Consider the following 115,343-nt stretch of genomic DNA (forward strand, 5'->3'; position numbering starts at 1 on the left):
TGGCGAAACGGGAAATATGAAGAAAAACCAACCGACATTACTAACTGAAGGTTGTATCTAATCCTGGGGGCAGGTCAGCACTGTTATCTTCATAGCCTCTGTTATCAGTCAATATTTAGTCAGTCCTAAGTGGTCCCGCAGATGGGTTCCTTCATATTCGGTACGAAATATGCCTCGTCGTTGCAGTTCCGGCACTAGAAGTCCAGTTAATGCCTCTACCCCTGTTGGGAAATGAGTGGGTACTGCAAGGAATCCATCACAGGCATCGGCATCAAGCCAGGCTTGCATCTGATCGGCAACCGTGGCTGGGGAACCGATGGCTTTAAGGTAGCTGCCTTCCGCGAAGTAGCGGGCAGTTTCAAGGACGGAGAGATTTTTATCGCGGGAAATAGCCATAATTGCGTCCCGGTGCGATTTTCCCGCGTTTGATTCAGGCAGTTCTGGTACCAGTTCATTAAGGTCAAACTGGCGAAAATCTACCCCACCCGCTAGGGGTTTCAGATTACTTAGGGCAATATCATCTGGAATCAGGGCTAACATTTGATCGGCCAGTTCTCTGGCCTTCTGGTCTGTTTCGGCAATGATGGGAGTAAGCCCCACCAGGATTTTGATTGAATCAGGTGAGCGCCCGAATTCCTGAGCGCGCCGACGAATGTCATCACGAAATGCGCGCCCGCCTTCGATGGTGGATTGCAGTGTAAATACCACATCAGCTGTTCGTGCCGCCAGCGCCCGGCCGGGCTCTGAGGCACCAGCCTGAAAAATAACAGGTCGCCCTTGTGGGCTGCGCCCCATCGGAAGTGGACCACGAACCTTAAAATGCGTCCCCTGGTGCTGAAGAAAATGCATCTTATCAACATCGAAGTAAACACCGCTCTGCTTATCCCGCGTGATTGCATCCTCATCCCATGACTCCCAGAGGCCGTTAACAACATCAACGAACTCTTCCGCCCTTCCATAACGGTCTGCGTGGCCAACATGGGCATCCAGGCCATAGTTTTGCGCTTCATCTTCGTTAAAGGAAGTGACTAAATTCCATCCCGCGCGCCCCTTGCTTATAAAATCGAGCGTTGAGAACCGACGCGCAATGTTGAACGGTTCGTTAAATGTCGTCGTGGCTGTGGCAGCCAGGCCCAATCTTGAGGTATGGGCTGCGAGAAGCGGCAGCACCATCGTAGGATCAAAGTGAATTGAACGGGGGTTAGCCGCGCCGTATTTATCACCCGCCAGGATGTCATTACTGCGACGCACGGCGGCCTGGTCTTCGAAAAAAATGGCATCCAATTTGGCGGCTTCTGCAAGCTGTGCGGCGTGCACCAGATGGTCGATGTCCAGATCTATCTCTGGAATGGCGTCCGGCAATCTCCAGGCTCCGAGGTGATATCCCGGGAAGAGAAACAAGGCTAAATGAAGCTTCTTTTGTGTCATAAACTCACCTCTTATTAATACTGTGCCAAAGCGCGATCTCATCGCCTGGATGATTAGCCTGTGCATTGCCATGGCAGTATGTGTAATTTAAGGTGTACTAATCCATCAGCATAAATGCACGTACCCGTTGCATAAAACTATACAGGGTCGCCACGAGTCCGTTTTCCCGTTTTGCAGCCTACTTTATGGAAGTTGCGCGCCATGGAAGTCTTCGAAAAGCAGCGGAAAGCTGCACGTTTCCGCGTCAGCCATTAATCGGCAGATCCTCCAGGCGGAAGAAAATCTGGGTATACCTTTGTTTGAGCGACTGCCGGGGGGCATGCGTATGACAACGGCAGGTGAACTTCTCTACACCGACCTACTCCGCTGGCAACGTGACTTTAACGTGACAAAACAAAGATTTGATGACATTAAGGGGCTCAGGCGCGGTAAGGTCAGTATCGGGCTGGTTCAGGCTTTGACGGAGGGGCAACTCTGTGACGAGATTTCTGCCATTGCTCAAGAGCATAGCTGGCTGGATCTCCAACTAAATGTTGAAAGCAGCGCGGTAGTAACACAACAGGTACGGGATTCCGAAATTGATTTTGGACTGATACTCGACCCGGAAAGCGTTGTCGGACTTGAAGTGTTCGCCTTTGCAGAGATTGAGATGGGCATCGTTCTGCCGCCTCAGCACAGGTATAAAGATAATGTGGCGCTTTCCCTATCTGACCTGAATGAGGAAAAGCATATTCTTCCAGGTAAATCACTGGTCGTTCACGAACGTGTCCGATCAATTTATGCCCATGCACGTCAGGTGCCCGAGTCAGCAATCTCCTGCAATGATATTCGCCTGATTAAAGCGCTCATTGCGGGAGGAGCCGGAGTGAGTGTGCTGTGCTGGCTCGACGTCATGGAAGATGTCAAAGCGGGACGTTTACATTTTGTTCCTCTAAAGAACAGGCCGCTGCGTCCGCTGATTCTAGGACTATGCATTAACTCTACAAGACAGCTGTCCCGGGCTCCTCATCACGTGATGAAACGCCTGTCTGTTGTCATTGAGGCCTTATGACTTGTTCCCCGTGGACTTCGCCTCGTCGACGTTGCGTACATCGCGATTTTTAGCCCTGGCTGGACATCATTTGGCTAGCCTGATAACAAACGAACCATCTTCTTTTTTGATTTTGGCTCCTCGTTCTGCCCAGCGATCCGCAAGTTCAAAAAACTCATCGGCACTGATATTAAAATCCAGCACCACCTCCCTGAATTCACCACTTTTCAACAACGCGTTCGCTTTTTTAAAGGACTTTGCAGTTGCGCTTTTCATGGATTTTATTCTCCTAAGTTTGAGTGGGCGATTTTTGTTCAATGCAGGATATCTCTGGTTGGTTCTTTAGTCGCAAAAAAATGCGCCACCGGGCGCATTTTCATCCTTAGGATGACCCGCTACAGAGCCCCCTTCCCCTGAGAGTGAGCATTCCATTCTTTAATTTCGCAGACGACCTGATTATGTTAATAAACATATACCGCATCCAACGGGCTATGCATTAACACCCCAAAACGAGGTTAAGGATGATTTCACTGGGTTTTGTGTCAAAGAAAATGCTGACTAGTTGGGGTGACGTTCCGCCCTACCTGCCTGATTTCCAGTTCCACGAAAAACACAGTGCGGTAATCCAAACCACCAGCCCGGAAAAGATCATGCCGCTTATCAAGGCCTTCGATCTTGAGCAGGATGCGGTGATCCGGGCATTGATGTCGATACGACAGTTGCCGCGTAAACTGCAAAGAAAGGCCCCTGTATCCCAGGATGATCAATTCGGTCTGCAAACCTTCACGCTTCTTCACGCCTCTGCTTTAGAACTTTGCTATGGGTTAAGAGGCGAGTTTTGGCGTGCCGACTTTGGCTTGGAAAAGATTTCAGACGCTGAAGAGTATCAGCAGCCCGCGCGGCCGGGTGCTGCAAAGCTGTTGCTGCGCTATCAAGTTAATATCATTAATGGCAGCCAGTCCGAACTTATTACGGAAACGTTCATCCACTGCCCCGACAAAGCCTCTCATTTTAAGATGGCAGCTTATTGGCTGGCGATCAGAGCGGGAAGTGGGTTGATTCGACGCAGAACGTTGAGCGCCGTTAAGCGGGAGTTAGAAAAATATTCAGATAAGGAAACGAGATGATTTCGCAAGAGAATGCTGAGCATTATGTCTGGGGTGATAACTGCGACGGTTGGTATTTAGTCAATCGTCAGGACATGTTGATTATTCATGAGAAAATGCCTCCTGGCACCTGTGAAACACGTCACTTTCACTCCGTATCCAGACAATTCTTTTTCGTTCTGCAGGGCGTCCTGACGATGGAACTGGAAGGTGAGAAACACGACATCATGGCCAGCAGGGACTGGAAATCGCCCCAGGTGCAAAGCATCAGGCCAGGAACGATAGTGAATCTCCAGTGGAATTTCTTGTTATCTCCCATCCAACGCCACGAGGGGACCGTACTGATCTTTCAGCATGCTGAGTTTCAACGATAATGAACCCTCAACCCCAATGAAGGCAGGCCATGAATCACGAAAAAGAAGCTGACCATATTATTGACCTGTATCGGGAAGGTGCCGAAGTCTGGGATAACCATCGCATTAAGCACTTTATCGAGCAGCACTGGTTGGCGCGTTTTCTGGATCTGATTCCCGCTGGCGGTGAGATCCTGGATGTGGGCTGCGGCGCGGGTATTCCTATTGCGCAGCACTTTTTGCAGCAGCAATTCAAGGTCACTGGGGTGGATGCTTCCGAGCCGATGATTGCCCGCTGTCGGGAAAGGTTCCCACAGGCGCAATGGCATATTGCCGACATGCGCACGCTGGCACTCGCGAAGGCTTTCAACGGCATCATCGCATGGGACAGCTTCTTCCACCTGACGCGCGATCATCAACGCGCGATGTTTCCACGTTTTGCTCAGCATGCCCAGAACGGCGCGGCATTGATGTTCACCAGCGGGCACGGCGACGGCGAAGCAATGGGCACTTTCCTTGAACGCCCGCTCTATCATGCCAGTCTGGATCACGATGAATTCCGCCAACTGCTGTCGGATAACAGTTTCAGCGTGGTTAATCAGGTCACCGAAGATGCCACCTGCGGTGGCAGGACGGTGTGGCTGGCTCAGAAAAACAAAACTGCTTAAAGCGCAAAATCGACGTGCTGGCCGCCAGGCATATTTACGCCAATCGTTAATTGCCCGCCCAGCGCCTCAACATAACGCTTTAAAGTGGCAATTTTCAGATCTTCGCCGCGCGCTTCAATTGCAGCAACCGACGGTTGAGCGATTCTCATCACCGCCCCTCAATCATCCCCCACATCCCTGCAAACACCCCGCTCAGACTTTTGTTTCCCACTTCCGAAAGGTGGTTATCGTCGCGATACAGCGGCACATTCTCCCTGGCTCCGTAGCAGTAACGGCTGTCACACAATCCCTGCGTGGCATCCAGCAAGGTGATGTTAGGTGAGAGCGCCACGATCTTGTTGAGCATTGCCAGCGCGTCCTGATGACGTAATTGATACTCAGCGCGAGATTGCTGAATGGTCAGCACTTTGCCGCGCATCGCATCGCGTGACATGCGATAAATCACGTCATAACCGAATTCCGGCACCGGCGTCATGATAAAGACGCGATGATGGCTGGCGAGCTGTTTCACTGCGGCGCCAAAATGCTGTTGGTAGGCGGCAACAGAACTGCCGTCCTGCCTGAAGCTATAGGTCGGTGCGCTGCTGCCGCTGCCATATTCGCCGTGCAGATAAAACGACATGCGATTGATGATCAATACCGATGCGTTGGGGTATTTGCGTTCAATATCAGCCATTGCCGCTTTTACAAAGCCACCGCAATCAGGGCTGGCGCTGCGTTGAATATCCGGCACTGAAGGACAGCCAGACTGTGCGATGAACACCACGCCATCCTGCGTTCCCGCGCTGGCCACAATCGAGGACAACATGGCGGCGGCGTGGCTATCACCCAGCACCACCAGATTCACCCTTCTGGCATCGCCAAATACGCACTGTGGTGATGTGATGCCGCTAAGTACAAAGCAATTTTTAGCCAGCGCAAAGCGTTGCTGTGAATAGTGATCGATTGAGGCCACCACGGCGGGCGCGCGCGAAGGGATTCCCGCCCTCGCAACGATCGTCACACCGAACAACATCACCACAGCAGCCTGTCCCAGCGCGATAAAGGTTTTCCGGCTGAACCAGCTTTGCCTGTTCTCAACCCAGACGTAAGAAGCCCAACCGGCAGCCAGTGACAGTAGGATCAGTAATACCTGGCTGACGAACGTGACCGGCCAGTCCGCCAGATGCCAGAACACCCACAAGGGCCAATGCCATAAATAGATCGAATAAGACGTTTTACCGATGTGCTGCATCACGCGATGATTTAACCACCGACTGTTCTGTACCCCCGCATGAAGGATCAGCGCGGTGAACATCACCGGTATCAACGTCATGATGCCGGGCCACGCGATATTCTCATCAAATATCAGCGCACACAAAATCAGCGCCAGAATACTCAGTGGTGGAACCCAGCCCTGCCCGCTCAGTCGTGTTTTAGGTGCCAGATAAACTAATCCGCCAACCAGCATTTCCCACGCGCGGGTGGGCAACAAATAATAGGTGGCGGTGAGATGAAAATCAGCAGCAACCATCGCCAGCACCAGGCCAAACGACAACAGCGCCGCTATGCTCATCACCCAGGCAAATTGCTGGCGCAGGAAACGCGCGGTGAACATCAACGCCAAAGGTAATAACAAATAAAACTGCCACTCAACGCTTAACGACCAGGTATGCAGCAGCCATTTATATACCGATCCGGTATCAAAATAACCGCCCTGTTTGAAATAGACCACATTGGATATAAAGCTGAGGCTGGAGACCGCATGCTCCGCCATGCGTTGATACTCGTCTGGCGGCATCAGGAAATAACCCATCAACATTAATATTGCGCACAGCACCATTAATGGCGGGATAATTCGTCTGCAGCGCGCGGCATAGAAAGCCATCAGTGAAAATTTCTGATGATTAAGTCGCGAGAGAATAATTCCCGTCATTAAATAACCAGAAATAACAAAGAACACATCCACACCGAGGAATCCTCCGCTCACCAGGGGAAAACCAAAGTGGTAGAGGATGACTAACATAACCGCATAGGCACGCAGCCCGTTTATGTCAGAGCGGAAATTCATTGGGATGATCCCTGAAAGAGGTTTTCAGGATAATGTAAAGATTGTGGTAAGGCGCGGCAATCGATGAAAGGTCTGTCATTTCATCGCCATCATACGAGAAATGGAACTGTGCACCCGATGATTTATCTCAAGGTGATCGAATGACACCTCGAATTATCATCAGGTTGTCAGAGGTAAAAAGAGGAACACCTTAACGAACTGATTATTGACTTAAATGAAATGAGTTCTGGATATTCAGAATAGTGGCACACTCTCATCAGCCGATATTAACGTTCCAGCATAGTGAATTGTTAAGGTTTATCTGGTGCTAATACCGAAATCGCCCCCTCAATTAAACGATAGTGCGCAGGCGTGCGGCCAATAATTTCCCCATCAGCATTAATGTCATGCGTACGCCGGGTGTGCAGGCTAAATTGAGTGCCGCTCAGCGTACGCACGCTGCCCCAGCGACCATGCGTGCCACGGCGCAAGGAAGGAAAAAGCGCCAGAATTTGCCACCAGTGGCGCACTTCGAGGCTATAAGCATCCAGACGACCATCATCGGGTGCAGCATCCTTGTCTATCGTCATCCCACCGCCGTAAAAGCGGCCGTTGCCCACCGAAAATTGCACCGTTTTAATTGCTTCCTGCTGGCCATCATAATGCAGCATGGCGCTGAACGGGCGGCTTTGCCGCAGCAGACGTAATGCGGCCAGCGCATAACCTGCTGTGCCCCACTTTTTCTTGGCTGCTGCGGTGAGATTGCGTGCCAGACTGGCAGAGAAGCCTACGCTGGAAACGTTCAAAAACAGATGGCCGTTGACTTCACCCAGATCGATACGCCGCGTGTGCCCTGTGACGATGATGTTGATTGCTGCATCCACATTAAAAGGAATGCCTAATGTACGGGCAAAGTCATTGGCCGTGCCGAGCGGTAAAATGCCCAGCGGCAAGCGGGATTGCATCAGCCCTGGTGCCGCTGCATTCAGCGTGCCATCGCCGCCGCCGACAATCACCACATCCACCTGATGCTGATGCGCCAGAATCAATTCACTGTAACTGCGTTCATCATCTTCGTGCGGGGTAATCAGGGAATAGCCTGCTGCCGATAATTGCTGATGTGCCAGATCCGCCCACTGCGCACCGCGACGTGCCCGACGATTGACCAGCAGTAGCGCGCGCCGCTGCTCAGGTTGAGCACCAGAATGGGTCATTTCGATATTTCCCTGAAATTAAATGCATCAGGCCAAAGTAAACAGAGATAACGCAACTGGCAATCTTCCTTAGATATCTTTACACCCATAATAAGATTTATCTATATCTGAAAGTTATTAAGATCCCCTTAAGATTTTTGTGCTTCACTTATTCACTGGCGAACACCAGATTTGACGCATTGCGTTAGCACAATACTCTCAATGAGCAAGGGTGAATTATGCTGATAAAACTGAAGCGCACCAGAACACACGTTGAAGATCGTAATCTCGCCCTTTGCCTGGCCACATCAGCGGGATTATTGAACGCCATGGCGTTAGCCGCTTTTGGCTTTTTCCCCTCGCATATGTCCGGCAACATCGCACAAATATCCAGCGATTTGAATGAGATGGATATACGTAATCTTAAAGTCTTCATTGCCATGATTGGTGCCTTTGTCACCGGTGCGGTGGTGGCAAGGATTTCGGTGGTGCTTGGCGTAATTAATGGGCTACGCACCATATTTAGCTGCATTCTATTGGTTGAAGGCGTGTTATTAATATTGACGTCGCTGTTCGAGATCTATTATTTCTCATCGAATAATAACGCAGAAATATTATTACTACTGGCATTTTTAATGGGTGTGCACAATTCCACCTCGACGCAACTTTCGAACGGCCGCGTACGATCGACCCATATTACCGGCACACTAACCGATGCAGGTATCTCTATCGGTTCGGTATTTGTTGCATTATTACGCCGCGATCCCTCCAAAAACATCCGTGCCTTTAAACAGCAGCTGAATACCCATCTGGTGACCATTTTCTCCTTCCTGACCGGTGGAATTGTCGGTCTACTGATCTTTAATGCGTTAGGCTTCGGATCGCTGATTGGCCCCGGATTGATTCTGGTGGTAATTGCCACGCTTTCGATCATTTGCACGCTTTATAAAGTGAAGCGTCGCGGTTACGCCAAAGCGATTCCTTCTTAAGACGGAATCAGCAGTAGTCATTCTGCGATGCTGGCGATATAACAAAAGCAGGACAATCTCATCGCAGAGGACGACATGGCGCTTTCACACGAATTGATTTTAATCTACACCACCTATTTTGTTGCCACCGCCAGCCCTGGCCCGAGCAATATGGCGATCATGGGCACGGCGATGAAGAAAGGACGCGGTGCCGCACTGGCGCTGGCAAGTGGTGTGATCAGCGGTTCGATGATGTGGGCGCAGCTGGCAGCCTGCGGCGTGTTAACCGTACTGGCAACCTTTGCTCAGCTCTTGATTGTGCTGAAAATCGGCGGTGGCTTATATCTGCTGTGGCTGGCCTATAAGGCGGGTAAATCGGCTTTACGCCGTCCTGATGCGAATGAATTCAGCGCCAGCGGCGACAAAGTCGCCTTTATCAGGCTGTTTCGTCAGGGTATTTTGATGCACGTCGGTAATCCCAAGGCGATTTTGACCTGGGTGGCGATCATGTCGGTGGCACTGAAACCGGATGCAGCGACTTCAACCTTACCGATGATCATCGCCGGTTGTGCCACGATCTGCGTGCTGGTGTTTTGCGGCTATGCGCTGTTATTCTCCACTGCGGTGATGGCGGCCTTTTATCGCCGTATCCGCCGTGGGCTGGATGCGCTGCTGGCCTGCTGCTTCGCCGTTGCGGGATTAAAACTGGTGTTCAGCCGGAGTTAAACGTGAGCGGTGCTGACAACACAGCAGCACCGCATAACTCATCAGGAGTTGTTTGGCGCGGCGGCCTGGGTTTCGCTAAAGGTCGGCTTCTGGCGCGTCACCGAATAGACCACGTTTTTCGGGCCTTTGGTGTCGGTGGTCACATCCACCGACGCGATGGTCACCTTGCCAAAACCAAACAGCGTCTGCACGTAACCACCGATCTGGTGTTTACCTTCAGCAACGCGAATCTCTTTATTCTCGCCTTTCTGCAACAGCCCGGCATCCTGACCATCTACCGTCACGTAAACGGATGAGCCGTCATCAGTGCGGGTGACCAAATGCGATACGTTAATCACCGTAGGGCCACTATCAAACTGCGAAGGAATGTTGTCATTTTCGATGGGGGCAGCGGCTGGAGCGTCAGCTTGCGCCGTAGCGTTGCTATCTGCGGCGTGGCGTGCACAACCGGTAAGCATAAGTGCGGCCGTCAGAGCGGCCAGAGTGAAACGCGAAAACATCGTGACGAAAAACCTTTTGCTAAATGAGAAGCGATTATTTTAGCGTGCCTCGCGGAGTGATGACAGTCACACAAATCCAGTATTTTCCGAAAACCTGTCTCCAGGTGTTTCATCTGCAGGAACACAGCACGGAATGCAAATGGGTAAAACCAGGGCACCCGCAAGGACGCCCTGCCTTATCACGCTTACCAGCTGTAGCTGACAGATGCCACAATCGAGCGACCGCTGCCGTAGAAGCACGCACTGGTGTTGCTGCAGGAGGCAACATAGTGCTTGTCGGCCACGTTGTTCACGTTCAGCTGAAGCGTGGTGCCACGCAGTGAATTCGCCGCTTCGCCCAGCTCATATTTCGCCATCACGTCATACAACGTGTAGTGCGGAACCTTGTCCTGACCGATGGAATCCGCCCAAGCGGTGCCGGTGTAACGCACACCGCTGCCGAGCGTCAGACCGTTCAGCGCACCACTCAGGAAGCTGTAGCTGCCCCAGGCAGATGCGGCATGGCGCGGAATGCTGGAAGGCGTTTTGCCAACCTGCGCCGCGGTGTTGCTCTCTTTGGTTTCTGCATCGGTAAAGGTATAAGCCGCCATCACCTTAATTTCGGGGGTAATTTGCGCGTGCGCTTCCGTCTCGATACCTTTGGACTTCACCTTACCGATCTGCTCGTTGTAACCCAGTTCGCTGTTGTAAGAGGTGATGTTTTTCTGCGTGATATCAAACGCGGAAACGGTGAACACTGCATCCCAACCCACTGGCTGATATTTGATACCGATCTCCGTCTGTTCACCCGTAGTCGGTGCGAACGGATCGCTACCCGGCGCCCCGGTGCTCAGGTTCGGTTCGAACGAGGTGCTGTAGCTGATATACGGCGACAGGCCATTATCGAAGGCGTACAACAGACCGGCACGGCCGGTGAACTTGCTGTCATTTTGCTGGGTGGAGGTGTTCTCAATGCGATCCTGCGTGCGCACTTCTGACCAGTCCTGGCGACCGGACAGCAGCAGATTCCATTGATTCCATTCCAGCTGATCCTGCAAATACACGCCAACCTGATCGAGCTTTTTGCGCGTGCTGGTGTTCAACGCCAGATCGCTCTCATTGATCGTCACGCTGGTCGGATTCGCCCAGTCGAGAATGTACTGATCACCGCTGTCGCGCCACAGTTTGTTATCGACATCGCTCCATTTGTAATCCAGCCCGCCCAGCACGGTATGCGCAACGTTGCCAGTATCGAACGTTGCTTTCACCTGGTTATCAATGCCCAGTTCTTTGGACTTGATTTTGTCATGCTGCGGACGACGGTTGATCTGATGGTCACTGCCATCAACATCGAAGGTGTACACCAGGTATTTGTACGACTCATCCATGTTGCTGTAACGCATATTCTGCGTGAAGCTGATGTTGTCGTTAAAGTTATGCTCGAAGATGTAGCCAACAGAAGTCTGCTCGCGTTTCGCTTCGTTAAAGCTCGGGTCGCTGACGTTGAAATCGTAAGGAATGTAGCCCGCGCTGGTATTAAACAGTGTGCCGTTGGCAGGCAGGAAGTTACGATATCCGGCCTTTGGCTCGTTCTGATACATGGTCAGTAAGGTGAAACTGGTGTCCGCGTTGGGCAGCCAGGTCAGCGCCGGGGCAATCGCCATACGCTGCTGTTTGTTATCTTTCACGAACTCATGTTTGGTGCTGGCGATACCGTTGAGACGATAAAACAGCGTGTTGTCGTCATTCAGTTTGCCGCCGAAATCAAACGCCGCTTCGCCCAGATGCTGATTACCGGTGCTAAGCTGAACTTTATGAATGCTCTGCGCGGTTGGGCGCTTGCTGGTCATCGCGATGACACCGCCGGGGTTAACCTGGCCGTACAACACCGATGCCGGGCCATGAATCATCTCCACACGCTCCAGCAACCATGGGTCGATCTGTCCTGCCGCGCCAGCCTGGCCGGATAAGCCATAGCTCAAGCCATCGAGGAATTTCGGTGCATAGCGGAAACCACGCGCGATGATTTCATCGTTACGGTTCGAGTTGCCACGGTAGTTGGTCAGCACACCGCTGGTGTAGCTCAGTGCATCCGCCACCGACGGCGCTGCCTGATCGTCCATCTGCTCACGCGTAATCACCGAAATCGATTGCGGGGTTTTACGCAGTGGCGTTGAGGTTTTGGTACCTGCAGCGCTCTCTTTCGCCACATAGCCTTGCAGTGGAGACGTCACGCTTTCACGCGCATCTGCATTCACGGTGATGGTCTCTTCTGCCGCGACGCTGAAAGTGGCAGGCGCCACCAGCAGAATTGAGGCCAGTGACAGGTGAAGACGGGAGAATCTGAACGGAAGTGCCACAGCAGGTATTGCTAAATTTTTTGCTTTAACGGACATAGTTGCCATCTCTATTTCAAACTGCCTTGTCGATGAAATAATCCGTCCATTCCCCTTCACCCAATGGCGAAAGCTGTAACGGATTGAAATATAACTTCCTCTGGTCAAACGCGGCCCTGAATCCCCCTTAAAAGCCTATTTCAGAATAATCATCTGAAAAATAGGGGATTTATTCGGCACAAAAATAATATTGCAAATGTAAATCGTTATCAATAGCATTTGCATTACGTTTGTTAATGTAAAGTCTTTGAAGAAAATGTGGAGAGAGATTGCAGGATGTTTCTCAGTGACCCAGAACAAATGACGCAAATCTGGTTGCCCACTGGAACAGTTACCCAGTGGTTACAGCAGGACGATCTCGGCAGCCATCGCTGGTGGGAACAGCTTCATCAGGCGGGTACGCCGGTGATTGAGCATGAGGCAGATGGCGAAACGCGCATGCATTTCTTCTGGCGCGATCCAGAAGGCCGTTCCGAGTTATCGTCTACCAAAAAGGTTTATATCGATATAAACGGCGTCACCGATCATCACAGCCAGGCGCCTGAATCCCTTGTTCGCGTCGGCAACAGTGATGTCTGGCATTGGTCGACGCAGATCGAATCTGACTGGCGCGGCAGCTATAGCCTGATCCCGGTGACCGCTGAGCATTTGCCCCCGCTGTTCTGCGGCAGTGACGAAACCTGCCGGGTGCTGCAACGCAAATGGTGGATTTCGCTGATGCCACTGGCGATCCCCGACATGCTGAATCCTTCGCCCCCGTTTCTGAGCAGCCGCCGTTTTGCGCTGAGTAATGCGCATATGCCCGAGGCGCCTGATCAATCCGCCTGGCAACAGCTGGATGCCGGTTTAGCCGAAACCTGGCCGGATGGCCTGCAAACTTTGCAGTGGCACAGCGATCTGCTCAATGTCACGCGTCACGTCTGGCTTTACACCACCGGACAGACTGCGCAACCGGATCAGCGCCCGCTGGCGATTCTGCTGGATGGGCAGAATTGGGTATACGGACAGCCGATTTTCAGCGCCCTCGATCAGGTCACCGATGCCGGCGAACTGCCGCCTGCCTGTTGGTTGTTTATCGACGTAATCGATAGCCAGCATCGCGAGGTTGAGCTGCCCTGCAACGAAACCTTCTGGCAGGCGGTGCAACAGGAACTGTTGCCGCTGGCCCGTCAGCATGCCGCGTTCAGCAGCGATGGCTGCCGCACGCTGGTGGCGGGGCAAAGCTATGGTGGCCTCGCGGCGCTGTACGCCGGTCTGCATTGGCCAAAGCGTTTTGGCCGCATCCTCACGCAATCCGGCTCGTTCTGGTGGCCGCATCTGCAATACATCCGCGATTACGCTAACCGTGAACGGCACGCTCCGGGTCTGCTGTTGCAGCGCTTACAGGACAACGCCCTGCCCGCTGGCAAGCTGAAGATTTTCCAGGAAGTCGGCGATCGCGAGCAGGACATGTTGTTCGTGAATCAACAAATACGTCCCGCGCTGGAAGCCGCCGGCCACGAACTGTTTTTCCGCTGCTACGCCGGAGGGCACGACGCGCTGTGCTGGCGCGGCGGCTTGATCGACGGCTGCCGCTGGCTGCTGGCCGATCTTCCCTCTGACCCAACCTCAAAAGGTAACCACCATGTCTGAACAACAAAATCCGTTTGATAACGACGCGCTCAATTTTCTGGTGCTGATCAACGCGCGTCAGCAGTACAGCCTGTGGCCCGCATTTGCTCAGGTGCCTGCGGGCTGGCAAAACGTGGCGGGACCGCTGCCGCGTGCCGCAGCGATTGAGTACATCGAAACACACTGGCAGGACATGCGACCAGCGACGCAACAGACGTCGTCCAGCGCACATTAATTTTTCGCTTTTTAACTTTTCCTTTTTTCGATTTTTTTAGACGGGAACATTCCTTTGGCATCGTTAATCACGCATTCACCTGCGTATCCTTTGGTGGCGGCTCAGCCCGGCATCTGGATCGCTGACGCTATTGCGCAGCAGCGCAATCAATTTACCGTGGCGCACTACAGCGTGCTACACGGCGACATCAACCGCGCCGCCCTGGACAGCGCCATCCGCCAGACCATGGCTGAAGCCGATACCGTGCAGGCACGCTTTGGCCTCGATGAAAACGGGAATCCCGCGCAATGGTTTGGCGAGCAGGCACAGGTGCTGCCGGAGTGGCATGACTTCAGCCAGCGCGCGGACGCCACCGGTCAGGCGCATAAACTGATGCAGGCCGATCTGCGCGCCGAACTGGCGGCCGACGGTGATAAGCCGCTGTATCGCCACGTGTTAATGCGCGTGGGTGATGGCAGCTGGTGGTGGTATCAGCGATATCACCATCTGCTGGTTGATGGCTTCAGTTTCGAAGCGCTGACGCAGCGCGTGGCGGCCATCTATGCCGAACTGTGCCGTGGCGAAGAACCCTCACTTTCACCCTTCACGCCGTTTAGCGAGGTGATTGATGAGTATCAGCAGTGGGGAGTATCCCCGGCGTTTGCCCGTTCCGCCAGCCACTGGCAGACCTATGCGGCTGAACTACCCGAAACTTTAACGCTCTCCAGTGAAAGCGTAACGGATGCTGGCGATCGTCCGATCAGCTGCCACGTCGCGCTGCCGGAGTTGACAACGTTGCGCCAGCACGTGGCGTTCCAGGATTGCAGCGAAGGCGATATTGTCAGTGCCCTGCTGGTGGCTTATCTGGCGCGCATTAGCGGCAGCTCGCGCTTAGCGATTGGCTTTCCGTTTATGCGCCGCATGGGCTCAGCGGCACTGACGACGTTGGGGCCGGTGGTCAACGTGCTGCCGCTGATCTTCGACATCCCTCATCACACCGATTTAGCCGCGCTGCTGCAGCAGGTACAGGCGGAAATCCGCAAAGCACGCCGTCATCAGCGCTATGAAGCAGAGCAACTGCGTCGCGATCTGGGTTTGGTCGGCAGCAGCCAACAGCTTTACGGGCCGGTGATTAACGTCAAGGTCTACCATGATGATCTGCAATTCGATGGCATTCCGGCGGCGACCCACACCTTAGCCATGGGCCCGGTTGACGATATTGAGTTTGAAGTGGGCTTCCGTGATGGCGCATTGCAGTTAACGTTGGTGGCTAACCCTGCGCGCTACGACGCACAAATGTTACAGCGTCACGCAGACCGTATTCGTCATCTGCTCACGCAGTTCGCTGCACAACCCGAAGCCACTCTGGATACGCTTTCGATCATTGCTCCAGACGAACAGGCTGATTTACAGCGCTGGTCCACTGGCCCGAAAATCACCCCGCCTGCGGGGGCGACCACCATCGTGGATATGCTGCTGCAACGCACGGCACAAAGCGCTGACCTGACGGCAGTCGTCTGTGGCACACAGTCACTGACGTATCGCCAGCTGACCGACCGCGCCATGCAACTGGCACATGCCTTGATGGCGCGTGGCTTACAAGCAGACGACGTGGTGGCGATGGGTATTCCGCGCTCGGTGGATTCGCTGGTCGCCATCTTTGGTGTGCTGGCGAGCGGCGCGGCCTACATGCCGCTGGATCTTGACTACCCACGCGAACGTCTGGCACTAATGTGTGACGATGCGCAACCCGCATTATTGCTGACTCACTCCACGACACTGGCGCAGATGCCGGCCCTTCCCGCGCTGTGCATCGATCAGCTGGAGAGCGAACTGGCGGCACAGCCGACCAGCGTACCGAGCACTCTGCTGTGCGGCGACGATCTTGCCTATATGATTTACACCTCCGGATCCACCGGCCGGCCAAAAGGCGTGATGAGCACACATCAGGGATTGCTGAATCTGTTCCTGTCACATCGCGAACATCTGTTTGGACCGGCGATTGACCGCTTCCACGCCAGCAACCCGCGCCGCATGCGCGCCGGTCATACCGCGTCGTTCTCATTCGACTCTTCGTGGGAACCGCTGTTCTGCATGCTGATGGGCTGCGAGCTGAATATCTTCGACGAAGAACTACGTCGCGATGCCTGGGGTTTGATTCAGCAGATGAACGCGGTGCCGGTCGATCTGCTGGACATCACGCCGTCATTCTTCTCTCAGATGATCGACAGCGGATTACTGGAAGCGGAAAACCACCGCCCTGCGTTTGTCATGATTGGCGGTGAAGCGGCCACGCCGACGTTGTGGAAACTGATGCAGCAACAGCATCAGATGGAAATCCACAATTACTACGGCCCGTCTGAGTACACCATTGATACCCTCGGTGCCAGCGTGCTGGCTTCTCCGCAGCCGGTAATTGGCCGCCCGGTGGGTAACAGCCAGGTTTATCTGCTCGACAGCCAGCTGCGTCCAGTACCGATTGGCTGCACCGGCGAACTCTACATCTCCGGAACCGGCATTGCGCGCGGCTATCTGCGCCGCCCGGATCTGACAGCCGCGCGCTTTGTGGCTAACCCCTTCCGCGAAGGCGAGGTGATGTATCGCAGCGGCGATGTGATGCGCTGGCGTCAGGATGGTCAACTGGCGTTTATCGGACGCGTGGATCACCAGATCAAAGTGCGCGGTTTCCGCGTCGAACTCGGTGAAATCGAAAACGCGCTGGTGGCGCTGCCCGAAGTCAGTACCGCAGTGGTGATTGCCGAAGTGATGGGCGCCACGCACCGTCTGATTGGCTACTGCTCGGTGCAGGATGATGCCTTGCGCGCCGATCCGCAAATCAGCAACCGCTTGCTGGCGCAGTTGGGTAGCCAGTTGCCGGACTATATGCTGCCAGCCGTGCTGATGGTGCTGGATGATCTACCACTGAATGTGAATGGCAAAATCGACCGCCAGGCACTGCCGAAACCCCATCAGGCTCAGCAACAGCAAAGCCGCGCGGCGCGCACCCCGCAGGAAGCGTTAATTTGCCAGGCGATGGCCAGCCTGCTCGGGCTGGAGAGCGTCGGCGCAGAAGATGACTTCTTCTCACTCGGTGGTGACAGTATTTCGGCAATGGGCCTCAGCACCGCCGCTCGCCGCGCTGGTTATATGCTTCGCCCACGTGACATTTTTGCCGAACGCACCGCCGCACGTATGGCGCAAGATCTCGCCCCTCTAACGCAACACACTCAACATGCCCGCGTGTCGCAACAGGGCGCGATTGGTGGTCTGCCGATTCTGCACTGGTTCCATGCGCAGGCGGGCATTAACGCGCGCTTCGCCCACGGCGTGCTGCTGTCGGTGCCGCCAGAGCTGCAACTCGCGCAGCTGGAACAGCTGATTGAACAGCTTACCAACACGCATCCAGCCCTCAACGCCTTCACGCGTGATAAGCAGTTAGTGGTGGGCGAATCGCTCTCTGCGCGCCCTGCGCGTTGTCGTGTTATCGAAGTGTCAGCATATGACCAGGCCGCCGATCAGGCCTTCCGTGACGATGCAGCACGCCTCGATCCGGCGACAGGATCATTGCTACAGGCAACCCTGCTCCAGACACAAGGTGCAAGCTGCGGATTGGTGTTAACGCTGCACCATCTGGTGGTGGATGGCGTGTCATGGCGAGTATTGCTGGATGAACTGCAACAGGCCGGTGATGCACTGCTAAGCGGTGCACCGATCACCTTGCCCGCTGAAGAAACCTCGCTGCATGACTGGTCCGCTACGCTACTGGCCAACCTGGCGTCACGCGCCAGCGAAATGCCGTTCTGGCAACGCATGCTGGAACAACCGCTGCCGGCGCTGGGTGAGCGAGCCTTAACGGGTAACGAGCGTGTCTTGCATCAGCGCACCCTGCTTGATTTGGCCACCAGCTCTGCCTTGCTACATACCCTGCCGCAGCAATTCCGTGCCACCAGCGAAGAGTTACTGCTGACGCTGCTCTCACTGGCGCTGCGCAGCATGAACGGCAGTGCGTTACAACGCGTGACGCTGGAGTCACACGGCCGTGCCGAGTTGCACGATCATCAGGATCTGGCGCGCACGGTGGGCTGGCTGACAGCGGAGTTTCCTCTGCTGCTCGCCCTGCCTGCTTCGGCCGACCTCAATGACAGCGTGCGCGCGGTAAAATCCGCGCTGCGTGCCGTGCCGGATCGCGGCATCGGTTATGGCCAACTGCGCTGGCTGGATGCCCACCGTGGCATTACATTGGCGAAACTGGCCGCCGACCATGCGCCACAGGTGCTGTTCAATTATCTCGGCCGCTTCACTCAATCCGCCGGTCACTGGCAGCCTCAGCGGACCGCGCAGCAGTTCCGCGACACTTTTGCGGTGATTCAGGACGATGCCATGCCGTTACAGCACGCACTGGAACTCAACGTGTTTGTTGATGACCAGCAGCTGGCGCTGAACTGGAGCTGGGCGGAGGGCGTCTTGCATGCCGATCAGATTGAGCAACTGCATCAGGCCATCGCTCTGGGTGCGCAACAGCTTTACCACTTCGCAGAGCAACAGCCACAGCAGGCCGCCAACACGCTGGTCGCTGCGGAAATCAATCTTGAAGGCGTTGATGATGCGCTGCTGCAACGTTTGCGCGCACGTCACGGGGCCTTTAGCCACGTCTTGCCGCTGCTGCCGTTGCAGAAAGGATTACTGTTCCACGCGCAGACCAGTGGCGCGCAAGGCAGCTATAACTCACTGACGCGATTAACCCTCAGCGGTGATGTGTCGGTAGCATCGGTGCAGCAGGCGCTCAATCAGGTGTTGCAGCGCCATCCGCAGCTCGCCGCCAGGTTTGATAGCGAACTCAGTCTGCAACCCTTGCAGTTGCTGCCGGAAGGCGATCTGCATTGGCCGCTACAGGTGCTGGAAGTCGAGGATATTGACGCCACTGAACATCAGGCGCTGTCACAGGATCTGTTCCGGCAGCCGGTGATGTTGCAGGCGACGCTAATCCCGCATCGCCATGAAGCACGCTGGACGCTGCTGCTCAATGCGCATCATCTGGTGGTGGATGGCTGGTCAACGCCGGTGATTTTAAACGATTTACTTAGCGCATTGCGTCAACAGCCGCTGGCCGCCCAACGCACCCATTATGCCGACATCGTGCGCCAGCTTAGCCAGCGTGATGAGCATCAGGCTCGCCAGCAGTGGCAAGAGTGCCTGCGCGACGTGCGGCCCACATTGCTATATCCCAATGCCGCCGAGAGTGCTGTTCAGGAAAAACGCATTACGCTGGACGCCTCGCTGGAGCGCGAACTCTATGCGCTGTGCCGCACTCGCGGATTGACCCTCAACACCGTGATGCAGGGCCTGTGGGGCATGATGTTGTCGATTGCCAGTGGTCAGCAGGACGTGATATTTGGCGCGCCGGTTTCAGGTCGTTTCGGCCAGATTGAAGGGATCGATCAACATGTCGGTCTGTTCAGTAACACGCTGCCGGTGCGCGTGCGGTTTGATACTCAACGCCCGTTGCTGGAGCAGTTAGCCGCGCACCAAAATCGTCAGATCCAGCTGATTGAGCAGGATTGCCTTGGACTGGCTGAAATCCAACAGCTGGCGGGTGCGGGTACGCTATTTGATACCCTGCTGGTGGTGGAGAACTATCCTGATAATCAGACATTACTCGACGCCAACGCGAAGGTGCGCTGCGACGCGATCCACAACCGCGGCTATACCCATTATCCGTTGACGCTGCTGGTGCTGCCGGGTGAACAGTTGACGCTATTAATGGAATACCGCGCTTGCGTCACCGATGCCGACCGTCTGGCTGAACGCCTGTTGCTGCTGTTACAGCAGCTGGTGACCACACCAGATCTGCCGTTAACGCAGTGGCGTTTGCAAACCCTCGCCGAGCAATCGCTGCTCGAGTGGGTCAATAACACCGGCGTGCAGCTGGAAAATGAAACCCTACAACAAGCCATCGCCCAGCAAGCCGCACGCACACCGGACGCGCTGGCGCTGTGTGATGTTGAGCATCAGCTCTGCTACCGCGAGATGCAGCGTCAGGCCACATTGCTGGCCGATCGACTGATCGAAGCGGGCGTGATGCCAGGCGATATCGTTGCCGTTGCCTTGCCGCGTTCGGTTCGTCTGAGTATTGCCCTTACCGCCATCTTGCAGGCGGGCGCAGCCTGGTTGCCACTGGATATTGGTTATCCCGATGAACGTCTGGCGTACATGGTGGACGATGCACGACCGTGGGTGGTGATCACCGAGTCGGCGCTGGAAAATCGTTTTGCTGACTTTGGCACGCTGATGATGTTTGATCGCCTTGCCAGCGCACAGACGGTAGCACGTCATCCATTGCCTAAACCCGACGCGCAGCGCCCGGCTTATGTGCTTTACACCTCAGGTTCCACCGGCAAGCCGAAAGGCGTGGTAGTCAATCAACGCGCCATCGTTAACCGCTTGCGCTGGATGCAGGCCAGCTATCCACTGCGCAGCGACGATGTGGTGTTGCAGAAAACGCCGTGCAGCTTTGATGTTTCGGTGTGGGAGTTCTTCTGGCCATTGATGACCGGCGCGCAGTTGATGATGGCGCCACCGGATGCCCATCGCGATCCACAGGCGCTGTGGCAGTTGATTGACGATTATCAGGTCACCACCCTGCACTTCGTTCCGTCGATGCTGGCCGCCTTTGTCGGGCATGTCAGTACGCACACCGATCGCGCCTGCGCTTCACTGCGCCGCGTATTTTGCAGCGGAGAAGCGCTGGCCTGCGATCTGGCGCGCAGCTATCAGCAGGTGATCGCCGCTCCGCTGCATAATCTGTACGGCCCGACCGAAGCCGCCGTGGATGTCACATGGCAACCCGCCAGCGGTAGCGCGCTCGAAGGCCTGAATGGCCCCGGCGTGCCGATTGGTCGTCCGGTGTGGAACACCCAACTGCATATCCTCGATAACCTGCTGCGCCCGGTGCCGGTCGGCGTGCCGGGCGATCTTTATCTCAGCGGCATCCAGCTGGCAGATGGCTATTTGCATCGCGCCGATCTTACCGCGCAGCGCTTTATTGCCGCTCCGTTTGCTGATGGCGAACGTATGTACCGAACCGGTGATATCGCCTGCTGGCGTGAGGATGGCGCCGTAGAATATCTGGGGCGCAGCGACGATCAGTTAAAGATGCGCGGACAACGTATCGAACCGGGTGAAATTGAGCAGGCGCTGGTGGCATTGCCGGGCGTGGCGCAGGCGGTCGTGGCTGCGCGCAATTTGACACAACAGGCGGCGGCGGGCATCGATAACCGCCAGCTGCTCGGCTGGCTGGTGGCTCAGCCTGGCGTGGCACTGGACATCGAACAGGTAAAACAGCAGTTGAGCACTCGCCTGCCCGCCCACATGCAGCCGGTGAGCTATTTGCTGCTGGACGATTTGCCCCTCAGCGCTAACGGCAAACTGGATCGTAAAGCGTTGCCGTTGCCGCAACGCAGCACGCAGGCTGGCCGTCTGCCGGAAACGCCTCACGAGCAGATGCTGGCAGAACTGTTCCAGCAGCTACTGGGATGTGAGCAGGTGTATGCCGACGATGATTTCTTTGCGTTGGGCGGTCATTCCCTGCTGGCGATGCGACTGGCAGCAGAAATGCGCCGCCGTGTAGCGCAGCCGGTGAGTGTCGGACAGGTCATCGCCGCACGCAGCGTGGAGAAACTGGCAGCGCTGTTGTCAGGCGATGCCAGCGACAGCAGCGGCAACGGGGAACTGCTGCCACTGCGTGCAGGTCAGGGACCGACGCTGTTCTGCATCCATCCGGCATCAGGGTTCGCCTGGCAGTACAGCGCGCTGCTGCACTATCTCGACGGCGATTTCCCGATTGTGGGGCTGCAATCACCGCGCCCGGCGGGTGTTATCGCAGCCTGTGCAAGTGTAGAAGCCATGTGCGATCGCCATCTGGCTGTGATTCGCGAGCAGCAGCCGCATGGGCCTTATTTCCTGCTGGGCTACTCGTTGGGCGGCACGCTGGCACAAGGCATTGCGGCGCGTCTGCAGGCCAATGGCGAAAGCGTGGCCTTCCTTGGTCTGCTGGATACTTACCCGGCCGAAGGACAGGACTGGCGCACGCCCGATGCTGAAGAGGCGGAGCAGGAAGTGGCGCGGGAACAGGCCGAGTTTATGGCTGCTACTGAAGATGAGCGCGATCCCCTGTTACGTGCCGAGAAAGCCGCGATGTTTAGCACTATCGTCTCCAACTACAAGGACGCAGTCGCACGGCTGGCGGAAGCGCGTACGCCGCGTTATGCCGGTAAAGCCACGCTGTTTATGGCAGAGAAAACCCTGCCTGCCGACATGGATGTGCCAGCGACCTGGAAACCGTTTGTTTCAGACCTGGAAATCTGGCCGCTGGATTGCGAGCACGCTGACATTTTGTCTGCCACCTCGCTGAAAGTGCTGGGTCCGCTGATCAATCGTTTGTTATCTGAGAGTCGCTCATAACACCCGGCCTTTGGCCACTTAATGTGGGCGCACTGATGTGCGCCCCTGCTCGTTTTAACAATGGATATTTATGGCTAAGCCTTCAATTCTTCTAGATTTCAGCCTGCTGAAAAACAACGCCGCGTTTCGCGCTATCTTCTGCGCCCGCATGCTATCCGTATTTGCGCTGGGCATGCTGGCAGTGGGCGTGCCGATCCAGATTCAGGCCATGACCGGCTCGACCTTGCAGGTCGGCGTCGCCGTGATGCTGGATGGCATCGGCATGTTTATTGGCCTGCTGCTCGGGGGCGTGCTGGCGGATCGTTATGATCGCCGCAAGCTGATCCTCTTTGCGCGTGGCACCTGTGGTATCGGTTTTGTGTTGCTGAGCCTGAACGCGTTTAGTCCTGCCCCTTCATTGTGGGCGCTCTATTTGCTCGCCTTCTGGGACGGATTTTTTGGTGCGCTGGGCATGACAGCGCTGATGGCGGTAATTCCGTTAATCGTGGGACGCGAGCATCTGGCGGAAGCCGGTGCGCTGAGCATGTTAACCGTACGGCTGGGGGCGATACTGTCTCCGGCACTGGGTGGCATGATCATCGTGGCGGCGGGCGTCGGCTGGGCCTTTGCCGTGGCCGCCCTCGGCACCTTAGCGACGCTGATCCCGCTGGTGCGGTTGCCCGCGATGAAACCGGAGCAGCAGGAGCCTGAACACCCTTTGCGCGCGCTCGCCAGCGGCATTCAGTTTGTCTGCCGGCATAATGTGGTGGGTGCGGCCGTACTGGTCGGCTTGCTGCTCAGTATGGTGGGCGCGGTGCGCATCCTGTTCCCGGCACTGGCGCAAACGTGGCAGGTTGATGCTTCGGCGCTCGGGCTGATGTATTCCGCCGTGCCGCTGGGTGCGATGATCGGCGCATTCACCAGCGGCTGGGTGCGACAGTTGTCACGACCTGGCCTGGTGTTGCTGGTGAGTGCACTGGCTGCCTTTGGTTGCATCGCTTCTTTGGGGCTGTATAGCCAACTGATTCCGGCGTTGCTGGCATTGGTGGCTTATGGCTACAGCAATGCTATCGCTTCCCTGCTGCAATTTATTTTGATTCAGCACCACACGCCAGATGCCCTGTTGGGTCGGGTCAACAGCCTGGGCACCGCGCAGGATGTGAGTGGCGATTCGCTGGGTGCGCTGGGGCTGGGTGCATTAGCACGCATGCTGGCAGCACTCAACAGCGTGCTGTGGTTCGGCGGCGTGGCAGCAGGTTTACTGCTGCTGGTCGCGCTGGCCGCACGCGGTTTGCGCTCGGCACAGCTGCAGCAAGAACCACCGGCCACTGAGCAAGCCGCTGCTTAGTGCACAAACTGCCGTTCTAAACTGCTGAGTATATTGCTGCCGATTAGTGTACGAACTGCCGTTCAATGCTGCTGAGCATATTGCTGGCACTGTAGTAATCGAGGCGGAAGGTATCGTTGCCCATGGAAAAAATATCGTGATGCTGCACGGCGGGTAGATGTGCGAGGAAGGGATTCTTCGCCACCTGCGGCACCGTTTTTTCATCGGCGGCAAACAGCAACAGCGTATTGCCGGTGACGCCATCCGCCATGGTCTCGCCATTGAGTTGGATGATGTCGTTGCGTTTGCCCATGCTGGTACTGCCCTGCAAGTTGGCAGGCGGCATCGCCAGCGTGAAGCCCAACGCTTTCAGCAACTCTCCCTGTGCCGAAGCCGGCGTCCACACATTCATGCCGCGCCCATCTTCGTAATAGACAATCGCAGAGGTCGGCTGCGGCGGCAGGGTAATTCTGCTGCGCAGTGTCTCGACGCGTTGGTCAAACTGCGCGATTGCCTGTTTCGCCTCCGCTTCGTGACCGGTGATGTGACCCAACTGCAACGCCAGCGCCTGCCAGCTCTTATCGCCGTAATCAACCACCAGCACGGGCGCGATGGTTTTCAGCTGATCGTAGAGTTTCAGCGCAGAGTCCCCACCGGTCGCCGCGATAACGATCAGGTCTGGTGCCTCCGCGGCTATCGCTTCCGCGTTGGGCTGGGAAACATAGAGCGGCTTGACGTGACGTGCTTTGGCGACCTCCCCCCACTGGGTAAAGAAGCCCTGGGCATCGGACACGCTGCTGTTACGACTGGTGGCGCCAGAACCAATCAGCGGCGCGTTAATCGCCAGTAAGGTGCCGCTCAACGTCACGCTGGTAGAGACAATGCGCTGCGGTGGCTGCTGTAAGGTGAATGGGCCTTGCGGAGTGGGTATGGTGCGAGGCCAGCTGGCTGAATTTTCAGCGGCGGTAGCCTGGTTAAACACGGAAATGAGGCAGAAGAGTAAAGCCAGAACGGGCAGACGCATCAGGTTATCCATTACTTGATAATTGAGAATGGATATCATTATCAAAATAAAGATGGGGTGCAAGAGGATTTGGTGGCCAGGGCCGAGGAAGGTTGCCGAGGAGTGGTTGAGGGTTGGTGATTGGTGAAATTTGATGCTGAAGTGCGGATGAAGATTGAGTGGTCGTGCCGAATGGGCTAGTGGTTGCGTTCTGCGTTCTGCGTTCTGCGTTCTGCGTTCTGCAGGTTAGAGCATAAAGGATGAAAGTGTGTTGCGGGCCAGCTAATTAACCAGCCCGCAAGGCGATTACTGCTCCAGCGAGTAGCGCGTCATCGGCGCCACATCTTTGATCAGCCCGTTGGCTTTCATATATTCACCAAACGCCTGATACCTTGCTTTATCAAAGGTGGCGCTGTGCCCATCAAACAGCGGCAATGTCGCTTCCCAGGCCTGATGATTGAGTTTGGTGTTCAGCTCAGGATACTGCTTAATAAACGCCTTCCAGGCTTCTTCCGGATGCGCACGCAACCACACCACACCCGCGTCCAGACCGCGTAAGAATGCCGGAATACGCTTGTCCTGGGCCGCGCTCTTGTTGTTCGCCAGAATGATCAGCTCATCATAAGCGGGCACACCATAATCTTCGGGTTTAAACACCACCGGCTTCGCGCCCTTATCCTGCAAATCGATCAGCTCGTAATTGCGGAAAATGGTCATCGCGCCATCGATTTTGTGCGTCAGCAGCGCCGAAGTGGAATCCATATTCAGGCTGATTAATTTCACCGAATTGACATCCACGCCCTGCGATTTCAGCATATTGAGGATCGCCACATCTTCCGATCCTGGCACCGCGTAACCCAGCGTTTTACCCGCTAAATCTTTGAGCGAATGGATATCGCTGGACACGGTGGTCAGCGTATTCAGCGGCTGACCAATCAGCGTGCCCACGCGGATCACCGGAACATCCTTCTCTACCAGCGTGTAAAGCTGTGGCTGGTAGCTGATTGCCAGATCGGCCTTGCCTGCCGCCAGCAGCAGCGGCACCGACGCCGAATCAGCCGGGGCGATCATCTCGACATCAAGCCCTTCCTTCTTGAAAGCACCGCTGTACTGCGCGGCAAAAATGGCTGCATGGTTAGGGTTCACAAACCAGTCGAGCAGCAGGCGAACTTTTTGTTCGGCGTGCGCGCTGGTGGTCGCCAGCAGCAGCAAAGCGGTAATCGCGTTACGTAGGGTGTTCAAGGGACGTCCTTATGTTGAGTGCCAGAGGAATTTTTTACGCAGCAATGCGACGCCGCCGGAGAGCAGCAGCGCCAGCATCAATAACAGCAACAAAGCAGCAAAGCTGGTGGCCGTTTCCAGCCGAGCGTTGGATTGCATCATCATATAGCCCAGCCCTTTGCTGGCACCGACCCATTCGCCAATCACCACCCCAATCGGGGCCAGCACCACCGCCATCTGCAAACCGGAAAAGAACTGCGGGAGCGCTGCGGGCCAGCGCACGTGCCAGAAAATCCGCGCACGTGAAGGATTCAGCGTGCCCGCCAGTTCCAGCCAGCCGGAGGGCGTACGGCACAGGCCATCAAATAGCGACAGACACAGCGGGAAGAAAACGATTAACGCCGCGACTACCACCTTGGAGGCGATGCCAAATCCCAGCCACAACACCAGCAGTGGCGCCAGCGCAAACACCGGAATCGCCTGGCTGGCGGTCACGAGCGGAAACAGCACGCGACGCAGCGTCTGGCTGCCTGCCATCAGGACCGCCAGCGTAACGCCCGTCCCAACGCCCAGCAGCAGCGCCAGCACAATCTCTGCCAGGGTAAACAGCGCGTGATGCGCCAGCAGCTGGCGATGCAGCCATAATGCCTCCAACACCGCCAGTGGCGAAGGCAGCAAAAAGTCAGGCACGCCATGCTGCCGCGCCATCAGCCAGCCACACAGCAGCACCGCGATCAGATAGATCGCGCTAAACAGTTTTTTCATCTTGATTCAGTCGGGAAAAGAGTTCGCCCTGCGCCTGTAGCAGGCGAGGATCATCAAGGGATCGGGGAGCATCACCCGCAGGCACCGGCCAGCTTTCAACCGCTAACGGCTGGCCATGCAACAGCACGATGTCATCGGCCATACGGCAGGCTTCAAGCGGATCGTGCGTAACCAGCAGCACCGTTTTGCCCTTGAGCAGCATGGCAGTCAGGGTTTGCAGACTGAGTTTGGTCATCACATCCAGCGTGGCGAAGGGCTCATCCATCAGCACCACTTCGCGTTGGGCATACAGTGTACGTGCCAGTGCCACACGCTGCCGCATCCCGCCTGAAAGCTTATCCGGTGAGGCTTGCGCCACCTCACTCAGCTTCACCTGCTTAAGCAGCGCCAACGCACGCGCGCGGTCCGGTTTTTCACCGTTGAGCCGAGCGGAAAGCATCACGTTTTCCAGCACCGTCAGCCACGGATACAACAGATCCTGTTGCCCCATCCACGCCACTTTGCCCGGTAAGCCACTGATTTCGCCCTGTTGCGGCTGCAGCAAACCCGCCACCAGCCGCAATAAGGTGCTTTTCCCAATGCCGCTACGCCCTAATAGCACCGTGGTTTTACCGCCGCGCAGTTGCAGATTGAGTTGCTGGCACAGCGCCTGTTCGCCCCAACTAAAGGTGATGTCATTAAATCCGATCGGATTCATGGTCGCTTTGCCGCCAACATTGCCAGACGGGTAAACCCTCGCGCTTCCAACACCGAGGCCGCCTGCGCCGCGCGAATGCCGCTGGCACATACCAGCACGATGCGCCGATCCTGCGGCGGCTGCCAATCGGCTATCGCCTGCGGCAGAATGCGTTCGACGATGTTCGCTACGCTGACGGGGGCTTCTTCCACACTGCGCAACTCGACAATGCAATCATCTTTCGTCAGCAGTTGCTCGTCGATAAAGGGCACGCTGTTTTCTGGCTCTTCCGCGCCGTCAAAACGAAATGCGCGCATATGCCAGTTGATGAAGTCACAGTTGATCACACTGCCGAGGGGTGAAGGTTGCAGATCCAACAGCACGCTGAGTGCCATCTGAGCCTGCATTGCACCCAAAGTCGCCACTGCCGGTCCCATCACGCCTGCGGTGTTACAGTTGGCTGCGGAGGTGGGTAAGCGTGGAAACAGTGCCCGATAGCTCGGCGCGCTGCCGCAGAAGCCACCGACGTAGCCCTGACGACCTAATACTGATGCACTGATCAAAGGAATCTGCGTTGCCAGACAGGCGTCGGAGAGTTGATAGGTCACCGCGAAGTTATCAGCGGCATCAATCACCAGATCGATATCCGTGAGGAGGTGCGGCAGATCGCTGGCGCCGATAGCCCGTGGCACCACCTCTATCTGCACCTCGGGATTACGTTGCAACAGCGCCTGTTGCGCACGTGCTGCCTTGCTGTGACCGATGTCCTGCATCGTAAACAGCGTCTGGCGATGAAGATTGTGTAAGGCCACTTCATCGTCGTCACACAGGCGGATAAAACCGACGCCTGCGCCAACCAGCTGCGGCAGTAATGTAGCGCCCAACCCGCCTGCCCCCACCACCAGGACGCGCGCATCCGCCAGCTTTTGCTGACCTTCGACACCGATTTCCGGCAGCATCATCTGCCGTTGATAGCGATCCATGGTGGCTCCTTAACTCAAACTCGCCAGACCGAAGATCGGTGTTGAAGCTGCCGCCATATCGCGCTTCTCCATCAAACCAGCACTGCGTGCGGCCTGTCCCGCTTCAATCGCCAGACGGAACCCGTTCGCCATGCCAACCGGATCGCCGGCTTTCGCCACGGCAGTATTGAGCAGGATGCCATCGAAGCCCATCTCCATCGCCTGCGCGGCCTGTGATGGCGCACCGATGCCTGCATCAATTATCAACGGGATGTCGCTGAACCATGCCCGCATCGCGCGTAATCCTTCAATGTTGCGCAGGCCCTGCCCGGAACCGATCGGCGCACCCCACGGCATCAGCAGTTCACAACCGGCTTCCAGCAGCTTCTCACCGACGATCAAATCTTCGGTGGTGTACGGGAAGACCTGAAAACCATCCGCACACAGGATGCGTGCCGCTTCAACCAGCGCAAAAGGATCGGGTTGGAGCGTGTCGGCATGACCAATTACCTCCAGTTTGATCCACGAGGTATTAAACAGCTCGCGCGCCATCTGCGCGGTGGTTACCGCCTCTTTCACCGTGTGGCAGCCTGCGGTATTCGGTAGCACGCGAATGTCCAGCCCGGTCAGCATCTCGCGAAAAGCCGCACCCGCCGCGCCTTCACGACGCAAACTCACAGTGATGATTTCCGTGCCAGAGGCGGCAATGGCCTGTTGCAGAATCGCCGGTGATGGATAGCCCGCGGTGCCAAGCAGAAAACGTGACTGGGGAGTGAAATCGTAAAACATGTTTCAACCTCCCTGCATCGGGGACAAGACTTCCAACTGACAGCCCTCTTCCAGCTGCTGGCTGCTGTACTGACTTTTAGGTACAAAGTTGCCGTTGAAAGCGCTGGCAACGCAGGCGGCATCAATTTGCTGCTCGATCAGCAATTCGCTGAGCGTGCTGGCCTCAGTGCGGATCGCCCGGCCGTTAAGCTGAATATTCATAGGATTGTTCCCCGAAAAGGCGCTGCATCAGTTGTTCTGCCATCATTGGCGCCAGCAGAAAACCGTGGCGATACATGCCGTTAAGATAGTAAGTGTCGTTTTGATAATGGATTTCCGGCAGATTGGCCGGATAAGCAGGACGTAAACCGCTGCCGCTTTCCACCACGCGGGCTTCGGCAAGAGCAGGATGAATGGCGTATGCCGCGCTGAGCAGTTCCATCAAGGCGCGTGCGCTGATCGCGCTGTCATCGTCACTTTCCACCATCGTGGCACCCAGCATGAAATGGCCGTTACTGCGCGGCACCAGATAGCACGGAAAGCGCGGATGCAACAGACGAATCGGACGCGAGAACTGCACCTCTTCGCTGTGCAGAATCACCATCTCGCCACGCACCGCACGCAGACGCGGAAGGTCGGCTTTGGCATGCATGCCACGACAATCAATCACCCGACCCGAAGGGTGTTGTGCATCAAAACGCACGCCGCGCTGTAACAGCTTTTCGCGCATTTCGGTGAGCGCCAGGCGCGGGTCGAGATGCGCCTCCTTGGCAAAAAACAGCCCACGCGCAAAACGCCCGGCCAGCAGAGGTTCAAGCTCACCGGGATCGACCCATTGGTGCTGTTCGGTCATGCGTGCGAAGCGAGTCAGTTCCTGGCTATCGCGCGGTGGCGCTACCACCAGCGTTCCCTGATGTGCCACGCTGCTGACACGCTGTTGCCACCAGCCAGCAGCGTGTTGACCGAGAGAGATCACTTCCTGCGGTGCACTTTCGGATTCGCACCAGGGTGCAAGCATGCCGCCAGCAAACCAGGAAGCAGGCTGGCGGGAGTCGTCGCCAATGACGTCGACCTCTTCGCCGCGTTCAGCCAGCAGCGTCGCCACGCAGAGACCAGCCACGCCGCAGCCTAATACCGTCCAGCGGCTCACAGCAGGTTATCCGGGATATAAAGGGAATTCACATCGGCCTCTCAGTGTTGACTGAGACCCGCAGATACAGGAGGAGGGAAAGGGCGCGAGCGATCCTCTGCGCCAGACAACACCTGAGCGGTGCTGTCAGTCTTCCTACGCCAGTATCAACTGGGTCAGGTTCAAAGGGTCGCTAAGCCGCGCATTGCGCTTTTAGCCTCTCAGTCTCTCTGGCGAGACTCCCCCGACGCGTCTATTTGTATTGCAGGTGCAGGTCGCCGTCAAGCACGGATTGCCGCAGACAGCCATCACATCATCGCATGGCATTTATCGCTACGTGCACGTTCTGGATCGAAAACGTAACATATGGTATACAAAGGCATTATTGCTACTTTTCAAGCGCAAAGAAATTACAGGTGATGTTGGACTCATTATGAAAAATATTAGAATTGCCTTTATTAAAGCCGGTTGGCACAAAGAGATTGTGCATAATGCTTTGGTGGGTTTTGAGCAAGAATTAAAAGCACAGAACGTTGAAGCGGAATTAAAAGTGCTGGAAGTGCCGGGCGCATTTGAAATGCCGCTGCTGGCAAAACGCTTAGCGGAAACCGGTAAATACGACGCGATTGTAGCGGCTGCGCTGGTGGTGGATGGCGGTATCTATCGTCACGATTTCGTTGCTGCAGCCGTGGTTGATGGCCTGATGAACGTTCAGCTGACCACCAATGTGCCAGTATTCTCTGTCTCACTGACGCCGCACAATTTCCAGCCGGTCGATGTGCTGGAAAACTTCTATACCGAACATTTTATTAAGAAAGGCAAAGAGGCCGCGCGTGCTGCGCTGGCGATTCATAATTTGTCGATCGATTAATTCCCTCTCAGGAACACTTCATTATTCGTGGTGAAGTGTTCTTGCTCTCAATAATACCTCCCTGCCCTTAAGAACAATATGTTCTACGTTATTTCAAAAATCGCATAAGCCACTTTCTTTATTCTCCTCGGCTACTTCAACTTACGTAAATTTTTGTCGTAAACAGCAAAAGGTGTACAAAAACACTTCACATTCATAGCATTCACTATAATGTATAGCACAGGCTATAATTCTCAGGGGATGATTATGTTGATCAGGCACGTTGTATCGGTTGTGATGCTTACGCTCGCGATGAGCACTTCGGCGTTTGCTGCCGACAAACTCAAAGTGGTCACTACTTTCACGGTGATCGCAGACATGGCAAAGAACGTCGCAGGTGATGCCGCCGAAGTGACATCCATCACCAAGCCCGGTGCGGAGATCCATGAATACCAACCAACCCCCGGCGATATTCGTCGCGCGCAGGGTGCCGATTTAATCCTGGTAAACGGTTTTAATCTGGAACTGTGGTTTAGCCGCTTCTACCAGCGCCTGAAAAGCGTGCCGGAAGTTACGGTGACAGAAGGCATTGAACCCCTGGGCATCACCGAAGGCCCCTACAACGGCAAACCCAACCCGCATGCCTGGATGTCTCCAGACAATGCGCTGATTTACGTCGATAACATCCGTAACGCACTGCAAAGATACGATCCTGCCAATGCCGCCGTTTATCAGGCCAATGCGGATCGCTATAAAACGCAAATCCAGCAAACCCTGGCGCCGATGCGCGCGGAGATTGAAAAACTGCCGGAAAACCAGCGCTGGCTGGTGACCAGTGAGGGCGCTTTTTCCTATCTGGCACGTGATTTGGGTCTGAAAGAACTTTATCTCTGGCCGATCAATGCCGATCAGCAAGGCACACCGCAACAGGTGCGCAAAGTGATTGATGCGGTGAGAGCCAACCACATCCCGACTATCTTCAGCGAAAGCACCATCTCCGCCAAACCGGCCCAACAGGTCGCGCGTGAAGCGGGTATTCACTTCGGCGGCGTGCTGTATGTTGACTCTCTCAGCAACAGTGACGGGCCGGTTCCGACCTACCTTGATCTGCTGCGCGTGACCACCGATACCGTAGCCAAAGGCATCACCGCCGGGAGCCAAAAATGACCCTAAACGTGCAGGATGTTAGCGTCACCTACCGCAACGGTCACACTGCGCTGCGTCAGGCATCTTTCTCCGTGCCAGCGGGCAGCATCGCCGCGCTGGTGGGCGTCAACGGCTCCGGGAAATCCACACTGTTTAAGGCGATTATGGGCTTCGTGCCGCTTTCGACGGGTCAGGTCACGCTGGCAGAGATGTCCGCGAAGCGTGCGCTGAAAGACAATATCGTCTCCTATGTGCCACAGTCGGAAGAAGTGGACTGGAGCTTCCCGGTGCTGGTGGAAGATGTGGTGATGATGGGCCGCTACGGCTATATGAACATGCTGCGTATCCCGCGTGCGGAGGACAAACGCCGCGTGGATGAGGCGCTGGCACGCGTTGGGATAAGTGATTACCGCCATCGTCAGATTGGTGAACTCTCCGGCGGGCAGAAAAAACGTGTCTTCCTGGCACGTGCGCTGGCTCAGAGTGGGCAAATCATCCTGCTGGATGAGCCTTTCACCGGCGTCGATGTCAAAACTGAAGCGGCGATCATCGCCCTGTTGCAGGAGCTGCGCGATGAGGGCCGCACCATGCTGGTCTCCACGCACGACCTCAACACCATTCCTGATTACTGCGACCGCTGCGTGCTGGTGAAAAACACCGTACTAGCCAGCGGCGAGCTGCGCGACACCTTTACCGCCGCCAATCTGGCACGCACCTTTGACGGTGAGGTACAGCAGCGCAATGCCGCACTGTTGCAGAAGATAGCCGCGCAACCGGGGGCGGATCATGTCGTGGATTATTGAGCCGTTTGGCTATCAATACATGCTGAATGCGATGTGGATCGCCGCGCTGGTCGGGGCGATTTGCGCGTTTCTTTCCTGCTTTCTGATGCTGAAAGGCTGGTCGCTGATTGGTGATGCGCTGTCACATTCGATAGTGCCGGGCGTAGCTGGCGCGTACATGCTGGGGTTGCCCTTCTCACTCGGTGCCTTTCTCTCCGGCGGACTGGCGGCAGGCAGCATGCTATTCCTTAACCAGCGCACGCGCCTGAAAGAGGATGCGATCATCGGACTGATCTTCTCCTCCTTCTTCGGCATCGGGCTCTTTCTGATGTCGCTCAATCCGACGTCGGTCAATATTCAAACCATCGTACTGGGCAACATCCTCGCGGTGGCGCCCGCCGATATCTGGCAGCTCGGCACCATCGGCGTGGTGACGCTGACGTTATTGCTGCTTAAGTGGAAAGATTTGATGGTGACGTTCTTTGATGAAAGCCACGCGCGCTCACTTGGGCTGAATACCACCGGCTTAAAGATCCTGTTCTTTACCCTGCTCGCTGCCTCCACCGTCGCCGCATTGCAAACCGTTGGCGCCTTTATGGTGATTTGTCTGGTGGTGACACCCGGCGCCACCGCTTATCTGCTCACCGATCGCTTCCCGCGTTTGTTGATGATTGCCGTGGCTATCGGCAGCATCACTAGCTTCCTTGGCGCGTGGAGCAGCTATTTCCTTGATGGTGCCACTGGCGGCGTGATCGTGGTGGCACAGACTCTGGTGTTCCTGTTGGCGTTCGTCTTTGCGCCTAAACATGGCGTGCTGGCGGCCCGGCGACGCGCTCGTCTGGCGCAGGAGATCAACCTCAATGATTGAAATACTGCTGAGTCCTTTCGAATTCGAATTTATGAATATGGCGCTGATCATCACGCTGATTTTGTCGCTGCCGTGCGCCATGCTGTCCGCATTTTTAGTGTTAAAAGGCTGGTCACTGCTCGGCGATGCCATGAGTCACGCGGTATTTCCCGGCGTGGTGCTGGCGTGGTGGATCGGCCTTCCTTTCGCGATTGGCGCTTTTATCGCAGGCATGCTGTGTGCACTCGCCACCGGTTTTATCAGCCAGAATAGCCGCATCAAGCCTGATACCGTGATGGGCATTGTGTTTTCGGGGATGTTTGGTGCCGGACTGGTGCTCTACCTAAAACTGAAACCGGAAGTCCATCTCGACCACATTCTGTTCGGCGATATGCTGGGTATTGGCTGGGCGGATATCGCACAAACCGCCGCCATTGCGCTGCTGGTGGTGCTGGTGCTAAGTGTGAAATGGCGCGATTTGTTGCTGCATGCCTTTGACCCACAACAGGCGCGCGCCTGTGGCATCAACACTAATGTGATGCATTACGGGCTGCTGTGTTTGATTGCGCTGACCATCGTTGCCGCGCTGAAATCGGTGGGAGTGATTTTGTCTATCGCCATGCTGATCGCGCCAGGAGCGATCGCACTGCTATTGGCGCGGCGATTCTTACAGGTCATGCTGCTGGCGGCGCTGATTGCCATCCTGACTGGATTTTGCGGAGTGTACGCGTCCTTCTTCCTCGATAGCGCGCCGGGCCCCACCATCGTGGTGCTGTATAGCCTGTTATTTGTGGTGACGTTTGAGAGTGTGAGCTGGCGCGAGAGAGCGAATGGTCGCGGCTTAGCGGCTATCAAATAAAGTGATTCCGGGCCGCAAATTTCAAGATTGGGCCATAAATTTAATTTATTGGGCCGATAATGAGTGAAATGGGCTGTAAAATATTTACAATGGGCCGTAAATGTTCGGGGTGGGCCATAAATTATGATGCCGTGGGCCATTAACGTTCAATATGGGCCACAAATCTACCTGGTCTTAAGCTTTCAGCGAGTGCAAAGCACGGGCCAGGTAGATTTCTGATTTATGGATTTTAAGCTAATCCCAGAGGCATACGATTTTGATCCAGCCAACCTCCCCAGATGATCTTTCAAACCTTCAACACCAAATTCTCTCAACTATCGCAAGTGCCGAGTCTTCGCTTAGTTCCGGTGACCTCGCGGGCCGTCTTGGTGTGGGTCGTTCTACGATCAAACGGCATATCGAGGTTTTGCTTGGTCAAAGCAAAATTACCCGGCACGGCGTAGGACGGGGGACTCGGTATACCGCGCTGGCGCCCTTGAACAAGCTACCCCAATACGGTTCATCGGTGACGGAGAAAACCCCTGAATATCATTCCTCTTCCCTCACTACAGCTCAATCATTGCATCAATATCTAAATTTACCTCTGTCAGTCAGGGATATTTCCGGGTATGACCGAAGCTTCGTGGACAATTATATTCCGAACGAAACGTTCCTACTGCCTCAGACGCTAGCCCTGGCCTTGATGAATGAAGGAAAAATGGCAGGGCAACAACCCGCAGGTACCTACGCGCGAAAAGTTCTGGAGCAATTGCTCATTGATTTGTCCTGGTCATCTTCTCAACTTGAAGGAAACCGATATTCATTGCTGGCCACCGAAGAACTATTCAAAAGTGGCGCGGCATCAAATGATTTAGATGCCGTCATGCTGCTTAATCATAAACAGGCAATAGAGTTTTTGGTCGATGCAGTCCCTGAATCTGGATTAACTGGGCCGGTAATCAGCAACTTACATGCTTTATTGATGCATGATTTATTGTCAAATCCTGACGAGTTGGGAGCGATCAGACGCAAAATCGTGAATATTTCGGGAACGACCTACACTCCACTACAGGCACCGTTCCTGTTACAAGAAATGTTCGACATCATTATCAAAAAATCACGGCTGATTAATAATCCTGTGGAGTCAGCCTTTTTCCTGTGGGTCAATATCGCTTATCTGCAACCCTTTGAAGACGGGAATAAAAGAACCAGCAGGCTGGCCGCAAATATTCCACTCATGATCTACAATAGTGCTCCACTCTCCTTTCTTGATGCTGATGTCACAAGCTATGCCTACGCGATGATGGGAATCTATGAAAAACGTGACGTGACTTTAGCCGTTGAGTTGTTCGAACATTTATATCGTCGTTCAATCAAACGCTATGCCGTCACACTGGAAGCTATGGGCGTTCCGGACCCGTTTAGACTTCGTCACCGGGAAGATTTAAACACCACTATTCGCTTAATCGTTGCAGAGGGTCAGAATATTGAGTCTGCGATGCAGGTGATTGAACTTGATCCTGATGACAAAGAGCGATTCATGCAGCTTTTACAGAACGAGCTACGCATATTGAGTACGTTAAATTGTGCCCGGTATCGTCTATCAATATCGCTAACGGAGCAGTGGATCCGTCAGGGGCGGCCATGTTAGTAGTGAGGCCGACATACATCGTACATACCCGTTTTTGGCTAACCCGCATCGCGGCTTAACGTTATAGTGCCCTCTCTGATGACGATATGAAACCGGCATGAAACTCACCCTCGACAATGATCTCACCATCCGCAAGCTGCTGATTTTCAGCTGTTACATGGAAACGGAAAACCTCGCCAGAGCGGCAGAAACGCTGGGGATCAGCACCGTGAGCGTGCATCGTGCGCTGCACACGTTGGAAGAGAGTTTGCGTTGTCCGCTGTTTGAACATAAAGGCCGCAACCTGGTGGCACTGCCCGCCGCTACGACGCTTCTGGAATACAGCCGGGAAGCGCTGGCCACGCTGAGTCAGGGCATTGATGAAACACGACGCACTGCAGGTATCGGTCTGGGGCATCTGCGTGTGGGCACCTTATATTCTCTGTCGCTGGAAACCGTGCCGCGTCTGATCATGAAAATGAAACTGCGCCGCCCCGAGTTAGAACTCAACCTCACCATGGGTTCTAATGATTTGCTGCTGCGCGCGCTGAAAGACAATCAGCTGGATGCGATTATCATTTCTGTCAGCGAAGCCGAGATTGATGAAAAGATTTTTGAGCAGGTCGCGCTGTTCCAGGATGACATCTTCCTCGCCGTGCCAGCGGGTGGCGATGATAAAAGCGAGGAAGATATCGATCTGCGCAGCTACAGTGACAAACCCTTTGTCTCGCTAGCCGAAGGTTTTGCCACCTTTGCCGGTTTTCAGGAAGCCTGCCACGTGGCCGGTTTTGAACCCAACATCGTCACGCGCGTGAATGACATCTTCTCGATGCTCAGTCTGGTGCAGGCCGGCATGGGCTATTCGCTGGTACCGGGCAGGATGCGTAAGCAGTATGAAAACGATCTGCGTTTTCTCCGCTTAGCCGAGCCGTATCAAATGCGACAGCAGATCGCTATCGTGTTTCCGCGCAACCGCGAACATGATCCAAATCTGCTGGCACTGGTGGCTGAAGGGCGTATGTTCGCCCTGAGTTTGCAGGAAAAGGTTCAGCGCGCCAGCCGCTGAAACAGACGCAGCGCCAGTTCAGCGCCGCTGCGCTCAAGGGCAATACATTCGCCCTGACACTGCACGCTGCGCGTTAAGCCCGTCAGCACTTCACCGGGCGGCATCTCAATCACCAGACGCACTTCGCGTTCTTTCGCCGCCACCATCGCGTCATGCCAGCGCACGCTGCGCGCCATGTTCATCGCCAGATCGTCAGCAATCCGTTCCGGCTGCCAGAGAACGCGGGCGCTGCTGCCGCTGAGATAAGCGAATTGTGGACGTTGCAACCTGACCTTATCGATAGCGGCTTTGAGTTGCTGCGCGGGGCTATCTAGTAGTGCACAGTGTGAAGGCACGCTGATCGCCAGCCGCTGCGCTCGCTGTGCCCCCTGCGCCAGCGCCTGCTGCGCCACTGCCGCCATGGCACTGTCACTACCCGCTATCACAATCTGCGTTTCGGCATTGATGTTGGCGATAAAGCTGGTTTGCCCATCCACTAGCGCTTCGACTTGTGCCAGCGTCAAGCCACTGATCGCCGTCAAACCATAGCCCTGCGGATACGCCTGCTCCATCAGTTCACCGCGCAGGGCCACCAGCTGCAGAGCATCGGCAAACTCCAATGCACCGGCGATAACTGCCGCAGGATAGGCACCAATCGACAAACCGCACACCATGTCGGGCTGCACGCCGCTGGCGATTAGCTGGCGCGCCGCCGACACGCCCGCAATCAGCAGCGCCAGCTGCACTGCGCGCGTATGTTGCAGTGCGGTAGCCGAATCGAGCTGCATCAGTTCATCACCCAGCACCTGATGCGCCACCTGCCAGGTCTTATCGCGTGGCAGCGACTGCAACATGCCAGGCCGTTGCGTGCCCTGCCCCGGAAAAGTGAACAGCGTTTTCATTTTATGTCCTCCGTCCAGGGAAGCGTTGTCAGGCGTGGACCGCGTGCGGTTTTCAGCAATACGCGCCCCTCGCGCAGCCACTCATTAAGCGCGAAGGCACCCACCGGCGTTTCCACCTGGGTATCTGCACGACAGGGTAAACGTGCAAGTTGCTGCTGCCAGGTCTTAAATTCCTCCGCCTGCAACGGCAACGGTGTACGAATTAACAGATCGAGATCGCTTGTTGCATGCAGCACCGGCAACCCGGTCGCCAGAGCGAATCCCGTGCTGCCGGTCACGCCCCACGACCATGACCAGCGCTGCTGATGCAGTTGTATCACTGCCTCAACCGTGGGTAATGCGCGAAACACAGAATCGCTTGCATGCGCCAGTAGCCCCTCCGGTGTATCAATCCGCAGCACATCCTGCTCCCGCACCCATCCCGCCGCCCGTTGATGGCGTGCACTGCCACGCACGCCAATCGGAATGCGATCCTGCCGCATCACATCACGCCGCACCACGACCGGCTGCTGAGCGTTCCACTGTTGCGCCACCCAGCTTTCCTTAATGTCGAGCAGCGTGGTATCAGCGTGCAGCCAGAGCAGATCGTGTGGGCGGATATTCATGATTACATTCCTGAAGTTAGGCTAATAAACAGCGGCAGTGACACAATCGACAGCAGTGAACTCAGTAACAGTACCGCTTCGGCATCCGGTGACTGCACACCAAAGCGATTACCAAATACCACACCAAAGAAACCGGCTGACAGCGCAATCATCAGAATCGCGGTGATCGCCACGGTGCCGTGCAAACCAAACAACATCACAATGCCCCACGCCAGTAACGGTTGGATCAGCAGTTTGGTCACTGTCGAGCTGATCACCATGCTGTTGATTTTCAACTGACGTGCCGAGAGGATCACCCCGGTCAGGAACAGTGCGGCGGCGGTGGCAGCCAGACCGAGCGGTTTAATCGCGGCCAGCACCAAATCCGGCATTTTGATGCCTATGGCTGACAGCACCACGCCCAATAGCGGTCCCAGCACAATCGGTTTTTTCACCGAACGCCACATCAACACCGGCAGCATCGCCAGCGTTGAACGCTGTGTTTCCCCGGCGGTACGCGCTTTTTCACGTTCGAGAATCAGCAGGCAGAAGGGGGTCATCAGCACTGAACCGCAGGCAATGGAGACGGCAACAGAGAGCGATGTCGCCGAACCTTCTCCTACCACGCTGCCAAGGATGGGTAAACCTAGCGCTGCGTAATTAGGCAACGCCACAGTCAGCGTCAATACAGCCGCATCCTGTGGCGACTTTTTGAAGATTTTAGTGGCAACAAAATAGAGCACCGCGTAGGCCACCCACATCGCCAGCGTCAGCACCACAATCAGCGGCATCTGCGCCACAATCCCGCTCCACGGCGTTTGTACCGTGGCGCTAAACAACGCGGCGGGCAGCGCAAAATCCATCACAAAAATATTGAGCAAAGAGACGTTCTTGTTATCAACCATTTTGGCTTTGCCGGCCCAGAATCCGAGCAACATGATAATGAAGATCGGAGCCAGAGCATGCAGAATCACGTAAGTCATAAATCACCTGTTTGTTATTAAAAGAGTGAGTACTGACGCGATGGTGTTGAATTTATCAGTTGCCGCAGAGGCCGGACGCCGCGTGCGTCCGGCATACTGACAGCCGGCAGGTTGATTTAATGCTTTTTATTATTAGGGTATTACCAACTGGCGCGCAGACGTTCGCGCACCAGTGCCGAGCTTTGACGATTCGGTGCCGCCAGGCGCGAACCTCGACCCGGCACACGGCGCGTATCGTCAATCGCTTCCGCCAGCGTGGCTTTAACACGCGTGATCTCTTCGGCCGTCGGCGCATCCGGATGGGTGATGTCCAGCAGAGATGACAACAGGCCGAGCGTGGCGTAATTACCGATGTCATAGGCCATCGGCGGTACGCTGGCAGCAAGTTTCTCCAGCGCTTCCACGGTGCGCAGGGTGATACGCGCCGCTGAGGCTTTACCCATGGCGTGCACCTGCACGGCCGGGTCGTTAAACGCGATCAGTCGATTGGCCTGATAACCGTGCGCCAGAAACGCGCCGGACATGGCCTTACCCACGATCAGCCCAATCACCGGATGCCCGGCCAGACGCGCTTGTGCATAAGCGCCCGCAGCGCCCGCCAGTGCCTGATGAATACCAAAGCCCTCTTCACGGCGGCCATAAGCCTGACTTGGCACATCAATCACCGCAATGATGGGTCGCTTCACTGCGTTTGCGGCGTCTTCCGCAATGGTCTCTTGCACCACTTTTGCCAGCGTCCAGCCTTCCAGCAAACCGACTTCGCCTTGCACAGCGCGTGGATAGCGATTGTGCGCATCCGGAACGACAGCAATGAAACGAGCGGTTTCGCCATTAAGTTCGGCATCCGCGACCTGCACGGACGGGCAAAGCCCTGTGTGGCTGGCAGCGCCGCCGGTTAACTGGCTGAGCCACAGCTCACCCCGACTGTTGTGTGCGCTCATGATTTCACCTCCGGATGGAAGACCTGATGAATGGTGGCTGTGCTGGCCTGTTGAGCGGTATCGAAATGGCTTAAACGCTCAAGATAAAATGCATAGTTTTCACTGCGATGCTGTGCCGGAACCCCTTGCGCCAACGCTGCATCCACTGCCGTTTTCATCGCCTGGACACCGTCTGACACCAGCGCATCGACCAGCCCGCTTTGATAGCGAATCTCGCCACCGGTCATGCTCCAGATAAATGGGCGGTCACGCGAGTCATACTCATCAATGCCCGCTTCCTGCTCAATCACCTGCGGGCCATTCAATCCCAGACGTGCTTCACGCGTCACAATCAAATGGCTGCACAGCGCGGCGGCAATCGACATTCCGCCAAAGCAGCCAACGGTCCCGGCAACAATGCCAATCACCGGTGTGTATTGACGCAGATCGACGATGGCGGCGTGAATATCCGCAATCGCCGCCAGCCCCAAATTGGCCTCCTGCAACCGCACACCACCGGTTTCCAGACACAATATGGCTTGCGTCGGAATGCCGTTGCGGTTGTCTTCAGCCGCCAGCTCCAGTGCACCCGCCATTTTTGCGCCGGAGACTTCCCCCATGCTGCCGCCCTGGAAGGTGCCTTCAATGGCAATTACCACGGTGGGATTGCCGTTAAGCGTGCCTTTCATCACCACCATGCCGTCATCGGCTTGTGGCACAATGCCCTGTTTCTCCAGCCAGGGAGACATCACGCCTTCGAACGGATCGAGCAGTTCGCGCGCACTGCCGCTGTCCAGCAATGCCAGCGCACGCTGACGGGCGCGTAATTCGATAAAGCTGCTGTCATCACGCATGGTTCACCTCCTCAAACACCTGTTCGATGCGAATACGCGCAACGCCCGGCGTGGCACCAAAATCGTGGATCACCAGTTGGCCCGCCGGTAGCTCAGTCAGTTCCGCCAGGCGGCTGAACAACGCATCCCAACGCGCTTTGCTGTTATCCACCGAGGTGGTGATCGCCACGCTGAGCAAGGCGCTGTTATCCGCGCGGTACAGCACTTCCATATCACCCGATCCCACTACGCCCGCCAGCGCATTTCCGCTAAACGTGCGACGTGCCGGGTAAGACAACGTTATCTTTTCCATAGCAACCTCTTAATCAATGAGTGGCGATGCTGACGCGATCGATAAACAGCGTGGCGGCGAGTAAATCAGCCGCGCCGCCGGGAGACGCATTCAGCGCCAGCATCGCGCTATCCAGTTGTTGTAAAGCCTGACGACCCGCTATGTGCGCAGTACCACCCGCCTGTAACACCGCGTGCGCACCACGTTGTAAGGTCAGCAAACCGTTCATGCCTGAGCGGTTGAGCACGCAGGTGTCACTGAGCGAGGTAAGAATCGCCATCAACGCATCAAGCCGCGCCTCGGTTTCATCGGCCCCGGCTTCTCGACTGCGCTGCAACTGCGGCAATGCCAGCTGCGTGATATGCGGAAAGCCCTGTTGCGCTTCTTCACGTGCGCCCGGCACCTGAAAGCGATGCACGGCACGTAACCCTTTACTGAAGGTTTTGGGTGCGTGGCGATCCGGTAAACAAGCCAGTTCAGCGGCACAAGTGCAGAGTTGATCGCTGCTTGCCTCACCGCCGCGCATCGCCGCCGCGCTGACCAGCAAACCCAATGCCCAGATCGCGCCACGATGGGTATTCACCCCGTCGGTGGCAGCCATCATCTGACGCTCCCCTTCGCGACCAAGGCGGCCCACGGTTTCGCGCAGTGCGATATCCGCTGGACGCTGCCAGCACTGTTGCGCCAGCGCATAAAAGGTCGGGGTCAGGCTGCGGGCAGAACGCTCCATCAGCGCCAGCGAGAGATCCTGATGTGCGCCGCTGCCGCGACGATCCACCAGCCCCGGCTTGGGCGTCAGGTTCACTTCTTCGATCAGGCAATCGGTGGCGTGCTGTGCCAGTTGATGCAGGTGGCTTTCAACCGATTGCGGCGCAAGTCGTTTCATTACCAGCTCCGGAATTTTGCCGGTGGGTTGTAAAGGCCATCAGACCATTCGACCAGGTCGGCCACGCTACCGGCCGCCAGCAGCGAACGCGTGGCATCAGATCGGCGAATCCCAAGATCTTCCGGGAACACCACTTTGCCGCTACGACGCAGTTCAGCGACGCGTTTGGCATCCACGCCCAGACCGATATCGGTAATTCCGGCCACCGCCGCCACCATCGCCCGACGCTCTTCGAGATCCTGCGCGCGATACAGATAGGCAATACCTTCTTCGGTCAGCACATGCGTGACGTCATCGCCATAGATCATTACCGGCGCCAGCGGCATTCCAGAGTTTTTCGCCACTTCAATGGCATCGAGTTTTTCTACGAAGGTCGGCTTCACGCCTGCCTGGAAGGTTTCCACCATCTGCACCACCAGCTTGCGACCACGTTCCATGGCATCTTCGCCATTTTTCATTGCCAGCCAGGCGGCAGTGGCATGACGACGACCGTGCGGATCGTGGCCCATATTTGGCGCACCACCGAAGCCAGAAAGGCGACCGCGCGTAACCGTTGAGGAATTCGCCAGGCCATCGATTTGCAGCGTTGAGCCGATAAACATATCGACGGCATACTGACCTGCCAGCTGGCACATGGCGCGGTTAGAGCGCATCGAACCATCGGCCCCGGTGAAAAAGATATCCGGGCGCGCGCGGATGTACTCTTCCATCCCCAGTTCACCACCGAAGCAGTGCACACTCTCGACCCAGCCGCTTTCGATGGCGGGAATTAAGGTGGGGTGCGGGTTCAGCGTCCAGTGTTTACAAATTTTGCCTTTTAGGCCGAGCTGTTCACCGTAGGTCGGCAGCAGCAGTTCGATAGCGGCGGTATTGAAACCAATGCCATGATTGAGCGATTGCACCTGATGTTCGGCGTAGATGCCTTTGATCGCCATCATCGCCATCAGGATGTGTTCCTGTTTGATCAGACGCGGGTCGCGGGTAAACAGCGGTTCGATAAAGAAGGGGTTGTCAGCTACTACTACGTAGTCGATCCACGAACCAGGAATATCCACGCGCGGCAGATCACACTCGTCGTCCACCAGTTCGTTAACCTGCGCGATCACAATCCCGTCGTGGAAAGCAGCCGCTTCGACTAGTGCTGGCGTGTCTTCGGTACTTGGCCCGGTGTAGAGATTGCCTTTACGGTCAGCTTTGTATCCGGCGATCAGCGCGACATTCGGTGCGAGGTCTACGTAGAGGCGAGAGTAGAGTTCGATGTAGGTATGAATCGCGCCGATTTCCAGCTGATCGTCTTCCAGTAGCTGCGAAATACGCAGACTTTGCGTGCCGGAAAAGGAGAAATCGAGCTTGCGGGCGATGCCTTTTTCAAAGATGTCGAGGTGTTCACTGCGACCCACGCTCGGCATGATCATATGCAGATTGTGCACCTTTTTCGGGTTAACCTCGGCCAACATACGTGAGAGGAAATCGGCCTGTTTTTGGTTATTGCCTTCCAGTACGACGCGGTCGCCAGGCGAGATTAATTTTTCCAGCATCTCAACCATTTGATCGGTGGGTAATACTTTGCCCTGCACCGGCAACGACGCCTGTCGCCGTTGTTTCTCGGTACGGCGCGTATTCCACACCCGCGCCGTTTGTTGTCCTGATGACATGACTAACCTCCTGAATGAGCGAATCGCTTGATTACGTCAACGCAGGAAAGTGTGGTCTTAAGCGGTGATGCCATCAATCAACCTGAAGGTGGGATCGTTAGCCTGAGAGTAATGATTGAGATGACAGAAATTTGCGGTTGGTCAACGATTGGTGGGGAGAATTGTGTACCGCTGCTTTGGGAGGAGTAAGGGGTGGAGATGTGAATAATGTCAGGTAGCTGTGGGCGGCCCTAAGGCCACCCACACTCAATGACTGCCGTAATCCACTTAGTTACAACGGCTTATGTGCCGTCTCTTTTGCCTTCCACACGGCAAACAGCGTGATCAGCAGCGCCAGCGTAACGTACAGCGACACCCACAGCGTGCTGCCCATTTCTTTATACAGCGTAGTAATAATCAACGGCGCAAACCCTCCACCGACAATACCGGCCAGCGTGTAAGCCAGTGATGACCCGGCATAGCGAACGTGGCTGGGAAACTGTTCAGTGACGAACGCGGCTTGTGGGCCATACATGATTGCGTGGATCAGCAGACCCCCTATCACCGCCAGCACAATCAGCACCGGCTGCGTGCTGTCCAGGAGCACGAAGAACACGAATGACCAGATGATCGCCAACACTGCGCCAGTGATGTACACCGGGCGGCGTCCCCATTTATCAGATAGCGCGCCAAACATCGGGACGGTGATCGCATTCCCTATTGCACCTAACATCGTAGCCATCAAAGCCAAAGGGCGTGGCAGTTGCAGCACGGTGGTGACATAGGTCAGGGTAAACACCACCACCAGCGCGTACAGCACATCAGAACCGATACGTGATCCCCCCGCAATCAGCAGCTGTTTCGAATAGTTGACAAACACCTCTTTCAGTGGCGTATGCGTCGTTTTTTCCGCAACCTGCATCGCGACAAAGGTCGGTGTCTCTTCCACGCCACGACGCAGCCACAATCCAAATAGCACCAGCAGCAGACTCAGCAGGAACGGAATGCGCCAGCCCCATGCCTGGAACTGATCGCCGCTCACCATCACCGTCACCAGGGTGATAAACCCGGTGCCAATCAAGGTTCCGCAGGAAGGCCCCACCTGTGCAAAAGATGCATTACGCCCACGTTTATCAGCATCACCGTGCTCCATCGACAGTAAAACGGCACCCGCCCATTCACCGCCCAGTGCAATACCCTGCACAAAACGCAGCGCGACCAACAGCACCGGACTCCAGATGCCCCACACCGCATAGCCTGGCAGCAAGCCCATTAAGGCGGTGGTGACGCCCATGATCACCAGCGTGATGATCAACACGGCTTTGCGCCCTGCGACATCCCCCAGATGACCAAACACAAAACCGCCCAGCGGACGTGAAATGTAACCTACCGCATAGGTCGAAAACGCCAGAATGGTGCCAACCAGCGGATCAAAACTGGGGAAGAACACATGGTTAAACACCAGTGCCGCCATAATGTTGTAGACGGTGAAGTCGTACCATTCCAGCGCGGTGCCGATGAAACTGGCAGCGGCCAGGCGCCCGGTTTTCGAAGCCGTGCGCTTATCACGCACCGTCTGCTGCAATGAAGAGTCTGTATTAGCCATGTGCCAACTCCTGTTTAGTTAACTGCCAGCTAAAGGCATAGCGTTGAACATCGCCGGTCATCAATTCCGCCGCGTGTGCGGCCAACTGGTCACAGCTTGATGCGTCACTGCAGTGAATCAGTAGCATCGGTAGCATCTGCCGCTGTCCTTTACTCTCCATCGGCAACGGAGAACTGAGCGCCACATCCGGGGTCAGTAAACTGGAGGCAACATAGCCCGGGGTATGGCTAATTTGCTGCTGCCACGCAGTCAACACGCTGGCATCCAGCGCTTTCAGCGTCACCACCGCCAGATGGCTGCCGGTCCCTTTGCCATGCTTATGGGTGATCGCGCTGACCCGACGCATTGGATTAACCATCTTTTGCAGATTTTTCACTGACCATTCGGTCTGGCGAGTGAAGGCTGCGTGATAATCCGCACTGGTAAAGGCTTCCAGCGCCTCGGTTTCATACAGGCCAAGATATTTGCGCTCGGCATGGATAGCCTGATAGCGCGTTCCGCTTAAGAAGCCACGAATCGCGACGCGCTCTTCTACATGTTCATGGTCATACCATTGGTTGAAGTCCGCTTCGTCTTCAGCGCCAATGTTAGTGGCGACAAACAGCATGCCGTGGGATTGAGTCATCATCAGGATCTCCAGTTGAGGGCAGTTTCCACGGCGAGCGACCAGCTGATTAAGCGGGCGTCATCACCATGAACAGAAGCAAGGCTTAGGCCAACCGGCGCACTACCGGTTTGATGGCAGGGTAAAGAGAGTGCACAGCCGTCCAGCATGTTGATTACGCTGGTGTTACGCAGCATCAGCGCGTTGACCTCCATGTACTGCTGCGCATCCTCCAGAGAAGCGAGGGTCGGTGCGATACGCGGAACGGTGGGCATGAGTAAGGCGTCAAAGTCTGCCAGCGCGCTATTAATGCGGTGCTGCCACGCTTTGCGCTGTTGATGAAGTTCACGGGCATCTTGCTCCGTCAGCAAACTGCCGCGCTGCACACGCGCTAACACTTGAGGATCGTAAGCTTCGGGTTGCGCCAGTGCGGATTGTTGATGCCATTGCCATGCCTCGTAAGCGGTAATGCCGCCACGCGCATTCATACTGTTCAACTCATCAAGCTCTTCAAGCGGCAGTGCAACCAGGGTGGCACCGGCCTGTTCCAGTGCTTCGATGGCATTTTTCCAGGCTTGCGCAACGTCTTCGTCGAGTCCCTCCAGCACGCGGGTCTGCGGGATAGCGAAACGAGCACTGCGTAACTCCACCTGCTGGAGTTCAAGCGGCTGTTCCGCGATGACGCTGTCCAGCAGCCAGCAGCTGCGCACGTCATGGGCAATCACGCCGATGCTGTCGAGCGAGGCAGAGAGCGGTAACGTACCCGCCTGATTGATGCGATTCGCGGTGGGTTTAAAGCCGGTCAAGCCGCACAGCGCAGCAGGAATACGCACCGATCCACCGGTGTCAGTACCGATAGCGCCCAGGCACATGCCGTCTGCCACGGCGACAGCCGCACCAGAAGAAGAACCGCCCGGAATGCGTTTGTCTTCGCGACGCCACGGATTAGCCGGTGTGCCGTAATGCGGATTGATACCCAGCCCGGAAAAGGCAAATTCGGTCATGTTGGTTTTACCGATAATCGCCGCCCCAGCCTGATGTAAGCGATCAACCACGTGGGCATTAGCTGCTGCCGGTTCTGCATTCAGGAGCAAATGTGAACCCGCCGTGGTTGGCTCGCCTTGCACATCAAAGAGATCTTTGATGCTGACAGGCAGCCCATCAATAGCACTGAAGGCTTGCTGTGTTTGCCAGCGCGCACTCGCTGCTGTTGACTGTTGAGCGGCCTGGGTGGCATAGCGGGTGGTGAAAACAAGATCCCCCTCTTTTGACGGATCCTGCGCTGCGCGCAATGCCGATTCAGTAAAAGCTTCAGGAGACGCATTACCTGCCTGAAGCTGCTGACATGCTTGCCAGAGTGTGGTCATTAGCATGCTCCTTAAGCGACCACTGGCAGCGCGCCAGTGCAGTAAGCGTGTTCAAGCGTGCGATTCAGGCGCGGGTCGTGCAACGCCATGCGAAATTCGCTGGAAGGTCGAATACCGCCAATCGCACCCAGCGTGCCGCAGGACATTGCCAATCCTTCTTGTGCGGTGTTGCCGTTCAGATAGCGGGCCAGTAGATCTTGCGGCGTGAGTAATGAGGCCAGCGTGCCCTGCTGATAAACCACCCATTCGCCCTGCTCTTTTATCCACGAGGTCAGCTCCAGCGTATCCCAGTGCTCAACCACCTCGCTCATGCGCCAGGCTTTGCTGGCAACCGGTTTAATACAGGCCTGTTTGGAAAGGGCAACGCTGAAGGTTTCCAGATAACGATCGGTGTGATCTGAAGTGAGGGAGACCCACCATTCGCCCCGATGGAAAAACACAAAGGGCTCAGCTTCCCCGGAGGTTTCATCGCCGACCACTTCCAGCAGTGGCTGTTGGCTCAGTTGATTGGTCGCAACGCGGTAAAACAACGGTACTGCACCGGGAGCGGGCACACCCAGTGCCTCAAGCTCCCTGATATGGTGCAACACCGCATCACTATCGCGTCCGGCCCAACCCGCAATAATGAAATGGGAAACCTCGACATCGAGCGTGCTAGCGGCTTTATCGCCGGTTGTGAACTGAAGGTGCATGTGATGATCTCCATTTGAAAAATCACTGTGAAATTTCACTGTGTTTTCAAACTAGCGATTTTCATGCCAGATTTTTGTGTAATATGTCTCATTGGCAAAAAAAGGAACGTCGTGATGAGTGAGTCAGTTACTGAAAATGTGAACCCAGCCAGCCGGGAAAAGAGCCTCTCTTTGAATGAACAGGCTTATCTGGCGTTCAGGCACAAGCTCATCACGCTTCGCTACAAACCAGGGGAGTATTTAAATACCGCTCAGGTGATGGATGATTTGGCAATGGGTCGGACGCCGATCAATCAAGCGATTCATCGGCTGGCCACCGAGGGGCTGTTGCAGATCATCCCGCGCAAAGGCGTGATGGTGGCACCTTTGTCGATAGATGATGCACTGGAGTTAATTGAGGTGAGATTGGTCAATGAAACCCTGTGTGTTGAGCTAGCCAGTCAGAAAGTTATTGATTCACACATTCAACAGCTGCGCGAACTGAACCAGCAAATCGCCAGAGCGAGCGAATCACGTAGTCGCGAGGAAATGATGTTGCTGGATCGCGAATTTCATCAGGTGCTGGCCGATATCGCCGGAAACAGTCGGCTGTCAGATATTCTGAGTGTGATTCATGCGCAGGCACAGCGCTTTTGGGCGACAACGTTGTCCAATGTTGTCCATATGGATGAAGTCATTGCGGAGCATAATGAGATTATTGAGGCGCTGAAGTCTGGCGATAAGCAACGCGCGGCCGATGCGGCCCGTGCTCATATTTTCTCGTTTAAGCGCGCCCTGCTTTCGACTTGATGTCTACCGCCGTTCTCCACCCTGCCGCTTATATCTTGTAGGAAACCAAGCAACCGGATTGCGGCGGCTGGGCGCTGACATGTTGGGATCCTAACGACGACTTGAATTTTTTTTGCTGTAAAAACGCTTTTTCTTTTTACCATGAAAAATGGCGTAAATTGAAAATGCCAACACGATACATAATATAAAGACCAAAACCAGTTGTGACATAACCAGCCTTCTTAATGTTTAGAGACAATGCCTTTCGCAATAGAGATCAGCGCTCGCTCAGAGAATGAACTCCTGATATGCAAACGTCTTTTGCAATATGACAAATTATTTTTGATGGTTGAGTAACTTTTGTTCATCAGCGCCGCAATATCGGCAATCTCAACGCCCAGTGATTTCATGTAGATGATTTGCATACTTTGCAGCGACAACATTACGCCTCTATTCTCATGCAATAGCACCGCACTCATGATATAGCACAGCAGCGCATTGGCTGAGGATCTCAGCGAAACAAAATGAATCCGGGAATAGACCTCGTAATTGTCCTTATCCTGCGTCAGCACGAAAATAAATACGCGCTCGCCGTATCTTTTTCGTAAGACAAAAACATCATTCATTCTTGCCTCTAAAGACACCGAGCAAGCATTGACGATAATGATAGCACTGTCGGTTTGTTGCTGTGGAAATCTCTCACGCATCATGGCTGAAATACCCGCTACGGTGTATTGGCAATCTGAATACAGCACGAGCGAAGTCGTTCCCAGATTAAGTACCCTGGCGTTAGTCAGTGGCATGCGAATACCCACGCAATGTTGCAATTAATTAGGCTTTTTCTGATTTACATTGGACTTAAGTCTCAAAAAAAATCATACACCTTTCATATCATGCCGCGCAGGGTTATTTCATTTCGCTTGCGAGTTATTTGCGAAATACTTACGTACCAGCATTGAGACAAACCGAGTAAGGGAGATTTATTCAAATAATTGGGGTCTGGAAAGGAAAAAATCTTCGATAAATTTGAATATGAAGAATTTGGCACGCTGTTACTAATGAACTTTAAGTGCCACTCTAAAATGGTGTCTGCGTGGCAAGCGTTGCGCTGCTAACGGCAGCGCACCCATTTACTTAACGCTCATCAACCGCTCATCCGCCCCGATTTTACGTGGAGCTGATGGATTGATATCGCAATTATGCGGCAGCAGTGCCGTAATAATGCCGGCCACTACCAGCGATCCCGCCAGCCAGCACACCGCCACACTCTGCCCATATAGCATCGTCATTATGCCGACCAGGTACGGCCCGCAGAATCCGCCCAGATTACCCAGCCCGTTGATTACGCCACGCGCACCTCCCGCCACCTCTGGCGAGGCAATACGTCCGGGAATTGACCAAAATGGGCTGGTCGCCGCTTTCAGGAAGAAACCGCACACCACCAGCGCGATATAAGACGCGACGATATTGCTGTGCAGCACCACCGATGCCAGCAGCGCAGCGGCGAAGCAGAACAGGGAAACCATCACCCACAAACGGCGTTTTCCTGTACGGTCGCTGAGCCACGAAATCGCATATATCCCCAGAATAGTGGCAACAAACGGGATCGCCGCTAACAACCCCACCCCCGCCATATTCGTGCCGGTGAGATTTTTCAGAATGCTCGGCAGCCACAGCGTGTAGCCGTAATCGCCGGTCTGATAGAAGAAGTTCAGTGCCACCAGTTTCATCAAGCCAGAATTACGGAAAACCGCTTTTAATGGCGCTTTGTTCACTGGCGCAGCACTGCGATGCGCGGCGCGCTCGCGGGCCAGTTCCCGTAACAGATACGCTTTCTCACGGGCAGGGAGCCAGCGCGCCTCTTCCGGGCGATCGGCGATCACCAGCCACCACACCAGCAACACCGCTGCAGACAGCAAACCTTCAATAATAAACAGCCAGCGCCAGTCGAGTACGTTGATGATGTAGCCAGAAATCGTGGCGGTAAACATGCCACCCAGTGGCGCGAACATCATCACGAAGGCATTGGCGCGCCCGAGTTCCTTTTCCGGGAACCAGTTGCTGACCATGGTGAGTACCACTGGCAGCATACCGCCTTCGGAGATACCCAGCACAAAGCGCAGCGCCAGCAGTTGGTAGTGGTTGGTGACGAAGCCAGTGGCGATAGAGACCACCATCCACGCCATCAGTGACCAGGCGATAAAGCGTTTACCGCTACCATTCACCGCGATCCATCCGCCTGGTACCTGTAAGAACAGGTAACCAATAAAGAAGATGCCGCTGACCATACCGGCCATCTGGCTGGTGATCGCCAGGTCCTGATCCATGCCGCCCGGCAGCGCGAAACTGATGTTCACACGGTCCATAAACGAGATGATGCAGGTAATTAAAATCGGGGCAATAACGCGATACCAACGTGTTCCGGGGATTTTCTTGTGCATAACGCCCTCTCTCTTTGCGCAACCATGCGTAAACTCTATGGCTTCTTATTAAAGAGAGTTTGGTAATAATTATTGCGATCCTAATCACTGAGATGAATGTTAAGAAACTGTGTTACTTACGGCGTGATCGCAGGGGCAAAATTCTCTGGTTTTAGAGCCATCAAGCGCAGCCATACGATTTTTGGCGGGATGATTGATTAGGATTGGTGGCTGAAATAGCAGGTGTAACCTGATGCCGTAACATGACACGCAACAAGGTCGCCATAATAGGCGACCTTGCGAAGGTTAATGCAGTTTGTAGTGTGCGCATTCTTGCGCACCTGGAATCAATCTACACGCCTGCGACGCATCAAGCGCCACGCGACAATCACCACCAGCAACACAATGATCGCGCCGATCATACCCGGCAACATCATCGGTTGCAGACGCGCCAGCAGCGGTGGATGACCGCCCTTTCTCACCCACGCCACATCACCCGCCGTCATGGTAACCTCGGCATTGCCGTAATGCGCTAACACGAAGTTACTGATATCGGCGACCTGCTGGTCATTCAGTTTGTCGACATAGGACGGCGAACTGAAGCCCGGCATCAGCACCTGATAATCGGCGGTGTCACGTTGCACACCAAACAAAATGGCAGAGATCAGGTTGTTCGGATTACGCAGCCCGGTTGCCGTGTTGTGGAACAATGATGGATAGGCCTGATTAGCACTGCCCGCGCCATCCGGCTGGTGACAGCTGGCGCAGTTGCCGCTGAACAGCGCCGCGCCGTTGTCCAGCGAGTGATTGGCGTTGTTCGGATTGCGCCCACGCACGCTGTTTTCCACATCATAAGGCGCGCCGTAGCTGAAGGCTGGAATAGTGTCGCCTTCATCACGAATCGGTGCGGTGCCTTTCAGGTAAGTGGCGATAGCATGTAAATCGCTGTCCGGCAGATACTGCAGGCTGTGCTCAACCGCTTCCGCCATACCGCCCGCCGCCTGGTTTTTGCCCGGTGCGCGTCCGGTTTTCAGATACTGCACCAACTCGTCATCGCTCCAGCCGCCAATTCCGCTCACCTCATCCGACGTGATGTTTGGCGCATACCAGCTACCCAGCGGTCCGCCAGCCAGTGGACGATCCTGCTGCTCCTGCATCATAAATCCGCGCGGAGTATGGCAGGTGTTGCAGTGTGCCAGCCCGTTCACCAGATAGTTACCGCGATTCCACTCCACGCTTTTGCTGCCATCGTTCTGCCACATCTTGTTGTTGGCGAACATCATGTTCCAGAAGCGCATGCTGAAGCGCAGATTAAACGGGAACGGCAGATCGGTCTGCGGGTTGTGCTACGCCTGCGCTTTGACGCCATGCATCATGTAGTAGTAAAGCGTGTGCAGATCTTCATCGGTCATCATGCTGTAAGAGGTATATGGCATCGCCGGATAGAGTTGCGCGCCGTCCGCGCGAACACCGTGCCGCACTGCCTCGGAGAACTGGGCCTCGCTATAATTGCCGATGCCGCTGCTATCCGGCGTAATGTTGGTGGCGTAAATGGTGCCCATCGGCGAAGCAATACCGTATCCACCGCGGTAAGCGGTTTTACTGCCCGGTGCAGTGTGGCATGCCTGGCAGTCAGACGCGGTGGCAACCTGTTCACCCTGACGCAGCAAATTCACGTCCATAGCTCTAAATGATAATTTAGCTCAAAAATTGTTGGGTTTGGGATAGTTGCGAGGAGGGATTGAATGTGGGTAAAAATTAATCACACAGACAGTTGAACGCTATTATTGAAAGCGCTCTCTGATGTGCTGAAGATATTCGCAGATCATAAAGATGGTTGGGGAATAGCGTTCTGGTTCTTGTCAGTGAACAGCTTTCTTGGTGGTCAACGCCCACAGGATATGTTGGCTAAACTCTCAGAGCGGGTGATTGAAGCCGCAAGGGACGAAATCGAAGGGGTTGGACATGGATAAACGGCCAGAGCAAATGAAGGCTCAGCCCCTCTGCATTAATAATTCATTGACGTTGGTAAATGACATTTAGTTCGATAATACAGTTATTGACCTGGATATAAGAAATACGAGGCTGATAGATACCGGTCAATAACAGCGCCGGATTTCGTTCAATTAAATAACCCTGCAATTAAAATAGCTACATATCGCTTATTAGTCTTATTAGTCTTATTAGTCTTATTAGTCTTATTAGTCTTATTATTTTATTCTGATTCTTAAATGTGTTCTGATGATGTTATTGCCACTCCCATGGATTGAGCAACATAACGCCTAGTCCTTCAAAGTCCCTGGTATTTCGCGTAACTACAGTCATATCATGACGAAAGGCAGCGGCCGCGATCATTGCATCATTCGCGGAACGTTGGTCGGGTACATGGAGGCTCGCACAATAAATGGCAGTTTCGGCATCAAAAGGCAGTACACGGCCTGAAAACTCACGTAATACCACTGATGCAAACCATTCGCGTAGCATTTCTCCCTGACGCACATCCTTTCGCAACACCTGAAGGATGCCTTTTTCGATCTCCATAATCGTAATCGCTGATATGAACATATCACCCGCATCTACCGTATCCGTCCAGTTGGATACTTGTGGATCAATTTTGGGCGTCCTTGCCTTACGCATTTCCGAAATGACATTGGTATCAAGCAAATATCTCATGAAAAATCCACATCCCTGAAGTCTATGTCCACTCGTTGAGGATCAAAATCGATATCAGCGACACCGGGCATAGCAAGTGCATCCTGGATATTGCGTCGTGTACCCGTTAGCTTTTTATATTCCTCAAACGTCATCAATACGTGGGCTGGTTCTCCGCGATCAGTGATGTATACAGGGCCTTCCTCCGCCAGTTTTTTCGCAGCTGATACCTGCTGATTGAACGAACGGCTCGAAATTGTTGAGATACCCATAACAGCCTCCTGAGAATGTAGAAACATAACTACATGATACGTCAGCTGCACAATATTTCAACACCATGCTGAAAATAAGCATGTTTCAAGGGTACTGGAAATCTAGCTGATTGAAGTTCAAGAAAAATAAGAATAGCGGTGATAAATTAGCAGCGGCGTTTTCACATCCTCCGGCAAGCGCTCACTCAGCGGCTTTTCAAATATCTCCAGGCACTGCTCGATCTCGCGCCGCATGTCATGCCCCAGCACCATATCCATGGTCCCTTTCTCCAGCAGCAAGCGACTCGATTCACTCAACTCATGCCCGGCGAAGATCACCTGATCCTGTACACCAAATGCCTCTAACGCTTTAGCTACGCCTTCGTTGCCGCCCGCCGTGTTGTAAATTCCGGCCAGCGGTTTGCCCTCTTCCAGCCACTTTTTCACGCTGTGCCAGGCGGTTGCGGCTTCGTCGTTAATGTTGACGCGGTCGCGAATCGTCAGCCACGGGAAAGCCTCTCGCAGCACGCGACGAAAGCCGATCTCGCGCTCCTCCTGGGTGCGATAGGTCGAACTGCAAATCAGCAGAATATTGCCTGGTTGCTGCGGCGGCAGCATGCGGCCCATAAACCAACCGGCAGTCGCGCCTGAAGCGGTCTGATCGATACCCACATAAGCAGTACGCCGCGAATTGGGCAGATCGCTGGTGAGGCAAATCACCTGCACACCATCATCAATGGCGGCTTTAACCGCACGGTTGATCTTCACGTCATCGCGACACACCAGAATAATGCCGCTGGCTTCAGTAGCGCGGCGTTCAATCAGCTTGCTAAAGCGGTCAGCGTGGAATTGCGCACTCGGCAACGTATCCAGTGTGATGTGAAGTTGCGGACGCTCGCGCATTACCGCGCGTGCATGAAACTCAAGCTGCGCGACAAAGCTGGTGCCGGATTCACACACAATCGCGATACGCTTTGCCGCTCCGCGAGGGTCTTCTGTGCCACTCAGTCCTAACCGCACCATGGCATTTTCAACTTTCTTGCGCGTCACCTCGCGCACGCCTTCCCGTCCATTGAGCACGCGGTCAACGGTGGCAGGACTCACGCTCGCTTCCTGCGCGATGGCTTTAATGGATGGCGATTTCCAGTTTTGCAGCGTCATGATATTTCCTGATGTCCTTCACCTCATGGATGAAACAGTAGCTTGATAAGACACTGATAATCAAATTGTTATAACTCCATGAATCCAGCGAACAATCATATATTTGAGGTCATTAACTTCAAATTTTCATGTGATCGGCCTCATCCTTTTAGCATCCGTTTCAGGCTTTGCTTTGACTTAAAACTTCACCAATACGCTTAATAGCGCCATCACCTGTCGCCCTTATAGGAATTAAAAAAATGCTCAATGTTGCTCTCTTAGGTGCTGGCCGTATTGGACAGATCCACGCTGGGAATATCGCCGCGCATCCGCAATGTCGTCTGACGTATGTGATGGATGTCTACGCCCCTGCTGCTAATGTGCTGGCAGAGAAATACGGTGCCAAAGTGGCAGATCTCGACACCATTCTGGCGGACAGTTCGGTTGATCTGGTGGCGATTTGCAGCGCCACTAACACCCATGCAGATTTGATTGAAGCCGCCGCGCGCGCCAAAAAAGCCATCTTCTGTGAGAAGCCGGTGGATTTAAGTTTGCAGCGCGTGCAGAGCTGTTTAGCCACGGTGCGTGAAGCAGGCGTGCCATTGATGGTTGGCTTTAACCGTCGCTTTGACCCGAGCATGGCGCATTTGCAGGCGTGTCTGCGTGATGGCGAGATTGGTGAAACCGAGCTGGTGACCATTAGCTCGCGTGATCCAGGCGCACCGCCTGCCGAGTACGTTAAAGTCTCTGGCGGCCTGTTCCGTGATATGACGATTCATGATTTCGACATGGCGCGCTGGTTGTTAAATGAAGAGCCGGTATCGGTATATGCCAGCGCGGCGGCGCTGGTTGATCCCGAGATTAAAGCGCTGGGCGATGTCGATACCGCCGTTGTCACCCTCACTTGCGCCAGCGGCAAGATGGCGGTGATCACCAACAGCCGTCGTGCCAGCTACGGCTACGATCAGCGTATTGAAGTACACGGCAGCGAAGGGATGTTGCAGGTAACGAATCAGCTGGAATCACAGCTGGTGAAATCCGTGGCAAACGGGGTGGTGGCGCAGAAGCCGCAGCACTTCTTCCTGCAGCGTTATGCCGATGCTTACCGCAATGAACTGGCGACCCTCATTGAGGCGCTGGCAAAAGGCGAAGGCCAGTACCCCGGCGGGAATGATGGGTTGCAGGCGCTATTACTGGCGGATGCAGCGCTGGAGTCATTGAAAACCGGCAAACCGGTCGCACCGCAGTCGCTGTTGTAAGGCGGTGCTGATAAGGGGCGAACCCTGGTACGTCCCTTCTTCAACTCGCCATAAAGATGGAAGCTTGATTGAAAGCTCACTGAAGCTTAAGCAAACCGGTCAGCGCGACATAGGCAGCATTGTGTTGCTCATTCATGCCGACGTTAAGCAAGCAAAACGCATAGGCTTCAGGGCGTCCGTTAAGACGCCCTGACCTGTTTTAACGCTGTGGATGATTCACTTCCAGCGGACGCAGGTCGAATAGCAGCACCTCTGCGTTATCGCCATGGGCGAAGTGCAATGCGCTCTCATTACGCACTCGCGCACCGTCACCTTCTTTGAATTTCACACCGTTCACTTCGATGCTGCCGCGCGCCACATGAATATAGGCGTAACGATCGGCATCCAGTGCGAAGGTCTGCTGCTCGGCACCATCAAAGAAACCGGCATAGATGCGGATATCCTGACGTACGCTCAGGCTGCCCTCTTGCCCTTCCGGCGAAATAATCAAACGCAGTTGCCCGCGTTTCTCGCTCTCTGGCACGGAGATCTGCTGATAGCCCGGCTGGGTGTTGCGCTCGCCCGGTACAATCCAGATTTGCAGGAAGTGCACGTTGTCGCTTTTCGAGTGGTTGAACTCGCTGTGCGTCACACCGCTACCCGCGCTCATCAACTGCACATCACCGGGGACGATCACCGAACCGGTGCCCATTGAATCTTTATGCTCCAGCGCGCCGTCCAGCACATAGGAGATGATCTCCATATTGTTGTGTGGATGCGCACCAAAGCCACGACCCGGTGCGACACGGTCGTCATTGATTACCAGCAGATCGGAGAAGCCGGTCTGTTTAGGATCCCAGTAATTCGCGAAGGAAAAAGTGTGATGTGAATTCAGCCAACCGTGGTCACCCACTCCGCGTTGTTCTGACAGACGTTGTTCAATCATGGTTTGCTCCTCAAATGTGCGGTGGAAAGACGCTTGCCCTTCCGAATGAGGATAAGTATACGTAAACTAATTTGCCCAACAATGCGCTAACCTGACAATGACTGTCACCGAAAAGTGGACAATATGCAGATAGAAGATCTTCGTATTTATGTCGCAGTAATTAAAGCCGGTAACTTCACCGCCGCCGCCGAACAGTTGATGCTGTCGAAGCAATACGTTAGCCGCCGTATTGCCGCGCTGGAGGAATCACTCGGTGCGCGTCTGCTGAATCGCAACACGCGTAAACTGTCGGTGACGGATAACGGCCAACTCTTTGCCCAACATGCGCAACGTATTCTCGATGATGTGCAGGAAGCCCAGCAGGCGGTATCTGGCCGGCAACAGGTGTTGCAAGGCAGCTTTCGTCTTAGTGTTCCGATGTCGTTTGGCATCAGCCATTTGTCACCGTATATCGCCGAGTTCCTCAGTCAGCACCCCGGATTGCAGTTCCAGGTGGAGTTGGCGGACCGCTACGTCGATATGGTCGGTGAAGGCTTTGATATGGCGATCCGTATTGGCACCCTGCCCGACTCAAGCTTGATCGCCAAACGTCTGGGCGTATTTCGCCGCGTGATCTGCGGCAGTCCGTCATACATTCAGAGCGCGGGCGCACCACGTGAACCGGAGGATCTGCTCAATCATGCTTGTTTGCGTTACGGGCGAGAAAGCCAGACCGGCTGGGAACTGTTTAACGGTGAACAACGCAAGGTGATGGCGGTGCAAGGCCCGATGGTGAGCAATAATGGCGAGATGCTGCGTGATGCGGCAGTGGCTGGATTGGGGCTGATTCTACTGCCGGAGTTTATCGTGGCACCGGCCTTAGCCAGCGGTGATTTGATGACCGTGCTGGATGAGTGGCAGCCTTCCTCACTCAACCTGAACGCGCTCTATCCACAGCATCGTCAGCGCAGCGAAGTGAATCGAGTATTTATGGCGTTTTTGCAGGAAAAGTTGGCAGGATAATGAAACGGGCGACCTGATGGCCGCCCGATAAGAATCAACTAGGCGCTTTCATGCGCAAACGTAATCGACTTTCTCCGTGCATCGCGCACCGCGATACCATGAATCAACAAGCCCAACACCGCCAGAATCGCACCGACCCAACCCGTAGACTGCCAGCCAAGGCCCGCAGAAATGGTCACGCCACCCAGCCATGCGCCGAGCGCATTCGCCAGGTTAAATGCCGAGTGATTCAACGCCGCCGCCATGGTTTGCGCATCGCCCGCCACATCCATTAAACGGATTTGCAGCACGCTCGCCAGCGCCACCATGGTACCGACCAGCATCACGTTGAGTGAACCGGCAAACGCATAGTGCGCGGTGAACACAAAGGCACTCAGCACCAGTACCGACCAGATCAGCACCATGCGAATGGTTTTCTCCAGTCCACGATCCGCCAGACGCCCCCCCACCACGTTGCCGAGAATCATGCCGAGTCCAAACAGCGCCAGCACCACCGGAATCCAACTCACTGGCATTTGTGCCAGTTCGGTCAGCGTAGGTTTCACGTAGCTGAACACCGAGAACAAGCCGCCGCTGCCGATCGCACCAATCGCCAGCGTCAGCAACACCTGCTTGCGCGTCAGCGCCGAGAGTTCACGCAACGGACTGGCGGTTTTGTCACCCGCCACGTTCGGCACCCACATGCCCACCAGCACTATGGTCAACAGCGCTAATACGCCAACAATGGCGAACGCTTCACGCCAGCCAAACACCTGTCCAATCGCGGTAACCGCAGGCACGCCAAGCAGGTTGGCGATCGTCAGGCCAAATAGCACCATCGAAACGGCCTGAGCACGTTTTCTGCGCTCTACCAATCCAGCAGCGACCAATGCGGCGACACCAAAGAACGTGCCGTGCGGAAAACCGGCGAGGAAACGCGCCAGCAGCATTGAGTAGTAACCCGGTGCTACCGAGCTAAAGAGGTTACCCGCGGCAAACAGGCCCATCAGCGTCATCAGGAAGTTACGGCGTGAAGCGCGAGCACCGAGCACAGCCAACAGCGGTGCGCCGATCACCACGCCCAGCGCGTAGATACTGATCAGGTGGCCCGCCGTAGGGATAGAAACATTGAGGCCGGTGGCGGCATCGGGCAGCAGGCCCATGATGACGAATTCGCCGGTACCAATGGCAAAGCCACCGGTGCCGAGCGCAAACAGCGCTTTGAGCACACTGGCGCGTGGCAGCGATGCCTGCTCCGGCAGCTGATTAAGTTGAGGTTGTGCAGATGACATGGTTTTCCAGTAACGCAGGTGAAGAATCCAATCACAATCGTGGCGGCATTGAAGGCCACCATCGTTGAGACTGAAAGGATTTAGCGGAACATGATAACTGATTTAAATGAAAATTCGATGGCAGAGAATTATGTGGCTGCTAATTAATCGTTGATTAGCCGCCTTGCGCCCATCACGGCGCAAAGCAAGGGTATGTTGACCGGCACCGCTGCAGTGTGTGCATTTTCGTTAAGCAACCTGCCGTGCTAGCAGCGCCGCGCCGATCATTCCGCCGTTATGGGCAAACACGCCGGGCACCACTAAAGGATGCTGAGTGCTGCGCAACACATAACGCTGCACTTCCTCATTCAATGCTTCCATCAACGCTGTCACCGAAGCCAATCCTCCGCCCACCGCCACCAGCGAAGCGCCAGTGATATTGATAGTGTAAGCCAGCGGCTGACTTACCAGTTGTAACCACACCTGAATCGTGCGATTAGCCTGCACTTCCTGCTGTTGCCAGCCGGCGATAATGTCGAGGCTGCTCGCATTAACGTCATGCAAAGTGCGATGGAGATTCTCAAGCCCGCGCGCGCCGCCGTAACTATCGAGACAACCTTTTTGACCGCAGGGACAAGGCTGGCGCGGCAAGCGTATTGTCTCGCCTTCAATGTCCACTTCGGTCAGCGTAATCGGACCATGGCCCCATTCACCCGTCAGGCCATTCTGTCCGGTGATGATTCGCCCATCTGCCACCAAACCGCCGCCGACGCCGGAACCGAGAATGGCGCCAAACACCACTTTGTGCCCTTTGCCCACACCTGCCTGCGCTTCCGCGAAAGTGAAGCAGTCGGCATCGTTATGCACGATCACTTTACGTTGCAGTAACTCTCCCAGCGCCTGGCTGAGGTTGCGTTGATGAAAGGCTGGGATGTTACTGGCAAACATCTCACCGCTATCCGGTGCCACGATGCCCGCAGTGGAGATCGCCAGCGGTGAATCCGTGCTGAAATGCTGATGTTGTTGGATCATGCGGCTCACCAGCGCGGTAAAATCCGGCCAGCTGTCTGCCGGGATTTTTTGCTGATCGAGGATCGTCAGCTGCTGCTGCGCATCCATCACACCCAACTTCACGAACGAACCGCCCAGATCGAGGCAGATCACTGCCGGTGTTGTACTCATAAACGTTTATCCATCACATCACGCAGGCCGTCGCCCAGCACATTAAAGCCGAGCACAGTAATCAAAATCGCCAGTCCGGGAAACAGCGACACGTAAATATTCAGCCCAAGGAAGTTGCGCCCATCACTCATCATGGTGCCCCACTCCGGCATCGGCGGTTGCACGCCTAACCCCAGAAACGACAAGCTGGCCGCCGACAGCACCACTGCGCCCGCCGTTAGAGTCGATTGCACAATCAGCGGTCCGATTGAGTTGCGCAGAATGTAATGGGTAATGATACGCGGATAGCGCACGCCCAGCATATGCGCGGCTTCAATGTACTCCATGTTCTTAAGGCCGAGCGTCAGGTTACGACTAAGGCGCGCATACACCGGAATGGAGAACAGCGAAATCGCGATCAGCATATTGGCCAGCCCTTCACCCAGCACGCTAACAATCAAAATCGCCAGTACGATACCGGGAAAGGCGAAAATAATATCCATCACCCACATAATCAGCGCATCGATTTTGCGTCCTGCCAGACCGGAGATGATGCCAAGCGGAATACCAATCACCATCGAGATCGCCACACTCAGGCAGACCTCGAACAGCGTGATGCGCGCGCCATAAATCACGCGGGCGAAGATGTCGCGGCCATAGTCGTCCGTGCCAAACCAGTGCGCAGCAGAGGGAGCCTGCAAGGTGTTCAGCAGATCCTGTTCGATCGGATCCCAATGGGTTAACAGCGGTGCTAACACCGCGGCCAGCACCACCAGCAGCACCAATCCGCCGCCAATCGCTATCGACGGATTGTTCTGTAGCATGCACAGGAACTGGCGACGGCGCGATCGTGTCGGCAGCAAAGAGGTATCGAGGCTGTTCATCAGTCGAACCTTATTTTTGGATTGAGCAGGCCAATCAATATTTCACCCACCAGGTTCATCAGCACCACGCCGGTGACCGCCACCAGCGTCACGCCCTGAATCACCGGGTAGTCGCGGTACTTCACCGAATCCACCAGCAGGCGGCCAATGCCTGGCCAGTTAAACACCGACTCCGTCACCACGGCGCCACCAATCAGGCTACCGAAGTTAAGTGCGACGATGGTGACAATCGGGATCAAGGCGTTGCGCAGCGCATGTTTCCAGTGAATATTCGCCGACGATAAGCCTTTGGCTTTGGCGGTACGAATATAGTCCTGACTCAGCACATCCAGCATGCTGGAGCGTGTCATGCGGGCAATCATCGCCATCGGCAAAATCGCCAGCGTGACGGTCGGCATCACGTAGTTCTTCCAGGAGTCCGCGCCCAACAGCGGCAACCAGCCGAGTTCCACCGCAAAGTAGTTCATCGCCAGCAGCGCGAGCCAGAAGTTGGCTATCGATGCGCCCGCAATGGTCAGCACCATCACGATTTGATCGGGAATACGCTGGCGATAGATCGCCCCGGTCATGCCCGCAGGCACGCCGATAGCAATCGCCAGCAGATAGGCCAGCGCCGCCAGCGACAAGGTGTAGGGCAAACGCTCGCTGATTTCGGTGATTACCGGGCGCTGTGACTGCAACGATTCCCCCAGATTGCCGTGCAGTGCTTCAGTAGCAAATTTGATGTACTGCAGCGGCAGCGGCTGATCCAAACCCAGCCGGATGCGCATGTTATCCACCGCTTCCTGCGGCGCTTCCGGGCCCGCCATCAGGCGTGCCGGATCGCCCGGCAACGCGCGGATGGCGATAAATACGATGATCGACACGCCGAAAATAATCAGCGGCAGCGAGAGCACCTTTTTCGCAACGTACGCTTTCATCAATCAGTTCTTCACTGCGTCACGAACCACAATCTGTCCGCCAGGCTGCATGGTGACGCCGCTGATGTTTTTGCGCGAGGCGTAGAGATCATCCTGATAGAACAGCAGCACCTGCGGAGCCAGCCCGCTGATCTGTTTCTGTGCCTGGAAATAGAGATCTTTGCGTTTCGCATCGTCGAGCGTGGAGGCGGCGGTATCGATCAGGTCATCGGTTTGCTTATCACTAAAGAAGCCGAGGTTCGCGCCGCCCGGTGCAAAGCTGGCGCTGTGATATAGCGGGCGCAGCTGCAAGTCGGAACCGTATAAACCGGATGACCACGACGCCAATACTGCATCAGTGCCCTGCTGGGCTTTCTCTTTGGCATCGGCGAAGGCGGCTTTGGTCCAGACGCCGCTTTCCATCTGGCGCACATTCAACTTCACGCCGATTTTAGCCCACAGCCCCTGCAACACCTGCGCGGTGCGCGCATCGGGTGCCTGAACAGCAATTGACATGCTAAAGCCATCCGGGTAACCCGCCGCTTTCAGCAAGTCTTTGGCTTTCTGCACATCGTAAGGATAATCCTTCAGATTCTTATCGTAGTTGGCATCGACCGGTGCCAGTGAAGAGTTAGCCGGCTGTGCATAACCAAACATGATGGCTTTCACCAGCGCCTGCTGATCGGTAGCAAAGTTCAGCGCCTGACGCACGCGCACGTCGCTCAACGCTTTGCTTTGCGTATTCAGATCCACCCAGAACACGGCCGCACCCGGCGACTGTTTTAAATTAACGTTGGCATTGTTTTTCAACATGCCGGCGAATTGCGGTGGCACCGGGTTAATAATATCGACCTGTCCGGATTGCAGCGCCATATTCATCACGGAAGGCTCACTGCTCCACGTCCATTTAATTTCATCAGGGCCGTTTGATTTACCCCAATAATCGCTGTTCTTTTTCTCCAGCACATATTCGCCAGATTTATATTGTTCCAGCTTATAAGGCCCGGTGCCGTCCGCTTTATTATTGATGCTGCCTGCTTTATCTGCGGTAGGGCTGACCATTAATCCTGGTCCCGATGCCAGCACGGTTAAAAAGGCGGGATTGATTTTTTTCAGCTCAAACTCAACCGTTAAATCATCGGTTTTTTTCACATCCTGAATAAAGGTGCGAACTTTACCGCTGCCCGCCAGACCGCGTTTGGTATCCAAATGGCGCTGGAAGTTTTCCACTACCGCATCGGCATTAAACGGCGTGCCGTCGTGGAATTTCACATTGGGGCGAAGCTTGAATGTCCAGTGTAATCCGCTGCTATCCGCACTCCAGGAGAGCGCCAGCGCAGGGATAATCTTGCCGTCATCACCCAGACGCGTCAGGCCTTCATACATGGGATCGAGCACCGTGCCGGTAAAGGTAGCGGTCTGGTTGCCCGGATCCATGCTGCGTGGCGGTTCGTTTTGCATAATCACCAGCTGGCTGGCCATTGCCGCCGAGCTTGCCAGTGACGCCATGATACAACCGGCCAGCGTCAGTACCTTTAAATGCTTGAATGTGCTTTGCATGAAGGCCCTCAATGAATCATTGAAATGTTAGGTGAATTAACAACGTTATATAAGGCACACTCTCTGAACAAAAGCCAATACTTAAGTTCATATATTTTACTTATAGTTAGATCTGCGTTCAGAAAATTAACTAAATATCGTTGAATTTGTTTTCCAGCCTCATTATTGTCAGGTCATATCGCTAATGCAGTGAGAACCAACATGCTCAATGCCCACCAGCAGCAAATTTTGCGTCTGCTTATTGCCTCGCACGGCATGAGCCGTACCGCTATTGCGGAAAATATGAAGTTGAGCAAAGCCGCGATTAGCCCACTGGTGAAAGAGATGTTGAATGCCGGATTGCTTGAAGAGAGCATTCCAGAATCCAGCGGCCAGGGTCGTCCGTCGGTGTTATTAAAAATGCGTGCTGACAGCGCCTATTTTCTCGGCGCCTCGCTACTCGGCGAGTACGTCGTTTTAGTGCTGATTGATATGCATGGACTGGTGCTGGCGAGCACGCACATGCCACTCGATCCTGATCCCCAACAGCTGACTGTGACGCTAGCAGCAGCGATTCCCGATTTGATTGCGCAGAAAGGCATTTCAGCCGATCAATTAATTGGCCTGGGCGTTACGCTCTCCGGGTTTGTGGATGAAAATCAGGCAATTTGCGTGCAATCAGCGCTTCTGGGCTGGAAGAATGTCCCGCTGGCCGACATGCTCAAACGGCAAACCGGGCTGGACGTCTCGCTGGAGAACGATGCCAAAGCGCTGGCCGTCAGCGAGAAGATCTTCGGCGTGGCGAAAAAAGCGCGCAACTTCACCCTGATTTCCCATGGTGACGGCATCGGTTCCGCACACTTCTTCCAGGGTCAACTGCATCGCGGCGCACACGGCGGGGCCGGTGAAATCGCCCACTGCACCATCGAACCCGGCGGACGCCCTTGCCGATGCGGCAAACGCGGCTGCCTGGATACTCTCGCCTCGCTGACCGCGATTCGCGAGAGCATGCGCGATAAAGCACTCGAGAGCCAAACCATCGCCGAACTGGAAGCGCTGGCGGTGAAAGGCAACAGTGCCGCCATCGCCATTCTGCATCAGGCTGGTCACGCGCTGGGCCTCTCGATCGCCAACATTATTCAGATGAACGATCCCGAATTGATCGTCATCGCACATCAACCCGATGCTTTTGACGGCTTACTGAAAACCGTGGTGATGCAATCCATTGATAGCCACGTGTTGCCGTCGATCATGGGCAAAACCCCGATTTCCAGCATCGTGATCAGCGAACAGAGCTGGGCGCGCGCCGCGGCAAGCGTGGCAGCATATCGATTTATCATTCAATTACCCGACTAGCGGAGGCTGTATGCGCATTGCTTTTGGTGGCATTCATACGGAGTGCAGTACGTATAACCCGGTACTGAACTATGCCGACGACTTCCGCATCGTGCGCGGTGACGATCTGCTGACCAACCCCTACTTTGCTTTCCTGCAGGATTACGATGCCGAATTTCTGCCGACCTTCCATGCGCGCGCCATCGCCGGTGGCCCGGTGGCGCGGGTCACTTATGATGACTTCAGGCAGGATTTTCTCACCCGTCTGCAAGCCCAGCTGCCGGTGGACGGCGTCTACCTCGCCATGCACGGCGCGGTGTATGTGGAAGGGATGGAAGATGCCGAAGGTGACTGGATTACTGCCACGCGCGAACTGGTCGGCCCGGATTGTCCGATCACCGTCAGTTACGATCTGCATGGCAACGTGACGCAGCGCATCATCGATGCCATTGATATGTTCTCAACCTATCGCACGGCGCCGCACATCGATGTGGAAGAAACCATGCGTCGATCCGTGTCGATGCTGGTGAAAAGCCTGCAAACCGGCGTGAAACCCGGTGTGATTTGGGCACCGATTCCGGTGGTGCTGCCCGGTGAGCGCACCAGTACCGAAGATGAACCGGCAAAAAGTTTGTATGCGCGTTTGCCGGGTATCAATGAAATCGACCACATTTGGGATGCGTCGCTGATGGTCGGCTATGTCTGGGCCGATGAACCGCGCGCCACTGCGGCGGCGATCATGACCGGTACCGACGCCGATGTGCTTTCCGAACAGGCAGCAAAACTGGCGCTGGCATACTGGCAGGCGCGCGACGAGTTTGTCTTCGGCTGCGTCACAGGCAGCACCGAAGAGTGCGTGAAAATGGCCATCGCCAGTGAAACTGCACCGGTGATTTTGGCCGACTCGGGCGATAACCCGACCGGTGGTGGCGTGGGCGATCGTGCCAATCTGCTGGCAGAGTTGATTCGCCAGGGCGCGCAGGATGTGATCGTCGCCGGAATCACCGATAAACCGGCCACCGATGCTGCTTTTGCGGCAGGCGTTGGGGCGAAACTCACTCTGACGATCGGTGCCACGCTCGATCCCGCAGGGGGGAAAGTTACTGCAGAATTTGAAGTCCTGCTGGTGAGTGATGATGCGCGTTCGCTGGCTAAACAGGCGCTGCTGAAAACCGGCGGCATTACGGTGGTGGTCGCCGATCGTCGTCGCCCTTATCACAATATCGCTGATTTTGAATTGCTGGGGCTTCATCCTGCGCAGGCAAAAATTGTGGTGGTGAAATCGGGTTATCTGTCACCGGAACTGGCACCACTTGCTAATCCTAACCTGATGGCGCTGTCTGAAGGCGTGGTGGATCAGTACGTCGAACGTCTGGAGCGTAAACGTAAACTGCAGCCTGCCTATCCTTTCGACACTGACTTTGAATTTCTGCCGGTCAGCACCCGTTCGGCTCGCTTTGTGGCGGCCAAATGAGTCGCGAGCCGGTCTTGCAGGTAGAAAACCTCACCGTTGCGTTTCGCCATGACGATCAGTGGCGTGAGGTAGTGAAGAACGTATCGATGACCATCAACGCCAGTGAGACGCTGGCGATTGTCGGGGAGTCGGGTTCGGGCAAAAGCGTGACGTCGATGGCGATTATGCGCTTGCTGAATATGCGCCACGCGCGCGTGACCGGCAAAGTGCTGCTGAACGGCGTGGACCTGCTGAATCTGAGCGAAAAAGCGATGCGCGATATTCGTGGCAACGCCGTGGCGATGATTTTTCAGGAGCCGATGACCAGCCTCAACCCCTCTTTCACCATTGGTCACCAGATCGCTGAAGTCCTGATCAACCATCGCAACATCAGTAAGCGGGCGGCGCGGGAAGAGACGGTGAAGCTGCTGGAGAAAGTGCGCATTCCTAATGCCGCTAAACGCTTCGATGATTATCCACATCACTTTTCCGGCGGCATGCGCCAGCGAGTGATGATTGCCATGGCGCTGGCGTTGCGACCAAAACTGCTGATTGCCGATGAGCCGACGACCGCACTGGATGTCACCATCCAGGGGCAAATTCTCGACCTGATTAAGACATTGCAGGAAGAGGAAGGCACCGCGGTACTGTTTATCACCCACGATATGGGCGTGGTGGCGGAAGTTTCAGATCGCACGTTAGTGATGTATCAGGGTGATGTGATGGAAACTGGCACCACGGCGGACATTTTCTCGGCGCCAGCCGCGGATTATACGCGCACGCTGATCGCTACCGTGCCGCAGCTCGGCGCGATGCGTGGCATTTCGGGGCCGCAGAAGTTTGCGCTGAAAGGTGATGCGGTGGCACTGCTACCTGAGCGCCCCGCTTCGCAACAGCCGCTGCTGTCGGTGAAAAACCTCAGCACCCGGTTCAGCATCCACGAAGGGCTGTTAAGCCGCAAAACCGGTGCGGTGCATGCGGTGGAGAATATCTCTTTCGATCTGATGCCCGGCGAAACCTTGTCGCTGGTCGGTGAATCCGGCTGTGGAAAATCCACCACCGGTCGCTCCCTCACCCGGCTGGTGAAAGCCGATGCCGGCGAGATCGCTTTCGACGGTTATGACGTGCTAAATCTCTCCTCCAGCGAACTGCGCCAGTTACGTCGGGCGATGCAGATGATATTTCAGGACCCGTTCGCCAGCCTCAATCCAAGGATGTCGATTCTCGAAGCCCTGACCGAGCCTTATCTGCAACATCAGCTCGGCAGTAAACAGGCTGCTCGGGAAAAGGCGGCGGAGTTGATGGAACGTGTGGGTTTGTCTTCGGCGATGATGAAACGTTATCCACATGAGTTTTCCGGCGGTCAGCGCCAGCGCATCTGTATTGCCCGTGCATTGATGCTCGACCCCAAAATGATTATTGCCGATGAATCCGTCTCTGCGCTGGATGTGACTGTCAAAGCGCAGATTATTAATCTGCTGTTGGATCTGCAGAGCAGCCTAGGGCTGTCTTATCTGTTTATTTCGCACGATATGGCGGTGGTGGAACGCATCAGCCATCGCGTGGCGGTGATGCTGTTGGGCGAGATTGTCGAGATCGGCCCGCGCGCTGCGATCTTTGAGAATCCGCAGCATGACTACACGCGCAAGTTATTGTCATCGGTGCCGGTTCCAGTTCCAGCTCGACGTCATCTCAAGCGCCATATGGACGTTAGCGAGCTGAAAAGCCCGGTGCGCGCACTGGGGTTTGTGCCGGAAACACGGCGCTATCGCGAGGTGAGCGCCGGGCATTGGGTGATGGAGAGTTAAAGCAGACGCAACAGATAAATCAATAATGCTGCCCGCATTATGCGAGCTAAATCATGAAGCTATAAGCTTCCAAAGCTCTTACCGTCATTGGCAATCCAAGCTTTAACAATGAGGTAAGATACTCCTCTGAACCGATTGCTGGATTTTTAAGGCTTGTACGCTGCTCTCGCACCGCCTTTAAAACCAGCGCTCGATTCAGATCGATTAAATCTAAAATAAATTCATCCGGATGCATCGCTTCAATCTCCAGCGCATCCAAATTCTCGCCCGGGAAATCTTTTAAATTGAACATGACTATGACTTCTGCATTACATTTTATTGCCGCAGCAACCACATGCCTGTCATCTTCATCAGGCAGTGATAACCCAGAAATCAGCGGCTCAAAACCAGTCACAAGAGCATCAGGAAGCGCTTTGTCCATTAGCACTTCTATACGCTTAACCTTGTCCGGCGTGACTTCAGGCATATTTTTAACCAAGTTTCGTTGCCATTCATCATGGATAGTCGCGGTCCACTTAGGCATGTATAAACCACTTAGTCCAAGTCGCATAAGCAAGTCACGAAGCATGTTTGGATAAATAACACAGGCATCAAGTACAACCGGATAAGGCGAGTGAGTCATTAGTAAAGACCGAGTCCTTGGCTTAAGTCAGCCAACTCCTGCATAGCATTATTACTTTCACTTTCGCGCTGAGCTTTATAGCGCATCAGGTCTGCAAAAAGCACGCGGCGATGGCGGCCAGTTTTATGATATGGCAGCTTCCCCTCTTCCAATAGTTTCACCATATGAGGCCGTGAGACATTGAGGATATTGGCTGCTTCCTGTGTGGTTAATTCAGCATGAACCGGAACGACCTGCACCGCATTTCCAACGGCCAGTTCTCCCAACACCTTCATTAGCAACGTTAAAGCTGAGGTTGGCAACTCGATTTGGTGAGTTTCGTCGTTTGCATCCTGAATGGATATGACTTGTGTCTCCAGCTTTGTGGAGAGAAAAGTCGCCAGTTCTCTTTGTCCACGTAGAGCGGCCTCAATTTCCTTCTGAGCCGGAAGGCTGACATTGTCCAGAATTGAGTTTGTCATGAGTTTTCCAGTTTCTTAGTTCGTGAATTACAGCGCTCTAATACTAATCGAAACAAACGAAACAAACAACATCCGAAATAAACGAAACAACCAGTCTGTTCCTTGTACTATAGCAACCGCAGTAAACGCGCCGGGTTTCCGGCGTAAACGCCCTTCTGCGTGATGTCTTTCGTCACCACACTGCCCGCGCCGATGACCGCGCCATCGCAGATGCTGACCGCCAAAATACTCGCGCCACTGCCGATTGAGACGTTGTTACCCAGCGTGATGCGCGCCCAGCTTTCTCGATCGGCATTGGGTTTGCCATCACGGAACATATCGTTGGCGAACATCACGCCGTGACCAATAAAGCAGTTTTCGCCCACGCTAACGTATTCGCAGATAAAGGTGTGCGACTGCACTTTTGTGCCTCTTCCAATCACCGTATGTGCCTGGATTTCGACAAACGGACCGATGAAGACATCGTCTTGCAGGGTGCAGCCATAAACGTTCGCAGGCTGGTAAATCGTAACGTTACTACCGATTTCAACGTTTTTGACTGCGACTTCGCGTAGATTTGGCTGCATTTTAGCTCCATTTGTTTTGTTCTGAAGATTCTCGTCCGAGATATATTTTTAATAATGTGACTGAATCTACTTACACGTTTTAACAACAGATATTCTCGGTTTTGGAAACTGTAAAACTAACAAGTTAAAAATTAAAAATCGAGACATATGTGGCCTTAAAACAGTATTAACTCTCGTTACCAAAACCATTAACAATATGATTTAAATAGAAATTATTTCACCACTTCGACCATTTAAATATTACACATTGCTCATCGAGTGATAAAATCATCGCGAATTGTTTATAGGCTTGTCGCTAAAACTGCATAAAAGGTGTAATTTCTGTCATCTATAATCGAAGAGAATTTCTTGATTGGGAGTCTGTATGTTTAAATTTGACATGCAAATAGAGCAGAATTATGCCTCATTCTTTGATACTGAGAGCGGCAACGCTGTCTTTGTCGATTCATTTGATAATGAAGAGTTTGATGTCTGGATGGGAACGCTAAGCTACAGCGCCCATGTTGCGACCGTTCATGCACTCTCAAATGAAGAGCTCAATCGCAAACTGAGCGAGGTTGCTGCGCAGCATTATGACCATAACGGAACAACAACTCCTGGATTTGGAAGCTGATATCAATGACATCCTCGCTGAAGACTGCGCCAGAATTCATTTTACTTTCCATGCCGCATTTGAACGACTAAACGATCCGCGTAATAAACCATCCATTACATTACATGAACTGGATAACGTATTTCAGATATTCATTCAAACACACCTTTCTACGATAATTGATTATGATGAAGGTACGCGGTTTGTTTTAAAGTGCAATACAACACATTTACATTTTCCGTGTGCAGTCACCCATGACAGATAAGTTGGCAAGTTATGGGTGGTACAAAATGTCATTACGGTAATGCGTAAAAAAGATTTTAAATCGCCCGATAATTTTCTTGTTATAAACTGAGTGTATTAAGGCAACACAGTGCCTTTGCACATAATTTGCAACTCAGCCAGGGAAAGACGATGACGCAACTAAACCAATATGGTCAGCCAGTGGGTTTTGCTCTGCCAGATTGGCAGCCGCTGGCCGCGCCTCCTGCTATTCCGCTTCACGGCCGCTTTTGTACGCTTGAACCGTTAGATATTGCGCACAGTCACGCTTTGTTTGCCGCCTTCTCAAGCGCACCAGACGATCGGGACTGGACCTGGCTGGGCGCGACACAGCCCGCCTCGTTGGCAGAGATGGAAAGTTGGATCAGTGGAAAATGCCAGGACAGCGGATTGGTGAGTTACGCGGTGATCGGCCAACGCACTCAGCAAGCGGTTGGTGCGGTATGTTTCGCCAATATTGACGGCCAGAACGGTGCGATTGAGATTGGTCATGTCACCTGGTCGCCGCTGATGCAGCGTAACGTGCTGGGCAGTGAAGCGATCTACTTGTTACTGAAACAGGCATTTGAGCTGGGCTACCGCCGGGTCGCCTGGCGCTGTGATTCCACTAACCTCGCCTCACGTCGGGCAGCGGAACGTCTTGGCTTCACTTATGAAGGGCGTTTCCGCCAGGCAATGACACGCAAACAACGCAATCGCGATACCGACTGGCTGTCGATAATTGATGGTGAATGGCCGCAGGTGAAGCATGCGATATCGGCCTGGCTGGCGGCGGATAATATGGATGAGCACGGCCGGGAGCAGCAAAAGTTGAGCGTATTTTTCGCAGGTTAAATCCTATCAAGTCACCTGCCTCAGCGCAGGCGTCAGGCACAGTATTCTGGCAGATGGCAAGTCAGGATTTCCGTTGTTTCAACGTCATTTAAGGGCAGGAACCGGCCTTGCCAGCTCCTTCTTGTCCTCATTTCATCAACACCTGAAACTGCGGATTAAACTCGTCAAAAATCGGCAACGCCGCCGCACCCAATGCCGCGGTATCACTGCCGGTCATGCCCGTTTTCAAACGTGAGCCGGTAAGATAACGCCCGCGCACCGACTGATAGAGCGGCGGCAGGCGCTGAATGATTTTATCCAGCAGTGCGGCGGGCATCATGCCGCCGATGATCACGCTCTCCGCATCGAAAATGCATTCCAGCATATTGATGCCCTGACGCAATGGCGTCAGCACGGTATCAATCCAGCGATCAAATACTGCGGGATCGACTTCCAGCAGGTCGTCCGGCAACGCGGTCATCGGGTCCAGCCCACAGAATTCATAGGCGGCCTGCAGTGACACATAACGTTCCAGACAGCCGTGATTGCCGCAATAGCATTCGCGCCCACCCGGTTCCACCACCACATGCCCAATTTCACCAGCATTGTGCGCATGGCCGCTGTAAACGTGACCATCCATGATAATACCCGCGCCCAATCCGGTGCCGATATAGAGATAAATAAACGAGTTGAGATGGCGCGCAACGCCGTGGAAACGCTCCCCAATCGCCGCTACCGTGGCATCGTTCTCCAGCGTGACCGGCACGCCGCTCATTTCGGCCAGCCTTGCTTCGATATCGACCGACTCCCAGCCGTGCAAGGTAGTGGGACCCACCGAGGAAATCCCCTCAACGCCAAAGGGTCCCGGCATCACTACGCCGATCCCCAGGACTTTCTGCCAGCGGTCACCGAGCTGCGTTTTGATCTCTGCCAGCACCTCCGCAATGCGCGCTAAAGTGGCATCGGGCTGGGGTTTTTGCACCAGAATAAGGCGGCGGAAATGAACTTCACCGGTGAGATCCACCAGTACGATCAGTAGGGTTTGGTGGTCGAGATGAATGCCGATGGAGAAGGCACTGGCTGGATTGAGGATTACCGGAATCGCCGGTTGCCCACGCCCCTGCTTGCGCGGTTGGCGGCTGGTAAGCAGTTCGGCGGCTTCCAGTTCAGCCACGATATTGGAGACGGTTTGCGGGGTTAAGGCGGTCAGTCGCGCCAGCTCAGCCCGCGTCAATTCACCGTGCAGGCGGATCGCTTCGATGATCACACGGCGATTGTGCGCGCGCGCATGCTCCAGATTGGTTCCTGATGTTTTCATCCTGCTTCCCTCTTCTCACGCCCGCGACTGCCAGCGCATCAATATCTATGATCGGCGACACAATTTACAACCTGTTTACCTGACAGCCGCAAAAATCTGTGCAGAGTAGTGAGCAGCGGCAAACGAGATTTATGCCCTGGCACGTCACTTGCTTTAGTTCATTGATGTCAGCTGCAGCAACCTGACAACCTGTGCGCGTTATTAAATCAATCAAATTGATTTAATTAAACACCCTCTTCTTGCATCAAGGCGGAAAATGTTATGAAAATCCGGTTTTCGACCACATTGAAAGGCTGTGCCATCGCGGTCATGTTAGCCAGCGCCGGCAGCGCGGCAGCCGCAACCACCCTCAATGCGCTGTTTATGACTCAGGCGGCTTACAGCGAAAATGATATTCGCGCCATGACGCAGGAGTTCCAGAAAGCGCATCCGGATGTGCAGGTGAATCTGGAGTTTGTGCCGTACGAAGCGCTGCACGACAAAATTGTCGCGGCGCGTGGCGCAGGCGGTAACGGTTATGACGTGGTGCTGTTTGATGCCATCTGGCCGGCGGAATTCACCAAATTTGATCTGCTGCAGGACGTCAGCAGCCGTATCGCCGCAGACGAAAAAGAGAAGATCTTCCCCGGCGCAATGAACACCGTGGTCTATAACGGCAAAACCCTTGGCATGCCGTGGATCCTGGATACCAAATATCTCTATTACAACAAAGCGATGCTGGAGAAAGCCGGGATCACCACCCCGCCGCAAACCTGGCAACAGGTGATTGATGACTCACGCATCATCAAACAAAAGAACATCGTAAAATATCCACTGGTGTGGAGCTGGTCGCAGGCGGAAGCGCTGGTGTGTGATTACACCACATTGGTATCTGGCTTTGGCGGCAAATTCTATAACAACGGCAAGCTCGATTTCTCTAGCCCGGCCTCATTGCAGGCGGTCAAGCTGATGAAGAGTTCGCTGGATGAAGGGCTGAGTAACCCAGCATCACGCGAATATCTGGAAGAGGATGTGCGCAAAGCCTTCTCCAACGGCGATGCCGCGTTCGCGCTGAACTGGACCTATATGTACAACATGGCTAACGATCCGAAGCAGAGCAAAGTGGCCGGTCAGGTGGGTATCGTTCCGGCACCAGGCGATGCGCCGGGTAAATTTGGTGCGGTGAACGGTTCGATGGGGCTCGGCATCGCCAAAGGCAGCACCCACGGTGACCAGGCGTGGCAATACATTAGCTACATGACTTCGCAACCGGTTCAAAACAAATACGCTACCCTGAGCCTGCCCATCTGGAAAAGCTCATATCAGGATCCTGCGGTACTGAAGAATCAGGAGAGCCTGATCGCGGCGGCGGACAAATCATTGAACGTGATGCTTTCACGCCCGGAAACCGCTGATTATTCCCGTCTCTCCAACACCTTGCAGCAGCAACTGCAGCAAGTGCTGGTGGGCAGCGCCACGCCAGACGCGGCCATGCAGACGGTTGATAAAAGTGCTGCGCGTTTACGTTAAGGGGTCAGCATGCTGAGTTTGCGTGAACGCGAACAACGGCAGGCATGGGTGCTGTTAGCACCCATGTTGCTGGTGATGCTGTTGCTCACCGCCTGGCCGCTGCTGCGCACCATCTGGCTGAGTTTCACCGATGCTGCCCTCATTGGCAGCGGCGAAGTGCCAGCCTGGGTGGGTGTGGAGAACTATTTGTTCGCCATCACCGATCCTGATTTTCAATCTTCACTGTGGCGCACACTCTACTTCACCGTTGTCTCGGTAGCGTTTGAAGGGGCGATTGGCGTGTTGGTGGCGCTGCTGCTGAATCAGAAATTTGCCGGACGCAACATTTTGCGCGTGCTGGTGATTCTGCCGTGGGCGCTGCCGACCATCGTCAACGCCATGATGTGGCGTCTCAACTTTAACCCCGATTACGGCAGCATTAACGCCCTGCTGACTCAATTGGGCATTATTGATGGCTATCGTAGCTGGCTGGGATCGCCGGATTCGGCGCTCAACGCGGTGATGTTTGCCGATATCTGGAAAAACTATCCGCTGGTGACCCTGCTGGTGCTGGCTGCATTGCAATCCATCCCTGACGATCTGTTTGAAGCGGCTCGTCTGGATGGTGCATCTGCCTGGCGGCGCTTCCGTGCCATTACCTTCCCGGCGATTGTCGGCCCGCTGAGTGTGGCGCTGGTACTGCGCACCATCGATGCCTTCAAGATTTTCGACATCATCTATGTGATGACACGCGGCGGCCCGGTCGATAGCACTAAAACCCTGAGCTTCTACGTTTATCAGGAGTCATTCAGCTATTTGCGCGCGGGCAGCGGCGCGGCTTACGCCATGCTGATGACGCTGCTGTGCGCCGTGCTGATCACCCTCTATATGTTGTTGATGTGGCGTCAGCGCCGTAAAGGGAGCGCGTATGAAGGCTAAATTACGCAACACAGCCAAATATGCCGCCGCGCTGTTGGTGGCAATTTCGGTACTCGCACCAATGGGCTGGCTGTTTCTGATGAGCGTCAGCGCCACCAGCGATCTCACGCGGGTTCCGCTGGAATGGTTGCCGCGCCAGTGGGACTTCAGTCGCTACGGCCGATTGATGTCACTGGAACCCGGCCAACCCGGCACACTGTTCCTGCATGCGTTGGGTAACAGCCTGTTAGTGGCAACCGGGGCGACGATTATCTGTCTGCTGCTGGCCATTCCGGCGGCGTTCAGCTTCTCCCGCTACCGTGGTCGCGATGGCTGGCTGTTTGCCTCGCTCGCTATATATATGGTGCCGCCAGTGGCGTTTGTGCTGCCACTCTACTTCCTGCTGCAACAGTTTGATCTGCTTAACACGCGCCCCGGTTTGATCATCGTTTACTGCTCGCTGATCCTGCCGTTTCTGACGTGGATGCTGAAAAACCAGTTCGATGCCTTACCGCAGGATATTGAGCAAGCGGCGCGGCTGGATGGCTTGCGCGTCTGGCAGGTGCTGCTGCGCATTACCCTGCCACTGGCAAAACCAGTGCTGGGTGCAGCGGCGCTGTTTGGCTGGCTGCTGGCGTGGGATGAGTTTTTCTATGCGCTATTGTTCACCAGCAACATTGCGGCACAAACCTTGCCAGTGACGATTGCGGGCTTTACCGCCGGACGCGCCACCGATGATGGTTTGATCGCAGCGGTCGGCATTCTGGCATCCGTGCCACCGCTGTTTATTGCTATCTGGCTGCAGAAAACGCTGGTGAGCGGCCTGGCCAGTGGCGGGAGCAAAGGATGAAGATGAACATGGACACTACCGCCACGCTGTATGTGGTCGGCAATATTAACGTCGATTTGATTATGGGCACCCTCGACCACTGGCCGCAGCGTGGCACCGAAGTGATGATGAATCACAGCGAATTGCGACCGGGCGGATCGGCGGGCAACTGTGCGTTAGCGTTAGAAGCGATGCAGGTGCGTCATCGTGCGGTGGCAAATCAGGGCGATGACGGCTTAAGCGCCTGGCTGGGCAGTTACTTCCCGCACAGCGTCGCCCACTGGACGCGCTATCACTGTGAAACCTCACTGACCGTGGGTGTGACGCACTCCGATCACGAGCGATCCTTCCTCAGTAATCTTGGCCATATCGTGCGGCTCACCGCCGAAGATGTGCTGAATCAACTGCCGCTGCGTGCCAGTGAAGGCGATATCGTGCTGCTGTGTGGCACCTTCCTGTGCCTGCAACTTTACAACGAATACCCGCTGTTACTGAGTGAGTTGCAGCAACGCGGATTTACCACCGCCGTGGATACCGGATGGCCGCCGCAGGGGTGGACCGAAGAGGTTCGCCAGCAGATGACGCAGTGGTTACCGCTGTGTGACTGGCTGCTGCTCAATGAGGTCGAAACGCTGGGCCTAATGGACGCGGAGAATCTTAACGTGGCCGCCACCCAACTCGCACAACGACTCAGCGGCCGCGGCGGTTGCGTGGTCAAATGCGGTGCGCAAGGCGCAGGTTGCTGGCAATCACATCAGCACATCAATCAACCCGCTAAGCCCGTCACCGTGGTAGATACCATTGGCGCAGGCGACAGCTTTAATGCCGGTTTTCTCACTGCGCTGCTGCATCAGCAGAATATCACCACCGCGTTGCAATGGGGCATCGCGGTGGCGTCACTGGCAATCAGTACCCAGCCACGTCGCTATCCCGACTGGCATCAACTGCAACTTTCCGCACAGGAGCGCTAAATCATGGCCAGTGTTGAACTCGTAAAAGTGGCCAAGCGCTACGGCAAACAATCGGTTCTGCATCCGCTCGACCTTACCATTCCCGACGGCAGTTTTACCGTACTGGTCGGTCCGTCCGGCTGTGGTAAATCCACCTTATTGCGCCTGCTGGCGGGGCTGGAGAGCCTGTCGGATGGCGCAATCATGATGGATAAAGTGGCAATCAACGATCGCGATCCCGCCGATCGTGATATCGCTATGGTGTTTCAAAGCTATGCGCTTTATCCGCATCTGACGGTGGCAGAGAACCTCGCGTTTCATATGCAGGTGAAGAAAGTGAAGCGCGAAGAGCAGCAGAGCAAAATCGAACGCATCGCCGGGATTCTCGGCATTGATAAACTGCTCGGGCGCTATCCGCGTGCGTTATCCGGTGGGCAGCGCCAGCGTGTGGCGATGGGACGCGCGATGGTGCGCAATCCGCAGGTGTTCTTGTTTGATGAGCCGTTGTCCAACCTCGATGCACAGCTGAGGATGGAGTTGCGTGCGGAGATCAAATCCCTGCATCAACGCTTCAAAACCACCATGGTGTATGTCACGCACGACCAGGTGGAAGCCATGACGCTGGCCGATCAGATTGTGGTGATGAAAGAGGGACGCATTGTGCAGCAGGGTGCACCGCTGGCGATCTACGATCGTCCGGCAGATACCTTCGTGGCGCGTTTTATCGGATCACCGCCGATGAACCTGTTACCGGCGAAATTGATTACCCGCGATGGCATTCCGGGTGTGCAGTGCCAGGATTTATGGCAACCGCTACCTCTGCGCTGGCATGCGGCGGCACGCGATCGCGAAGGGGCTAAGGTGACGCTGGGCGTGCGTCCTCATGATTTACTGGAAGCCGAAACTCGCGCACAAGCTAAAGTAAAAGTGGTCGAAATCACCGGTGAATCAACGTTGTTGCACCTTGAATGGCACGGTCACGCCATGCATATGCAAATCGCCGGGCGTCATAGCGCGGTGAGTGGCGATCAGATTCGTATTGGATTTAACGCCGAGAAGATTCATCTGTTTGATGCAGAAAGCGGATTACGCCTGAGCGAAGGTTAAATAATATAAAAAAGCCACCCAAATGGGTGGCGAAATATATTGATAGAAAATGCATAACAACGATGATGGCAGGCACTCATTCCATAAGCACCGTACCCTGACTATTTTACGCAAACGGCTATTTTATTCTGTTCTCTCTGTTTAAAGATAACGTAAATCTTACTTCTTTCTTTAACAGAGAAATAACCACTACCAGGTTTTACCGATATTAAACTGGAACTGCTCAGACTTATCGCCTTCATATTTTTTGATCGGCAAGGCATAAGAGAACACCAGCGGACCAAGCGGCGATTGCCATTGTAATGCCAGACCGCTGGAAACACGGATTTCACTCGGATCACCATAATCCGGAATGCCTGCCGCGCGCGTTGCCGCGGTATTTTCCCATTTGGTATCCCAAACGGTACCGGCATCGACAAAGAACGAGGTGCGCAGTGAATCCGCATAACGATCGCTAACAAATGGAGTCGGGACGATTAACTCCGCGCTCGCCACAGCCATCGCATTACCACCCACCGCATCATCCGATTTATTCACCGAACAGTTGCCATAGCTGCTTTCGCTGCCGGTGCAACTGTAATAAGCCGCTTTTGGACCGATGGTATTGGATGAGAATCCGCGCACGGAGCTGGAGCCGCCGGCGTAGAAGTTGTCGTAGAACGGCACTTCTTTGCCGCCCAAACCATCAGCATAGCCGGCTTTGGTACGCCCCATCAGCACCCAGCGATGATCACTGCTAAGCGGTAAGTATGCGTTGGCACTCAGCGTACTTTTGTAATAGCTGTTGGTCGATCCGGGGATCGTCACTTTGGTATTAAAGCCAGCGGAAACCCCCGACGTTGGGAAGAAACCACGGTCTAATGAGTTGTAGTTCCAGCCAATGTTCCAGAAGAAGTCATTGGCGACAAACTTCTCATCGCTGGTGGCGTAATCGTCATCATCATCTTCATTGGTGGTGATCACTTTCGGATGGATGCCCTGCGATCCCAGATAGCGCCACATGGAGACCTGTGGTGCCATATTACTGACGCGGTTGTAGGTGTAATCCAGCCCTGAACTCAGATTACTGTTTTCGCTGATCGGGAAGCTTAACGTACTGCTGGCACCAAAACTCTTCAGCGTGTATTCAGACAGGTCATTATCTTCGGCGCTGTAGTCGTTGTAGAACAGTTTACCGCCAAGACTCACGCCATCCACGGTGAAGTAAGGATTGGTGGCAGCAATCTCAACATAGGTTTGATAACTGTTTTTAGTGCCGCTAAAACTCACGGTATTACCGGTACCCATCCAGTTATCCTGGCTGACGCCAAGCTGGTAACTGATGCCGCTGTCGGTGCCGTACCCAAGACCCACGTTGAAAGTGCCGGTGTTACGCTCTTTCACCTTATACACCACATCGACCTGATCAGGGCTGCCGGGCACACGCTGGGTATCAACATCGACGCTTTCGAAATAGCCGGTACGATTGAGACGGGCCTTACCTTGATCAACCGCATCGCTGGCTAACCACGACCCTTCCATCTGGCGCATTTCGCGACGTAACACCGAATCCTTCGAGGTGTCATTGCCGCTGAACTTCACCTGACGCACGTAGAAACGATGCCCTGCTTCAACATTCACATGCAGTTTAACGGTTTTGTCTGCATCGTTAATTTCAGGCTGAGAACTGACTTGCGGGAAAGCATAGCCGTAGCGACCGAGCAGCGCTTTGATCGCGCCTTCGTTCTCAGTAATTTTGGCACCGCTGTATAAAGCCCCTGGCGGTATATGGGCCAGTTTCTCAATTTCGGCGGAGTGTCCCGCCATATCGCCGTTCAGGATAACATCGGAAATATGGTAAACATCGCCTTCATGAATATTGACTGTCAGATAAATACTTTTCTTATCGGGTGTTAAACTCACTTGCGTTGAATCAATATTAAAACGTGCAAAACCGCGATCGAGATAATAGCTACGCAGTGTTTCTAAATCGCCGGACAGTTTTTGTTTCTGATATTTCTGATCGGCAATAAAATTCCACCAAGGCACATCATCACGCAATTGGAAGTGCGAGATGAGTTCATCTGATGAGAAGGCATGATTGCCGACAATATTGATCTGCTGAATCTTCGCGGATACACCTTCGGTAAACACGAACTTCAGGTCGACACGATTGCGTGGCAACGGCGTGACCACAGCTTTGACGCTGGCAGTGTATTTACCCGCGCTGTAGTAGAAATCTTCCAGCCCTTTTTCAATATCCGATAATGTGGTGCGATCCAGCGCTTCGCCGACCCGCACACCGGTGGCGTCGAGATTTTGCTTCAGCTGATCTTCTTTGATTGCCTTGTTGCCGGAGAAGGAAATGCTCGCAATGGCCGGCCGTTCTTTCACACGAATGAGCAGCGCATCGCCATCGCGCAGCACTTGCACATCTTCAAAGTTGCCAGTGGCAAATAGCGCACGAATGGTGTTACGAATATCGTCATGTGTGACGCGATCGCCCACGCGTACGGGCATACTCAGCATTGCTGCACCCGGTGCGACGCGTTGCAAGCCGTCAAAGTGAATATCCCTGAGGGTGAAATCGTCTGCACCAAAGGCTGTGGTGGTTACCATGAAAAGTAACCCGGTTAACATCTTTTTCATCTGCTATGAGCCTGCCGTTTTCCATTCAACGCATTTCTGCCGCACCACAAAAAAACGGGCTGAACACGCGGTTCAGCCCGTTAGTTGCGGCGATATGTTCCGGAAAAAAGACCACTGCGCCAAAGGTAAATTCAGCGCAATCAACGGATTTTCGCTTACCTTACAGTAAGCTGAAAAGCCGCTGCAGAAATCACAGCATAAGGATTACCCTTCCGCCGTCACCGGCTGGAAAGTGCGACGGTTCAGACTGGTCAGAATCACCAGCGTCACCATCATTAACAGCTCGACGCCAAGGGTGCCGGAGATGGCCGCCAAATGATTGCCATGCACATTTATCTGGGTGAACACGCCTCCGAGCAGCATCGGGCCCAGGCCAAGTGCCGATTGCTGTACGGTGGATAACACTGCGCTGCCCGCGCCCGCCTGGTGATGCGGTACACCGCTCATGCCGATACGGTAGAAGGTGCTGACGATAAATGACTGACCAAAGCCAATCAGGATGGTGGCCGGCATCAGGGTAAAGACGCCAACATCAGGCCAGGCAAACTGGAAAGTCCCGATCAGTGCAATCAAACCGACCATCTGGATGCCGCAACCGGTCAGTAACGTGGTGCGTTTACCAAAGCGTTCCACCATGCGCGTTGAACGCATCGCACCGATAAAGTAGGCAGCGCCCAGAGCGATGAATGCGTTGCCAGACTCAAAGGCGGTTAAACCGATGCCCGACTGCAGCGTCAGCGCCACTGCAAACATAAAGCCGCTCCAGCAGGAGAAGAACAGCACCGCCAGGGTTAAACCAAAACGAACGCTTGGCAGACGCAGCAGCGAAGGGGGCAGCAACGGCGAACCGCCTTCTGCTTCCAGACGCAGCGAACTCTGACGCAGGCGATGCAATAACACCGGGAACAGCACCAGCAGCAGAATGCACGGCCATGACCAGTGCAGCAGCGGACCGAGCGCCAGCGCCAGCATTAAACAGCCAATCGCGCCTGCAAGCAGCAAGGTGCCGCTGACATCCACCGGCACGCGCTGATGATTGTGGGTTTCAGGCACAAAACGTCGCGCGGTGATCAGCACAAACAGGCAAATCGGCAGGTTGATCAGGAACACGCTGCGCCAGCCGTAGCCGCCGATATCCGCTTTGATCAGGAATCCACCTAACACCTGGCCGATGATAAAGGCCAGCCCACCAATGCCGCCGTAAAGGCCAATGGCGCGCGCGTGCTCCCTGCCCTTCATGGTGACATGCATGGTGGCGAGGATTTGCGGCACGATGAAAGCCGCGCCGACACCCTGCAATGCGCGAGCAAACATCAACAGACCGACACTGTTGGCGATGCCGCATAATAAAGATGCAATACCAAAGATCCATACTCCTGCCAGGAATACGCGGCGACGTCCATAGTTATCCCCCAGGCGTCCGCCCATCGCCAGACAGATGGCGAAAGCAATGCCGTACACGGCGACAATCAGCGCCAGCTCAATCGATGTGGCGCGCAACGTATGCGCCATGGCATCCAGCGCCACGTTGACAATGGAAAAATCGATCATGGGCAGCAGTTGCCCTGCCAGCAGGACCACCAGTCCCGCGCGTTGAAGTTGCGATGTTTGCATCGGTTTTAACCTTGTTTTTAAGTGCAGTACGGCATAGCATCACCTAACTATTAAACGGGTACCAGTGCTTGTTTATCATGGTATAAATACTACCCGTCTCGTTTGGAGATCTGCTCATGAGCACGGCTACTGCCCCCGTCACGGCTGAACACAACAATCGAAAACTACTTGGCACTTTTTTACGCACGCGTCGTGAAAGTCTCGATCCTAACCGTCTGGGCTTGCCGCATATGCGTCACCGCCGTACACCCGGATTACGCCGTGAAGAAGTGGCGCAGTTAGCGGATGTCGGCGTGACCTGGTATACGTGGCTGGAACAGGGTCGCGATATCAAAGCCTCGCCAAAAACCCTGACGGCCATTGCCACGGCATTGCAGTGCAACGATGTCGAGACGCAGCATCTGTTTTCCCTTGCCGGACACTCGTTGCCATCGGTACGGGTGGCCGCTGCCTGCTGCAAAATCGCGGCGCATAATCAGCAGATGCTGGACGCGATCCAGTTACCGGCGATTATCGAAACACCGCGTTTCGATATTCTTGGCTACAACGCCGCATGGTGTGCGCTGATGGATGTGGATCTGGCCGGGATAGCTGTGGAAGATCGTAACTGCATCTGGCTGGCGTTCAATCATCCTGCCTGGCGCAAAGCGATGAGCGACTGGGACGACGTGATGCCACAAATGGTGGCGATGTTTCGAGGGCAAATGGGCGAACACCTTGGCGATCCGCACTGGGAAAGTTTTCTCGCTCGTTTGCTGAATAGCTCGGATGAATTTGCCCAAACCTGGCAACGCTACGAACTGGGCAAGGTGGAAAATCGGCTGAAGCGTTTTTACCGCGAGGAAGTCGGTGAAATGACGCTGCGCCAGAATAACTGGTGGTCTGCTTCACGCAACGGCGACCGCCTGCTGGTGTATGTACCGGATGATGAGCAGAGTGCGGCGTCACTGCAGAAATTGATGAAACGGTAGAAATCGGCCTCCTCAACACTATGCTCAACATCCAGTGATGCAAACGGCTGGAGCGGTCTTCAGGCCGCTGCAGCCGCACAACCTCAGAGTGAGGTCAGGGCTTCGAATTACCAGCGCTTTTCCGCAAACCAGGCTACCAGCCATTCGGTCAGGGCACTGATTTTCGCCGACTGAAGTTGGCTGGAAGGTTTCATCAGCCAGACGCCATCTTCCCCAACCGCCTGCCAGTCAGATAGCACCGGCACCAGCGATCCTTCGGCCAGCTCCTTTTGCACCAGCCAGTTGGCCGCCAGTAATACGCCCATGCCTGCCTGCGCGGCCAGCACCAGTGCATCCATTTCATCGCTTTCAAAACGCGTTTGCACCGGTACCGCGATTTGATGGCCGCCTTTCTCCAGCCGCCATTCCGGCCAGCTGTGCATTGGGGTAAATCCCAGACAGTCGTGTTGGCGGAGGTCCTGGGGCTGGCTTAACGCGGGATGACGATCCAGATAATCTGGCGCCACGCACAGCATTCGGCTGGTATCCGCCAGCTTACGCGCTATCAGTCGGCTATCGGTGAGCACGCCGATGCGGATCGCCATATCAAAATTATCCCCCAGCAAATCGACGTAGCGGTCGCTGCAATTCAGCACGATGCGAATATCGGGATAGGCCTGCAAAAAGCCCGGCAACGCCTGCGCCACCCAGCTGCGACCAAATGAGGCTGGCACGGTTAATCGGATGGTGCCCGCTGGACGCGCGGCCAGGGCCCGCGCTTCTTCTTCCGCTTCCCGCAATAGCTCATCAGCAAGTTCGATCTTCTGACGATAGCGCTGCCCTTCTTCCGTGGGACGTATCCGCCGCGTGGTGCGCTCAATCAGGCGAATGCCCAGCCGTTTTTCTAACGCAGCGATGCGGCGCGAGACCACGGAGATATCACGTCCTAACTTACGCGCGCCAGCGCTAAAGCTGCCCGCACGCACCACCGCTAAAAACGCTTCGCGTTGGCGAAAATCGTCATCCTGCATTATTGCTCCCTGTGCAATACTCATTTGGTTTTAGCATTGATTATAGCGCCTGTTTTCGCGACACACTGACTGAACTTTGAAAACAGGCAGGAGTTTATAACCCACCTGATTTTAGGCCCCCATTGCAATACGGAAATGAATTATCATTCAAGGCTGTTAATAAGCTCTATAATAAAAATCGTTTATTGGTAATCCACATCCAGTATTGCAACTTTTTTATTATCATTAATATGTCTGAGCAGGGCCGTTGAAATGACGTTCCCTACCGACATCTTAGTATTAACTTTATCGAACTCTACATTATCCGTTGTGGCCTGGCTGTCACGGATGCATGTAATTTCCGCCATTGAATTAGAGGTTTGCGTGGTACAGGTAGATTCGACTATAAGTCCCGTAAAGGTAACCGTTCCGCTGGTGTCTGCATTCAGAAAAGCAGTGGCGGAATTTGGGTTATTGCTTGGTGAGATAATCTTGTAACAATGGCGTCATGAGTTTAATGAGACATTGTCAGCGTCATTCATGAGTAAAGAGGTGTTGAGATCAAATATAATCAGGTCTTACGCCTTCAATACTCATGGCTACGGTCAGGTCATCAGCGACTTTTCACATCGTCAAAAAAGGGATGATCATTTGCTGTACAGAAAGGCATGTTGTTCACATGCATCATTAATATAACGAAATTCAATGCTAAATGAATCAGGAAAACCGATGAAAATGAAAAAATTTGTCAGAAAAAGGTCGTATCAAAAGATCGGTATCCCGCACATCAGAATTTAATGGTCCGGCGTGGAGGCTGACTGCAATCACCGAGAGATGATTAGCGGGATCCAGCACCCTTTCTACCGCTGTAAATTAAAACATTTTTTAAAAAACAGTATTGACCTCTAATTTTATATGAGTAAATTAATACCCAGCAGCACAATAAAAATCGATATTAAGTTTCTGAATAGTACTAAGTTGTAATAACACCGTTTAGCTTTAAAGGCCACGAAGTTTATTGTTTGGGATGTAGTTGCTTTCAGGCCTGGTTATAAATGTGCTGGTTAGCAAAATGGTAGTAAAACGCGACGATGTAAAGCCTTGTTTTTTATCTGCTGACGGTGTGTTTTGTGTACGGTAAGTGGCTCAGCAACGGGCAACGCATCAAAGAGTCTATATCGCTATGGAGGATGTGCTTGTTTAAAGTTGCCACGCTCGGTTTCTAAAAGCAAAGGCAAGTGTTTGACGAGATAAATAGAGGGAGGCTTTTAGTATTCATACCCAATATTGTCTGAAGTAAACGGGTTCATTTAAACGCAGTACAAATAGCAGTATTATTCTATTAAGTCTATTAATGTCAATTCTGAAGTCCGACGTACCTTAAAAGCCATGGCTGCAATGGTCGGGGCTTTTAAGATAATCCCCCTCCTTTGAAAGCTAAGTTCTCATAAGAAACCGTCAATAAAACTCATCATAATGATCCCATTCGATACCCCTCTGATGCGCTATTGGTAGGGATGTACTGACTGTGGCTCGTTCCCATCGGTCATGTTTGTTCAATGATGGTAATGAAGTCATCGTTAAAAAGCACGACTAATGACCGTCTTTTGCTTATCGCTCACAAACAATGATTCTGTAAGTATGACGGTGATACCGCAGCCTTACTTCCTGAAGAAACAATGCCTCACTGTAATGTGAAAAGTGTGACGCATCTCTGTAACGAAAAACATTCTCCAAGGCTGCGCTGATGACCCGATAGCAGATGGCGATAATCCTTCTGTACCCAAACGGGCACATGACGACTAAATCCTTGGTAATAATTCGGCTCCCATCAGGGAGCCATTTATTTCCGATGCTTTGCAGCTGAGTTGCCGAAGAAAAACGGTCGATACATGTTTAAAGCGCGTCGGTTTGAAAGGCTGCCTACGCTTAACGCAGTAAATTACGGCCCTACACACCTGTTATAGTCATCAATACAATATCACTTGCACAATGGTAATGACTGGATCTATCGACATGGCTGCGCATTGTTAATCTCCTACTGCGCGCTGTCAGCGCAAAATTAAGGGTCATGAACCGCGGTATATACTTTCCAGCCCGCAGGTTTCAGGTCAGGTACCTGTATAACCGGGTTGAAGATTACTCCTGCACTGGTCGCGAAGTTTCCAGGAAAGCCACTTGTCGATCTCCTCATCAGGCAGGGGTCGAGAATAAAAAAAGCCTTGCGCTTGATCGCAACCATAATCCTTCAGCGCGGATACAACATTTGCATCTTCAACTCCTTCAGCCACCACCGTATAGTCAAGGTCCTTCAGCATGTTAATAATGCTGCGCGCAATGATACGGGATGCGGTATCCGATGAAATTTCACTGATAAGTGACTGATCCAGCTTAATAATGTCAAGAGGCATACGCCTCAAATAACCAATGTTGCTGGAGCCCGTGCCAAAGTCGTCCAGCGAGATATTAAATCCCTTCAGCTTCAGCCTTTCCAGCCCGCGCATAGCTGTTGGATTTTCGATAATACGTTCGGTCTCCATGCACTCGATGCCCAGCATTGAGGTGGGCAGTTTTGACCTGATCATCTTATCCTCCAGCATACTGGCAAAACCCTCGCGCGCAATATCGTGGCTCCCAACATTGATCGTAATGGGAAGCTGGATGGCGCTGTTGCGCAGCCTCTTTAGGCGGCCGATTGCACGGTCTGTGACCCAGCCCGTCAGTTTGCTGAGCAGCTCTGTCTGCTCTGCCAGGGGTACAAACAGCGCGGGTGAGAGCTCGCCACGAAGCGGATGGCGCCAGCGCACCAGTGCCTCCAGCCCCAAGGGCTGCCCGGTCCGCAGGCATATTTTCGGCTGATAAGCCAGCCACAGACCATTATCTTCTCTGATCGCGGCGACCAGATCGTTCATCAAAACTCCGTCATCCCTGGACTGGACATCGGACGTCTGGCTGAAGCGCATAGATGGCATACCCAATGCAATGGCCTCATGCAACGCGCTGATGGCACGGCGAAGTGTTTCATGCGCTGGGGTTTCTCCGCAGACAAAAGTTGTCTCTCCTGTGCGGGTACTGAGAGCTAAATAGATGCCGTCCCCAAGTTCGGCGTTGATTCCCTCCATACGTTCTGCGATCCACTCGGCGCTCAGGGGACTGCCAGCTCGCGTCAGCAGGGCAAATCGCCCGGTGGCAATGGTATAAAGTGATTCACTTTTGGCTGGCCGCAGGCGCAGCGGCAGCAGTGTAGCCACATCCTTGAGCAGGGTTTCCAACGCCTCAATGCCAATTGATCGGGCGAGCTCATAGGCACGCGGCATGTCAATGCAGTCTATGAGTATGAGACGGCGAGGCGCAGGGTCTGGCGATGCAGCGAGATACTGCAGGTCGCGAATGAGACGCTGGCGATTGGGAAGTCCGGTGACCGGATCCACAAAACCGGCGGAGTGCCACCCCTCCAAAAAGGACATCACCAGCGAGGCCAACTGTGTAAGGGTTTCAAGCTGCTCCGCGCTGAACGAGTGAGGAGCGGTATCGGTGACACACAGCGTGCCAAGCACGATACCCTCACGATTTTTCAGCGGTACGCCGGCATAAAACCTTATGAAGGGGGCTCCAGCGATGAGTGGATGCATAACGAAGCGGGCGTCCAGCCTTGTATCCGGCACAATGACAGGGCTGTCGCTGTCCACCACATATCGGCAGAGGGCATTCTCGCGTGTCGATTGTGTAAGGGCAAAGTTATGTGCGGCCTGTACGTGCTGGTAGTCGTCATCGAGTACGGAGATAAAGCTACCGGGAATGCCAAGGGCCTGGCTCGCTAGCTGCACGAATTTGGACAACACCTCGTCGCGGCTTTCGTCTGGGTGGCGCAGCACATTCAGCGCCCGCACACGGCGATCGATGTCGCTGTTAAGATTTATTAGCATGAGTTCCTCCGCCCCGGCCTAGATCCGGTGCGAAATAAAAATTTGAAAGCGGTAAAAAGCCATTTTCAGAGATGCGACCAGAAAAAAATCAGGTGACTTCCCTCATCAAAATTCACTATAGGCGTGATTGGTTTTAGTGCCAGTTAATGACCATAGTGAAACGATTAAACCAGATAAAAATTTTGGTTTAACCCTAATTTAATAGGTTTTATTTCCCGCCCCATCAATTTTTATCCATTGATAGATATAGCAAAATAAGCTGAGGTTTCTGAAAATAAAGCAAGAATGACAGTGACTAAACAAATTTACAAAAATTTTCACCTTAAGTCGTTAGCGCCATACCGTGGAATCCACCGAAGTCTTCACGATAACCTTCCAAGTGTGGCTTTTTCAAATGGCTTTTATTGCTCCATGCCACAGACTTATTTCTGTATAAGAGTGGAATAAATGCTCATTCGTCAACACCTCAAATCAGCTGACGTGCTTTTTGTAAGGATTGAGTAAAAATAAAGAATTACCTGCGAAAGGAATTATAAATTTTTGATTCGGGCGTTAAAATAAAGAAAATCAATGATGAGTTTAAGATTTAAACCTTATGCCGAATGGTTTTGGCATCATGACGGAGAACCATCGCAACAATTGATTGTAATAAAAAATTCATAAAAAATTAATGTTTATCATTATGTTTAAACCTCATACAGGTAAGGAGTGTCCTTTGGGAAATCAGATTATGAATCGCCCCGTCATTGTCAGTTCCAATGTCAGAGAGCTTCGAATGGCTGCGGGTTTGTCGCAAGAGGCAGCAGCGGAGAGGTTCAATCTTAGCCTGCGCGTATGGCAAATGAAGGAGGCCACAAAAAATCCCGGTCTGCTGAGTCAGGGAGAATACGAATTACTTTTGCTCCTCGCCGGACGACATCCCTTTTATACCGTCATCCAGAACGCCAGGAAATAAAATGTTGGATTCAGTATGCCTCAAAAATGAGGCACGCGATGGCGAATTCGGACACATGTGCAGATGACCATGAAAGGCACCTCACTTTTTCATAAAATTATGCGTCAGTAAAGCGCCCGAAATTACCGTAATTTTTTTATTTTTCTACAGAGAGATGAATCTGAAACTATCCTGCGCTGCTTGACTCCGACTCTTTTTTGAACATCAAAAAGGCGTTACGCAGATTTTCAATCAGATTATCCAGAATACCGAAAGAGAGTTGAATGGCTTCAGTGTGAATAAAAAGATCAGTGTCATTTTCTTTAAACCACTGCCAGAATACTGAATCTTTTGACAGCATGAGGATAACCTTCTGATATCGCTCAAGGTGATTTAAATTATTAATAAATGTTGTCACGTCGGCATATTTCTTATTCCTCATCTGCCATAGCAGCACGTTTGCATGCTCGCTGATAAGAATAAGTTCCTGATGTTTTTGATGGTACGACGTTTTATCCATTATTATTTTTCATATCGGTTTTATTTTAAATTTTAGTGGGCCCGACGGTTTTGCTCACCGGGCCGTCATTTTCTCAAAAACTTTGCCAGCTACCTTCCAAATCTGCCTGAGGTGCTGCCCGATTTAACGATGGACGTGATACTGAAGTACGGGATGTTTCCGCGTTGATGGAATTCAACTCCTTCGGAGCGTTCAGGGTAAAAGCTGACACCAGATTATTTAGGGTAGAGGCCTGCTCCATGAGTGAGTGGGACGCTGCGGAGGCTTCCTCTACCAGTGCCGCATTTTGTTGTGTCACGTCGTCCATCTGGCTGACCGCCTGGTGCACCTGCCCTATCCCCAAGGTCTGCTCCTGAGCGGCAGCCGCGATTTCATTCACCAGATCGTTGACCTGCCGGATGGCGTCATTCATGCGGTTCATATTGTTGCCGACCTCTTCAGCCTGCGCTGAACCGGTGCGAACAAACTGCATCGAAGATTCAATCAGCTCTTTAATCTCCCGGGCAGAGGTGGATGAGCGCTGGGCAAGATTTCGCACCTCTCCGGCAACCACGGCAAATCCACGCCCCTGCTCACCAGCTCTTGCAGCTTCCACCGCGGCATTAAGCGCCAGAATATTAGTCTGAAACGCGATACCTTCAATAATGGAAATAATGTCGGTAATTTTCACCGCACTGCTGTTGATATCAGACATGGTCTGCAACATGCCCTGAACTTTATCCGTGCTATCATCTGATATCAGGCGGGTATTATGTGAAAGCTGGCTGGCCAACTGGGTATTTTCCGCTGTCTGGCGGACAGTTTCACTCAATTCTGACATGCTGGCAGCGGTCTGTTCCAGCGAGGCCGCCTGCTCTTCCGTCCTGGACGATAGATCCTCGTTACCGGCAGAAATCTGAGCCGATGCGGTACTGACAGAGCCAGAAGAGGCGCTCACAGATAACAGGGCTTTTGAAAAAGCAGCAATAAGATGATTAAAAGCCTTGGATGTCAGGCCAATTTCATCCCTACGGGATTCATCTGCACTCAGCGTTAAATCCAGATTATTACTGACGTTTTCCATAACGGTACGCATGCCACTAAGGCTGGTGCGAATGTTTCGTATGGTTAACATGGCCAGCGCACCCAGAAGAACGACGACCAGCGTTGAGCTTATCAGCATGCCCCAAAAGGTGAGGAAGTAGGTGCGATCATTTTTTTTGCGCAGTCCGTTACCAATTTCCAGATTAAGTTGGAGTTGTTTCTTATATCCAACAATCAGGTCACGAGCAAGCTGGCCGACTCCATTATTGCCCTGCAAGAGCGCGAGCGAAAGATTACTATTTAGGGCACGTGAACTCTCCAGAAAGGCAGGGAGTTTATTACTGAGCTCTTTCATAGTGGCTATTGCGCTCTCAGTCATTCGTCGGTCCTCATCACTAGAGATCTCATTCTCAAGATAAAATTGATTAAGGGCATTCATCTCATCTATCCGCGCATTAATCTCTTTCTCAACGTCAGACATTCTCGCTGCGTCTGGTGAAGTCAGGTGTCGGTACATCCAGATAGTGAGTTCGTTAGACCCACTGACCAATTTACCCAGATCAATAACAGAGGCAGTAGCGTTGGACTGAATGTAATGAAAGCGCGTTTGAAAACCTGAAATAACCACAAGAGAAGTAATAACAACAGCAATAATTGCTGCAGATAACAATGAGCAAATTAGGGTTAACCGCTGGGAAATATTCATGCTTATTCGCCTGATTTGAGAGAAGGAAAAACGTGAACTGATTCAATTGATCAGGTTATCGGCAGGGAGAATGAAATGCTTAGCATTAATATTTTATGATTAATTACCATCCTATTGGAGCGTCACACTGCAGTGTTGAACTCAACGTTATTGTCATTCTGGATGATAAGCTCACTAAACTGGGAACTCAGCGCAAATGCCATTTGGCCTGGCGTTAGATTGAGATGAAAGACGCTAATTGGTTTGTACTGTGACTGAGGATCATTGGCAGGACAATAAAATCTGGTTCTACGAATCAAAATTAATGGCAGAAAATCTCTTCTAAACATAGTGATACGTAAACTCCGAATACTTTAAACTGAGTTGCTGAAAAAAATTCGCTGAAGTCCCGTGCCAATCATCATAGAGCTTTCCTGACTTAGAAACCTTCGCTTGTTCGACATTTTCTCTCGTCCCGCCACAAGCGTTCTTAAGCAGTAAATATCGCCACGTCCCTATGGTCTATATTAAGCCTGACTTAAGTAAATATGCGTGAGTGACAATTTTGCGCTAATGTTTACTGCATGATTTCCCTGATTACACACGTTATCAACAGGAGCAGCACACATCTCATAAGGAGACAGATTATGACTGATTACCTCCCTACCGATTCTATTGCGAACCAATGCTTATCACTCATTTGAAACCGCAGGTTAGGGCATCGAACCCAGGTAAACGCCCTATTCTGATACCTACCCCTTGAACTTAAACGCCCTCAATTCAATCATGAGTTCCGCAAAGCGAGGCGGTGCGGACGTTGACGAGGCGTGAGATGAGCACTATTTTTTGAGCGAGGTTCAAGACGATTAGCAACAAGGTTCCTCAGCCACAAAATTATCAAAAGATTGGCCAATCAACCCTGACCAGGCGCAGGGTATTTTAGGACGATAAAACTTTTCGGGGCGGGTGTTGATGAGATTACGTTCACTGCAGGTTCTCTGTCTGCTCAACTTCTTTATCGCTGATGTGCGGGATGGGCTGGGGCCGTTTCTGGGCATTTTTCTGGTATCCCACCACTGGCGAGCGGAAGAAATTGGTCTGGTGATGACATTGGGCGGATTAGCTGGACTATTGGCTACCTTCCCCGCAGGGATGATTGTCGATGCCACCCGTTTTAAACGACTGTTGATTGTTACTGCATCTCTGCTGATTACCTTAAGCGCCCTCGCCCTCTGGTATTTCCCCACATCTGCTGTGGTTATTTTATCGCAAATTATTACTGGTATTGCGGCAGCTGTCGTCGCGCCAGCGATTGCGGGTATCACCTTAGGTATCACCGGTCAAAAAGGTTTTTTGTCACAGATGGGACGAAACGAAGCTTTTAACCATAGCGGCAATATGACGGTGGCGGTGCTGGCGGCCATCACCTGCTGGATCTGGGGCACCGGTTCGGTATTCTTGCTGATGACCACAATGGCGGTGTGCGCGGTTTTATGCACTTTAGCGATCAACAAAAACGACATAGATCACGATGTGGCCAGAGGAATAGAAAAGCATGAAGGTCCTACCGTGTCTGTCTCTGTGTTGGCATTACTCAAGCGACCTGAACTGGCAGTAACAGGGATGACCTTGCTTCTTTTCCATCTGGCCAATGCAGCGCAACTGCCAATGTTAAGCATGCAGGTCGCCTCCTCTTCCACGGAGTCTCTGTTTTCGCCTGGCACCTATGCTGCCCTCACGGTCGCTATTTCTCAAGCGGTGATGATCCCCGTCGCATTGCTTACCGCAAGGTATGCATCACGGTATGGTTATGCCAGACTTGTCGTTATTGCGCTGATTGTACTGCCATTTCGTGCGGCGATTGCGTCGTTCTGGAGCAATGAGTTCGTGTTGTTTCCCGTACAGGCACTGGACGGTGTCGCTGCGGGTATTTTAGGCGTTGCCGTTCCCGGACTTATCGCCTCATTATTCAATGGTTCAGGACATATCAACGCCGCGCTTGGGCTCGTTATGTTGCTACAGGGATTGGGAGCCTCACTCAGCCCGGCATTGGCTGGTGCCATAGTCAGCCACACCTCATGGAGCTTTGCCTATCTTGTTTTGGCAGGCATTGCGCTTTGCGCCGTTTTCATATGGATAATATTCAGCAAGCATGTGTTTAAATCACTTTAGCCTGAACAAAAAACGTTGTTGGGAATAATATGATGGCGATTGATTGACATAGCGCATGAATCACACGTATTACTCACGCTGATAAAAATCCCAAAAAACATCCCTGGCGCTCATTTTCATCCTGAATATCCTTTTCAGGCATAAAATTTTACTTTAGCCATCAATGTTTCGCCCCTTAACGTAGCGCCAGAAACGTTCCGCCGTCAGGTTTAAACGCGCGCCAGATCGATAAACATAAGCCGATATCTTCAGCGAAAGGCTGTGATCCATGATCGCCAGCCTTCTCTCCTCCAACTCGCGCTGAATCGAGTAATCTGGCAGCCAGCCAACGGCATCGCCTTTGAGGATCATTCTCTTTAACAACTCACTCATCGAAGAGACAAAGGTCAGGATAAAGGTGGTGTTAGGTATGCGATCAATCACCTGATTGACCTGACGCCCCATATAACTGTCATTGGCATACTTGACCAGCGGCAGTGTGTCGCCATTGATGGAGAAAATCGGCTTACCGTGCTGGTCACAGGGTGAAACCAGGTGCAGCGCGGAATCGAAAATTTTGTGATTGATAAACGGATAATTCATCAGCTCTTCATTATAAAAGGACAGGATGAAATCACTTTTCCCCTCTTTCAGGTTAAATACGGCATCGTTGACGTTAATCGATTCAACAAAGAAAACTTTATCAGGGCTGTCACGGTAATCCGCCAGTATATCGGGCAGCAGCAGGACGGAAAGCGAAGGCGCCGCATCGATACGGATACTCTGCTTAAGCTTATCTTCACCCTTAATTCGGCTGATCTGGAAGTCCATATCGTCGAGCATGTTCCTGGCATAGCCGACAAATATCCTGCCCTGCGGCGTCAACTGTGGCGGGTTCACTTCACGATTAAAGACGCTGAAACCCAGGTTCGATTCGAGTGCCTGAATCCTTCTGCTAAACGAGGATTGCGAAATATTTCGTCTTTCTGCCGCAAGCGTAAAGCTGCGGCATTCTTCTAATGCAATCACATCATAGAACCACTTCACTTCGAGGTTACTTAGCACGTCTTTTCTCCAATTGCAGCCCCCAATTCTATGCATTTTTTACATGACAAATGATTTATATGCAATTTCTGCATCAAAAAGCCAGTGCTACTATCCATCCCTTACTCGGGTCGGCCCTTGCCGCCTCGCCAATCATCCAATGAGTCAGGGTATTTTATGAGCGCAATTAAATCTGTCATGCAACATCTCTCAAGCCTTGGCATCAACGATGTCAGCGAGATTGTTTACAACCCGAGTTACGAATTGCTGTTCGAGCATGAAACGTCAGCCGAGCTTAAAGGCCCGGCGCGCGGAATATTGACGACGTCTGGTGCGGTTACCGTTGATACCGGCGAATTCACTGGCCGTTCTCCACGCGATAAGTACATCGTTCGTGACGATGTGACGCGAGATACCCTTTGGTGGTCCGATGCTGGCCTGGGGCGCAACGATAATAAACCGATGTCCACTGAAGTATGGGCACACCTGAAATCGCTGGTAGCCGATCACTTATCTGAGAAAGCGCTGTATATCGTGGATGCCTGGTGTGGTGCCAGCGCGGATACCCGTCTGGCCGTGCGTTTTGTCACTGAGGTGGCCTGGCAGGCGCACTTTGTCAAAAACATGTTTATCGCCCCGACCGCCGAAGAACTGGCAAGCTTTAACCCGGACTTCACGGTGATTAATGGCGCCGGTTGCGTCAATCCGCAGTGGCAGGAGCAAGGGTTAAACTCGGAGAACTTTGTTGCCTTCAACCTGACAGAGAATATCCAGCTGATTGGCGGGACCTGGTACGGCGGCGAAATGAAAAAAGGGATGTTCTCAGTGATGAACTACCTGCTGCCGCTGAAGGGTATTGCGTCAATGCACTGCTCAGCGAACCGTGGCGAAAAAGACGACGTGGCGCTGTTCTTTGGCCTTTCCGGCACCGGTAAAACCACACTGTCGACCGATCCGCGTCGCCAGCTGATTGGTGATGATGAGCACGGCTGGGATGCTGACGGCGTATTCAATTTTGAAGGCGGCTGCTATGCCAAGACCATCAATCTGAAAGCGGAATCTGAACCGGAAATTTATGGTGCTATCCGCCGTAATGCGCTGCTGGAAAACGTTGTCGTTCGTGAAGATGGCAGCGTGGATTATGCCGATGGCAGCAAAACCGAGAACACACGCGTCTCTTATCCACTGTCGCACATCGAGAATATCGTGCAGCCGGTGTCTCGCGCGGGTCACCCTTCACGCATTATCTTCCTTGCTGCGGACGGATTTGGCGTGCTCCCTCCGGTTTCACGTTTGACGCCAGAGCAGATGCAGTATCACTTCCTTTCTGGCTTCACCTCCAAGCTGGCGGGCACCGAGCGCGGCATTACCGCTCCGACGCCAACGTTCTCAGCTTGCTACGGAGCGGCTTTCCTGATGCTGCATCCAACGCAGTATGCTGATGTGCTGCAGGAAAAGGTCGCACAAAGCGGTGCTGAAGTGTGGCTGGTGAATACCGGCTGGAACGGTGCAGGCCAACGTTTGTCGCTGAAAGATACGCGCCAGATCGTCAACGCCATCCTCGAAGGGGAAACTGGCGCAATGCGTGAAGAAACACTGCCGATCTTTGGCCTCGCCATTCCGCAGGAGATTGCTGGCGTCGATGTAAACACTCTCGATCCGCGCAACGGTTGGGCATCACCGGCAGAATGGCAGGAAGCGGCCGAGAAACTGGCGCAGCTTTTTATCAATAATTTCAAGCAGTACAGTAATAACGAGGCTGGTGCGCGTATTGCGCAGGCGGGTCCGCAATTGTAATTGATGGCATATAAGATGGATGTCATACAGTGGCACTCTGTCGCCGCCAGTGAGGCGCTAAAAGCTGACTGAACTGACGCTGCCCCGCGTAAAATCGCCGGGCAGCGTTATTGATTAATAGAGCAGAAAGAATCCAGGCACAGTTAGCCTGACGTATTCAGTGCTTATGCTGATTTATAACGAGCTTCTAACTTGTCTAAAAAGCCAAATAGCACTTCATTCATCTCGCTGTAGTCATGTGCACGAAGTTCTTCTGGCGTGTTAACAAAGCGGTATTCAGCTGCACGGCTCAGGTCATTCTCAGTATGCGCGATCAGCATTTCCACTACCTCTAGCGTCAGTTCCATATGGCACTGGAAACCATAAACGCGATCGGAATAGGCAACGATCTGGCGCGGGCAACCTTGGCTATAAGCAATGATTTTTGCCTCTGCCGTTAATCCCGGCATGTCGTTGTGCCAGTGCCCTACTTCCAGCGTGCTGGCAAAGTGAGAGAACATCTCATCCTTGCTACCCTCTTCCGTCAGTGTGATTGGGAATTTACCAATCTCTTTTTCAGGGCTATGTGCGAACGGTGCGCCAAGCGCTTCACCAATCAGTTGTGATCCCAGGCAAATACCGATAACGGCTTTACCGGTTTGAACCGCCGAAGCAATCAACGCCTGTTCACCTTTCGCATTAAAGTGCGGGCATTCAGCTAATGTGGTGGAGGGATCTTGTGGCCCTCCCATCACAATCAGAAAATCGATACCTTCCGCGTCTCCTGGCAACTTATCACCGGCGTAAACCCGCGAGTAAGACACATCATGGCCGTGATTAATGGCCCATGTTTCGTAGGCGCCGGGTGCCTCAAAATCTTCATGTACGATGAAATGTACGCGCATTGCAGAGAACTCCATGAGTAATGTACTGGCCTGTTCAGACCTTATTGGTAGCCTGAATCTGACGCTGCTGTGACAGAATCCCGGCCAGGGATTTTGCGATTAATTCAGTTTCGGGTGCATCAAGCTCAGAGACGGTGATCCGTAACCCTGAACGCGTGCTGTTCAGCATGAATCCTTCTCCGCCGCGAACCAGCCAACCCCGTTGCGCCATTTGCATTACCGTTGCCGCACTGTTGTGCGCTAAAGGAACCCACACGTTTAAGCCGTCGTGATGTTTTGAAACGGTGACGCCGTGCTGTTTCAACGCGCTGACCAGCAATTCTCGTTGGCCCAAATAGCGCCTGCGTGCGGCCAGAATGGATTGCTGAAAGTCAGGCGAACGCATATGGCCCGCAGCCATATCTTGCAAAATATGGCTGACCCAGTTTGTCCCGGCATTCAGGCGTTGACGCAGACGCTGTGAAGTTTCTTCATCACTGGCAACAAAGGCCATGCGCATATCAGGACCAAGAAACTTGGACAGGGAGCGGATGAGCACCCAGTTACGGGTATTTGCCGGAACAATGTGGTGATAATCCTGTGTTGAGAGCAGAGAAAAGTGGTCATCCACAATCACCAGTACCTGCGGATAACTTGCCAGCAAAGTACGTATGCCCTCTGCCCTGCCAGCGCTCAGGCCAAAGCCGGTTGGATTGTGGGCGCGAGGGGTAATGATCACCGCCTGGACGCCCGCAGAAAGCTGACGTGATAGTGCCTCAATCTGCATTCCTTCCGTATCCATTGCTACAGGCGCAGCCTGCAGACGATTGTGCCGCAAGGTGCTGATGCTACTCAGGAAGCAGGGGTCTTCAACCGCCACGCGATCGCCTGCAATCAGGTAACTGGCAAGCACCCTCTCAACCGCATCAACCGCACCGTTGGTCAAATTTAATTCAAAGGGAACATCGAGATCGGGTTGTAGCCATTCGAGACCCGCCGCCTCAAGTTCAGGGCGGATTTCCGGTTCGCCGTACAAACCCGGTGTATTTTGAATATGCGTAACAAGTTGGTTAACAGAGGGAAGAACCGAAGATGCAGGATTGCCACTGGCGAGATCGCGTATCGCCAGGCCCGGTGCGCTGCCTTCAATATCAATCGTCGCGATCGGTTCACGCACAATGGTGCCGTTTCTGCCTCTGGACAGCACAAAACCTGCATCCGTGAGGCGCTTATAGGCCAGAGCAACCGTGTTGCGATTAATGCCCAACTCACCGGCTAAATCACGTAGTGTAGGAAGCATCGTGCCGGGCGCGAGTTCACCGGACTGAATCTTTGCGCGAATCTGATCGAAAATATCACCCGCTGTTTTTCCGTTTATCTTCATTGATCTGGTACAAATGAAAGTTTAGCCTAGGTCAATGTTAATTGACTGCTGAGCGCTTGTCTATACGCCATGAAAAACACCGAAATCAAAACCTTAAATCCTGACACTCAGCCCCGTCACGACATGCATAATCGTTGGCCGCGCGCAGAGAGTGTGCAGGATTTCATCGACAATTTGGCCGCCGTGCAATCCCGAATCGATGCAGCTTGCCTGCGCGCGGGGCGTGATGTATCCGACGTTCGCCTGCTACCCGTCAGTAAAACCATGGATGAAAACCATATCCGTCTGGCGCATCAAGCCGGATGTAAGTTGCTGGGTGAAAACAAAGTGCAGGAAGCATGGGGGAAATCGCAGGCCATGTCAGATCTCACTGACTTGAAATGGTCTGTGATTGGTCATCTTCAGTCCAACAAAGCCAAACTGGTTGCCAGATTTGCCAGTGAATTTCAAGCTCTGGACTCACTCAACACGGCAGTGATACTGGATCGGCGTTTACAGCTTGAAGGCCGCACGCTGGAGGTGTTTGTGCAGGTGAATACCTCTGCTGAACCGAGCAAATATGGTTTGGTTCCTGAACAGGTGGCGAACTTCATGGCGCACCTAAGTCCGCTCAAGAATCTGCATATTAAGGGGCTGATGACATTGGCAGAATTCAGCTCAGATGCCGATCGTGTGCGGGCCTGCTTTATCCGTTTGAGGAAACTGCGCGATGGACTTGCTGATGTGTATGGCCATTTGCAGCTGTCGATGGGGATGTCGGGTGATTTCGAAATCGCTATCGAAGAAGGCGCCGATGTTGTGCGCGTAGGTCAGGCCATTTTTGGTACCCGATCGCTCCCAGATGATCACTTCTGGCCAACAGGAAACTAAGGCAATGATCACGACACACCGCCTCAGCGTGTACCTCAATAACAACCTGGTCGGTAATCTTGACTGTGAAAGTCATCAGGCCGATGCACTTATCACAAAAATTCAGAGCGCACTATCTGCCGAAGAGGGATGGTCTACTGTCAGATGGGTTTCGGATCAGGAAAAACGTATTCTTGAGAGTAGCCCTACGGGTATCAAACTTATAAGCAGTGAAAAGCTTTACCGCCAGGCATAAATCTATCGCGACAGTCGACACGCAGTGCCTTCAAGCAACGTGGTAATGTCGACGTCGAACTGTTTTCTGCTTTAAGGAAGCCAACATGACCACCTTCCATCAACTTACCGCCACCAGCCTGAGCGGCCAGCTTATCTCAATGGCGGATTACGCTGGCAAACTGGTTTTGGTGGTGAACACCGCCAGCCATTGCGGCTTCACGCCACAGTACGCAGGCCTTGAAACGCTTTATAGGAAGTATGCCGCCCAGGGGCTGATGGTGCTGGGGTTCCCTTGCAATCAGTTCGGTAAGCAGGAGCCCGGTGATGCCGACGCGATCTCGCAAACCTGCCACATTAACTACGGTGTAAGCTTCCCGATGTTCGAGAAGGTGGAGGTCAACGGAGCGGCTACGCATCCGGTGTTTAGTTATCTGAAAAACGAATTACCCGGCGTGCTGGGCGGTAGGATCAAGTGGAACTTCACTAAATTCCTCATCGGACGCGACGGCAAACCGATTAAGCGTTTTGCACCGTTCACCACGCCAGAGAAAATGGAATCTGCGATTATAGCTGCACTTGAATCTAATCATTCCTGAGCGTCATTCGCGCTGAAAGATGCCATCTTTAATAGTTGCGATCTTTCCATGGCGGACTTTAGAAACGTTAGTGCGCTGGGTATTGAGATTCGTAGCTGTATGGCACAAGGTGCCGATTTTCGCGGTGCCAGTTTCATGAACATGATTACAACCCGTACCTGGTTCTGCAGTGCATACATCACCAAAACAAACCTCAGCTACGCCAATTTATCCAAGGTGGTATTAGAGAAGTGCGAGCTATGGGATAACCGCTGGATTGGTACTCATATTCTGGGCGCAACATTCAGTGGTTCAGATCTCTCAGGCGGTGAGTTTTCTTCATTTGACTGGCCTTCCGCCAATTTCACTTATTGCGATCTGACTAACTCGGAGCTAGGTGAAATCGATGTGCGTGAAGTTGATATGCAGGGCGTGAAGCTGGACAACTACCAGGCCTCATTAATATTGCAGCATCTTGGCATCTCGGTTGTTAATTAATAAGCTGCATGTTAACCACTCATTTTAAATTTATCACATTGCTTGAGTGAATGAATACGGACTGCCAGTAAACAACATATTATGGCAATACCGCTAGTCATCAGCACAAGGTCGATTGTCTGGCATGGTCGACCAAATACTATTCACCCCATCGTGTTGCCTTCACTCCTGTCACGGAATGAAGGCGCAGTGACGATGCCTAGGGGCCTGTGAGCTTAACCAGCATCAGTGAGTCCGTCTTGCCCACTGAGAACGCCCGTCCTTACGTCTCAAATCTTCGCGATTACTTATATACGTCAGCCTAAAAAAGCCGCTAAATCGGGGTTTCTCCCGGCAAATTGTAAATTTATGTCTATGCTGTATCAGGATCATGAGCTTTTGCTGGGTTCACTATGACGTTTTACTGTTTGTTTATAACTAGATATCAATCAAAAGTAATTGATTTTTAAGGGAATGGGAATGCTTAGTTTAAGACGTAAAAAGGTTAAACCGATGCGGTTGAAGGACGTGACAATCATTGATGATGCTCGTCTCAAGAAGGCGATTACCGCCGCCGCTCTGGGTAATGCCATGGAGTGGTTCGATTTTGGGGTATACGGCTATGTCGCAGCCGTTTTAGGCAAAGTTTTTTTCCCGGGTGCCTCGCCTGGCATTCAGATCATCGCCGCTTTGGGCACATTCTCGGTTCCGTTCATCATTCGTCCGCTAGGGGGAATGTTCTTTGGCGTATTGGGTGATAAATACGGCCGTCAGAAGATTCTGGCCATCACCATCATATTGATGACCTTCAGCACCTTCAGTATCGGACTTATTCCTTCCTATGCCACCATCGGCTTCTGGGCGCCGGTCTTGCTGCTGATTGCAAAAATGGTTCAGGGATTCTCGGTGGGAGGCGAATATACCGGTGCTTCAATCTTTGTGGCGGAATACTCACCCGATCGTAAACGCGGATTTTTAGGCAGTTGGCTTGATTTTGGTTCGCTGGTTGGCTTCGTCTGTGGCGCCGGTGTGGTTGTGCTGCTCACCACGATCCTGGGCCAGGAAACCTTCAATGACTGGGGCTGGCGCATCCCCTTCTTTATGGCGTTGCCATTAGGTTTAGTCGGCCTTTACCTGCGTCATGCGCTCGAAGAGACCCCAGCATTCCAGAAACATGTGGATTCACTGGAAGAAGGTTCCAAGCAAGGTTTGAGTGAAGGCCCCTCTGTTCCTTTCAAAGAGATTGCACGCAAACACTGGCGAAATCTGATCTCCTGCATCGGCATCGTTATCACCACCAACGTGGCTTATTACATGCTGCTGACTTATGTGCCGAGTTACCTGACCCACAATCTGCACTATTCAGAAGACCGTGGCGTTTTAATCATTGTCGTTATCATGCTGGCGATGCTGTTTGTGCAACCGGTGATGGGATTACTCAGTGATAAATTTGGACGTCGTCCGTTTATCATTATTGGTAGCGTGGCAATGGTGCTGTTATCCATTCCCTCCTTTATGCTGATTACTCATCACAGTTTAGTCGCACTCTTTTTCGGATTGTTGATTCAGGCGGTCATACTCAACTGTCTGATTGGCGTGATGGCCTCGACCCTGCCCGCGTTATTCCCGACAGAAGTGCGTTACAGCGCGTTGGCCAGCACCTATAACATCTCCATTTTGGTTGCGGGTATTACCCCTACCCTTACCGCCTGGTTAGTGGAAGTGACAGGCAACCTTTATATGCCGGCATGGTATCTGATGGTAGTGGGTGCGATCGGTGTGGTGACCGGTTTTACCGTGAGGGAAACCGCTAACAAACCGCTCTATGGTGACACCCCAGCTGCCTCCTCGCTTGAAGAAGCCAAAGAGTTGCTGCAGGAGCATCATGATGGCATTGAGCAGCGCATCGAGGATATTGATGAACAAATTGAGGAGTTGAAAAATAAACGCCGCAATTTAGTTGCTCAGCACCCCGAAATCACGCAATAAATAACAGCCGCTGCCTCAGGGCAGCGGATTCCCCCCTCAATCGCTCTTCCTGACACAAAAGACTTATTATCGTCTATACTTCCAGTGAGTTGGTTTATTCACTATTTTTAATTAAAACTCGATAATGATGAAATTGTTTTCATCAGAATCAATGATGGGTATTAAATTAATTTCATTATTAGCGAATAGATAGTTAGCAGATAACCGGATAGACAACGGTTACTGAATATGTAATTTACCTGACAATGATATATTGTCAGCTGAGAATGAGGGAAAATAATGCCATCGATATTTGATGAGTTATCTGACGCCCCTTCATGGGTGCCTGCTGTGTTACTTGTCACCCTTTCGCTTGTCGCGGGATTTCTGGCTCGATTTTTACTTCTTAGGTTTATACGTTACTGGCAGGATCGCGACAGGAAATTATTCAAATCACTTGAGAAGCATCTTCGTGGTTCAATGTTTCTATTTGTTCCACTGATGTTAATCAACGTCGGAGCCGAGTATGTAAATATTCACCCCGATTCGCTTTCGTTCATTACCCCCACGCTGAATGTTTTCATAATATTGTCATTGTGCTCGATTTTAATAAGATTGACCAACGTCGCGCAGGACATGCTATTTATTCGCTATGATATTAATCTGTCAAACAACCTGCGCGCCAGGAAGATTCGCACCCAGATCATTTATGTCAAAAAGGTCGCGATTGTCCTCCTTGTATCATTCTGCCTTTCTCTAATTCTTATCAGCATTCCCGGCGTGAGAAAATTCGGCACCACTATCCTCGCCGGAGCTGGGGTGGCCGGCATCATTATCGGTTTTGCATTGCAGAAATCACTGGTTAATTTGTTTGCTGGCATTCAGATCGCTTTCACACAACCGATCAAAATTGATGATGCGGTTGTGGTTGAAAATGAATGGGGTTGGATTGAGGAGATCAACCTGACCTATGTTGTAGTGCGTATCTGGGACCTGCGCCGACTGGTGCTGCCAATTACCTACTTTACCGAGAACGCCTTCCAGAACTGGACGCGCAATAATGCCCAAATATTGGGTTCAGTATTTCTATATCTTGATTACTCGATGCCACTCGAACCGCTGCGTCAGCATTTTGAAAAAGTCTTGAGTGAAACCAAACTTTGGGATCAACAAACGCAGGTGCTTCAGGTGACTGATACTACGGACAAAACCATGACGATTCGTTTATTAATGACCGCACAAAACTCCCCAACCGCCTGGGATTTACGCTGCTATGTGCGTGAGAAGATGATTGAGTTTATTCAACAGAATTACCCGCAGAGTCTTCCTCATGTGCGGGCGACGTTGACCGAGACTGGAGTATCTAATAGCACGAAAACGTTATCTTAGATGATACGCTTTCCTGCGTTTAAAGGTGGCAGCTCAAGCGGTAATGACGTATCTACGTTGTATCAACCTTAACGATGATATACAGTGTATCGACATTTCGCAGGAGGTTGGTTATGACCACGGTGACGTTAAAAAAATGGGGCAATAGTCCTTCAATCCGCATCCCTGCCAGCGTAATGCAATCTGCTGCGCTCAGTGTTGACGACAAACTGGAACTCAGCGTGGAAGATGGCAAATTGATACTTGTCCCGGTGAGAGAAAAGGAGTATTCCCTTGATGCTCTGCTGGACGGCATCACTGAAGATAACGTCCATGAAAAAATTGATTTTGGACCTTCAGTTGGCAAGGAATTGCTCTAATGGTTTCACGTTTTGTACCCGATGCCGGAGACCTGATCTGGCTGGATTTTGACCCTACACTGGGGCACGAGCAGGGTGGACATCGCCCTGCTGTCGTCCTCAGTCCTTTTGCCTATAACAACAAAGTGGGCATGCTGCTTTGCGTTCCCTGCACCACTCAGGCCAAGGGTTATCCCTTTGAAGTCAACTTGTCAGGCGCACGTGAGAGTGTCGCGCTGGCTGATCAGGTGACCAGCATTGACTGGCACGCCCGAAAAGTGGTGAAAAAAAGCCATGTCACATCGAATGAACTGGCTGAGATTCGCGCCAAGGCGAAAGCGCTGATTGGATAAGCACGAAAACTTGCAGCCTGAAGCCGCCAGTTGTTCTTCAGTGCCCACGCCGCGCCCGCATCATCGCCAGCCTGAACTGGCGGACATCTTGTGGCGTCCAGCAGCGGCAGGACAACGGCGCGGTATCGTCAACCGCGGCGGGTAGCGGGACTTTCTCTAGCGTGCCACGATTGCAAATCGCACAGGCTAAAGTGGCGGAGGGCACGCCAAGATAGCGCGCCACCTCCGGCAAGGTCATCAGTGTAGTACGCATCATAACCTCCTCGTTGCATGTGATTTAACTGACATGGTTGAGCAGTTTTCAGCGTAATTTTATGATCGCGATCAGGTGATGAATTCTTTTTGGTTAAAAAATAATCACAGCGTCATCAGCATCTCGTGCCACGCCATGCCGCCGTGATCGGACGCCGAAGGTTTGATGTACTGATAGCCGAACTTCTTATACAGATCAACGTGATGGGTTTTGCACATCAAATGGATGGTCTGTTTATCCATCTGCTTCATAAGCTTGATGAACTGTTGCATCATCAGTGTGCTGTACCCTTTGCCCTGATAGGCCGGATCGAGCACCACTGACATAATCACCACGTTAGGTGCTGCAGGATCGTGCCCGATTAACTCCTTAAATTCCTCATCTGACATCACCACATCCCAGGCGCAACCTGCATTGATAAAGCCAATGACTTGACCCTCGTTTTCAAGGCACATAAACCCTTGAGAATACTGTGCGATACGGGTTGCGATTTTTTCGCGCGTGGCAGCCTCATCGCCTTCGTAGGCATTAATTTCAATGGCATAGCAGCGATCAACATCGGCTAAGGTGGCACTTCGAAACTTTAGATTCGACACAACAGACCTCTAAACATAACATCTCGTGAGCGCCATATTAGCAGGGTGTCATGGGGAAAGGTTAAGAGAATAGAGCGCTGCATTGCTGCAGCGCTACCGTTTAAATCACTTCCACAACCCGATTTTCACGTGCGCTAACAAAAGCAGCATCCAGTACCGCCAGGACTTCAATCGCCTGCTCTGGCGTCACCGGAGGCTCACTGCCATCGCGTACCGCTTGAGCAAAAGCTTCGTAATAGGCGTGATAGGCACCTTGTTCAGAAGGCACCCGTTCTGAGCCTTGCGGCGTATTAAGTGTGCCCCAGCACTCAGGCTGCTCATAGCCCCATGCATCCCGATCGTCCGCCGGACGCTGGCCCGCAAAAATGGCCTGCGCCTGCACATCCGTCCCTTGTGAAACAAAGCTACCGGCATCGCCATACAGACGAAACTCACGGCAAACAAAGCGATTCAGTTTGGTGGCGGAAAGATAGGATTTAGTCCCGTTTTGATGAGTGAGCGTCAGCACAAAACTGGCGTCGGTCGGCCCTTCCGGCAGGTCGATAATATCCAGCTGAGCATAAACTGATTTTACCGGACCCAACAGGAACAGCGCCTGATCAACAATATGACTGCCTAAATCACGCAGCAGGCCGCCAGTTTCGCCGCCTTCGAGGGTATTGGCATCGTCAAAATCCATACGATTATGCAAACGCCACACTTTTCCCACGCGATTTTGCTCAATCAGTTTTTTCAGCGTGCGCACATCATGGTCAAAACGACGGTTGTGATACACGCTCAGTACGACGCCTTTCGCTTTCGCGGCATTGGCCAACTCACGCCCCGTTTTCGCGTCGGGTGCAAAGGGTTTGTCGGCAATCACCGCCACACCCGCAGCAATCGCTTCCAGCACCAGTTCGCGGCGCGTTTGCGGTGGTGTCGTGATCGTGACGTCATCGACACCTGCCACCAGCATGTCGGTCAGGCTGGCATAGATCGGAATGTCGGGAAAATCCGCTCTCACGCGTGCAATAGTGGCTGGCGCACGCGCCACGATGCCCGCTAACTCCACGCCCTCAGCCGCATTAATGAATGGCGCGTGAAAGTGTTTGCCGCCCGTTCCATAGCCCACGATACCGATTTTCATGCTGCCTCCTTGTGATAGAGGAGAGTGGTAAGGCAATCAGTAATAACATAATCGCAACAACTAAAACTGCTCGCTCACGCAAAAATGGCACAAAAATATCATTTTTAGGAAAAATGGCTTTACTGTGCCGCAGGGAAGTTGCGCTTAATCGGCGCAAAGTCACTGGCGTTTTTGCCTAACAATCGCTGAGGGCGGAAATCTGCCAGTAACTCACTGGCCTGATCCTGCACCAGTTCCTGCGCCACCAGCTTGCCAATCAACGGTGACAATGTGATTCCACTGTGTGTCACTGCAACATATACACGCTGATGAGGCGTGACGTAGCCAATGGCAGGTAATCCATCCGCCGGTCTGGCGCGTTGACCAATCACAATGTTCTCAATCTGCAATTCGCCTGCATCTGCAAACAACGCGTGGTAGCGATCGCGGAACTGCTGGGCAATATCGCCATGGAGCGAAGGTGGCGAGGCAGGATCGGCAAGATCGTCCAGTTCCAGTGCTTGTAATAACAACCGCCCGCCGCCATCCGGGCGCACGTTGAGCTGAGGAGAGATTAAATTGGTTGCCAGCGAGAGCGGCTGTGGCGCCGTGCGTGCCAGGAAACTACAGGCCACCGCGTTGGGTTTGCTGGTATCGAGCAGCGCCAAATCAAGATTAAGGGTGTTAAGCAGTTGATTGGCCCAGCGCCCGGTGGCAATCACCACGTGATCACCCTGCCACTGTTCACCGTTTACCAGATGCAGCGTGACGCCATCAGCTTGTTCGCTAAGACGTTCAATCGCATGTTGTTGATGCAATACCGCCCCATTGGCACGCGCTTCAGACCAGAGTCGCGAGAGATACAGCGTCGGATGCAATACCGATTCCGTTGGGAAATGCCAGACGCTGCCACTTACCGCCTGTGAACGCAGATCCGGCACTTCACGCTGCAACGCATCCGGTGTCACCTCATGCGCGGGATAACCCAGCGATTGCAGGGAGGTAACACGCCGCAGTAGCCTCTGCTGCGCCTCGCCTTCTGACGCCCACTCCCAGGTACCACAGGTTTCCAGCCAGCGCAGACCATTGGTTTGCGAAAGCTGCAAACGAGTATGTTCTTCCATAGCGAGGGCATTGAGCTGGTGATAACTGAGGGGTTGTTTACCATTGGAGTTGACCCAGGCGAAGGTGGTGCTGCTGGTGCCGGCACCAATATGCTGCTGCTCAAAAATCGTAACCTGTACGCCCTGCAAGGCTAATGCGCGCGCCACCGCTAAACCGATGACGCCGCCGCCCACTATCGCAATCTTTTGAGTTGTCATGAATGGCTCCTGAATGAATAGCCCTATCATAACAACGTTCATCGGCAGAGATTGCAATTGCTATATAACGCTTACTGCGCAGGATATAAGAAAATCCTCTGATGCCAGAGAATAAATTTATATCGTTGTCAGCATTTTCCCATTTGAGAAATAGGCCAGCAAATTCTCCAGCACATTATTCGCCATGCCTTCACGGGTTTCATGGGTGGCACTCGCAATATGTGGGGTTAATAACACATTATCTAATTCACGCAGCGCAGGATGAATAATTGGTTCTTGTGGGAAAACATCCAGCGCGGCGCCTTTTATCACACCCTGCTGCAATGCCTGGATAAGATCGTTTTCATTCACCACCGTACCGCGTGCAATGTTGATCAGCACACCCGATTTCCCCAACGCCGCCAGCACTTTTGCGTCCACCAGCTGGATATTTTCCGGGCTACCCGGCAGCGCCAGCACCAGGAAATCACTGAACGCCGCCAGCTGTTCTATGTTCTCACAGCGTTGGTAAGGCACATCTTTTTGACTGCGCGCGGTGTAAGCGATCTCCATACCGAATGCCTCAGCACGCCGGGCAATCGCAAGACCAATCGCACCCAAACCCGCAATGCCCATGCGTTTCCCGCTGGCTTTACTGGAAAGTGAAGTAGCGGTATTTTCCCACGCGCCAGAGCGGGCGAACTGATGATTGGCCACCAGGTTGCGTGAAAAAGCTAAGGTCAACGTCATGGCTAAATCGGCGACATCATCGGTAAGAATATCGCTGGTGATGCTCACCTGAATATCATGTGCAGCGGTGTAATTCAGGTCGATACGATCGGTTCCCACCCCAAACACCGCAATCGCTTTACAGGCCGGCACCTGTTCCAGAATCGACGTTTCTACCCCCACGTCACCGCGGGTCACTATGCCTTGAATCTCTTTGCCCTGGCGCTGAAGAAATAGCGCAGGGTCCTGCTCATTATATAAACGATGACAATGAAAATGTTGCGAGAGTTTTTCGTCCAGCTGCGGCATCAGTGGCTGAATAATCAGAATATGAGGTTGCGAAGACATCATTATTTTCCTGGATGGATAAGCGTGTCGTTTCAGACTACCGGATGAATTTATGTTACGGCACCCTTGTTACTTTTTTCGCTAATACTATCACGGGGAAAGTGCAATGAATCCTGGTGGAGAATCAGGTTTTATTTCGGATCTGTTTTTACCGTAATGCGTTGAGCGCGCTGGCGAACTCACCTTACGCAGTCTACGGTTAATAAAAAAACCATAACAATTCAACTTACCATGGAAAGCCGCTATGACCGCCCATGTCGACATCACCGCAAGCCCGGAACACGAACTACACTCTTTGCAGCAATTATTGCAGACGCATCTTGAGCAACTGCTGCCTGCGGGTCAGCCGAGCGATCAAGTTCGTGCCGCCATGCGCGCCGGTGCACTGGCACCGGGTAAACGCATTCGTCCACTGCTGCTGCTGTTGGCTGCGCGAGATATGGGCAGCAAAGCATCGCAACAGGGCATTCTTGATCTCGCCTGCGCAGTTGAAATGGTGCATGCCGCGTCGTTGATCCTCGATGATATTCCATGCATGGACAATGCTCAGATGCGACGCGGGCGCCCAACGGTGCATCGCGAATTTGGCGAAAGCGTGGCGATTCTGGCGGCGATTGCCCTGCTGAGCCGCGCCTTTGAAGTGATCGCCGTTGCGCCAGGTTTAGCCGCCCTGCAGAAATCAGAGGCGATTGCCGAACTCTCTTCTGCCGTGGGTTTACAAGGTTTGGTGCAGGGTCAATTCCAGGATCTGCATCAGGGCGCGCAATCGCGTAGCCCGGAAGCCGTCGCATTAACCAATGAACTCAAAACCAGCGTGCTGTTCCGAGCCACCTTGCAAATGGCGGCGATTGCCGCGGAAGCAACCCCCGCTATGCGCCAGAAGCTCAGCTATTTCGCGCAGGATTTGGGTCAGGCTTTCCAATTGCTCGATGATCTCGCCGACGGCAGCAAACACACCGGCAAGGACATTAATCAGGATCAGGGTAAATCGACGCTGGTACAAATGCTCGGTTCTGAAGGTGCTGAGCGCCGCTTGCGTGAACATCTGCGCAGTGCCGATGCGCACCTCGCCTGCGCCTGCCATCGTGGCATAGCGACCCGCCAATATATGCACGCCCTGTTTAATCAACAGCTGGCGATGTTTCACTGATCGCGGGACTGCCGATGGGGCACTTTGCCGTGATTGCGCCGCCACTGTATAGCCATTTTCACGCGCTGCAGGCGTTGTCACATACGCTGATTGCGCGCGGTCATCGCATCACCTTTGTGCAACAGGATGATGCACGTCTCCTGCTAACGGATGAATGTATAGGATTCAGCACCGTAGGTGAGCGCAGCCATCCCGCCGGTTCTCTGGCACGGGTGTTACAGCATCTGGCCTCGCCCCTTTCGTTATGGCGGGTAATCAGTGATATCGCCGCCAGCACCGATATGTTGTGTCGTGAACTGCCTGCGCGTTTAACCTCGTTGCAAGTCGATGGTGTGATTGCCGATCAGATGGAAGCGGCGGGTGGCTTAGTGGCAGAAGCGTTGCACCTTCCCTTTGTTTCAGTGGCCTGCGCGCTGCCGGTGAATCGCGAGCCTGGCATACCGCTGGCGGTGATGCCGTTTCGCTTTGGTCAGGATGAAAAATCACTGCAACGTTTTCAGGCCAGTCAGGATATTTATGATCGCCTGATGCAGCGCCATGGCGCGGTGATCAGCCACCATGCGCAACGATGGGGTTTACCCGATCGCCACAGCCTGCATCAATGTTTGTCACCGCTGGCGCAGATTAGCCAACTCGTTCCGGCATTTGATTTTCCGCGCCAGCATCTGCCCAGCCATTTTCACGCTGTGGGTCTGCTGCAGGCATCGAATCCTCCCCGCAGTGCCAGCGCGCCCTGGCCAGAATTGCGACAGCCGGTGGTTTATGCCTCTTTTGGCACCTTGCAAGGTCATCGTTTTCGCTTGTTCCTGCATCTGGCAAAAGCGTGCCGCAACCAGCAGCTCTCGTTGGTGATTGCCCATTGTGGCGGTTTGGACGCCAATCAGGTGCAGCAGCTTAAGCGCGCCGGTGCGGCGTGGGTGACGGATTTTCTCGATCAGCCAGCCGCGCTGCAACATGCGCAGCTGTTTATCACCCATGCCGGACTCAACAGCACGTTAGAGTCACTGGAATGGGGCACCCCGATGCTGGCGCTGCCGCTGGCCTTTGACCAACCCGGCGTGGCGTCACGTATTGCCTGGCACGGTGTCGGTCATCGCGCGTCTCGCTTTAGCCGCGTGCATCAGCTGGAGCAGCACCTGCAGCAACTGTTGACGGATGACGGCTATCGGCTGCGTATCTCGCCGATTCAGGCGCAGCTGCAGCGCTCAGGCGGTTGCGAGCGCGCCGCTGATATCGTTGAGCAGGCATTGGGGCAACACCGTGTTGTGCTGGCGGAGGCGACCTGATGCCCGAGAATTATGACGTGATTTTAGTGGGGGCCGGCCTGGCTAATGGCTTGATTGCGCTGAAGCTGCGTCAGCGCCAACCCCAGTTGCGCATTCTGATGCTGGAAAGTCACGCGCATCCGGCAGGTAATCATACCTGGTCCTTTCATCAGGACGATCTCAGCCCCAATCAGCTACAGTGGCTGCAACCGTTGATTGCCCACCGCTGGCCCGGCTATCAGGTGCGATTCCCTTCACTGCGCCGCAATCTCAGCGGAGAATATTGCTCAATCACCTCTGCAGATTTTGCCCAACGGCTTTATGAGGTCATGGCGGATGATCTCTGGATCAATACCCCGGTGAATGAGGTGCGCCCCACTCAGGTCACCCTGGCCGACCATCGCGTACTGCATGCTGCGGTGGTGATTGATGGTCGCGGCCTGCAACACACGCCGCATCTGCAACTCGGCTATCAAGCCTTTATCGGTCAGGAGTGGCATCTGGCTAGGCCTCACGGTTTAACACAACCGATCTTGATGGATGCGACAGTGGATCAACAACAGGGCTACCGCTTTGTTTACACCTTACCGCTGAGTACAGATCGTCTTTTAATTGAAGATACGCACTACATTAATCAGCCCACGCTGACAGAGCACACCGCGCGGCTGAATATCGCCGATTACGCCAAAGCGCATCACTGGAGCTTGAGCCTTCTGCTGCGTGAGGAGCAAGGTTCACTGCCAATAACATTGAGTGGCGATATTGATGCCTTTTGGCTGCAACAGCGTGGTCAACCGTGCAGTGGATTGCGCGCCGGTTTGTTTCACGCCACCACGGGCTACTCGTTGCCCACAGCACTGGCGCTGGCTGACCGCATTGCCCAACTGTTGCCCTGTGATGCGACAACGCTCAGTCGCGCCATCGAACAGTTTGCACGCGAGCAGTGGCGAACACAGCGTTTTTTCCGGCTGCTCAATCGAATGCTGTTCTTGGCCGGGCACCCGGACCAGCGCTGGCGTGTCATGCAGCGCTTTTATCGGCTGAATGCCGGATTAATCAGCCGCTTTTACGCCGGGCAACTCCAGCTCGGCGATAAAGCGCGCATTTTATGTGGCAAACCGCCGGTGCCGATTGGCGAAGCGGTGCGCGCACTGATGACGACCTCTTCTAAACCAGGGAAGAAATAATGACACGTACTTATGTGATTGGCGCCGGTTTCGGCGGCCTGGCGCTGGCTATCCGGCTGCAGGCAGCTGGCATTCCTACCACGCTACTTGAGCAGCGCGATAAACCCGGCGGACGCGCCTACGCATGGCAGGAACAGGGCTTTACTTTTGATGCCGGACCGACAGTGATCACCGACCCGACAGCGATTGAAGCGCTGTTTACGCTGGCCGGTAAATCGCTCAGTGATTATGTTGAATTGATGCCGGTTACGCCTTTCTATCGCTTATGCTGGGAAGACGGCAAACAGCTCGACTATGACAATAATCAACCGTTGCTGGAGCAGCAAATTGCCCGCTTCAACCCGGCCGATGTCGCAGGCTATCGGCAGTTTCTCGCCTATTCACGCGAGGTGTTCAAAGAGGGTTATCTTAAGTTGGGGACTGTGCCTTTTTTGCATTTCCGTGACATGCTGCATGCTGGCCCTCAGTTAGGCCGCTTGCAGGCCTGGCGCAGCGTTTACAGTATGGTGGCAAAATTTATACAGGACGATCACCTGCGTCAGGCATTCTCTTTTCACTCGCTGCTGGTTGGCGGTAATCCTTTTGCAACGTCCTCGATCTATACCTTGATTCATGCGCTGGAACGCGAATGGGGCGTATGGTTCCCACGTGGCGGCACGGGAGCGCTGGTGCAAGGCCTGGCTAAGCTGTTTACCGACATGGGTGGCGAATTGTTGCTCAACGCCGAAGTGAGTCAGCTTGAAACCCAGGGCAATCGCATAAGTGGCGTACAGTTGAAAGATGGTCGCCGGTTTGCAGCTAATGCGGTGGCGTCGAATGCCGATGTGGTGCATACCTATGATCGGTTGCTGCGTGGGCATCCTGCCGCCAGCAAACGTGCGGCCTCACTGAAACGTAAACGCATGAGCAATTCGCTGTTTGTACTCTATTTCGGTCTGAATCACCCGCATTCACAGCTGGCGCATCATACCGTGTGCTTTGGCCCGCGCTATCGTGAGCTGATCGACGAGATTTTTAACAGCAGCCAGCTTTCAGACGATTTTTCGCTTTATCTGCATGCACCCTGCTCC

99 protein-coding genes, 5 pseudogenes and 1 riboswitch (1 of these 105 running past the window's edge) are annotated in these 115,343 nt (G+C 53.6%); of the genes and pseudogenes, 47 read left to right on the forward strand and 57 right to left on the reverse strand.

Annotation, left to right across the window (positions count from 1 at the left end):
* Positions 1–108 precede the first annotated feature (108 nt).
* Positions 109–1,428 carry an LLM class flavin-dependent oxidoreductase gene (locus JK231_RS11900; protein ID WP_166932654.1) on the reverse strand — a complete coding sequence of 440 codons (1,320 nt, stop codon included), beginning with the start codon at positions 1,426–1,428 and terminating at the stop codon, positions 109–111.
* A gap of 185 nt (positions 1,429–1,613) precedes the next feature.
* Between JK231_RS11900 and JK231_RS11905 the strand changes: the two are divergent.
* Positions 1,614–2,479 (forward strand): annotated as a pseudogene (locus tag JK231_RS11905) (LysR family transcriptional regulator).
* 66 nt (positions 2,480–2,545) lie between these two features.
* Here the strand turns inward: JK231_RS11905 and JK231_RS11910 are convergent.
* Positions 2,546–2,734: a hypothetical protein gene (locus JK231_RS11910; protein WP_211728633.1), complete on the reverse strand. Its 189-nt coding sequence runs from the start codon at positions 2,732–2,734 to the stop codon at positions 2,546–2,548.
* A 245-nt stretch (positions 2,735–2,979) separates the two neighbouring features.
* Here JK231_RS11910 and JK231_RS11915 point away from each other — a divergent pair, with 245 nt between their 5' ends.
* From JK231_RS11915 to JK231_RS11925, 3 genes and pseudogenes are all read left to right on the forward strand, one after another.
* The gene (locus tag JK231_RS11915; RefSeq protein WP_211728634.1) at positions 2,980–3,585 is read left to right on the forward strand and encodes a hypothetical protein; all 606 of its coding nucleotides are present in this window, start codon (positions 2,980–2,982) and stop codon (positions 3,583–3,585) included.
* Positions 3,582–3,925: pseudogene (locus JK231_RS11920) on the forward strand (cupin domain-containing protein). Before JK231_RS11915 ends, JK231_RS11920 begins: the two are co-directional and overlap by 4 nt.
* Positions 3,926–3,967: 42 nt before the next feature.
* Positions 3,968–4,585, forward strand: a complete 618-nt coding sequence (locus JK231_RS11925; protein ID WP_097118826.1) for a class I SAM-dependent methyltransferase — start codon at positions 3,968–3,970, stop codon at positions 4,583–4,585.
* Here the strand turns inward: JK231_RS11925 and JK231_RS11930 are convergent.
* From JK231_RS11930 to JK231_RS11940, 3 genes and pseudogenes are all read right to left on the reverse strand, one after another.
* A pseudogene (locus JK231_RS11930) lies at positions 4,582–4,728 on the reverse strand (transcriptional regulator); the annotation flags it as partial. The gene JK231_RS11925 and the pseudogene JK231_RS11930 overlap by 4 nt on opposite strands.
* Positions 4,729–4,733: 5 nt before the next feature.
* Positions 4,734–6,635 (reverse strand): acyltransferase family protein, encoded by a 1,902-nt coding sequence (locus tag JK231_RS11935; RefSeq protein ID WP_211728635.1) that lies wholly within the window; start codon positions 6,633–6,635, stop codon positions 4,734–4,736.
* Positions 6,636–6,925: 290 nt separating this feature from the next.
* Positions 6,926–7,828, reverse strand: a complete 903-nt coding sequence (locus JK231_RS11940; RefSeq protein WP_097118824.1) for a lipid kinase — start codon at positions 7,826–7,828, stop codon at positions 6,926–6,928.
* A gap of 218 nt (positions 7,829–8,046) precedes the next feature.
* Here JK231_RS11940 and JK231_RS11945 point away from each other — a divergent pair, with 218 nt between their 5' ends.
* Complete coding sequence (locus JK231_RS11945; protein WP_211728636.1) at positions 8,047–8,796, forward strand: YoaK family protein; 750 nt, start codon at positions 8,047–8,049, stop codon at positions 8,794–8,796.
* Between the two features lie 75 nt (positions 8,797–8,871).
* The gene (locus JK231_RS11950) at positions 8,872–9,501 is read left to right on the forward strand and encodes a LysE family translocator (protein ID WP_211728637.1); all 630 of its coding nucleotides are present in this window, start codon (positions 8,872–8,874) and stop codon (positions 9,499–9,501) included.
* 41 nt (positions 9,502–9,542) lie between these two features.
* Here JK231_RS11950 and JK231_RS11955 read toward each other — a convergent pair whose 3' ends face one another.
* Positions 9,543–10,001: a hypothetical protein gene (locus JK231_RS11955; RefSeq protein WP_211728638.1), complete on the reverse strand. Its 459-nt coding sequence runs from the start codon at positions 9,999–10,001 to the stop codon at positions 9,543–9,545.
* Between the two features lie 185 nt (positions 10,002–10,186).
* Positions 10,187–12,376 (reverse strand): TonB-dependent siderophore receptor, encoded by a 2,190-nt coding sequence (locus JK231_RS11960; protein WP_211728639.1) that lies wholly within the window; start codon positions 12,374–12,376, stop codon positions 10,187–10,189.
* A 276-nt stretch (positions 12,377–12,652) separates the two neighbouring features.
* Between JK231_RS11960 and fes the strand changes: the two genes are divergently transcribed.
* From fes to entS, 4 genes are all read left to right on the forward strand, one after another.
* Entirely contained in the window at positions 12,653–14,008 is a 1,356-nt protein-coding gene (gene fes, locus JK231_RS11965) for an enterochelin esterase (protein ID WP_211728640.1), read from the forward strand.
* Complete coding sequence (locus tag JK231_RS11970; RefSeq protein ID WP_211728641.1) at positions 14,001–14,222, forward strand: MbtH family protein; 222 nt, start codon at positions 14,001–14,003, stop codon at positions 14,220–14,222. Before fes ends, JK231_RS11970 begins: the two co-directional genes overlap by 8 nt.
* 54 nt (positions 14,223–14,276) lie before the next feature.
* Positions 14,277–22,661 carry a non-ribosomal peptide synthetase gene (locus JK231_RS11975; protein WP_211728642.1) on the forward strand — a complete coding sequence of 2,795 codons (8,385 nt, stop codon included), beginning with the start codon at positions 14,277–14,279 and terminating at the stop codon, positions 22,659–22,661.
* 70 nt (positions 22,662–22,731) lie between these two features.
* Positions 22,732–23,988 carry an enterobactin transporter EntS gene (gene entS / locus JK231_RS11980; RefSeq protein ID WP_211728643.1) on the forward strand — a complete coding sequence of 419 codons (1,257 nt, stop codon included), beginning with the start codon at positions 22,732–22,734 and terminating at the stop codon, positions 23,986–23,988.
* 43 nt (positions 23,989–24,031) lie between these two features.
* On the opposite strand, the gene fepB is transcribed toward entS, so the two are convergent.
* The 8 genes from fepB to JK231_RS12020 form a co-directional block, all read right to left on the reverse strand.
* Positions 24,032–24,991 carry a Fe2+-enterobactin ABC transporter substrate-binding protein gene (gene fepB, locus JK231_RS11985; protein WP_249221695.1) on the reverse strand — a complete coding sequence of 320 codons (960 nt, stop codon included), beginning with the start codon at positions 24,989–24,991 and terminating at the stop codon, positions 24,032–24,034.
* Positions 24,992–25,276: 285 nt separating this feature from the next.
* Positions 25,277–26,212 carry an ABC transporter substrate-binding protein gene (locus JK231_RS11990; RefSeq protein WP_211728645.1) on the reverse strand — a complete coding sequence of 312 codons (936 nt, stop codon included), beginning with the start codon at positions 26,210–26,212 and terminating at the stop codon, positions 25,277–25,279.
* 9 nt (positions 26,213–26,221) lie between these two features.
* Positions 26,222–26,956 carry an ABC transporter permease gene (locus JK231_RS11995; RefSeq protein ID WP_211728646.1) on the reverse strand — a complete coding sequence of 245 codons (735 nt, stop codon included), beginning with the start codon at positions 26,954–26,956 and terminating at the stop codon, positions 26,222–26,224.
* Entirely contained in the window at positions 26,940–27,653 is a 714-nt protein-coding gene (locus JK231_RS12000; protein WP_097118812.1) for an ABC transporter ATP-binding protein, read from the reverse strand. Before JK231_RS12000 ends, JK231_RS11995 begins: the two co-directional genes overlap by 17 nt.
* Entirely contained in the window at positions 27,650–28,615 is a 966-nt protein-coding gene (locus JK231_RS12005) for a HesA/MoeB/ThiF family protein (RefSeq protein WP_211728647.1), read from the reverse strand. Before JK231_RS12005 ends, JK231_RS12000 begins: the two co-directional genes overlap by 4 nt.
* 9 nt (positions 28,616–28,624) lie before the next feature.
* The gene (locus tag JK231_RS12010; RefSeq protein WP_097118810.1) at positions 28,625–29,383 is read right to left on the reverse strand and encodes a thiazole synthase; all 759 of its coding nucleotides are present in this window, start codon (positions 29,381–29,383) and stop codon (positions 28,625–28,627) included.
* A 3-nt stretch (positions 29,384–29,386) separates the two neighbouring features.
* A complete protein-coding gene (gene thiS / locus JK231_RS12015) occupies positions 29,387–29,584 on the reverse strand; it encodes a sulfur carrier protein ThiS (RefSeq protein WP_034830370.1) in 198 nt (65 codons plus the stop codon).
* The gene (locus JK231_RS12020) at positions 29,568–30,512 is read right to left on the reverse strand and encodes an FAD-dependent oxidoreductase (RefSeq protein WP_211728648.1); all 945 of its coding nucleotides are present in this window, start codon (positions 30,510–30,512) and stop codon (positions 29,568–29,570) included. The genes thiS and JK231_RS12020 overlap by 17 nt, the downstream gene beginning before the upstream one ends.
* Positions 30,513–30,627: 115 nt before the next feature.
* Positions 30,628–30,747, reverse strand: a riboswitch (TPP riboswitch).
* Between the two features lie 177 nt (positions 30,748–30,924).
* Between JK231_RS12020 and JK231_RS12025 the strand changes: the two genes are divergently transcribed.
* From JK231_RS12025 to JK231_RS12055, 7 genes are all read left to right on the forward strand, one after another.
* Positions 30,925–31,362 carry a 6,7-dimethyl-8-ribityllumazine synthase gene (locus JK231_RS12025; protein ID WP_034830445.1) on the forward strand — a complete coding sequence of 146 codons (438 nt, stop codon included), beginning with the start codon at positions 30,925–30,927 and terminating at the stop codon, positions 31,360–31,362.
* A 276-nt stretch (positions 31,363–31,638) separates the two neighbouring features.
* Positions 31,639–32,508 (forward strand): metal ABC transporter substrate-binding protein, encoded by an 870-nt coding sequence (locus JK231_RS12030; RefSeq protein WP_249221708.1) that lies wholly within the window; start codon positions 31,639–31,641, stop codon positions 32,506–32,508.
* Positions 32,505–33,290, forward strand: coding sequence for a manganese/iron ABC transporter ATP-binding protein (locus JK231_RS12035; RefSeq protein WP_211728650.1), 786 nt, complete (start codon positions 32,505–32,507; stop codon positions 33,288–33,290). Before JK231_RS12030 ends, JK231_RS12035 begins: the two co-directional genes overlap by 4 nt.
* A complete protein-coding gene (sitC, locus tag JK231_RS12040) occupies positions 33,274–34,137 on the forward strand; it encodes an iron/manganese ABC transporter permease subunit SitC (protein ID WP_211728651.1) in 864 nt (287 codons plus the stop codon). Before JK231_RS12035 ends, sitC begins: the two co-directional genes overlap by 17 nt.
* Complete coding sequence (locus JK231_RS12045) at positions 34,130–34,975, forward strand: metal ABC transporter permease (protein WP_097118804.1); 846 nt, start codon at positions 34,130–34,132, stop codon at positions 34,973–34,975. Before sitC ends, JK231_RS12045 begins: the two co-directional genes overlap by 8 nt.
* A gap of 256 nt (positions 34,976–35,231) precedes the next feature.
* A complete protein-coding gene (locus JK231_RS12050; protein ID WP_211728652.1) occupies positions 35,232–36,605 on the forward strand; it encodes a Fic family protein in 1,374 nt (457 codons plus the stop codon).
* A 97-nt stretch (positions 36,606–36,702) separates the two neighbouring features.
* Entirely contained in the window at positions 36,703–37,650 is a 948-nt protein-coding gene (locus tag JK231_RS12055; protein WP_097118803.1) for a LysR family transcriptional regulator, read from the forward strand.
* Here the strand turns inward: JK231_RS12055 and mdcH are convergent.
* The 12 genes from mdcH to JK231_RS12115 form a co-directional block, all read right to left on the reverse strand.
* Entirely contained in the window at positions 37,632–38,531 is a 900-nt protein-coding gene (gene mdcH / locus JK231_RS12060; protein ID WP_211728653.1) for a malonate decarboxylase subunit epsilon, read from the reverse strand. The genes JK231_RS12055 and mdcH overlap by 19 nt on opposite strands.
* Entirely contained in the window at positions 38,528–39,136 is a 609-nt protein-coding gene (locus JK231_RS12065) for a malonate decarboxylase holo-ACP synthase (protein WP_211728654.1), read from the reverse strand. The genes mdcH and JK231_RS12065 overlap by 4 nt, the downstream gene beginning before the upstream one ends.
* 2 nt (positions 39,137–39,138) lie before the next feature.
* A complete protein-coding gene (locus JK231_RS12070; RefSeq protein WP_058961684.1) occupies positions 39,139–40,098 on the reverse strand; it encodes an AEC family transporter in 960 nt (319 codons plus the stop codon).
* Between the two features lie 140 nt (positions 40,099–40,238).
* The gene (gene mdcE, locus JK231_RS12075) at positions 40,239–41,039 is read right to left on the reverse strand and encodes a biotin-independent malonate decarboxylase subunit gamma (RefSeq protein ID WP_211728655.1); all 801 of its coding nucleotides are present in this window, start codon (positions 41,037–41,039) and stop codon (positions 40,239–40,241) included.
* A complete protein-coding gene (locus JK231_RS12080) occupies positions 41,036–41,872 on the reverse strand; it encodes a biotin-independent malonate decarboxylase subunit beta (RefSeq protein WP_160834099.1) in 837 nt (278 codons plus the stop codon). Before JK231_RS12080 ends, mdcE begins: the two co-directional genes overlap by 4 nt.
* Complete coding sequence (mdcC, locus tag JK231_RS12085) at positions 41,865–42,164, reverse strand: malonate decarboxylase acyl carrier protein (RefSeq protein ID WP_097118798.1); 300 nt, start codon at positions 42,162–42,164, stop codon at positions 41,865–41,867. Before mdcC ends, JK231_RS12080 begins: the two co-directional genes overlap by 8 nt.
* 13 nt (positions 42,165–42,177) lie before the next feature.
* Entirely contained in the window at positions 42,178–43,029 is an 852-nt protein-coding gene (locus tag JK231_RS12090) for a triphosphoribosyl-dephospho-CoA synthase (protein WP_211728656.1), read from the reverse strand.
* A complete protein-coding gene (gene mdcA / locus JK231_RS12095; protein WP_058961679.1) occupies positions 43,029–44,684 on the reverse strand; it encodes a malonate decarboxylase subunit alpha in 1,656 nt (551 codons plus the stop codon). Before mdcA ends, JK231_RS12090 begins: the two co-directional genes overlap by 1 nt.
* Positions 44,685–44,955: 271 nt before the next feature.
* On the reverse strand, positions 44,956–46,269 hold the full coding sequence (locus JK231_RS12100; RefSeq protein WP_211728657.1) for an MFS transporter: 1,314 nt from the start codon (positions 46,267–46,269) through the stop codon (positions 44,956–44,958).
* Positions 46,262–46,897, reverse strand: coding sequence for a DUF4286 family protein (locus tag JK231_RS12105; RefSeq protein ID WP_211728658.1), 636 nt, complete (start codon positions 46,895–46,897; stop codon positions 46,262–46,264). The genes JK231_RS12100 and JK231_RS12105 overlap by 8 nt, the downstream gene beginning before the upstream one ends.
* Positions 46,897–48,240, reverse strand: a complete 1,344-nt coding sequence (locus JK231_RS12110; protein WP_211728659.1) for an amidase — start codon at positions 48,238–48,240, stop codon at positions 46,897–46,899. The genes JK231_RS12105 and JK231_RS12110 overlap by 1 nt, the downstream gene beginning before the upstream one ends.
* A gap of 11 nt (positions 48,241–48,251) precedes the next feature.
* Positions 48,252–48,932, reverse strand: a complete 681-nt coding sequence (locus JK231_RS12115) for a DUF2848 domain-containing protein (RefSeq protein WP_211728660.1) — start codon at positions 48,930–48,932, stop codon at positions 48,252–48,254.
* Between the two features lie 114 nt (positions 48,933–49,046).
* Between JK231_RS12115 and JK231_RS12120 the strand changes: the two genes are divergently transcribed.
* A complete protein-coding gene (locus JK231_RS12120) occupies positions 49,047–49,721 on the forward strand; it encodes a GntR family transcriptional regulator (RefSeq protein WP_097118793.1) in 675 nt (224 codons plus the stop codon).
* 221 nt (positions 49,722–49,942) lie between these two features.
* Here JK231_RS12120 and JK231_RS12125 read toward each other — a convergent pair whose 3' ends face one another.
* The 6 genes and pseudogenes from JK231_RS12125 to JK231_RS12150 form a co-directional block, all read right to left on the reverse strand.
* Positions 49,943–50,503, reverse strand: coding sequence for a hypothetical protein (locus JK231_RS12125; protein ID WP_211728661.1), 561 nt, complete (start codon positions 50,501–50,503; stop codon positions 49,943–49,945).
* 327 nt (positions 50,504–50,830) lie between these two features.
* A complete protein-coding gene (locus JK231_RS12130; RefSeq protein WP_211728662.1) occupies positions 50,831–52,141 on the reverse strand; it encodes an MFS transporter in 1,311 nt (436 codons plus the stop codon).
* A 326-nt stretch (positions 52,142–52,467) separates the two neighbouring features.
* Positions 52,468–53,790 (reverse strand): annotated as a pseudogene (locus JK231_RS12135) (c-type cytochrome); the annotation flags it as partial.
* 577 nt (positions 53,791–54,367) lie between these two features.
* Positions 54,368–54,793, reverse strand: coding sequence for a type II toxin-antitoxin system VapC family toxin (locus JK231_RS12140; RefSeq protein WP_097118791.1), 426 nt, complete (start codon positions 54,791–54,793; stop codon positions 54,368–54,370).
* Positions 54,790–55,044 (reverse strand): type II toxin-antitoxin system Phd/YefM family antitoxin, encoded by a 255-nt coding sequence (locus JK231_RS12145; RefSeq protein ID WP_034831240.1) that lies wholly within the window; start codon positions 55,042–55,044, stop codon positions 54,790–54,792. Before JK231_RS12145 ends, JK231_RS12140 begins: the two co-directional genes overlap by 4 nt.
* 117 nt (positions 55,045–55,161) lie before the next feature.
* On the reverse strand, positions 55,162–56,184 hold the full coding sequence (locus tag JK231_RS12150; RefSeq protein WP_211728663.1) for a LacI family DNA-binding transcriptional regulator: 1,023 nt from the start codon (positions 56,182–56,184) through the stop codon (positions 55,162–55,164).
* 239 nt (positions 56,185–56,423) lie between these two features.
* Between JK231_RS12150 and iolG the strand changes: the two genes are divergently transcribed.
* Positions 56,424–57,422 (forward strand): inositol 2-dehydrogenase, encoded by a 999-nt coding sequence (gene iolG / locus JK231_RS12155; RefSeq protein ID WP_211728664.1) that lies wholly within the window; start codon positions 56,424–56,426, stop codon positions 57,420–57,422.
* Between the two features lie 199 nt (positions 57,423–57,621).
* On the opposite strand, the gene JK231_RS12160 is transcribed toward iolG, so the two are convergent.
* Complete coding sequence (locus JK231_RS12160; RefSeq protein WP_211728665.1) at positions 57,622–58,347, reverse strand: pirin family protein; 726 nt, start codon at positions 58,345–58,347, stop codon at positions 57,622–57,624.
* 123 nt (positions 58,348–58,470) lie between these two features.
* Between JK231_RS12160 and JK231_RS12165 the strand changes: the two genes are divergently transcribed.
* A complete protein-coding gene (locus JK231_RS12165) occupies positions 58,471–59,349 on the forward strand; it encodes a LysR family transcriptional regulator (RefSeq protein WP_211728666.1) in 879 nt (292 codons plus the stop codon).
* A 38-nt stretch (positions 59,350–59,387) separates the two neighbouring features.
* Here the strand turns inward: JK231_RS12165 and JK231_RS12170 are convergent, their stop codons facing one another.
* The 5 genes from JK231_RS12170 to JK231_RS12190 all read right to left on the reverse strand — a co-directional run bounded on the left by JK231_RS12170 (position 59,388) and on the right by JK231_RS12190 (position 65,103).
* Complete coding sequence (locus JK231_RS12170; RefSeq protein WP_211728667.1) at positions 59,388–60,620, reverse strand: MFS transporter; 1,233 nt, start codon at positions 60,618–60,620, stop codon at positions 59,388–59,390.
* A gap of 228 nt (positions 60,621–60,848) precedes the next feature.
* On the reverse strand, positions 60,849–61,781 hold the full coding sequence (locus tag JK231_RS12175; protein WP_211728668.1) for an ROK family protein: 933 nt from the start codon (positions 61,779–61,781) through the stop codon (positions 60,849–60,851).
* Entirely contained in the window at positions 61,778–62,644 is an 867-nt protein-coding gene (locus tag JK231_RS12180; RefSeq protein WP_211728669.1) for an ABC transporter permease, read from the reverse strand. Before JK231_RS12180 ends, JK231_RS12175 begins: the two co-directional genes overlap by 4 nt.
* A complete protein-coding gene (locus JK231_RS12185; protein ID WP_097118783.1) occupies positions 62,644–63,564 on the reverse strand; it encodes an ABC transporter permease in 921 nt (306 codons plus the stop codon). The genes JK231_RS12180 and JK231_RS12185 overlap by 1 nt, the downstream gene beginning before the upstream one ends.
* 3 nt (positions 63,565–63,567) lie before the next feature.
* Positions 63,568–65,103 (reverse strand): ABC transporter substrate-binding protein, encoded by a 1,536-nt coding sequence (locus JK231_RS12190; RefSeq protein ID WP_097118782.1) that lies wholly within the window; start codon positions 65,101–65,103, stop codon positions 63,568–63,570.
* Positions 65,104–65,304: 201 nt separating this feature from the next.
* On the opposite strand from JK231_RS12190, the gene JK231_RS12195 reads away from it, so the two are divergent.
* The 3 genes from JK231_RS12195 to JK231_RS12205 are packed head-to-tail and all read left to right on the forward strand — an operon-like array spanning position 65,305 to position 69,678.
* The gene (locus JK231_RS12195) at positions 65,305–66,438 is read left to right on the forward strand and encodes an ROK family transcriptional regulator (protein ID WP_211728670.1); all 1,134 of its coding nucleotides are present in this window, start codon (positions 65,305–65,307) and stop codon (positions 66,436–66,438) included.
* A gap of 10 nt (positions 66,439–66,448) precedes the next feature.
* Positions 66,449–67,891, forward strand: a complete 1,443-nt coding sequence (locus tag JK231_RS12200; RefSeq protein WP_211728671.1) for a M81 family metallopeptidase — start codon at positions 66,449–66,451, stop codon at positions 67,889–67,891.
* Entirely contained in the window at positions 67,888–69,678 is a 1,791-nt protein-coding gene (locus JK231_RS12205) for an ABC transporter ATP-binding protein (RefSeq protein ID WP_211728672.1), read from the forward strand. Before JK231_RS12200 ends, JK231_RS12205 begins: the two co-directional genes overlap by 4 nt.
* Positions 69,679–69,724: 46 nt before the next feature.
* Here the strand turns inward: JK231_RS12205 and JK231_RS12210 are convergent, their stop codons facing one another.
* From JK231_RS12210 to JK231_RS12220, 3 genes are all read right to left on the reverse strand, one after another.
* Entirely contained in the window at positions 69,725–70,300 is a 576-nt protein-coding gene (locus JK231_RS12210) for a PIN domain-containing protein (protein WP_211728673.1), read from the reverse strand.
* Complete coding sequence (locus JK231_RS12215; RefSeq protein ID WP_097118777.1) at positions 70,300–70,761, reverse strand: helix-turn-helix domain-containing protein; 462 nt, start codon at positions 70,759–70,761, stop codon at positions 70,300–70,302. Before JK231_RS12215 ends, JK231_RS12210 begins: the two co-directional genes overlap by 1 nt.
* Positions 70,762–70,868: 107 nt before the next feature.
* Positions 70,869–71,327 (reverse strand): acyltransferase, encoded by a 459-nt coding sequence (locus JK231_RS12220; protein ID WP_097118776.1) that lies wholly within the window; start codon positions 71,325–71,327, stop codon positions 70,869–70,871.
* Between the two features lie 364 nt (positions 71,328–71,691).
* On the opposite strand from JK231_RS12220, the gene JK231_RS12225 reads away from it, so the two are divergent.
* Complete coding sequence (locus JK231_RS12225) at positions 71,692–71,940, forward strand: hypothetical protein (protein WP_211728674.1); 249 nt, start codon at positions 71,692–71,694, stop codon at positions 71,938–71,940.
* Between the two features lie 393 nt (positions 71,941–72,333).
* Entirely contained in the window at positions 72,334–73,035 is a 702-nt protein-coding gene (locus JK231_RS12230; RefSeq protein WP_160834117.1) for a GNAT family protein, read from the forward strand.
* A 127-nt stretch (positions 73,036–73,162) separates the two neighbouring features.
* Here JK231_RS12230 and JK231_RS12235 read toward each other — a convergent pair whose 3' ends face one another.
* Positions 73,163–74,332: an ROK family transcriptional regulator gene (locus JK231_RS12235; RefSeq protein WP_160834118.1), complete on the reverse strand. Its 1,170-nt coding sequence runs from the start codon at positions 74,330–74,332 to the stop codon at positions 73,163–73,165.
* 261 nt (positions 74,333–74,593) lie between these two features.
* On the opposite strand from JK231_RS12235, the gene JK231_RS12240 reads away from it, so the two are divergent.
* The 5 genes from JK231_RS12240 to ugpC are packed head-to-tail and all read left to right on the forward strand — an operon-like array spanning position 74,594 to position 79,624.
* On the forward strand, positions 74,594–75,841 hold the full coding sequence (locus tag JK231_RS12240; RefSeq protein WP_097118772.1) for an extracellular solute-binding protein: 1,248 nt from the start codon (positions 74,594–74,596) through the stop codon (positions 75,839–75,841).
* 9 nt (positions 75,842–75,850) lie between these two features.
* Complete coding sequence (locus JK231_RS12245) at positions 75,851–76,759, forward strand: sugar ABC transporter permease (protein ID WP_211728675.1); 909 nt, start codon at positions 75,851–75,853, stop codon at positions 76,757–76,759.
* Positions 76,749–77,588 carry a carbohydrate ABC transporter permease gene (locus tag JK231_RS12250; RefSeq protein WP_097118770.1) on the forward strand — a complete coding sequence of 280 codons (840 nt, stop codon included), beginning with the start codon at positions 76,749–76,751 and terminating at the stop codon, positions 77,586–77,588. Before JK231_RS12245 ends, JK231_RS12250 begins: the two co-directional genes overlap by 11 nt.
* A gap of 8 nt (positions 77,589–77,596) precedes the next feature.
* Entirely contained in the window at positions 77,597–78,538 is a 942-nt protein-coding gene (locus JK231_RS12255; RefSeq protein ID WP_160834166.1) for a carbohydrate kinase family protein, read from the forward strand.
* 3 nt (positions 78,539–78,541) lie between these two features.
* Positions 78,542–79,624 carry a sn-glycerol-3-phosphate ABC transporter ATP-binding protein UgpC gene (gene ugpC, locus JK231_RS12260; protein WP_160834121.1) on the forward strand — a complete coding sequence of 361 codons (1,083 nt, stop codon included), beginning with the start codon at positions 78,542–78,544 and terminating at the stop codon, positions 79,622–79,624.
* Between the two features lie 189 nt (positions 79,625–79,813).
* Here ugpC and bamA read toward each other — a convergent pair whose 3' ends face one another.
* Complete coding sequence (gene bamA / locus JK231_RS12265) at positions 79,814–82,252, reverse strand: outer membrane protein assembly factor BamA (protein ID WP_211728676.1); 2,439 nt, start codon at positions 82,250–82,252, stop codon at positions 79,814–79,816.
* On the opposite strand from bamA, the gene JK231_RS12270 reads away from it, so the two are divergent.
* Positions 82,221–82,421: a hypothetical protein gene (locus JK231_RS12270; protein ID WP_202404597.1), complete on the forward strand. Its 201-nt coding sequence runs from the start codon at positions 82,221–82,223 to the stop codon at positions 82,419–82,421. The two genes, bamA and JK231_RS12270, sit on opposite strands and share 32 nt — an antisense overlap.
* A 35-nt stretch (positions 82,422–82,456) precedes the next feature.
* Here JK231_RS12270 and JK231_RS12275 read toward each other — a convergent pair whose 3' ends face one another.
* Entirely contained in the window at positions 82,457–83,866 is a 1,410-nt protein-coding gene (locus tag JK231_RS12275; protein WP_211728677.1) for an MFS transporter, read from the reverse strand.
* Between the two features lie 116 nt (positions 83,867–83,982).
* Between JK231_RS12275 and JK231_RS12280 the strand changes: the two genes are divergently transcribed.
* Positions 83,983–84,837 carry a helix-turn-helix transcriptional regulator gene (locus JK231_RS12280; RefSeq protein WP_211728678.1) on the forward strand — a complete coding sequence of 285 codons (855 nt, stop codon included), beginning with the start codon at positions 83,983–83,985 and terminating at the stop codon, positions 84,835–84,837.
* Positions 84,838–84,944: 107 nt separating this feature from the next.
* On the opposite strand, the gene JK231_RS12285 is transcribed toward JK231_RS12280, so the two are convergent.
* Together JK231_RS12285 and JK231_RS12290 are read right to left on the reverse strand one after the other, a co-directional pair.
* The gene (locus JK231_RS12285; protein ID WP_097118765.1) at positions 84,945–85,847 is read right to left on the reverse strand and encodes a LysR family transcriptional regulator; all 903 of its coding nucleotides are present in this window, start codon (positions 85,845–85,847) and stop codon (positions 84,945–84,947) included.
* Between the two features lie 2,090 nt (positions 85,848–87,937).
* Positions 87,938–89,752 (reverse strand): sensor domain-containing phosphodiesterase, encoded by a 1,815-nt coding sequence (locus JK231_RS12290; RefSeq protein WP_211728679.1) that lies wholly within the window; start codon positions 89,750–89,752, stop codon positions 87,938–87,940.
* Between the two features lie 715 nt (positions 89,753–90,467).
* Between JK231_RS12290 and JK231_RS12295 the strand changes: the two genes are divergently transcribed.
* Complete coding sequence (locus tag JK231_RS12295; protein ID WP_176505782.1) at positions 90,468–90,707, forward strand: transcriptional regulator; 240 nt, start codon at positions 90,468–90,470, stop codon at positions 90,705–90,707.
* Positions 90,708–90,873: 166 nt separating this feature from the next.
* On the opposite strand, the gene JK231_RS12300 is transcribed toward JK231_RS12295, so the two are convergent.
* Positions 90,874–91,206 (reverse strand): hypothetical protein, encoded by a 333-nt coding sequence (locus tag JK231_RS12300; protein ID WP_160834125.1) that lies wholly within the window; start codon positions 91,204–91,206, stop codon positions 90,874–90,876.
* Between the two features lie 73 nt (positions 91,207–91,279).
* Positions 91,280–92,935 carry a methyl-accepting chemotaxis protein gene (locus JK231_RS12305; protein ID WP_097118764.1) on the reverse strand — a complete coding sequence of 552 codons (1,656 nt, stop codon included), beginning with the start codon at positions 92,933–92,935 and terminating at the stop codon, positions 91,280–91,282.
* A gap of 951 nt (positions 92,936–93,886) precedes the next feature.
* Between JK231_RS12305 and JK231_RS12310 the strand changes: the two genes are divergently transcribed.
* A complete protein-coding gene (locus tag JK231_RS12310) occupies positions 93,887–95,086 on the forward strand; it encodes an MFS transporter (RefSeq protein WP_211728680.1) in 1,200 nt (399 codons plus the stop codon).
* 153 nt (positions 95,087–95,239) lie between these two features.
* Here JK231_RS12310 and JK231_RS12315 read toward each other — a convergent pair whose 3' ends face one another.
* Entirely contained in the window at positions 95,240–96,130 is an 891-nt protein-coding gene (locus JK231_RS12315; RefSeq protein WP_097118762.1) for a LysR family transcriptional regulator, read from the reverse strand.
* A gap of 156 nt (positions 96,131–96,286) precedes the next feature.
* On the opposite strand from JK231_RS12315, the gene pckA reads away from it, so the two are divergent.
* Complete coding sequence (pckA, locus tag JK231_RS12320; protein WP_211728681.1) at positions 96,287–97,906, forward strand: phosphoenolpyruvate carboxykinase (ATP); 1,620 nt, start codon at positions 96,287–96,289, stop codon at positions 97,904–97,906.
* A 164-nt stretch (positions 97,907–98,070) separates the two neighbouring features.
* Here the strand turns inward: pckA and JK231_RS12325 are convergent, their stop codons facing one another.
* Together JK231_RS12325 and ptsJ are read right to left on the reverse strand one after the other, a co-directional pair.
* Positions 98,071–98,790, reverse strand: a complete 720-nt coding sequence (locus JK231_RS12325; RefSeq protein WP_211728682.1) for a type 1 glutamine amidotransferase — start codon at positions 98,788–98,790, stop codon at positions 98,071–98,073.
* Positions 98,791–98,824: 34 nt separating this feature from the next.
* Entirely contained in the window at positions 98,825–100,153 is a 1,329-nt protein-coding gene (ptsJ, locus tag JK231_RS12330) for a transcriptional regulator PtsJ (RefSeq protein WP_211728683.1), read from the reverse strand.
* Between the two features lie 69 nt (positions 100,154–100,222).
* Between ptsJ and JK231_RS12335 the strand changes: the two genes are divergently transcribed.
* The 8 genes and pseudogenes from JK231_RS12335 to mazF all read left to right on the forward strand — a co-directional run bounded on the left by JK231_RS12335 (position 100,223) and on the right by mazF (position 106,339).
* Positions 100,223–101,023 (forward strand): YggS family pyridoxal phosphate-dependent enzyme, encoded by an 801-nt coding sequence (locus JK231_RS12335; RefSeq protein WP_211728684.1) that lies wholly within the window; start codon positions 100,223–100,225, stop codon positions 101,021–101,023.
* Between the two features lie 4 nt (positions 101,024–101,027).
* Positions 101,028–101,258, forward strand: coding sequence for a cytoplasmic protein (locus tag JK231_RS12340; RefSeq protein WP_101749444.1), 231 nt, complete (start codon positions 101,028–101,030; stop codon positions 101,256–101,258).
* Positions 101,259–101,343: 85 nt separating this feature from the next.
* The gene (locus JK231_RS12345; protein ID WP_211728685.1) at positions 101,344–101,835 is read left to right on the forward strand and encodes a glutathione peroxidase; all 492 of its coding nucleotides are present in this window, start codon (positions 101,344–101,346) and stop codon (positions 101,833–101,835) included.
* A pseudogene (locus JK231_RS12350) lies at positions 101,836–102,312 on the forward strand (Qnr family pentapeptide repeat protein); the annotation flags it as partial.
* Positions 102,313–102,771: 459 nt separating this feature from the next.
* A complete protein-coding gene (gene proP / locus JK231_RS12355; RefSeq protein ID WP_160834133.1) occupies positions 102,772–104,280 on the forward strand; it encodes a glycine betaine/L-proline transporter ProP in 1,509 nt (502 codons plus the stop codon).
* Positions 104,281–104,559: 279 nt separating this feature from the next.
* Positions 104,560–105,648 (forward strand): mechanosensitive ion channel domain-containing protein, encoded by a 1,089-nt coding sequence (locus tag JK231_RS12360; RefSeq protein WP_211728686.1) that lies wholly within the window; start codon positions 104,560–104,562, stop codon positions 105,646–105,648.
* Between the two features lie 113 nt (positions 105,649–105,761).
* Positions 105,762–106,007, forward strand: coding sequence for an AbrB/MazE/SpoVT family DNA-binding domain-containing protein (locus tag JK231_RS12365; protein WP_058961633.1), 246 nt, complete (start codon positions 105,762–105,764; stop codon positions 106,005–106,007).
* Complete coding sequence (gene mazF, locus JK231_RS12370) at positions 106,007–106,339, forward strand: endoribonuclease MazF (protein WP_097118753.1); 333 nt, start codon at positions 106,007–106,009, stop codon at positions 106,337–106,339. Before JK231_RS12365 ends, mazF begins: the two co-directional genes overlap by 1 nt.
* 37 nt (positions 106,340–106,376) lie before the next feature.
* Here mazF and JK231_RS12375 read toward each other — a convergent pair whose 3' ends face one another.
* The 5 genes from JK231_RS12375 to JK231_RS12395 all read right to left on the reverse strand — a co-directional run bounded on the left by JK231_RS12375 (position 106,377) and on the right by JK231_RS12395 (position 110,674).
* The gene (locus JK231_RS12375) at positions 106,377–106,592 is read right to left on the reverse strand and encodes a hypothetical protein (RefSeq protein ID WP_072017049.1); all 216 of its coding nucleotides are present in this window, start codon (positions 106,590–106,592) and stop codon (positions 106,377–106,379) included.
* Between the two features lie 104 nt (positions 106,593–106,696).
* Entirely contained in the window at positions 106,697–107,188 is a 492-nt protein-coding gene (locus JK231_RS12380) for a GNAT family N-acetyltransferase (RefSeq protein ID WP_097118751.1), read from the reverse strand.
* A 100-nt stretch (positions 107,189–107,288) separates the two neighbouring features.
* Positions 107,289–108,314: a Gfo/Idh/MocA family oxidoreductase gene (locus JK231_RS12385; protein ID WP_211728687.1), complete on the reverse strand. Its 1,026-nt coding sequence runs from the start codon at positions 108,312–108,314 to the stop codon at positions 107,289–107,291.
* A 119-nt stretch (positions 108,315–108,433) separates the two neighbouring features.
* Positions 108,434–109,615, reverse strand: coding sequence for an FAD-binding oxidoreductase (locus tag JK231_RS12390; protein ID WP_097118750.1), 1,182 nt, complete (start codon positions 109,613–109,615; stop codon positions 108,434–108,436).
* A gap of 117 nt (positions 109,616–109,732) precedes the next feature.
* Entirely contained in the window at positions 109,733–110,674 is a 942-nt protein-coding gene (locus tag JK231_RS12395; protein ID WP_211728688.1) for a 2-hydroxyacid dehydrogenase, read from the reverse strand.
* A gap of 241 nt (positions 110,675–110,915) precedes the next feature.
* On the opposite strand from JK231_RS12395, the gene JK231_RS12400 reads away from it, so the two are divergent.
* The 4 genes in view from JK231_RS12400 to JK231_RS12415 are tightly spaced (at most 14 nt apart) and all read left to right on the forward strand, a layout consistent with a single transcriptional unit that may run on beyond the window.
* The gene (locus tag JK231_RS12400) at positions 110,916–111,821 is read left to right on the forward strand and encodes a polyprenyl synthetase family protein (RefSeq protein WP_097118748.1); all 906 of its coding nucleotides are present in this window, start codon (positions 110,916–110,918) and stop codon (positions 111,819–111,821) included.
* A 14-nt stretch (positions 111,822–111,835) separates the two neighbouring features.
* The gene (locus tag JK231_RS12405; protein ID WP_211728689.1) at positions 111,836–113,107 is read left to right on the forward strand and encodes a glycosyltransferase; all 1,272 of its coding nucleotides are present in this window, start codon (positions 111,836–111,838) and stop codon (positions 113,105–113,107) included.
* The gene (crtY, locus tag JK231_RS12410) at positions 113,107–114,273 is read left to right on the forward strand and encodes a lycopene beta-cyclase CrtY (protein ID WP_058962015.1); all 1,167 of its coding nucleotides are present in this window, start codon (positions 113,107–113,109) and stop codon (positions 114,271–114,273) included. Before JK231_RS12405 ends, crtY begins: the two co-directional genes overlap by 1 nt.
* Positions 114,273–115,343 carry the 5' portion of a phytoene desaturase gene (locus JK231_RS12415; protein WP_058962014.1) on the forward strand. Its footprint extends 411 nt past the window's final position, so the window shows 1,071 of its 1,482 coding nt (coding positions 1–1,071); the start codon lies at positions 114,273–114,275; the stop codon falls past the right edge of the window. The genes crtY and JK231_RS12415 overlap by 1 nt, the downstream gene beginning before the upstream one ends.

It is taken from the genome of Pantoea sp. JGM49 (genome assembly GCF_018257655.1).
Classification (GTDB): Bacteria; Pseudomonadota; Gammaproteobacteria; order Enterobacterales; family Enterobacteriaceae; genus Pantoea; species Pantoea communis.

Excerpts from the sequence above, each read along its gene's own strand:
- JK231_RS11900 (WP_166932654.1), bottom strand. The coding sequence starts at position 1,428 with ATGACACAAAAGAAGCTTCATTTAGCCTTGTTTCTCTTCCCGGGATAT.
- JK231_RS11910 (WP_211728633.1), bottom strand. The coding sequence starts at position 2,734 with ATGAAAAGCGCAACTGCAAAGTCCTTTAAAAAAGCGAACGCGTTGTTG.
- JK231_RS11915 (WP_211728634.1), top strand. The coding sequence starts at position 2,980 with ATGATTTCACTGGGTTTTGTGTCAAAGAAAATGCTGACTAGTTGGGGT.
- JK231_RS11925 (WP_097118826.1), top strand. The coding sequence starts at position 3,968 with ATGAATCACGAAAAAGAAGCTGACCATATTATTGACCTGTATCGGGAA.
- JK231_RS11935 (WP_211728635.1), bottom strand. The coding sequence starts at position 6,635 with ATGAATTTCCGCTCTGACATAAACGGGCTGCGTGCCTATGCGGTTATG.
- JK231_RS11940 (WP_097118824.1), bottom strand. The coding sequence starts at position 7,828 with ATGACCCATTCTGGTGCTCAACCTGAGCAGCGGCGCGCGCTACTGCTG.
- JK231_RS11945 (WP_211728636.1), top strand. The coding sequence starts at position 8,047 with ATGCTGATAAAACTGAAGCGCACCAGAACACACGTTGAAGATCGTAAT.
- JK231_RS11950 (WP_211728637.1), top strand. The coding sequence starts at position 8,872 with ATGGCGCTTTCACACGAATTGATTTTAATCTACACCACCTATTTTGTT.
- JK231_RS11955 (WP_211728638.1), bottom strand. The coding sequence starts at position 10,001 with ATGTTTTCGCGTTTCACTCTGGCCGCTCTGACGGCCGCACTTATGCTT.
- JK231_RS11960 (WP_211728639.1), bottom strand. The coding sequence starts at position 12,376 with ATGTCCGTTAAAGCAAAAAATTTAGCAATACCTGCTGTGGCACTTCCG.
- fes (WP_211728640.1), top strand. The coding sequence starts at position 12,653 with ATGTTTCTCAGTGACCCAGAACAAATGACGCAAATCTGGTTGCCCACT.
- JK231_RS11970 (WP_211728641.1), top strand. The coding sequence starts at position 14,001 with ATGTCTGAACAACAAAATCCGTTTGATAACGACGCGCTCAATTTTCTG.
- entS (WP_211728643.1), top strand. The coding sequence starts at position 22,732 with ATGGCTAAGCCTTCAATTCTTCTAGATTTCAGCCTGCTGAAAAACAAC.
- fepB (WP_249221695.1), bottom strand. The coding sequence starts at position 24,991 with ATGCGTCTGCCCGTTCTGGCTTTACTCTTCTGCCTCATTTCCGTGTTT.
- JK231_RS11995 (WP_211728646.1), bottom strand. The coding sequence starts at position 26,956 with ATGAAAAAACTGTTTAGCGCGATCTATCTGATCGCGGTGCTGCTGTGT.
- JK231_RS12000 (WP_097118812.1), bottom strand. The coding sequence starts at position 27,653 with ATGAATCCGATCGGATTTAATGACATCACCTTTAGTTGGGGCGAACAG.
- JK231_RS12005 (WP_211728647.1), bottom strand. The coding sequence starts at position 28,615 with ATGGATCGCTATCAACGGCAGATGATGCTGCCGGAAATCGGTGTCGAA.
- JK231_RS12010 (WP_097118810.1), bottom strand. The coding sequence starts at position 29,383 with ATGTTTTACGATTTCACTCCCCAGTCACGTTTTCTGCTTGGCACCGCG.
- thiS (WP_034830370.1), bottom strand. The coding sequence starts at position 29,584 with ATGAATATTCAGCTTAACGGCCGGGCGATCCGCACTGAGGCCAGCACG.
- JK231_RS12025 (WP_034830445.1), top strand. The coding sequence starts at position 30,925 with ATGAAAAATATTAGAATTGCCTTTATTAAAGCCGGTTGGCACAAAGAG.
- JK231_RS12030 (WP_249221708.1), top strand. The coding sequence starts at position 31,639 with ATGCTTACGCTCGCGATGAGCACTTCGGCGTTTGCTGCCGACAAACTC.
- JK231_RS12035 (WP_211728650.1), top strand. The coding sequence starts at position 32,505 with ATGACCCTAAACGTGCAGGATGTTAGCGTCACCTACCGCAACGGTCAC.
- sitC (WP_211728651.1), top strand. The coding sequence starts at position 33,274 with ATGTCGTGGATTATTGAGCCGTTTGGCTATCAATACATGCTGAATGCG.
- JK231_RS12045 (WP_097118804.1), top strand. The coding sequence starts at position 34,130 with ATGATTGAAATACTGCTGAGTCCTTTCGAATTCGAATTTATGAATATG.
- JK231_RS12055 (WP_097118803.1), top strand. The coding sequence starts at position 36,703 with ATGAAACTCACCCTCGACAATGATCTCACCATCCGCAAGCTGCTGATT.
- mdcH (WP_211728653.1), bottom strand. The coding sequence starts at position 38,531 with ATGAAAACGCTGTTCACTTTTCCGGGGCAGGGCACGCAACGGCCTGGC.
- JK231_RS12065 (WP_211728654.1), bottom strand. The coding sequence starts at position 39,136 with ATGAATATCCGCCCACACGATCTGCTCTGGCTGCACGCTGATACCACG.
- JK231_RS12070 (WP_058961684.1), bottom strand. The coding sequence starts at position 40,098 with ATGACTTACGTGATTCTGCATGCTCTGGCTCCGATCTTCATTATCATG.
- mdcE (WP_211728655.1), bottom strand. The coding sequence starts at position 41,039 with ATGAGCGCACACAACAGTCGGGGTGAGCTGTGGCTCAGCCAGTTAACC.
- JK231_RS12080 (WP_160834099.1), bottom strand. The coding sequence starts at position 41,872 with ATGCGTGATGACAGCAGCTTTATCGAATTACGCGCCCGTCAGCGTGCG.
- mdcC (WP_097118798.1), bottom strand. The coding sequence starts at position 42,164 with ATGGAAAAGATAACGTTGTCTTACCCGGCACGTCGCACGTTTAGCGGA.
- JK231_RS12090 (WP_211728656.1), bottom strand. The coding sequence starts at position 43,029 with ATGAAACGACTTGCGCCGCAATCGGTTGAAAGCCACCTGCATCAACTG.
- mdcA (WP_058961679.1), bottom strand. The coding sequence starts at position 44,684 with ATGTCATCAGGACAACAAACGGCGCGGGTGTGGAATACGCGCCGTACC.
- JK231_RS12100 (WP_211728657.1), bottom strand. The coding sequence starts at position 46,269 with ATGGCTAATACAGACTCTTCATTGCAGCAGACGGTGCGTGATAAGCGC.
- JK231_RS12105 (WP_211728658.1), bottom strand. The coding sequence starts at position 46,897 with ATGATGACTCAATCCCACGGCATGCTGTTTGTCGCCACTAACATTGGC.
- JK231_RS12110 (WP_211728659.1), bottom strand. The coding sequence starts at position 48,240 with ATGACCACACTCTGGCAAGCATGTCAGCAGCTTCAGGCAGGTAATGCG.
- JK231_RS12115 (WP_211728660.1), bottom strand. The coding sequence starts at position 48,932 with ATGCACCTTCAGTTCACAACCGGCGATAAAGCCGCTAGCACGCTCGAT.
- JK231_RS12120 (WP_097118793.1), top strand. The coding sequence starts at position 49,047 with ATGAGTGAGTCAGTTACTGAAAATGTGAACCCAGCCAGCCGGGAAAAG.
- JK231_RS12125 (WP_211728661.1), bottom strand. The coding sequence starts at position 50,503 with ATGCCACTGACTAACGCCAGGGTACTTAATCTGGGAACGACTTCGCTC.
- JK231_RS12130 (WP_211728662.1), bottom strand. The coding sequence starts at position 52,141 with ATGCACAAGAAAATCCCCGGAACACGTTGGTATCGCGTTATTGCCCCG.
- JK231_RS12140 (WP_097118791.1), bottom strand. The coding sequence starts at position 54,793 with ATGAGATATTTGCTTGATACCAATGTCATTTCGGAAATGCGTAAGGCA.
- JK231_RS12145 (WP_034831240.1), bottom strand. The coding sequence starts at position 55,044 with ATGGGTATCTCAACAATTTCGAGCCGTTCGTTCAATCAGCAGGTATCA.
- JK231_RS12150 (WP_211728663.1), bottom strand. The coding sequence starts at position 56,184 with ATGACGCTGCAAAACTGGAAATCGCCATCCATTAAAGCCATCGCGCAG.
- iolG (WP_211728664.1), top strand. The coding sequence starts at position 56,424 with ATGCTCAATGTTGCTCTCTTAGGTGCTGGCCGTATTGGACAGATCCAC.
- JK231_RS12160 (WP_211728665.1), bottom strand. The coding sequence starts at position 58,347 with ATGATTGAACAACGTCTGTCAGAACAACGCGGAGTGGGTGACCACGGT.
- JK231_RS12165 (WP_211728666.1), top strand. The coding sequence starts at position 58,471 with ATGCAGATAGAAGATCTTCGTATTTATGTCGCAGTAATTAAAGCCGGT.
- JK231_RS12170 (WP_211728667.1), bottom strand. The coding sequence starts at position 60,620 with ATGTCATCTGCACAACCTCAACTTAATCAGCTGCCGGAGCAGGCATCG.
- JK231_RS12175 (WP_211728668.1), bottom strand. The coding sequence starts at position 61,781 with ATGAGTACAACACCGGCAGTGATCTGCCTCGATCTGGGCGGTTCGTTC.
- JK231_RS12180 (WP_211728669.1), bottom strand. The coding sequence starts at position 62,644 with ATGAACAGCCTCGATACCTCTTTGCTGCCGACACGATCGCGCCGTCGC.
- JK231_RS12185 (WP_097118783.1), bottom strand. The coding sequence starts at position 63,564 with ATGAAAGCGTACGTTGCGAAAAAGGTGCTCTCGCTGCCGCTGATTATT.
- JK231_RS12190 (WP_097118782.1), bottom strand. The coding sequence starts at position 65,103 with ATGCAAAGCACATTCAAGCATTTAAAGGTACTGACGCTGGCCGGTTGT.
- JK231_RS12195 (WP_211728670.1), top strand. The coding sequence starts at position 65,305 with ATGCTCAATGCCCACCAGCAGCAAATTTTGCGTCTGCTTATTGCCTCG.
- JK231_RS12200 (WP_211728671.1), top strand. The coding sequence starts at position 66,449 with ATGCGCATTGCTTTTGGTGGCATTCATACGGAGTGCAGTACGTATAAC.
- JK231_RS12205 (WP_211728672.1), top strand. The coding sequence starts at position 67,888 with ATGAGTCGCGAGCCGGTCTTGCAGGTAGAAAACCTCACCGTTGCGTTT.
- JK231_RS12210 (WP_211728673.1), bottom strand. The coding sequence starts at position 70,300 with ATGACTCACTCGCCTTATCCGGTTGTACTTGATGCCTGTGTTATTTAT.
- JK231_RS12215 (WP_097118777.1), bottom strand. The coding sequence starts at position 70,761 with ATGACAAACTCAATTCTGGACAATGTCAGCCTTCCGGCTCAGAAGGAA.
- JK231_RS12220 (WP_097118776.1), bottom strand. The coding sequence starts at position 71,327 with ATGCAGCCAAATCTACGCGAAGTCGCAGTCAAAAACGTTGAAATCGGT.
- JK231_RS12225 (WP_211728674.1), top strand. The coding sequence starts at position 71,692 with ATGTTTAAATTTGACATGCAAATAGAGCAGAATTATGCCTCATTCTTT.
- JK231_RS12230 (WP_160834117.1), top strand. The coding sequence starts at position 72,334 with ATGACGCAACTAAACCAATATGGTCAGCCAGTGGGTTTTGCTCTGCCA.
- JK231_RS12235 (WP_160834118.1), bottom strand. The coding sequence starts at position 74,332 with ATGAAAACATCAGGAACCAATCTGGAGCATGCGCGCGCGCACAATCGC.
- JK231_RS12240 (WP_097118772.1), top strand. The coding sequence starts at position 74,594 with ATGAAAATCCGGTTTTCGACCACATTGAAAGGCTGTGCCATCGCGGTC.
- JK231_RS12245 (WP_211728675.1), top strand. The coding sequence starts at position 75,851 with ATGCTGAGTTTGCGTGAACGCGAACAACGGCAGGCATGGGTGCTGTTA.
- JK231_RS12250 (WP_097118770.1), top strand. The coding sequence starts at position 76,749 with ATGAAGGCTAAATTACGCAACACAGCCAAATATGCCGCCGCGCTGTTG.
- JK231_RS12255 (WP_160834166.1), top strand. The coding sequence starts at position 77,597 with ATGGACACTACCGCCACGCTGTATGTGGTCGGCAATATTAACGTCGAT.
- ugpC (WP_160834121.1), top strand. The coding sequence starts at position 78,542 with ATGGCCAGTGTTGAACTCGTAAAAGTGGCCAAGCGCTACGGCAAACAA.
- JK231_RS12270 (WP_202404597.1), top strand. The coding sequence starts at position 82,221 with ATGAAAAGTAACCCGGTTAACATCTTTTTCATCTGCTATGAGCCTGCC.
- bamA (WP_211728676.1), bottom strand. The coding sequence starts at position 82,252 with ATGAAAAAGATGTTAACCGGGTTACTTTTCATGGTAACCACCACAGCC.
- JK231_RS12275 (WP_211728677.1), bottom strand. The coding sequence starts at position 83,866 with ATGCAAACATCGCAACTTCAACGCGCGGGACTGGTGGTCCTGCTGGCA.
- JK231_RS12280 (WP_211728678.1), top strand. The coding sequence starts at position 83,983 with ATGAGCACGGCTACTGCCCCCGTCACGGCTGAACACAACAATCGAAAA.
- JK231_RS12285 (WP_097118765.1), bottom strand. The coding sequence starts at position 85,847 with ATGCAGGATGACGATTTTCGCCAACGCGAAGCGTTTTTAGCGGTGGTG.
- JK231_RS12290 (WP_211728679.1), bottom strand. The coding sequence starts at position 89,752 with ATGCTAATAAATCTTAACAGCGACATCGATCGCCGTGTGCGGGCGCTG.
- JK231_RS12300 (WP_160834125.1), bottom strand. The coding sequence starts at position 91,206 with ATGGATAAAACGTCGTACCATCAAAAACATCAGGAACTTATTCTTATC.
- JK231_RS12305 (WP_097118764.1), bottom strand. The coding sequence starts at position 92,935 with ATGAATATTTCCCAGCGGTTAACCCTAATTTGCTCATTGTTATCTGCA.
- JK231_RS12310 (WP_211728680.1), top strand. The coding sequence starts at position 93,887 with ATGAGATTACGTTCACTGCAGGTTCTCTGTCTGCTCAACTTCTTTATC.
- pckA (WP_211728681.1), top strand. The coding sequence starts at position 96,287 with ATGAGCGCAATTAAATCTGTCATGCAACATCTCTCAAGCCTTGGCATC.
- JK231_RS12325 (WP_211728682.1), bottom strand. The coding sequence starts at position 98,790 with ATGCGCGTACATTTCATCGTACATGAAGATTTTGAGGCACCCGGCGCC.
- ptsJ (WP_211728683.1), bottom strand. The coding sequence starts at position 100,153 with ATGAAGATAAACGGAAAAACAGCGGGTGATATTTTCGATCAGATTCGC.
- JK231_RS12335 (WP_211728684.1), top strand. The coding sequence starts at position 100,223 with ATGAAAAACACCGAAATCAAAACCTTAAATCCTGACACTCAGCCCCGT.
- JK231_RS12340 (WP_101749444.1), top strand. The coding sequence starts at position 101,028 with ATGATCACGACACACCGCCTCAGCGTGTACCTCAATAACAACCTGGTC.
- JK231_RS12345 (WP_211728685.1), top strand. The coding sequence starts at position 101,344 with ATGACCACCTTCCATCAACTTACCGCCACCAGCCTGAGCGGCCAGCTT.
- proP (WP_160834133.1), top strand. The coding sequence starts at position 102,772 with ATGCTTAGTTTAAGACGTAAAAAGGTTAAACCGATGCGGTTGAAGGAC.
- JK231_RS12360 (WP_211728686.1), top strand. The coding sequence starts at position 104,560 with ATGCCATCGATATTTGATGAGTTATCTGACGCCCCTTCATGGGTGCCT.
- JK231_RS12365 (WP_058961633.1), top strand. The coding sequence starts at position 105,762 with ATGACCACGGTGACGTTAAAAAAATGGGGCAATAGTCCTTCAATCCGC.
- mazF (WP_097118753.1), top strand. The coding sequence starts at position 106,007 with ATGGTTTCACGTTTTGTACCCGATGCCGGAGACCTGATCTGGCTGGAT.
- JK231_RS12375 (WP_072017049.1), bottom strand. The coding sequence starts at position 106,592 with ATGCGTACTACACTGATGACCTTGCCGGAGGTGGCGCGCTATCTTGGC.
- JK231_RS12385 (WP_211728687.1), bottom strand. The coding sequence starts at position 108,314 with ATGAAAATCGGTATCGTGGGCTATGGAACGGGCGGCAAACACTTTCAC.
- JK231_RS12390 (WP_097118750.1), bottom strand. The coding sequence starts at position 109,615 with ATGACAACTCAAAAGATTGCGATAGTGGGCGGCGGCGTCATCGGTTTA.
- JK231_RS12395 (WP_211728688.1), bottom strand. The coding sequence starts at position 110,674 with ATGATGTCTTCGCAACCTCATATTCTGATTATTCAGCCACTGATGCCG.
- JK231_RS12400 (WP_097118748.1), top strand. The coding sequence starts at position 110,916 with ATGACCGCCCATGTCGACATCACCGCAAGCCCGGAACACGAACTACAC.
- JK231_RS12405 (WP_211728689.1), top strand. The coding sequence starts at position 111,836 with ATGGGGCACTTTGCCGTGATTGCGCCGCCACTGTATAGCCATTTTCAC.
- crtY (WP_058962015.1), top strand. The coding sequence starts at position 113,107 with ATGCCCGAGAATTATGACGTGATTTTAGTGGGGGCCGGCCTGGCTAAT.